This window comes from Flammeovirga aprica JL-4 (assembly GCF_012844305.1).
GTDB classification, from domain to species: Bacteria; Bacteroidota; Bacteroidia; order Cytophagales; family Flammeovirgaceae; genus Flammeovirga; species Flammeovirga aprica.
The window spans coordinates 1-92,980 of record NZ_JABANE010000026.1 but is presented as its reverse complement, the minus strand read 5'-3'; the positions used below and the strand labels follow the sequence as shown (position 1 = coordinate 92,980).

At 34.4% G+C, this 92,980-nt stretch carries 68 protein-coding genes; 46 read left to right on the top strand and 22 right to left on the bottom strand.

Annotation, left to right across the window (positions count from 1 at the left end; all coding sequences use genetic code 11):
* Nucleotides 1-49 precede the first annotated feature (49 nt).
* Nucleotides 50-802, bottom strand: coding sequence for a hypothetical protein (locus HHU12_RS11815; protein ID WP_169656951.1), 753 nt, complete (start codon nucleotides 800-802; stop codon nucleotides 50-52).
* Between the two features lie 514 nt (nucleotides 803-1,316).
* Between HHU12_RS11815 and HHU12_RS35040 the strand changes: the two genes are divergently transcribed.
* Nucleotides 1,317-1,622: a hypothetical protein gene (locus HHU12_RS35040; protein WP_205959861.1), complete on the top strand. Its 306-nt coding sequence runs from the start codon at nucleotides 1,317-1,319 to the stop codon at nucleotides 1,620-1,622.
* Between the two features lie 60 nt (nucleotides 1,623-1,682).
* Here HHU12_RS35040 and HHU12_RS11805 read toward each other — a convergent pair whose 3' ends face one another.
* Nucleotides 1,683-2,306: a transglycosylase SLT domain-containing protein gene (locus HHU12_RS11805; protein ID WP_169656950.1), complete on the bottom strand. Its 624-nt coding sequence runs from the start codon at nucleotides 2,304-2,306 to the stop codon at nucleotides 1,683-1,685.
* Between the two features lie 342 nt (nucleotides 2,307-2,648).
* Here HHU12_RS11805 and HHU12_RS11800 point away from each other — a divergent pair, with 342 nt between their 5' ends.
* From HHU12_RS11800 to HHU12_RS11790, 3 genes are all read left to right on the top strand, one after another.
* Nucleotides 2,649-3,554 (top strand): glycerophosphodiester phosphodiesterase, encoded by a 906-nt coding sequence (locus HHU12_RS11800; RefSeq protein ID WP_169656949.1) that lies wholly within the window; start codon nucleotides 2,649-2,651, stop codon nucleotides 3,552-3,554.
* A 132-nt stretch (nucleotides 3,555-3,686) separates the two neighbouring features.
* On the top strand, nucleotides 3,687-4,529 hold the full coding sequence (locus tag HHU12_RS11795; protein ID WP_169656948.1) for a 1,4-dihydroxy-2-naphthoyl-CoA synthase: 843 nt from the start codon (nucleotides 3,687-3,689) through the stop codon (nucleotides 4,527-4,529).
* A 232-nt stretch (nucleotides 4,530-4,761) separates the two neighbouring features.
* The gene (locus tag HHU12_RS11790) at nucleotides 4,762-5,343 is read left to right on the top strand and encodes a DUF1287 domain-containing protein (protein ID WP_169656947.1); all 582 of its coding nucleotides are present in this window, start codon (nucleotides 4,762-4,764) and stop codon (nucleotides 5,341-5,343) included.
* Between the two features lie 220 nt (nucleotides 5,344-5,563).
* Here the strand turns inward: HHU12_RS11790 and HHU12_RS11785 are convergent, their stop codons facing one another.
* Nucleotides 5,564-7,519: an FAD-dependent oxidoreductase gene (locus HHU12_RS11785; protein WP_169656946.1), complete on the bottom strand. Its 1,956-nt coding sequence runs from the start codon at nucleotides 7,517-7,519 to the stop codon at nucleotides 5,564-5,566.
* 264 nt (nucleotides 7,520-7,783) lie between these two features.
* Nucleotides 7,784-9,430, bottom strand: coding sequence for a sulfatase (locus HHU12_RS11780; RefSeq protein ID WP_169656945.1), 1,647 nt, complete (start codon nucleotides 9,428-9,430; stop codon nucleotides 7,784-7,786).
* 618 nt (nucleotides 9,431-10,048) lie between these two features.
* On the opposite strand from HHU12_RS11780, the gene HHU12_RS11775 reads away from it, so the two are divergent.
* Entirely contained in the window at nucleotides 10,049-11,437 is a 1,389-nt protein-coding gene (locus HHU12_RS11775) for a sigma-54-dependent transcriptional regulator (protein ID WP_169656944.1), read from the top strand.
* Entirely contained in the window at nucleotides 11,427-12,785 is a 1,359-nt protein-coding gene (locus HHU12_RS11770) for a sensor histidine kinase (RefSeq protein WP_169656943.1), read from the top strand. Before HHU12_RS11775 ends, HHU12_RS11770 begins: the two co-directional genes overlap by 11 nt.
* A 252-nt stretch (nucleotides 12,786-13,037) precedes the next feature.
* Here HHU12_RS11770 and HHU12_RS11765 read toward each other — a convergent pair whose 3' ends face one another.
* Complete coding sequence (locus HHU12_RS11765; protein ID WP_169656942.1) at nucleotides 13,038-14,483, bottom strand: sulfatase; 1,446 nt, start codon at nucleotides 14,481-14,483, stop codon at nucleotides 13,038-13,040.
* Nucleotides 14,484-14,687: 204 nt separating this feature from the next.
* Between HHU12_RS11765 and HHU12_RS11760 the strand changes: the two genes are divergently transcribed.
* The gene (locus tag HHU12_RS11760; protein ID WP_169656941.1) at nucleotides 14,688-15,113 is read left to right on the top strand and encodes a GNAT family N-acetyltransferase; all 426 of its coding nucleotides are present in this window, start codon (nucleotides 14,688-14,690) and stop codon (nucleotides 15,111-15,113) included.
* Between the two features lie 83 nt (nucleotides 15,114-15,196).
* Here HHU12_RS11760 and HHU12_RS11755 read toward each other — a convergent pair whose 3' ends face one another.
* Both HHU12_RS11755 and HHU12_RS11750 read right to left on the bottom strand, forming a co-directional pair.
* A complete protein-coding gene (locus HHU12_RS11755; RefSeq protein WP_169656940.1) occupies nucleotides 15,197-18,112 on the bottom strand; it encodes a glycoside hydrolase family 2 protein in 2,916 nt (971 codons plus the stop codon).
* Nucleotide 18,113: 1 nt separating this feature from the next.
* The gene (locus HHU12_RS11750) at nucleotides 18,114-21,008 is read right to left on the bottom strand and encodes a T9SS type A sorting domain-containing protein (RefSeq protein WP_169656939.1); all 2,895 of its coding nucleotides are present in this window, start codon (nucleotides 21,006-21,008) and stop codon (nucleotides 18,114-18,116) included.
* Nucleotides 21,009-21,676: 668 nt separating this feature from the next.
* On the opposite strand from HHU12_RS11750, the gene HHU12_RS11745 reads away from it, so the two are divergent.
* Nucleotides 21,677-24,931: a WD40/YVTN/BNR-like repeat-containing protein gene (locus HHU12_RS11745; protein ID WP_169656938.1), complete on the top strand. Its 3,255-nt coding sequence runs from the start codon at nucleotides 21,677-21,679 to the stop codon at nucleotides 24,929-24,931.
* A 201-nt stretch (nucleotides 24,932-25,132) separates the two neighbouring features.
* On the opposite strand, the gene HHU12_RS11740 is transcribed toward HHU12_RS11745, so the two are convergent.
* The gene (locus HHU12_RS11740; protein WP_169656937.1) at nucleotides 25,133-27,628 is read right to left on the bottom strand and encodes a glycoside hydrolase family 2 TIM barrel-domain containing protein; all 2,496 of its coding nucleotides are present in this window, start codon (nucleotides 27,626-27,628) and stop codon (nucleotides 25,133-25,135) included.
* Between the two features lie 571 nt (nucleotides 27,629-28,199).
* On the opposite strand from HHU12_RS11740, the gene HHU12_RS11735 reads away from it, so the two are divergent.
* From HHU12_RS11735 to mog, 5 genes are all read left to right on the top strand, one after another.
* Complete coding sequence (locus HHU12_RS11735) at nucleotides 28,200-29,711, top strand: sulfatase family protein (RefSeq protein WP_169656936.1); 1,512 nt, start codon at nucleotides 28,200-28,202, stop codon at nucleotides 29,709-29,711.
* Between the two features lie 261 nt (nucleotides 29,712-29,972).
* Nucleotides 29,973-30,809, top strand: a complete 837-nt coding sequence (locus HHU12_RS11730; protein WP_169656935.1) for a hypothetical protein — start codon at nucleotides 29,973-29,975, stop codon at nucleotides 30,807-30,809.
* A 1,005-nt stretch (nucleotides 30,810-31,814) separates the two neighbouring features.
* Nucleotides 31,815-31,967: a hypothetical protein gene (locus tag HHU12_RS11725; protein WP_169656934.1), complete on the top strand. Its 153-nt coding sequence runs from the start codon at nucleotides 31,815-31,817 to the stop codon at nucleotides 31,965-31,967.
* Nucleotides 31,968-32,026: 59 nt separating this feature from the next.
* Nucleotides 32,027-32,917 (top strand): GLPGLI family protein, encoded by an 891-nt coding sequence (locus HHU12_RS11720; protein WP_169656933.1) that lies wholly within the window; start codon nucleotides 32,027-32,029, stop codon nucleotides 32,915-32,917.
* A 138-nt stretch (nucleotides 32,918-33,055) separates the two neighbouring features.
* Nucleotides 33,056-33,595, top strand: a complete 540-nt coding sequence (gene mog, locus HHU12_RS11715) for a molybdopterin adenylyltransferase (protein ID WP_169656932.1) — start codon at nucleotides 33,056-33,058, stop codon at nucleotides 33,593-33,595.
* Nucleotides 33,596-33,760: 165 nt separating this feature from the next.
* Here mog and HHU12_RS11710 read toward each other — a convergent pair whose 3' ends face one another.
* From HHU12_RS11710 to HHU12_RS11695, 4 genes are all read right to left on the bottom strand, one after another.
* A complete protein-coding gene (locus tag HHU12_RS11710) occupies nucleotides 33,761-35,005 on the bottom strand; it encodes a pyridoxal phosphate-dependent decarboxylase family protein (protein ID WP_169656931.1) in 1,245 nt (414 codons plus the stop codon).
* Nucleotides 35,006-35,159: 154 nt separating this feature from the next.
* Nucleotides 35,160-37,619, bottom strand: coding sequence for a GH36-type glycosyl hydrolase domain-containing protein (locus HHU12_RS11705; RefSeq protein WP_169656930.1), 2,460 nt, complete (start codon nucleotides 37,617-37,619; stop codon nucleotides 35,160-35,162).
* Between the two features lie 14 nt (nucleotides 37,620-37,633).
* Nucleotides 37,634-39,286: an MFS transporter gene (locus tag HHU12_RS11700; RefSeq protein WP_169656929.1), complete on the bottom strand. Its 1,653-nt coding sequence runs from the start codon at nucleotides 39,284-39,286 to the stop codon at nucleotides 37,634-37,636.
* A 12-nt stretch (nucleotides 39,287-39,298) separates the two neighbouring features.
* Nucleotides 39,299-41,605 (bottom strand): glycoside hydrolase family 3 N-terminal domain-containing protein, encoded by a 2,307-nt coding sequence (locus tag HHU12_RS11695; protein ID WP_169656928.1) that lies wholly within the window; start codon nucleotides 41,603-41,605, stop codon nucleotides 39,299-39,301.
* 340 nt (nucleotides 41,606-41,945) lie between these two features.
* On the opposite strand from HHU12_RS11695, the gene HHU12_RS11690 reads away from it, so the two are divergent.
* The 10 genes from HHU12_RS11690 (at nucleotide 41,946) to HHU12_RS11645 (ending at nucleotide 58,349) form a co-directional block, all read left to right on the top strand.
* Nucleotides 41,946-42,368 (top strand): PH domain-containing protein, encoded by a 423-nt coding sequence (locus tag HHU12_RS11690; protein WP_169656927.1) that lies wholly within the window; start codon nucleotides 41,946-41,948, stop codon nucleotides 42,366-42,368.
* Nucleotides 42,369-42,467: 99 nt separating this feature from the next.
* Complete coding sequence (locus HHU12_RS11685) at nucleotides 42,468-46,139, top strand: SbcC/MukB-like Walker B domain-containing protein (protein ID WP_169656926.1); 3,672 nt, start codon at nucleotides 42,468-42,470, stop codon at nucleotides 46,137-46,139.
* Nucleotides 46,140-46,291: 152 nt separating this feature from the next.
* Nucleotides 46,292-46,708, top strand: coding sequence for a hypothetical protein (locus HHU12_RS11680; protein WP_169656925.1), 417 nt, complete (start codon nucleotides 46,292-46,294; stop codon nucleotides 46,706-46,708).
* A gap of 369 nt (nucleotides 46,709-47,077) precedes the next feature.
* A complete protein-coding gene (locus HHU12_RS11675) occupies nucleotides 47,078-48,406 on the top strand; it encodes an MATE family efflux transporter (RefSeq protein WP_169656924.1) in 1,329 nt (442 codons plus the stop codon).
* 7 nt (nucleotides 48,407-48,413) lie between these two features.
* A complete protein-coding gene (gshAB, locus tag HHU12_RS11670; RefSeq protein ID WP_169656923.1) occupies nucleotides 48,414-50,702 on the top strand; it encodes a bifunctional glutamate--cysteine ligase GshA/glutathione synthetase GshB in 2,289 nt (762 codons plus the stop codon).
* Nucleotides 50,703-50,945: 243 nt separating this feature from the next.
* On the top strand, nucleotides 50,946-51,335 hold the full coding sequence (locus tag HHU12_RS11665) for a VOC family protein (protein ID WP_169656922.1): 390 nt from the start codon (nucleotides 50,946-50,948) through the stop codon (nucleotides 51,333-51,335).
* A gap of 46 nt (nucleotides 51,336-51,381) precedes the next feature.
* Entirely contained in the window at nucleotides 51,382-52,107 is a 726-nt protein-coding gene (locus tag HHU12_RS11660; protein ID WP_169656921.1) for a helix-turn-helix domain-containing protein, read from the top strand.
* 273 nt (nucleotides 52,108-52,380) lie between these two features.
* A complete protein-coding gene (locus tag HHU12_RS11655) occupies nucleotides 52,381-54,444 on the top strand; it encodes a SpoIIE family protein phosphatase (RefSeq protein ID WP_169656920.1) in 2,064 nt (687 codons plus the stop codon).
* 34 nt (nucleotides 54,445-54,478) lie between these two features.
* On the top strand, nucleotides 54,479-57,520 hold the full coding sequence (locus HHU12_RS35800; RefSeq protein WP_169656919.1) for a hybrid sensor histidine kinase/response regulator transcription factor: 3,042 nt from the start codon (nucleotides 54,479-54,481) through the stop codon (nucleotides 57,518-57,520).
* 211 nt (nucleotides 57,521-57,731) lie between these two features.
* Complete coding sequence (locus tag HHU12_RS11645; RefSeq protein WP_169656918.1) at nucleotides 57,732-58,349, top strand: 3'-5' exonuclease; 618 nt, start codon at nucleotides 57,732-57,734, stop codon at nucleotides 58,347-58,349.
* On the opposite strand, the gene HHU12_RS11640 is transcribed toward HHU12_RS11645, so the two are convergent.
* Nucleotides 58,342-58,884 (bottom strand): hypothetical protein, encoded by a 543-nt coding sequence (locus HHU12_RS11640; RefSeq protein ID WP_169656917.1) that lies wholly within the window; start codon nucleotides 58,882-58,884, stop codon nucleotides 58,342-58,344. The genes HHU12_RS11645 and HHU12_RS11640 overlap by 8 nt on opposite strands.
* Nucleotides 58,885-59,435: 551 nt before the next feature.
* Between HHU12_RS11640 and HHU12_RS11635 the strand changes: the two genes are divergently transcribed.
* The 5 genes from HHU12_RS11635 (at nucleotide 59,436) to HHU12_RS11615 (ending at nucleotide 66,866) form a co-directional block, all read left to right on the top strand.
* The gene (locus tag HHU12_RS11635; protein WP_169656916.1) at nucleotides 59,436-60,488 is read left to right on the top strand and encodes an efflux RND transporter periplasmic adaptor subunit; all 1,053 of its coding nucleotides are present in this window, start codon (nucleotides 59,436-59,438) and stop codon (nucleotides 60,486-60,488) included.
* Between the two features lie 6 nt (nucleotides 60,489-60,494).
* The gene (locus tag HHU12_RS11630) at nucleotides 60,495-63,533 is read left to right on the top strand and encodes an efflux RND transporter permease subunit (protein ID WP_169656915.1); all 3,039 of its coding nucleotides are present in this window, start codon (nucleotides 60,495-60,497) and stop codon (nucleotides 63,531-63,533) included.
* A gap of 5 nt (nucleotides 63,534-63,538) precedes the next feature.
* The gene (locus tag HHU12_RS11625) at nucleotides 63,539-64,852 is read left to right on the top strand and encodes a TolC family protein (RefSeq protein WP_169656914.1); all 1,314 of its coding nucleotides are present in this window, start codon (nucleotides 63,539-63,541) and stop codon (nucleotides 64,850-64,852) included.
* A 204-nt stretch (nucleotides 64,853-65,056) separates the two neighbouring features.
* On the top strand, nucleotides 65,057-66,103 hold the full coding sequence (locus HHU12_RS11620) for a sensor histidine kinase (RefSeq protein WP_169656913.1): 1,047 nt from the start codon (nucleotides 65,057-65,059) through the stop codon (nucleotides 66,101-66,103).
* Between the two features lies 1 nt (nucleotide 66,104).
* On the top strand, nucleotides 66,105-66,866 hold the full coding sequence (locus HHU12_RS11615; RefSeq protein ID WP_169656912.1) for a LytR/AlgR family response regulator transcription factor: 762 nt from the start codon (nucleotides 66,105-66,107) through the stop codon (nucleotides 66,864-66,866).
* Nucleotides 66,867-66,926: 60 nt separating this feature from the next.
* Here the strand turns inward: HHU12_RS11615 and HHU12_RS11610 are convergent, their stop codons facing one another.
* The 3 genes from HHU12_RS11610 to HHU12_RS11600 form a co-directional block, all read right to left on the bottom strand.
* Nucleotides 66,927-67,802 (bottom strand): radical SAM protein, encoded by an 876-nt coding sequence (locus HHU12_RS11610; RefSeq protein ID WP_169656911.1) that lies wholly within the window; start codon nucleotides 67,800-67,802, stop codon nucleotides 66,927-66,929.
* A gap of 1 nt (nucleotide 67,803) precedes the next feature.
* The gene (locus HHU12_RS11605; protein WP_169656910.1) at nucleotides 67,804-68,604 is read right to left on the bottom strand and encodes an SDR family NAD(P)-dependent oxidoreductase; all 801 of its coding nucleotides are present in this window, start codon (nucleotides 68,602-68,604) and stop codon (nucleotides 67,804-67,806) included.
* Nucleotides 68,605-68,678: 74 nt separating this feature from the next.
* Nucleotides 68,679-68,981, bottom strand: coding sequence for a DUF1330 domain-containing protein (locus HHU12_RS11600; protein WP_169656909.1), 303 nt, complete (start codon nucleotides 68,979-68,981; stop codon nucleotides 68,679-68,681).
* 196 nt (nucleotides 68,982-69,177) lie between these two features.
* Here HHU12_RS11600 and HHU12_RS11595 point away from each other — a divergent pair, with 196 nt between their 5' ends.
* From HHU12_RS11595 to HHU12_RS11560, 8 genes are all read left to right on the top strand, one after another.
* Entirely contained in the window at nucleotides 69,178-70,035 is an 858-nt protein-coding gene (locus tag HHU12_RS11595; RefSeq protein ID WP_169656908.1) for an AraC family transcriptional regulator, read from the top strand.
* Nucleotides 70,036-70,341: 306 nt separating this feature from the next.
* Nucleotides 70,342-70,815: a hypothetical protein gene (locus HHU12_RS11590; RefSeq protein WP_169656907.1), complete on the top strand. Its 474-nt coding sequence runs from the start codon at nucleotides 70,342-70,344 to the stop codon at nucleotides 70,813-70,815.
* 176 nt (nucleotides 70,816-70,991) lie between these two features.
* The gene (locus tag HHU12_RS11585; RefSeq protein ID WP_169656906.1) at nucleotides 70,992-71,441 is read left to right on the top strand and encodes a DUF3592 domain-containing protein; all 450 of its coding nucleotides are present in this window, start codon (nucleotides 70,992-70,994) and stop codon (nucleotides 71,439-71,441) included.
* A 51-nt stretch (nucleotides 71,442-71,492) separates the two neighbouring features.
* Nucleotides 71,493-72,641, top strand: coding sequence for a rhomboid family intramembrane serine protease (locus HHU12_RS11580; RefSeq protein ID WP_169656905.1), 1,149 nt, complete (start codon nucleotides 71,493-71,495; stop codon nucleotides 72,639-72,641).
* Between the two features lie 365 nt (nucleotides 72,642-73,006).
* Nucleotides 73,007-73,648 carry a TMEM43 family protein gene (locus HHU12_RS35640; RefSeq protein ID WP_169656904.1) on the top strand — a complete coding sequence of 214 codons (642 nt, stop codon included), beginning with the start codon at nucleotides 73,007-73,009 and terminating at the stop codon, nucleotides 73,646-73,648.
* Nucleotides 73,570-74,298, top strand: a complete 729-nt coding sequence (locus HHU12_RS35635) for a TMEM43 family protein (protein ID WP_169656952.1) — start codon at nucleotides 73,570-73,572, stop codon at nucleotides 74,296-74,298. The genes HHU12_RS35640 and HHU12_RS35635 overlap by 79 nt, the downstream gene beginning before the upstream one ends.
* Nucleotides 74,299-74,433: 135 nt before the next feature.
* Nucleotides 74,434-74,916 carry an arsinothricin resistance N-acetyltransferase ArsN1 family B gene (locus HHU12_RS11565; RefSeq protein WP_169656903.1) on the top strand — a complete coding sequence of 161 codons (483 nt, stop codon included), beginning with the start codon at nucleotides 74,434-74,436 and terminating at the stop codon, nucleotides 74,914-74,916.
* Between the two features lie 39 nt (nucleotides 74,917-74,955).
* The gene (locus tag HHU12_RS11560) at nucleotides 74,956-75,492 is read left to right on the top strand and encodes a hypothetical protein (protein ID WP_169656902.1); all 537 of its coding nucleotides are present in this window, start codon (nucleotides 74,956-74,958) and stop codon (nucleotides 75,490-75,492) included.
* 8 nt (nucleotides 75,493-75,500) lie between these two features.
* Here the strand turns inward: HHU12_RS11560 and HHU12_RS11555 are convergent, their stop codons facing one another.
* Genes HHU12_RS11555 through HHU12_RS11540 form a run of 4 tightly spaced genes read right to left on the bottom strand, consistent with a single transcriptional unit; the run spans nucleotide 75,501 to nucleotide 79,815 of the window.
* Complete coding sequence (locus HHU12_RS11555) at nucleotides 75,501-76,478, bottom strand: AAA family ATPase (protein WP_169656901.1); 978 nt, start codon at nucleotides 76,476-76,478, stop codon at nucleotides 75,501-75,503.
* Nucleotides 76,453-77,121, bottom strand: coding sequence for a nicotinamide riboside transporter PnuC (gene pnuC, locus HHU12_RS11550; RefSeq protein ID WP_169656900.1), 669 nt, complete (start codon nucleotides 77,119-77,121; stop codon nucleotides 76,453-76,455). Before pnuC ends, HHU12_RS11555 begins: the two co-directional genes overlap by 26 nt.
* On the bottom strand, nucleotides 77,109-79,112 hold the full coding sequence (locus HHU12_RS11545; RefSeq protein ID WP_169656899.1) for a TonB-dependent receptor: 2,004 nt from the start codon (nucleotides 79,110-79,112) through the stop codon (nucleotides 77,109-77,111). Before HHU12_RS11545 ends, pnuC begins: the two co-directional genes overlap by 13 nt.
* A gap of 4 nt (nucleotides 79,113-79,116) precedes the next feature.
* Nucleotides 79,117-79,815: an NUDIX hydrolase gene (locus HHU12_RS11540; RefSeq protein ID WP_169656898.1), complete on the bottom strand. Its 699-nt coding sequence runs from the start codon at nucleotides 79,813-79,815 to the stop codon at nucleotides 79,117-79,119.
* 373 nt (nucleotides 79,816-80,188) lie between these two features.
* Between HHU12_RS11540 and HHU12_RS11535 the strand changes: the two genes are divergently transcribed.
* The 7 genes from HHU12_RS11535 (at nucleotide 80,189) to HHU12_RS35625 (ending at nucleotide 85,439) form a co-directional block, all read left to right on the top strand.
* Entirely contained in the window at nucleotides 80,189-80,326 is a 138-nt protein-coding gene (locus HHU12_RS11535; protein ID WP_169656897.1) for a hypothetical protein, read from the top strand.
* Between the two features lie 709 nt (nucleotides 80,327-81,035).
* Complete coding sequence (locus HHU12_RS11530; protein WP_169656896.1) at nucleotides 81,036-81,761, top strand: slipin family protein; 726 nt, start codon at nucleotides 81,036-81,038, stop codon at nucleotides 81,759-81,761.
* Nucleotides 81,762-81,799: 38 nt separating this feature from the next.
* Nucleotides 81,800-82,549: a hypothetical protein gene (locus HHU12_RS11525; RefSeq protein WP_169656895.1), complete on the top strand. Its 750-nt coding sequence runs from the start codon at nucleotides 81,800-81,802 to the stop codon at nucleotides 82,547-82,549.
* 130 nt (nucleotides 82,550-82,679) lie between these two features.
* A complete protein-coding gene (locus HHU12_RS11520; protein WP_169656894.1) occupies nucleotides 82,680-83,348 on the top strand; it encodes a hypothetical protein in 669 nt (222 codons plus the stop codon).
* 114 nt (nucleotides 83,349-83,462) lie between these two features.
* Nucleotides 83,463-84,008 carry a hypothetical protein gene (locus HHU12_RS11515; RefSeq protein ID WP_169656893.1) on the top strand — a complete coding sequence of 182 codons (546 nt, stop codon included), beginning with the start codon at nucleotides 83,463-83,465 and terminating at the stop codon, nucleotides 84,006-84,008.
* A 29-nt stretch (nucleotides 84,009-84,037) separates the two neighbouring features.
* On the top strand, nucleotides 84,038-84,715 hold the full coding sequence (locus HHU12_RS35630) for a DUF3887 domain-containing protein (RefSeq protein ID WP_169656892.1): 678 nt from the start codon (nucleotides 84,038-84,040) through the stop codon (nucleotides 84,713-84,715).
* Complete coding sequence (locus HHU12_RS35625; RefSeq protein WP_169656891.1) at nucleotides 84,693-85,439, top strand: serine hydrolase domain-containing protein; 747 nt, start codon at nucleotides 84,693-84,695, stop codon at nucleotides 85,437-85,439. The genes HHU12_RS35630 and HHU12_RS35625 overlap by 23 nt, the downstream gene beginning before the upstream one ends.
* A gap of 59 nt (nucleotides 85,440-85,498) precedes the next feature.
* Here HHU12_RS35625 and HHU12_RS11500 read toward each other — a convergent pair whose 3' ends face one another.
* Entirely contained in the window at nucleotides 85,499-86,227 is a 729-nt protein-coding gene (locus tag HHU12_RS11500) for a DNA-binding protein (RefSeq protein WP_169656890.1), read from the bottom strand.
* Nucleotides 86,228-86,383: 156 nt separating this feature from the next.
* Here HHU12_RS11500 and HHU12_RS11495 point away from each other — a divergent pair, with 156 nt between their 5' ends.
* From HHU12_RS11495 to HHU12_RS11485, 3 genes are all read left to right on the top strand, one after another.
* Nucleotides 86,384-87,133 (top strand): hypothetical protein, encoded by a 750-nt coding sequence (locus HHU12_RS11495; protein WP_169656889.1) that lies wholly within the window; start codon nucleotides 86,384-86,386, stop codon nucleotides 87,131-87,133.
* Between the two features lie 68 nt (nucleotides 87,134-87,201).
* Complete coding sequence (locus HHU12_RS11490; protein ID WP_169656888.1) at nucleotides 87,202-87,873, top strand: hypothetical protein; 672 nt, start codon at nucleotides 87,202-87,204, stop codon at nucleotides 87,871-87,873.
* A 2-nt stretch (nucleotides 87,874-87,875) separates the two neighbouring features.
* Nucleotides 87,876-88,148: a hypothetical protein gene (locus tag HHU12_RS11485; protein WP_169656887.1), complete on the top strand. Its 273-nt coding sequence runs from the start codon at nucleotides 87,876-87,878 to the stop codon at nucleotides 88,146-88,148.
* Nucleotides 88,149-88,264: 116 nt separating this feature from the next.
* Here HHU12_RS11485 and HHU12_RS11480 read toward each other — a convergent pair whose 3' ends face one another.
* Nucleotides 88,265-92,143: a VPS10 domain-containing protein gene (locus tag HHU12_RS11480; RefSeq protein WP_169656886.1), complete on the bottom strand. Its 3,879-nt coding sequence runs from the start codon at nucleotides 92,141-92,143 to the stop codon at nucleotides 88,265-88,267.
* Nucleotides 92,144-92,980 lie beyond the last annotated feature (837 nt).

The window sequence follows — 92,980 nt, the reverse complement described above, 5'->3', positions numbered from 1 at the left end:
GAAAAACATTACTATAAATGTGGTAATTTTAGTAACGGATGTAGCTAGATCAACCTAAAATAGCCATCACCCTTTCTTCATCCTCTTCATCAAGCTCAATTCCTGCGTTGACAAATGGTATTACTCCTTCATCTGAAGTATATGTTAATAAAATTTTAGGCAATGGACCCAAAGCATCAGTATTAATATGTCTGAAAATGGGTTTTAAAAAGAACAAACTCTCATTAGACTTCGATAGAAAATCATTATCATGACTAGTAAATGTAAAGCCTAAGTCAGATGTTTTTGTACCAATTTCTTGTAAATACCTATGGAGAGTATATTTCTTTTTGTGGGATGATATTTCATTTAAAGCTTCAAAAAGTTTTTCTTCTTCTTCCGAATCATTTAGAGGAACAAAAAGCATTTTATCTTTTTCAGTGTCATGATATTTCACATCGTAATCTAATTGAGCAATAGCTTTATTGAAACTTTCTTTGTCGAAAAATAACACTTCATAATTAAGGTATTCATATTCATCACCTACATATTTAATAAATTGTTGCAACAGCTCAGGGTCAGATATGTATTCAATTTCTCCCGTAAAAAGATTCTTTTCTACAACAAAAGAGATGTATAAGTGAACCTCTTTGGAAACTGAAATTCTATTAGCATCAGTACTATCTTCATTTATCAGCTTTTTTGAAAGTAATACCTCTATAAAGTTTTCAGAAGGAAGAAGTTCTTGGACATGGGGATCCTGCTTAACAATAGAAGCAGGGTAGATTTTCATTAAAAGTTGGATGAGTTTGCTATTAATCATAATACTTTAATATTGTTGAATTAAAACCGTATGATCTTCTTATTTTAATTTTAAAAGTCTTTTTTGAAAGCTGTTAGATACAATAACATTATGAAGAAAATAGTTATGAATTTTTAGTCAGTTTGCCATTTTTGTACACTAATAAATAGAATAAGAAGAAAGAGAAATGAAGTTTACATTTCTGTTTTTTTTAATACAGAGCAAAGATAATTATGGATTTTATAATAGGGAGAGATGACTTTTATTTATTAAATCTATCTTCTAGTAGTACAAAATTTTGTTGGAAAATTAAAAAAAATACACTCGGCCAGAAATCATTGCTTAGGTTAACTCTAACCGAAATAAAATCATTAAAAGTAAAGCACAGATTAGTATTTCTTGAAAATTACCTATAAATTAACAAACTGTTAACTATATTTCATGTATATGAACAATTTCATGACCCAAATTTTTAAAAACCGTGAGGTTGATTTCTAAATTGTGAAAGGAAAAATTGTTTATACAAAAGCTAATAATGATGAAAAAAGATAAAAAGAAAAAGACTAAAGTAATCAAATTGAAAGCCTCTGATTTGAAGAAAAAAAATAAAAAACTAGCAGCCAAGAAAAAGGAAGCAAAGTTAAAAGCAAAAAAGAAAGAGGAGAAAATCAAAGCCAAGAAAAAGGCGGTTAAAAAAGAAGCCCAAAAAGTAGAAAAAGCAAAGGCAAAGAAAAAGGCAGCGAAGAAAGTAGCAAAGAAGAAAGAAAAGGTGAAAGCGAAAAAGAAATCTTCTAAGAAAAAAGCCAAAGCAAAGAAAAAATCTGTCAAGAAAAGTGCTTAACAGTACTAATATAAAAACTCCTTCAACCGATGTTATAATATCAGTTGAAGGAGTTTTTGTTTAATTGAAATGCTTATTTAGAGCAATATAGTGGGCCAAATAATGAATCAGATAGATATGTGTGTTTTTGTTGATCTGATTCAGTTTCTGAATTCTTTGATTTTTCATATACATAAGAGTTCCCTGTAAGCCGAGATGATGTGCAAGAATTACCTTCAGATAATCTTCTTCTAAATAATCAAGATGATGCATAAAATACTGAGCAACAGCATGAGTACTCGCCATTACACATTCTCTTTTATCAGCATTGTCATAAATCAATCCCAACTCCATAGCGGTATCGTATTTAAACTGCCAAATTCCTTTTGCTCCAGTACGGCTTTCTGCCTTTGGGTTCATATGACTTTCAAGCGCTGCGACATACTTCAAATCTGTATGCAGCTTGTACTTTGAGAGAATGCCATTGACATTAAAAATAGACTGATTCACTTGACTCAAGTATTCATGGTAAAACTTCTGTGATTTGGTTAACGAAAGATACTTCTGAAGAATTCTTTTCTTTCCATCTTCATCAATTAAAATCACCTGATTAGCCACAACAATACTGTCAGGGATGGTAGTAGTGGCCATTACGCCACATGATAATAAACTAAAACTAATGATAAGGGGTACTAATTTATTCATCAAAAAAACACTTGGTTTAAAAAGTTTACATCACTCTCAACAAGTCAATTTTTAAAATAGTTCAGCCTTATAGCAAAAAGTACAGATGAGGTATGGTGTAATGTATCCTTATTGCTTGAAGCATGCAATAGTAGAAAAGTAATATATTGTGTAACGTTTTAATTATTCATTGTAATATTTTTATGAATAATTACATCTTACTTATTTTATTTCATTCTTATTTAAGTGCAATAATGAGATGTAATGATGAACATAGTTTGAATTCTTTTTTAAAAAAAGATAAACCTTACAATATTTCATCTTAAAAGTCTCCTTCTTGAAATCATATGATTACATTTGGATATGAGAAAACTACAACTTTCATTACTATTAATTTTTATAGTAACAGCTTGCCATATTAAACCCCAAACTTTAGATGTACAGGGGCACAGAGGATGTAGAGGTATTTATCCTGAAAATACAAATGAAGCATTTTTAAAAGCACTGGAAATAGGGGTGACTACTTTAGAAATGGATGTGGTAATTTCCAAAGACAAAAAAGTAGTGGTATCACATGAACCTTATTTTTCACATGAGATCGCTATTAAACCTGATGGGCAAAAAGTAACAAAAGAGGAGGAACTTCAGCAGAACCTTTACCAAATGAATTATGAGGAAATCAAAAAATATGATGTTGGCTCAAGAAAACATCCCCGTTTTCCTAATCAGAAAAAAATCAAAACTTACAAGCCTCTTTTAGGTGAAGTGATTGAAAAAGCAGAAGCATATGCTGATTCAAAAGAAATTAAAAAGCCATTTTACAATATTGAAATCAAACGAGGACCTCAGTATGATAATATCTATCACCCAGAAGTCGAAGAATTTGTACAGTTGGTATTAGACAAAATCAATCAATACAAAATCAAAGATAGATTGACAATACAGTCCTTTGATGTTGGGGCTTTACAAGAAGTGAAAAAAGTAGCACCAGAGATTCAGACCGTACTACTTATTGAAAATGAAAACTCTTTTGAAGAAAACCTTGAACTATTAGGTTTCGAACCCAACGTTTACAGTCCGGATTTTAAATATGTGACTTCTGATCTAGCTACAAAATGTCATCAGAAAAACATTAAACTGATACCTTGGACGGTAAATGATGAAGATGATATGCAGGAAATGATCCATCTTGGTGTAGATGGTATCATTACAGACTTTCCTCTGCGTCTAAATAATGTTATAGAAGAGGAAGGAATCAAAAGACTGTAATTTTGTGTTGTATTTCAATTTTACTTCTGTCTCTGATGTACAAATGCTAAAAATAGTTGATAACTAATTTTGTATTAGTACTTAATACTTAATTCACTACATTTGTATCACTTTAAAAACAAACATACAACAATGGCAAGTTTAGAGTGGAAAACAATTAAAGAATACGAGGAAATCACTTTCAAGGAATTGAATGGTGTGGCTCGTATTGCTATTAATAGACCGGAATGTCGTAATGCATTCACACCAAAAACAGTTGATGAAATATGGGAAGCACTTATTATTTGCCATGAAAGTCAAGAAATTGGGGTCGTATTAATTACAGGTGAAGGACCGTCTCCTAAAGATGGAGGATGGGCTTTCTGTTCTGGTGGTGATCAGCGCGTAAGATCAAACACAGGTTATAAAGGTACAAATGGAGTGAACCGTTTCAACATCTTGGATGTACAACGTCAAATCCGTTTTATGAATAAAGTAGTGATTGCTGTCGTGCCAGGTTGGTGTGTAGGTGGTGGTCACAGTTTGCATGTAGTGTGTGATATGACTCTAGCAAGTAAAGAACACGCTCAGTTCAAACAAACTGATGCAGATGTAGCAAGTTTTGACGGTGGTTTTGGTTCAGCTTATTTGGCAAGACAAGTCGGCCAAAAGAGAGCAAGAGAAATCTTCTTCCTAGGTGCCACTTACACTGCTCAAGAAGCTTACGAGATGGGTATGGTCAACAAAGTTGTTCCTCACGATGAGTTGGAGCAAGAAGCCTATGACTGGGCGCAAGAGATCATGACTAAATCTCCAACTGCCATCAAAATGTTGAAATTCGGATTCAACTTAATCGATGATGGATTAGTAGGACAGCAAGTTTATGCCGGTGAAGCAACACGTTTAGCTTACGGTACAGAGGAAGCTGTGGAAGGTAGAAATGCTTTCTTGGAGAAAAGAAAAAGAGATTTCTCTAAATTCCCTAAATTCCCGTGATCCATTCATTAGATCATTAAATATGAAAAGGCCTCATTTTAAATTAATTAAGATGAGGCTTTTTTTTGATCAAAAATTACAGAAAAGGTGATTATTTGGACAGCTGTAATAGAGTATTGTTTCTTGGATTACAAATGCTAAATAATATTAAAGGCGCTAGACTTGGAACATAAGTTGTCTTTCTATCTTTTACTTAAGATATCTGATGATTAACCTTTATCAAATTACTGTTATGAAATATAAGCTATTTCACCTTATTCCATTATTCTTTCTTTCAACTCTTGCTTTTTCTCAAAATGACTTTTACAAAGAGTTGGCAGATTCAACCATGACGCTCACCCAACAAGATGTAGTGTACGATCCATCTTATTTTAGTATTGATTACCCCAATGGAGATGTTCCTGCTGATAAGGGAGTTTGTACTGATGTAGTGATTAGAGCATACAGAAAATTAGGAATCGACCTTCAAAAAGAAGTACATGAAGATATGAAAGCCCATTTTAGTAAATACCCAAAAATGTGGGGACTTACAAGAACGGATAAGAATATAGATCATAGGAGAGTACCAAATTTAATGACCTTCTTCTCAAGGTTTGGTACCGAATTACCAATCACAGAAAATGCCAGTGATTATAAAGCAGGAGATATTGTCTGCTGGGATTTTGGAGGTGGACTCAAACATATTGGAATCGTATCTACAGAAACCACTTATTTTTCCAAAAGACCTATGATCATTCACAATATGGGAAGCGGACAAGTATTAGAAGATATAATTTTTGAATATAAAATTATAGGGCATTACCGATACCAGTAGGGGCAGACCTGCGTGTCTGCCCACCGCACCACCACAAAAAACATCACAGAACCACGTAGGGGCGGACATATGTCTCCGCCCACTGTACCACAAATAATTAATATTAAATCAAAAAATATGTGTTTTAGGCTTTGATATAATTAATGTGTTCTTGTAGTTCGTATTGTTTTTTAAAAATGGCTATTGTTGTGGTACAGCGGGCAGACACGCAGGTCTGCCCCTACGTGATGATTGTATTTTCAAACGCTTTGACCTCAAATAACTTCACATAATCTAGACCATATGTTTCATTCATTTTGATACGAATACTAGTCGTTTTGATTTGATCGAAATTAAATTTAATACGTCTTGTTTGGTTGTTATCTAGCGAACCTAGATCCACCCATTTACCTTCAATTTTTGCTTGAAGAGAAAGGGATTTTAAAAGTTCAGGAGGTACCTTATCAGTATAGATCTTTTTGTTGTTGTAGTTATTTCTCATCATGATATTCATTTTTACATTCGTATCACATTTGACAATAACAGAAGAAAGATCAACAGGTGCTTCCCAATCTATATTAACAGTGGCAGGGAGAGAAGTGGATGCCCAGTGATGTTCTTTACCGTTAAAATCTCTTGACCAGCCATCATTGAGTAGGGAGGCATTTCCCGATTTAGTACTTGAGGCAGTGATTTGAAGAGCTTCTTTTACTTTGTCATTGGTATCCACTGAAGGATGATCAGGAATAAAAGCGTCATTGATTAAAAGCTTTTCTTGCAGTGTTTTGATGTGTTTTTTGTAGATACCTCTAGGGTTGGTTTTGTGATTTACACACATAGCCGCCGCTGTTCCAGTTGCTTGCCCCATTAAGGCACAAGTGGCCATCACTCTAGTGGAAGATAATGCAATATGGGTTTGACTTATATTTCTTCCGCTGAATAAGAGGTTGTCTATATTTTTAGAATAGAGGCTTCTGAAGGGGATTTGATAGATTTTTTTAAAGTGATAATGAAAGTAACTTGGAGGTTCTTCTAGGTTTTCAATACCACCCGGATTGTGTTCATCCAATGACCAACCTCCGTAAGCAACGGCATCATCGAAATGATGATGATCTACAAGGTCTCTTTCAGAAAGGATATGATCACCCATAAAACGCCTTGATTCTCTACGGCCAGGTACAGATCCAATCCATTCCAATGCGTAATTTTCGGTTCCTTCATATTCTCCCGAATTTTTGATATAATCCCATACACCATGTACATAACCCATGAGTTTTTCTTGAATCTCATTTTGATCAGCAATGATGTCATTTTGAGAACCAACTTCCACCCACCAATACCCTTCATTAAACGAGCGGACTTTTCTTTTAGGATGTGATTTTTTCAAGTCAAAAGGAATAGCAAAAGAAGGTGGAGTATAAGGAGTAGGTTTTCCCATATCTTTTCCAGCTATTAATAAACTAGCACCCATCTGCCACCCATCAGCTTCTTTAGGAGCATATTTTTCATTGAATTCCGATCCCGCTTCCCTTCCAGTTCTATATTCTGCACCAGCAGTAGCGGCCAATAATCCATCACCCGAGCAGTCTATAAACTGTTCAGCCGATATATGAAATTCAGTTTCTGTACTCGTCTGCCAGCAAATGGCTTTTTTAATAGTACTTCCTTTCATTTCCACATTGATGGCTTGTGTATTTAAAAGCAAATCAAGGTGAGTTTCACGAATTACAAAATCATAGAGTACATGATCCCAAACCGAAAATGATTCTTGAGGATTTAAAAAGCGGTTGTGTAATAATATTTCCTCAATCAAGCCAGTTTCCCTTTCCGGAATCCAATCGGGTTGGAGGTGGTTTACTCCATTGACCAAAACCCTGATTTCACTAGAAGCATTGCCTCCTAAAACAGAGCGGTCTTGTACTAAAAGTGTTTTTACACCTTCTCTGGCAGAAGCAACAGCGGCACAAATCCCAGCCATACCTCCGCCAATAACGACTACTTTGTAATTTATATTTTTAAAACGTTCTGGCGTGCCCTTTTCACCATTGCTCAGTTGTTGCCAATTGTCTTTACTACGGTTGCTCACTAAACCATGACCAGGGCTTTTATCTTTTGCTTCAAGGTTTGCACCCGTAAGTAATAACCCAGAAGCTAACGATCCTTTAGCTCCGGACTTTAAAAAATCTCTTCTTTTCATAATTGTGGTTTAAAAGTGTGTTACAAAAAATCACAGATGAAAAACAACTGTGATTTATACTTATTATAACTACTTGGAAATTTGTTGATGTATATATAAGTACAAACTCAAAACTATCTCATACTAATTCTATTTATTTTTTGCGATTACTTCCTTCAAAAAACGTATTAATAGAACCACTATTAATACGTTTTTTAGCGTTGTACTCACAAAAAATAGATTAGAATTAACTATGATTTATTTTTGACTTTGTACTTAGTTTATTTAAATTTCTTTTCCTGCTTTATTTCCTTCCCATCCTTTATTCAATTGTTCCATTAATTCAGCTACAATTTCAGGAGAAGAAGAGGCGATGTTTTTAGTTTCAGTTGGATCATTTTTGTGATCATACAACTCAACAAAAAGGGGAGCTTCATTGGGTTGCTTACGGTTTTTCCAAACCACCAAACGATAGTCTTTATTACGCATAGCATATCCCATAATATCGTTTTCAAATAATGCCCTGTCCCAGTCAGCTTTCATTTGATCTTTAATTTTTTGCTCAACCTCTTCAATCAACGGCCCAAAGTATGTTTCTCGCATTCCTTTAGAAAGAGGATTGGCCGCCCATTCTCTTAAAGCAGGTGTAGGGTATTGGCTGAAAACAGCTTTTTTCCAAGGTAAATTAGGCTGATCCAATAAAGGAGCAAAAGATTGTCCTTCTAAGTGTGAAGGCTTATCAAGACCTGCTAAATCACAAAGAGTAGGGTACATATCCACCAATTCCACTAAAGCGTCAGAAGGAACACCTCTGCTTTTTTGATCGGGAGTCCATACCATTAATGGTACTCTTGTAGCGATCTCATAATTGGTAGCTTTACCCCAAATTCCCATTTCACCTAAGTGATAACCATGGTCAGACCACACCATAATGATGGTATTATCCAAAACACCTTCTTTCTTCAGTGCTTGAATAACTTTACCAATTTGAGCGTCTACATAACTTGAAGTCGCTAAATAAGAATGAATCAAATCAACAGCGAGATCATCACCAATTTTTCCTTTATTAGGGATGTTTGCCCTTGTTCTTAATTCAAAAGAAGCATGTAGTCCCATAGCAGCACCATTTTCTGGCGCTTCCGTTTGAGTACTCACTTTGATTTGATCTCTATCATATAAATCCCAATACTTTTTCGGAGCCACAAAATTTAAATGAGGAGATATAAACCCTAATCCCATAAAGAAAGGCTTATCTGGGGTTTCAGTGATCATTTGTTTGATATTGGCAATGGCAAGATCAGCATTCATACCGTCAATATAGGTGTTGTCAGGAACATCTACACATTCAAAAGCAGGTCCCATTCCTAAACCATACTTGGCTTCTTTGCCATATTTAGCAATCATCTCAGCCTTATTCTTCTTGAAAATTTCTTGATTTTCCTTCAAAGCATAACCACCTACAAGGCCTTTAAATTTATAACCGAGTAATTTCTTGTCAGGCTTTTTTGACCAAGACTTTTCAGGATCATTGTATTTTGCATGATACACTTTACCACAGTTCATGGTCTCATAGCCATTTTCTTTAAAGTGCTGTGGAAGGGTAATAATATCAGGATTTTCATCTCTGAAATAAGTGTAGTTTTCAATGACATTAATAGTTTCAGGTCGAGCACCTGTCATCAAACTTGCTCTCGAAGGACTGCAAATAGCCTGTTGACAATACGCTCTATTAAATTGTAACCCTTGAGCAGAAAGCTTATCCAGATTTGGAGTAACGGCAATACTATTATCATAGCTACCCATTTCAGGCCTAAGGTCATCAATAGAGATAAAAAGGATATTAGGTTTCTTTTTCGTTTTTTGCTTGTTGCTGATAGACGTACACGACGTACAAATCATTATAAAACATAGAAGTTGAAATAATCTATTCATAATTATAAAAGTAATAACAGTTTCATTCCATATAATTTTTTGATACCCAAAATTAGATTCAAAGTAAGGAATCAACTTTTTTCTTGCTCAATGAGATGTTTCTTTGCGTAAAAATTGAACGGAGCATTACAATTAATAAGCTTTGAGTGACGTCTGTGGTCACTTTGTCGGAGGTTAAGAAAGTAAATTAGCTTTTTGATTACATTTCATCATTATGTAGGGGCAGACCTATTTGTCTGCCCGCCGAACCACCACAAGAACCATATTCATAATGAACCCTGTATGATTACATAAACCACGACAAGAACCATGATAAATTTAATATTCATTCCCATGAAAAACGGTTTCGGTTGAAATGCCAATTCGATTTCCTTTTTAAAAGAAGATATATGGGTTTTCAAATGGATATTGGGTGGTGCGTGTTGTGGTACAGCGGGCAGACACATAGGTCTGCCCCTACGGGAGTACTTAATATTTAAAAAATGCTAAAAACAAAAGATTGTATACACAATTTATTTAACTTAATGTGTTCGTTTATGGACATTTTTTAAGGATGCTTTAGGCTTTTAAAAGAAGTCTAGCTATTTTCATGAAATAAATTTTACTAACCGTACCACAATGAGTAAACCACTAGGGAAAATCCTTGTAATAGATGATAATGAAGACATTTTGCTGGCTGCAAAAATGTTGTTGAAGAAACAGGCAGATTTAGTTCAGGTAGAAAGCAACCCTGGCAAGATTCCGTTCTTATTGAAGAATGACTCTTATGATGTGATTCTTTTGGATATGAACTTTACAAAGGATACCACAAGTGGAAAAGAAGGTTTTCATTGGTTGGAGCAGATTTTAGAGATTGATCCTAACGCGGTTGTTGTAATGATTACTGCTTATGGCGATGTTGAAACGGCTGTAAATGCGGTGAAACAAGGGGCAACTGATTTTGTGTTGAAACCTTGGAACAATGAAAAATTGATTGCAACGCTTACTTCTGCTGCACGTTTGAGGAAATCATATGATCAGGTGAAGGTGTTGAAGGAGGAAAAGACACAACTTTCATCTGCTTTAAGTAAAACTGGAAGTGGTGAAGGTATTGTGATTGGTGATAGCCCTGCAATGAAGAAGGTTTTTGCTCTTATTAGTAAGGTAGCTAAAACAGATGCCAACATTTTAATTTTAGGTGAAAACGGTACGGGTAAGGAAGTAATTGCAAGAGCGATTCATGAGCAATCTCTTAGAAATGAAAAGGTATTTATTGGAGTAGATATGGGATCTATTTCTGAAACGCTTTTCCAATCCGAATTATTTGGTCATAAAAAAGGTGCATTTACAGATGCCCGTGAAGATAGAGCAGGTCGTTTTGAGATTGCCAATAAAGGTACTCTGTTCCTAGATGAAATAGGTAACTTACCAATGACTTTGCAGTCTAAATTATTGACTGTTCTTCAGAAAAGAGAAGTGACAAGAGTAGGTGATAACCGACCGATCAGCATTGATATTCGATTGGTTTGTGCAACCAACATGCCGGTATATGAAATGGTAGAGAATAAGGAATTCCGTCAGGATTTGCTTTATCGTATCAATACGGTGGAGATTCACTTGCCACCTTTAAGAGATAGAATAGAGGATATACCTTTATTGGTATCTCATTTCTTAGAAACATATGCAAAGAAATACAGAAGAGGACCTTTAAAAGTGGCTTCTTCTACTATGAAAAAACTACAGAAATATTATTGGCCGGGTAACGTAAGGGAATTGCAGCACGCTTTGGAAAGAGCTGTAATTATGGCGGATAGTGATACCCTTCAGCCAATGGATTTCACGTTCTTAGTAGAAAAAAATAAAGAAGAGGAAGAGTTCGATTTATCTGAATTCGATTTAGATACTGTGGAAAAGATGATGATTCAGAAAGCAGTAAGTAAATACTCTGGAAACATCTCTAAAGCTGCAAAATCACTTGGTTTAACAAGAGCCTCGCTGTACAGAAGACTCGAAAAACATGGTTTATAAACAATTCAAACTTCAGGTTTCACTTAGAGTTTTTCTTCTCGTTTTAACTGCAATTGCCTTGAGTTTCTTTTTACTGAAGGAATACTTGGCAACAACCATCTTTATTTTTGGATTGCTTGCGTATCAAGTATATCTATTGATTCAGAAATTAAGTGGTATTGCTTTTGAAATGAAGAAGTTTTTAGACGCTATTAACTACGACGACTTTACACAAACTTTTTCTGTGAATGCCTCTGGCGATATTCAAAATGAACTCAATAAATCATTGGCCTCTGCATTGGACCGCTTCAAAGAACTTAGATCCAATAGAGAGTCTGATTTGATGTTTTATAAAAGTATCGCACAGCATGTTGACTCAGGTTTAATTGCTTTTGATCCTTCGGGAAAAATTGTCTTTTCTAACCTGACCACAAAAAGGTTTTTTTCTGGTATAAAAACCACTAACATTCTGGATTTTAAAGATTCGTTTCCCTCTCTATATGCAATTTTCACGAGCGATGATGATATAGAAAGTTATCAAAGTGAATTGAAGGGGAAATACAATGTAGATAAGGTTTTGATTCAAAAAATGACTGTCTATGTGAAAGGAGAAGTAATCAATATCTTTAATATCACAAGGGTAGCAGAGGAATTGGAGAAAGTAGAAATCAAGGCATGGGAGTCATTAATTACTGTTTTGACACATGAAATTATGAATGCCATGGCTCCAATTTCGTCATTGAGTGATACAGTAAGTGCAGAGTTAGAGTATATAAAAGAAGGTATTTTAGAAAGATCTGAAATACCTACTGCAGAAGATTTCGAAGATTTAAATTTAGCTTTAAATACCATTCAGCAAAGAAGTCATCAGATGTCAAAATTGGCGGAAGACTTCAGAGTAATGGCCCACTTGAGAGAGAGTGAACCTCAGCATATCAATCTGGGTGAACTTTGTAAGGAAACACTCATTCAGTATGAACCAATCGGTATCGAAAAAGGTATTGAGATTGAATTGGATATTCAAGTGGAAGGCCTAATGGTTACTTCTGATCCTCAGCAACTGAGTGAGGTGATCCAGAACTTAATCAAAAATGCCTTGGAAGAATTGGAAGGCAAGGAGAAAGGCAAGGTGACGATTATTTGTAAACAAGATGATCAAACCAACCGACCTGTTTTACAGGTGATAGATAATGGTTCTGGTATTGAAACCGATGCATTGTCAAGAATTTTTGTTCCTTTCTTTACCACGAAAAAAGGACATACAGGTATTGGTTTAAGTTTGTCAAGACAAATTATGAGAAATAACAAAGGTCGATTGACAGTTATTTCTTCGATTGATGAAGGCGCGGAGTTTACGGTTTGGTTCTAATAAGTATTCTGTCGAAATTAACTTATATCTAGTTTTCTATTTAGTTTTTGTGAGTATGAAGTTAAAAAACGCATTAATAGTGGTTCTATTAAAAGTTTTTTAGATGAAATAATCGTAAAAAATAATGATAAATAGTATAAGCTAATTTCGATAGAGTACTTATCATAATAAATTTATACAATGGCCCGCTAAGGTGTAGTAATATAACTTCCTAGCGGGCCATTTTTATAACTTCTGATTTCAAGAATTGCTCTAAAGGTATTTTTGTAATTCAGCTTGTTCTCTTTCAGCATCATATTTAGGGTTAGGCTGAGTAGGAATTTTACCATCTCTTTCTTCTAGCCACTCCTGTAAATACTTATACATTTTATCAGCTCGCTTAGTGTATTTATCTACTAAATTATTACGTTCTGAAGGATCTTCAACCAAATTATAAAGCTCCATTTTTTGGTCTTCATAATAATAGTGCATTTTCCAATCTCCTTGTATCACCACAGACCCAGGTCGAGTTCTAAATAAAGCATCTCTAGCATCATCACCACCTTTTTCATATGCTTGTAAATAAATAGGGAAATGATAGACTAACGCCCGTTTTTTATCAAATTTACCTTTTCCAGTTAGTAAAGGAGCAATCGAATTACCATCTAAAGCGTAACCTTCAGGAATTGTACTATTCGTAATTTCTGCTAACGTAGGCAAGAAATCGAGCTGTGTTACTTTCGTGTCAATCTTTTTTCCTGCTTCCCAATGTCCCTTCCACTTAAAAAGCATTGGTACTTTTAATCCACCTTCATAATAAGAACCCTTTCCAGCTCTTAAACCTAACTGATGTGATATTGAGTAAATACCTCCGTTATCTGAAGTGAAAATGACGATTGTATCATCAGTTAATTTTAAATCTTCAAGAACTCCAAGTAAACGCCCTATATTCCAGTCTGTATTTTCTACTAATGCAGCATAATGTGGATTAAGTGGAGCCCCATCTAATTGTTTCTTTCCTTTATATTTTTTTGCAGATCCTGGCTTAACCATAAGAGGAGTATGTACTGCATAGTAAGGTAAGTAAATTAAAAACGGCTGTTCTTTTTTTCTTTCATTTTTTAAATAATGAATTACCTCATTTGTTATTCTATCAGTTAAATATTCTCCCTTTTCACCATCCGTTAAGTTAGAGAGTTTATAGGGGCTAATATAAGAAGGAGGGTGCCCTTGATGACTCGTTCCTCTAGCATAATCAAAACCATAATCTTCAGCTTTTCGACTGACATGCCACTTACCAAAGGCGGCAGTTTGATATCCATTTTGCTTAAAAATATTTCCAATGGTCAAAGCCTCTTTTGGTAAATGAGCATGATTCTCAATAGGCTCAATTTTTCGTGTGTAATCTTCTCCTCTTGTAGAAGGACCAACAGTATAAATACCATGTCGGGTGGTGGTTTGTCCAGTAAGCAAACAAGCTCTTGAAGGAGCACAATTGGCAGCACCAGCATACCCATTCATAAAAATCATACTTTCTTTTGATAGTTGATCGATATTTGGAGTGCGGTAAACATCATTGCCCATATACCCAACATCAGTCCAACCCATATCATCAACATTGATGATTAAAATATTAGGTTTTTTTTCTTTATGTGAATCCGAAAAACAAGGTGTAATTATTAGCAGTTTAATAATCACCAAAAAAAATCTTTTATTCATACTTTTAAAAAATATAATTGTAGTCAGTGTCTTTAGATGAATATCTAATGTAAAAGTATCGATTTTTAGTAAGTATGATTAATTCCTATCTTGCAAAACTTTCATAATGGAATAGGTTGATACATATGAGCGTTTTGATTAAATGATATTTTAGGACAATTTTATCATTAAAACAAAAGAAAGTATTAATCTATATTTTGAAAGATGAAAATAGAAGTTACTTCAGCACCAAGTAAAGAAGATCTTAAAACCATCAGCAAAGGCATAGAAAGCTACAACCAAAACTATATTCCAGATGAAGTTGTATTTGAAGAAGACACCAAGTTTGCTGTTTTTGTGAAGGATGATGAAGGTAAAGTGTTAGGTGGAATAAGAGCATGTGCATTCTGGAATTATTGTATCATTGAATTACTTTGGATTTCTGAAGAAGCTCGTGGTATGGGAGTGGGAAGTAAGCTGATGTCTGCTGCAGAGCAATTTGCAATGGATAAAGGTTTTGAATATATGCGTACTGAAACATTAAGTTTTCAAGCCCGTCCTTTTTATGAGAAACAAGGATATGAAGTTTATGGAGAATTGAAAGATTATCCTAAAGGACATACTACTTACTGTTTGGTGAAAAAACTCTAAGAATAGTGATAAAAAAATCCCTCCTAGTCTAAAAGTCCAGGAGGGAAACACATTATATGAAATGAAATATTATTACTATTTTCTTATAATTCTTTTGTAGAAACGTTCGCTTTTACCTGTCTTAATTCAAAACCATTTAAGACAACAGGAACATCTTGAGCGTGGTTTTGTAAAGTCAATTTTACATCACCGTTGCCATCTGAATAAACGACAAACTTGGCTTTTGCAGGGTAGAGATTGCCAAGTTTAGTACCACTTGTAGGTTCAATGGCATGAACAACAGTTCTTTTACCTTTGCTGTCATTGGCTACAATTTGATAGGTATTTAACTTCTTCTCTAAAATTGCAGTGCCCTTTACTCTTGCTAAAACTTTGATAGAGTGGTGGTAAGTGACAATCTCATAAGTACCTTTTGGTAAATTTTTGAATGTAACATCCAATTGATCATCACCTTTTACTTTTACAGCATCCATGGCTAAGTAAGGTTGATTACCCAGTAAACCGAAAGCAGTATTCCACTCCAATTCTCCATTTTTGGCACTTACCATTACCTCAGCATTATTGTAATCTTTTAAAGTATAAGATGATTTTGAAGTACCATCCCAACGGTTCCATCCGAATTGTAACAATTGATCATCGGCACCCATATCCACTTTTACGATAGGATAGTTAAATGCATCTTTGATTTTTTGTTGACGGATATCTTTATTGTAAGACACCGTTTTACTTTCAATCGTTGCAGGCTTTAAGCCTTTTGCTTTTGCTGTGATTTTAAAAGTTCCTTCTTTTAAAGTAGATCTTAAAACAATAGAAGCGGTACCCCAATACGCTTTATTCGGGTTAGCTCCAATTTCAGCATCACCTACTAAAATACCTTCGCCTTCAATCTTAAATGAAACCATAGATTCGTTGTTCACTACATGATTTCCATTTTTATCTAAGATATAAGCTCTTACCATTCTCATGTCAGAACCGCTAGCAAGAATAGGTGTGTTTTGCTCTTCAATTTCTAATTTCAATTGATACGCTTTACCGTATTTATTTAAGGTGAAATCAGCAACTTCAACACCTCTGATAAATCCTTTTGCTTTTAAATCACCTTTTTCTTCATTTAACAAGAAAGTATATGAAGGTGAATTGCAGTGACTTCTGTTGGGATCATCATCTGGCTTTTGCTTTGCAACTAACTTACCGTTATTGTAAAGTTCTACTTCATCGCAGTTACTGAAAACCACTACTTTATTGTCTCTACTTGCTCTTTCATCGCCGATATAAACCATTGGAGTAGTTGTCATTTCAGACTTATACCAGAAGTTTACAGGGTTAGGCACTCTATAAAAAGAGAAAGGTCTTCTCGGTTGCATTCCCCAATCTTTTTGGAAAGAGAAATAATCATGAGCCGTCCATAATGCTACACCAAAACGGTTGGCTGATGCTTTGGATTTTGATACCTCAAATTGGTTGGTTAAAGCATCATGCGATGAGCCGTGTTCACATAAGAAAGAGAAGTCATTTTCAGTAACAGGCATATTTTGATAGTCCATAGGAGTGTAGATATCACAAATACCGGAGTGAACAGGTCCCGTCCATGGAGCACCGTTTGAACCTGTCATTCTTGTAGGATCTTCCTCTTTACAAGCGTAATGCAATCTTTCTACTGGACCTCTATGGTTCAGTCCACCGCTCCACATCAAAATAGAAGGGTTGTTTCTGTGATTACGGATCATGATTCTAGTCGCTAACTCCAAGTTGTCAAACCATTCACCCTCTACAAAGTGAATCCATGACGGAGCCTCTTCAATTAATAAAATACCCAACTCATCACATGCCTCAATAAATGAATTGTCATGAGGGTAGTGAGCAAGACGTACTACATTATAGCCTGTTTCTTTTAATTGCTCCGCATCTTTTCGATGTAAACTATTTGCTACAGCATCACCCACAAACGGATATTGCTGATGCTTGTTGACACCAATCAATTCAACAGGTGTACCATTTAATACGAAACCTTTTCCATCAATAAACTCAAACTTTCTGACCCCTAGTGGATTCTCAACCATATCCATCAGCTGATTGTCTTGGTAAACTAAAGTTTGAACTCTATATAAGTAAGGATCATCGATCGACCATAAATGAAGGTTTTCTGTGACGCCTGTAGTTTGTTGGAAAGTATGATCGCTATTTGCTGAGATTTTATGTTGATCAATTGCTTTTGCAATTACATAACCGTCTTTGTCAATGATTCTTTGTTCTACTTTAGCTGAAACGGCTGTATTTTGCTCATTCCTAACCGTAGATCTGATATTGACAGTTGCATTATTTTTAGAGACAGTAGGTGTAGTGATATAAATACCTGCATATTTATCTTCCCAGTTGAAAGTAATATTCAAAGGGTTTTTTACTACTAAATACACATCTCTGTATAACCCACTAAATAAGATATAATCTCTACGGTCACCATCAGGTGGGATATTAGGATTTAATCTATTGTCTACGCTAAGTACAATTGTATTTGGTTTGCCATCTTTATGAACAAAGTCAGTGACATCAAAGTGGAATGGTGTGAAACCACTGACCATGTCTTCACCTACATATTTTCCATTGACCCAAAGTTTAGTATGTTGATGTGCCCCCTCAAACTCTAAAAATACTTTCTGGCTTGCATTGGCTTCTACCTTCAATTGCTTTCTATACCATCCAATATAACGGTGGAATGTTTTCTGAAAAGAAGAATCAGTACAGTTGTCTAATTCATTAGAAGACAGTTTCATACTATGAGGAACGTTGACTTTTTCCCATTTAGAATCGTCAAAAGAAGTAGCTGTTACTACTTTTTCATCTTTCTCACCTCTGTAAAAAGACCATTGTTCATTAATGTCCAACTTTACTCTAGCTTGCTGAAGCTCAATAGTTGTTTGTGCAAAAAGGTTAGTGCAGAAAAGAATGCTACCAAGTAGTAGCATTCCTCTGAAAAACCCTAGGGGGTTGTTTGTTTTCATTTTATTGTATTAGAATTTTCTTAATGAAATTTTCTTTTTCACCATAAACTCTAATTAGATAAATCCCCTTAGAGTAGTGGTTTGTTAGTTTGAAGTTTACTTGAGTGCTTGGAATTGGATAGTCAAATTGATCAAACAATCTTCCTTTCGTATCCAAGACCTCGATTTTATAAATTTTACTATTTCCTTTAATACCCATCAATTGTTGACTTTGAGTAGGGTTAGGGAAAACAGTGATATTTCCTTCTGCTGTTAATTCATCACCAATGGAAAGTACTGGATCAAACTCAAATTCCGTCATTACCGCTTCAGCAAGACTAGTAAGGCTATTTGATTTAACAACCTTAGCCACTACTTCTACATTTTCATAATTCAATGGCTCCGCAAATACATTTAAGTCTACACTTACCTTATCAGTACCTTTCAATACATTCACCTTTGCTTGTCCTAATAAGAAAGCATCTCCCCATAATTCTACAATAATATCTCTGTCTTGAGATGCAGTGTATTCTAGGTCAAAAGTATTGACTTCACCCATTTTTATTTCTGTATTATTTGAAGCAAATGAGATAGCATCAGAAAGTGTTTGACCGTTATTGATCTCAATAAAGTCTATCACTGCAGTTCCAGTTTCAGCGTGAATCTGAATAGGATATTTTCCTGCTGAAAGTTCTACAGTTGTTTGTGCAGTCGGGTTTTCAGTAGTACCTAATGCAATCATTTCTCCTAGCACCTCATTATTAGAAGTAATAGATACTTTGGCTTCTTCAGTTGTACTTTTTCCTGAAAGCGAAAGTGTGTAAGTGGCATTTTCAGGTACATCAATACTGTAAGAAGTCCATTCGCCTTCTGCTAAAACGATTTCAAAATTTTCTGTATTCTTTTGAATATTCACACCTTCAGATAAACGGTATTGTTTAGAATTATTGATGTCGTCCAAAGAGTTATATCCTATACCTTGACCTCCAATATCAAAATCTTCTGCCTCAATTTTTTGAGGTAATTCATAATGACTTCCTTTGAAAGGGAATCGATTACCCATAGTATGAATGCTATTCACCGAAAGAATCACAGAACTTACTGCACCTCCATCATCATTAAATTTTAATTCAACAGTATTTGAGGCTTTGAGTAATTGGTAAGGAACAGGTACTTCAATTACACCAAAGAAGTCCTCTCTATCGGCTTGATCATAACCCTTCCAATTTTTCAAAGAATTAATTTCAACCCCATTAATCTTAACAGTAGGTCTTTTAGACATTTCATGCTTTCTACCAATTGCCATTCTCAATCTAGCCTCGCCTTCATTCGATAGTTCAGTAACATCATTGAAAACAAATTTCATGGTTTTGTTGGCCTCAATTTCCTGCATGTAAGTCTTTGAGTAATACTCTTTTCTTACTGCTTTTTTACTAAATGTTACCTCACGGTCAAGCGTATATGTTAAGACAACTGTTTCATGTGGTTCTATTGTTACACTCGAAGGTATTTCAGACAAATCTTCATCTTTATAGATAGGGTCTTCATTTTGGTAAATCTTCAAGCTTCTTTTGTTCACTTTTTGGAAATCACCCATTGAAGAAACAAATTGAAGTGAAACGTCCTGATTCTCTGTATCAATATTATTCAAACAGATATAAGCAGTTTTTCCATCGACAAAAGCCTGTACAAAAATATCCGGGTTAGAAGAAGAGCAACGAACACGTTTACCTTGTACTTTATCCCAAAGATTATAGAAATCTTTCTTGGCTGTTAATTGAAATTCTGTAGGCTTTCCATTTACGACAGACTCTTTTACAGGACGCCATAAATCAGCCCCATAAGGTTCAAAATCAGAACCCCAGTGCCATGGTGATTTACCCGTGATAAATGGAATGGAAATCATCAATCGATCCTCTCTGTCCATCAAACCAAAAATAATATGGTTGATAGAACGTACCGTCTGAATACTTTCAACATCAGTATAAGTATCACCGTACCCGCTTGAAATACCACCGTATTCTGTAATAGCATGTGGTTTGATCGCATCCCATTTAATATAACTATACGTCTCAATTAAGTCTAGAATTGCATCTGCATTACTGCCTGATCTTTCAGTATCTTGACCAGTTACGTTGATTCCATCATAAAGGTGAGTAGAAAAACCGTCCATATAATCACCGGCTACATCCATAAACATCTTCATTCTAGTTTCCCAGTGACCAAAGTCCCAAAGTTCCATAGAAGGCCAAGCAGAGGAGTAACCGATTACTTTTGTATCTACACCTTGCTCATCAAAAGCTTTACCGATTTCTTTAAAATATTCAGCCGTTTTTCTTCTTACTTCAGCTTCTGTATACTTCCCATTTTCTTGGTATTCATCCGCATGAACGAAGGGCTCATTGACCGGTTCATAATAGATAGGACGTGTATGATCTTCATAGAAATGTTGGAAATACTGAGCGGCAAATTGTCCGGCTTGTTCAGTATCCATACTCATATGGATCATGGCGGCAGGGTGGTCTGTTACTACCAGCTGACGCGATATATGTTTATAGTAATTTTGTTCTTTAGCGTACTTAATATTATTGATGCCGTCTTTCTCTACTTGAGATGCAATAGGAAATACATTGTTCTTTGTGATATAATCTTTATATCTACCGAAAGCTCCCCAAAAAGATCGGCCTTGAGTAATTCCCCACTGATTGATCACTTCCATGTCTTCATCTGTATGATCTTTGTTGGCCACCATATGAAGATTGAAGAATTTATTTCGATCTAGTTCTGATACATTTTCTAAATATCGTTGTGTTTGAAAGTCGATGGAGACAGCCGTCTGAGCAGATGTTTCCTGAGCGTACACTAGTACAGAAACACATGCTAAAACTTTGCATACAGGTTTGTAATAATTTTTCATCTTAGACTGCTAATTAGTAATAATTCATATCTCAAATATACAGTATGCCGAAACGGAAGGAAGGTATATATTTTATGAAATTGAGGGGGTAATTATGGAGAATAGGGGCTTAGGCAGTATAAAAACGAAGATTTTTTCCCGTCACCATTTTTTTGAGTGATTGTTTATGTTGAATAAGTAAAGGGGAATGGTATTAAGAGGGATTGCTAATCCCGTAGGGGCAGACCTATGTGTCTGCCCGCCGAACCACAACAAGGACCATATTCATTACGAACCATGTTTGACTAATCAAACCACAACAAGAACCATGATAAATTTAATATTCATTCCCATGAAAATGGTTTGGATTGATATTCCGTAAAGAAAGATATATGGGTTTTCAAATGGATATTGGGTGGTGTGTGTTGTGGTACAGTGGGCAGACACATAGGTCTGCCCCTACGGGGATTCCTTTGATAAATGTTTGATTCCCAAAAGCCCAAAACTTCCAATCCCTAAATAAAATTTGTAACTTCCCTTCGTACTTCCAATTCAATCTAGAAAGGACAAATTAATTTAAACAATACCGTTAGGCATTCATTATTTAAACATTAGATCGGGTTTATCATTTTTTGATAACCAATTCAATCTCAAACGCTCGATCTGACATCAACTATAAACTAAATTTTATGCGAAATTTTTCACTATTGCTCCTTGTTGCAATTTTGGTTATTGGTAGTAACCAAATGTATGCGCAGAGAAAGAAATCTACTTCTTCAACTGTAAAGCCGTTAGATACGCACCTCTTTGACAGTCTGTCTTTTAGAAGTATAGGTCCCGCTTTTATGTCGGGTAGAATTGCTGATCTTGCTATTGATCCTACAAATGAAAACATTTGGTATGTGGCTGTAGGTTCTGGCGGAGTATGGAAAACCGTTAATGCCGGTACTACTTTTCAGCCTATTTTTGATCATCAATCTGTTTATTCCATTGGTTGTGTCACGCTCGATCCCAAAGATCCCAATACCGTGTGGGTTGGAACGGGTGAAAACGTAGGTGGACGTCATATTGCCTTTGGTGATGGTATTTATAAAAGTACTGACGGAGGGGCTACTTGGGAAAACAAAGGGTTGAAAAACTCTGAGCACATTTCTAAGATCATTGTGCACCCCGATAATTCGGATGTGATTATGGTGGCATCACAAGGTCCGCTTTGGAGTGCTGGTGGTGAAAGAGGTTTTTTCAAATCTACCGATGGGGGAAAGACTTGGAAAAAGACATTAGGCGATGATGAATTTACTGGGGTGACAGATATGGTTTTTGATCCTAGAAACCCTAATAGAGTTTATGCCGTCACTTGGGAACATCATAGAACTGTGGCCGCTTGGATGGGCGGAGGTGAAAAGTCAAGAATTTATGTTTCTGATAATGCAGGTGATTCTTGGACACAATTGAAAGGTGGACTGCCAGAAGGAAAATGGGGGAAAGTAGGTTTAGCCATTTCACCTCAAAACCCTGATGTGCTGTACGCCGCTATTGAACTGAACCGCAGAACTGGTGGGGTATGGAGATCAGATAACAGAGGTGGCAATTGGACAAAAATGTCTGATGTTGTTTCTGGAGGTACAGGTCCGCATTACTATCAAGAAATTTACGCTTCTCCACATCAATTTGATCGTCTTTACTTTATGAATAACCGTTTGATGAAATCAGAAGACGGAGGAAAGACATTTACTGTAATGGATGAGACGGGTAAACATGGCGATAATCACGCCGTAGCTTTTAAGGCTTCTGATCCTAATTATTTATTAGTAGGTACTGATGGTGGTGTTTATGAAAGTTTTGATTTGGGAAGTACTTGGCGTTACATGGAAAATATTCCAATAACACAGTTTTATAAAGTAGCCGTTGATGATGCGGAACCTTTTTATAATGTATACGGAGGTACGCAAGACAATAGTACGGAAGGAGGTCCTTCAAGAACAGATAATCATCATGGCATCAGGAATGCAGATTGGAAAGTAGTTTTAAATTGGGATGGACATCAGCCTGCTACTGAACCTGGAAATCCTGATATTATGTACGGTCAGCGTCAGCAAGGTACGCTATCAAGAATTGATTTGAAAGCAGGTGAAGTGATTGATATTATGCCTCAACCTGAATCGGATGAAAACTACGAACGTTACAATTGGGATGCTCCAATTTTAGTGTCACCCCATCAGCCTTCTACCATTTATCACGGGTCTCAACGACTTTGGAAATCAACCAATAGAGGGGATTCATGGACTGCTTTGTCAGGAGATTTAACAAGGAATGAAGAGCGTATTGCTTTACCAATTATGGGTGGAACACAAAGCTGGGATTCTCCATGGGATATTTATGCTATGTCAAATTTCAGTACGATTACTTCAATTGCCGTTTCGCCAAAGAATGAAAAAGTCATTTTTATTGGTACTGATGATGGATTGATTCAAGTAACGTCTGACGAAGGTGCAACTTGGAATAAGATAGAAGTGAGCGCATTGGGTGTTCCTTCAAGAGCTTATATTAATGATATAAAAGCAGATTTGTTTGATGAAAATACTTTTTACGTGGCATTAGACAATCATAAAGAAGGAGATTATAAACCTTATTTATTGAAGAGTACAGACAAAGGTAAAACTTGGAAACGACTTGAAAATGGCTTCGGAGAAAAGAATTTAGTTTGGAGAGTAGTTCAAGATCATGTAAATCCTAATTTACTTTTCGCAGGCACTGAGTTTGGCGTTTTCTTCACGGTAGATGGAGGACAAAGCTGGACGGAAATGAATGCAGGTATCCCAACTATTTCTTTTAGAGATTTAGCCATTCAAAGAAGGGAAAATGACCTAGTGGCCGCTTCTTTCGGTAGAGGTTTTTATATTTTGGATGATTACTCTGCATTGCGTGAAGTAAATAAAGAGCAATTAGAACAAGAAGCAACTTTATTTGCACCAAGAAAAGCATGGTGGTACATTCAAAAATCAACGGTAGATTTTGATGATACAAGAGGGACACAAGGAAGCCAAATGTATGTGGCTAAAAACCCTGATTTTGGAGCTGTATTCACTTATTACCTTAAGGAACCAATCTTAAGTTTGGAACAATCTCGTCAAGCTTCAGAAAAAGAGAAGGGTACAGCTTCTTTCCCTGGTTGGGAAGTTTTGGATCAAGAAAAAAGGGAAATGAAACCTTTTGTTTTTCTTGAAATCAAAGATAAAGCAGGAAATATTATCAAGAGAGTCAACGCATCAAATGCTAAAGGTTTTAACCGTGTTACCTGGGATTTGAGAGTGGGAGGAACAGGCACTATTATGCTCAATGATACGGAAGAACATTTGACAGCATTATTGGCATCTCCGGGTACTTATAGTGCTACATTAAATGCGTTTGAAAATGGTAAAATAGCTGTTTTATCAGGTCCGGTTGATGTAAAAGTAGAACGATTAGGCCAAACTGCTTTGCAAGGAGGTAAGATGGAAGATGTGGTTGCTTTTTGGCGAAAGTATGAGCAACTGACAAGAGAAGTTAATACTCTTTCAATTCAGCTTTCCAATACTCAAAAAGCAAGTAAGAAGTTATTTAATGCTACTTTGAATTCTTCTTTAGACAATAGTGTAATTGAAAGTATTGCCACTTTACAGCAGGAATTGGCAGTGTTAGATACGCAACTTTTTGGTAATCCTGCTAAAAATGAAGTAGGAGAGAAAAGTAAAACAACTATTGGAGAACGCCTTTTTGCTTTAAATAGAGGTATTTCAATGTCAACGTATGGACCTACTCCAACCCACTTGAAAACAGTGAAAATCATTGAGGATGAATTAAAAGAACTGAATGATCAATTGACTCCATTAAAGTTGAAAGTAAAACAGCTAGGAGCAAAAGTTTTAGAAGCTAATGGGGCTTGGATTGAAGGGACTGAATAATTTTATCTTGATATTATAAGCTATAAAAAGAAAGCCTTAGGACAAAAATCCTAAGGCTTTATGCACACACTATTTTGAATGAAGAATGAAGAATGAAGAAAAAATAGTTCTTGTTGTGGTTCATAAATGGTTTTTATTATGGTCCTTAAATCACAAAAAAAACACAATACGAACCACTCTCTTCATTCTTCCCTCTTCCTTCTAATTAAAATTTTTCACATCAGCTTTAGTTTCAACTGCAATCACCGCCTTTTTCAACCCCTTACCAGAAGCTGAAATCGTAATTGTCCCCCCATCACCTTGATTAGCTCTTGCAATGACCAAAGCCATTCCGTTGAAGAATTTTAGTTTTTTACTGTTTGGAAGTACCAATGATGAAGGATCTCCGTTTCCTGTTGCTTCAAAAGTACCATCACCATTCACTGAGAATTGGATTTGACCATTAAAAGTGGCACAGAAATTACCTTCGGCATCCAATGCTCTAGCTGTTACAAATACTAAGTCTTCTCCATCTTCAGATGAAATAACTTTTCGATCTGCAGTCAGTTCGATGGTTTTTGCTTTTGAAGTGGTTTTAATAATCTCTTCACCAACAACTTGACCATTGCTGTAAGCAACTGCTTTCAACTCGCCTTTTTCATAAGGTACGTCCCATCTCAATCGATACGGAGAAGGGAAATCAGTAGGGCCTTCATAGTACATAAACTTCACAGGAACAATCCCTTTATCTACTCCTTTCACTTTCTTTCCTAAGCTCTTGCCGTTTAAGAATAGTTCCACTTCTTCAGCATTTGTATACGCAAAAACTGGTATTTCTTGTCCTTCAAAACCTTTCCAATTCCAATGCGGTAATAGGTGAACCATAGGTGCGTTTGTCCACTGACTTTGATACAAATAGAAGCGGTCTTTTTTGAAACCACAAAGGTCTACTGGGCCAAAGAAAGAGGATTTGTTCGGCCAGTCATCATTCCAATACCCATTCGTTGAATTGTCTCTGCCACCGTATGGAGTAGGTTCGCCAAGGTAATCAAAACCGGTCCACATAAATTCACCAAGAATGCTAGGGTTTTCTTCCAAAAACTTGAATTCCATATCAGGAGGGTAAGACCAAATCGGGCCGATGATATCATAACCCGTTACCTGATGATCCGTATTTTTTTCATATTTCTCTAAGAATGGAGCGTGGTATACGCCTCTTGAACTTGTAATAGATTCCGTTTCAGATCCATAAACAATCCATTCAGGGTAATTCTCTTTGATCTCTTTGTACTTGGCCGCTTTATAATTAAAACCAACGATATCAACGTGATGCGCCAACTTGTTTTTGATAGAATTTTCATATTGGTTAAAGCCCGCTGTGTTGGGTCTTGAAGGATCTTCCTCATGGCAAATTTGACCTAAATGCTGAGCAACTTTCCATCCATCTTTTACTTTTTGCTCTCTGATTTCATTACCAATACTCCACATGATAATAGAAGGGTGATTACGGTCTCTACGAATCATATCTCTAAGGTCGCTCTCATGCCATTCCTCATATACAGTATGATAACCGTTTTCAATTTTTTGAATACCCCACTCATCAAACGCTTCATCAAGCACAAGAATACCCATCACATCACACGCTTCTAATTGCTCTCTACTAGGCGGGTTATGAGAAGTTCGAATGGCATTTACACCCATTTCTTTCATGATTTCCAACTGACGAACTGTCGCTCTTTTATTAACGGCAGTACCCAAAGGACCTAAATCATGGTGAAGACAAACCCCTTTCATTTCTGTTCTTTTACCATTTAAAAAGAAACCATCATTGGGTGTGAATTTGATATCACGCACTCCAAATTTAGTAATGTAGTGATCCAATATATTTCCGTCCACGTCCTTTAATTCAGTCACTAATTGATATAAATGAGGATTTTCCAAGGTCCATAATTGAGGGCGAATCAAATTAAAAGACTGTTCATTGATACTGATTGTACTTCCTTCAGCAATCGCTTTTTGATTCAAAACCTTTACCGTTTCTCCCTCTTCATTGATGATGCTTTGAGCAATAGAAACAACTTTATCCGTTTCTGTATAGTTTTGAATTTCTAATTTGATATCAATATTGGCCACTTTTGAGCTTACATCATTTGCCTTTACAAAAGTACCCCAATGAGCAATTCTTATATCTTCATGTACATTCAACCAAACCTTTCTATAGATCCCTGCACCAGGATACCATCTTGAAGAAAGATCTTCAGGCTTCGCTTTTACAGCCACAATATTTTCACCCTCTTGCTTGATGTAAGGCGTTAGGTCATATTCAAAACCCAAGTACCCAAAAGGCCTTTTACCTAAATAGTGTCCATTGATCCACACCTCAGAGTTTTTCATCACTCCTTCAAACTCAATTCCAATATTTTTACCTTTTTGCGTATTTGTCAGCGTAAAACTTTTTCTATACCAACCCTCGCCATGAAAAGGTAACCCGCCACAACGGGCATTATATTCTACAGAAAAAGGTCCTTCAATTGCCCAATCGTGTGGGATCTGTACCGTTCTCCATTTGTTATCATCAAGGGTAGGAGACTGACCGTCTTTTACCTCACCTTTATAAAATTTCCAATCCTTATTGAAGTCCGTATGTCCTTTTGATTGCCCGAAAGCTGTAATCGAGCAAACTAATAAGACGAGTAAATTAATTAAGTAATATTTCATCACTGATTCATTTAATGATAATGTCTGTTTTTTTAACTTAAGAATTAAGAATGTAGATGAAAATGTTTCTTGCTGTGGTTCGTGAAGTGGTTTTATGGTGGTCTAATTGACGTTGTACTAAAACGTCCATACAACTTACTTTCAATTGTTGGTAGAATATCCTTTATGATGGATATCGTTGTAGGGATGTTGCATTACAACTTCCGCTGAACCACAGCAGGAGCCATTTTTCTTCATTCTACATTCTTCACTCTTCATTCAAAATTCTAGTACTTTGAAGCAATTTATAGCAAAGCAAGCTGACTGATCATGTACGATTGATTAGAAAAAAATACCCCCCTTTTAAACTTACTATTATTAGGTTTTTTTTATGAATAGCACTAATTCACAAAGTTCATTTTATGTTAGAATTTTTGTGTGAGGAAAAATGAGCACATAATGAGTCTTTACTCAAAAAAGTAGTAATTATACTGCATTTTATGAGGGTATTTTCGTTAAATACGAGAATGAACCCATCACTGCTTCAAGAATCCTTTAGCTTTGGAACAAATCGAATTTTAAAGCAGTTGAAATGAAATTACTATATCCAATTTTTTTGAGCTCGATACTTTTATTCTTTATATCGTGCAATCAAAAAGTAGAAGAAAAGAAAATTGAAAAGCCCAATATTATATGGGTAATGTTAGAAGATATCTCCCATGACTTTGAATGTTATGGAATGCCGGCAGTGAAAACACCAACATTTAATGCCATGGCAGAAGAAGGGACGATCTATTATAACTGTTTCGGAACAGCATCTATTTGTTCTACGAACAGATCAGCAATGATGGTAGGCGCTCACCAACGTCTGACAAATACACATCATCATAGAAGTAATAGAGAAGAACCTTTATCAGCACCTTTCAAACCTTTTACTTACCAATTGAAAAAACAAGGTTATACTACGATCCTTGGTCATACTAACGTAAGAGGTAAAGGGCGAAAAATTGATGTGAATTTCAAACATAAAGCAATTGGTGATTGGGATAAGAATTTTGGCTTGTTTGACAAATACGATGAGTTTACAGCAGAAGATCAACCTTTCTTTGCTCAGATACAATTAAACGTTACACATAGAGGAGATTGGTGGGATGAAGTAAGAGAAGCTTCTGCACATCCAGTGAACCCTGATGATGTACAGTTGCCACCTGAGTATGCAGATCACCCTGCTATTCGTTTAGATTGGGCGAAATACTTGGATCAAGTAGAATATGCAGATAATGAAATGCAAATGTTGACCGATGAGTTGAAAGAGAAAGGAATGTACGATAATACTGTAATCATTGTAATTGGTGATAACGGAAGATGTAACGTGAAGGGGAAAGGTTATTTATTCGATGCAGGATCAAGAATTCCATTGATCATCAAGTGGCCTGAAGGGTATGAGCACGATGAGGAATCTCGTCAGATTATTGCAAGTACTGATATTACAGCGACAATCCTTGATATTGCAGGAGTGGAGTTACCAGATTACTTGACAGGTCAATCGTTTATTGATAAGAACTTCGATCGAAAAAATGTTTACTCATTTAGAGGTTTGTGGGATGAAATTCCTGAGCAATCATGTTCTATTTCCAATGAGGAATTCAGATACATCAGAAATGACAAAACAGATATTCCTTATGACGCTCACCAAGGATACTTGGAGTGGTACCGCCCAGCAGTTCATGTGATGAGAGGTTTACATGAGAAAGGAGAATTGAATGATGTTCAGCAAAAATGGTTCTCTAAAACTAAACCAGCAGAAGAGTTATACAATATCAAGAATGATCCTTTTGAGGTGCATAACCTTGCTGGAAATCCAGAGTACAGAGATGTTTTGAAGAAAATGAGAGAGGAGGCCTTAGCGGAAGACCAAAGAATGACACCAGTTTCTTCTGTATTTGATCCAAAACCAGTACCAGGCTTGGCACCAATAAGATACGTTGAAGAATTTCATCCTGAAGCTTACAAAAGAATGCAGGAAGGAGAAGAAATCGGTCATAAAAAATATATGAAATTATATAAAGACTACTTATCAAAACAAAACGCGAGTACCAAATAAGTAAGTACCAAAACTAACAAACTACATTTACACACTTTAAGCTATGCTTCAATCAATTATATAAATAATAGGTTTAAGTAATAGACGTACATGTGAGACTACTTGACATAGCATATCAATCAGAGAAAAGGCCTTAATTTTTAAGGTCTTTTTTTATCTTCTATTTAAAAATGTTAATTAATATTCACTCCTTCCACACTTTTGTAATTCAATATTTAACTTGATCATAATAACAGTGTCAAATCTTTAATCGAATCAATCATGAACATCGAAAAAATCAAAAACTACAATCAGAAACTTCTGGCAGTAACGGGTACTCTTGTTGCTCTATTTGTCCTTCTTGGCCTAATGGGACTTATGCTTGCTCTGGTAAAAGAGATAAGGTGGCTTTTCCCAAGGGAAAATGAAAATGTTGGACTTATTGCAGAAGAGGAAGTACAAGAGTTACAACAAGAAAACAAGAGAAAGCAGGTTATTTCTTATGATTTGCCTCAATTAGTCGATACAGTAAATCTTGTTTATATGATTCCTGTATCTCACAAAACTTTGAAAAAAGCGGAGGATATTGATGATAATTATATTGAAGAGCAAAGTTTTGGTTTTAGTGGAAGTGGAAAAAGAGGCTCTAGATATTCCAAAGTATACAATGGTTATTTCAATAACCTTTTGATTTATGATCATAAGAAAAATGAAACCAAAAAGCTTTATGAAGGAAGAATGCAATTTGACCACATTAATACAGAGTATTTTGAAGATGATATTTTATTGGTATTCACAGCTTCAACAAAAGACACCAATAAAGATGGTGTTATTGATTTCAAAGATTTAAGCTCTTTAATGATTTATTCTTTGAAAGAGAAAAAACTAAGAACAGTAGCAATAGAAAATACAGCAATTAAAGAATTCAGTTTCGTGGAAGACCAAAAAGATCTCATTATTTCTTTTGGGTTGGATTATAATAAAGACGGCAAATTCGATCAATACAGTGAACCAACTGTGATCAAAAAATATGATTTCAAGGCTGAAAAATTACAAAATGTAATTGATACAAAATTGTCAGAAGAACTACAAAAACAGCTTCAAGGTAGTTCTTTATAATCTACACTGAACTATTCACTCTCAATACTTCTAATATTGTTTGATATTAAAAAGAATGACTATAAACAAATAGGTATTCTTGCCTTATCACTCATATTTGTTATCTAATTAAGATTTATTTGAATTAAATATATGTTTAAAGTGAAACATAATTAATGTTTGAGCAGTATAATAATTCAGAAGTTAGATGAATGCACTTATTTGATAAGTGATAAAAGAATTGAGAGAGTTAAGTTCATGAAACACCTCGTTGGTATTATCAGCGAGGTGTTTTTTTTATTGCGAGCAGTTGAGAGTATTTCTTTATCTGTTAGTTTGACTTTGTACTTATTATAAAAAGTTAAATTCTATTTATTTAAATGATTGTATCTTGATACAGGTTTAATTTTAAATGCATTACTTTTTAGAAAAGCTTGACAGATGGCTTAAAATGGATTTTTATTAAGTGATAATGCTCTATTTTTGAAAGTTGTAGATCCGAAAATATATTATCTAAATTTGTTGTAGACAGAGTTACATCATCAAACTAATTTCTTGATTGCTAGTATTAAAATGTATTGTTTGAAGTTTGTATGCTCTCTTTTTAAAGTATTAATAACTATTGTGAGGGGTTGATGATTTAATATCAGCAACATTTCAGTAAATGAACTAACTATGATAAGTAAACTATTGTTCCGCATTTTTATTAATAGGATATGCCTGTCCTATTTTATATCATAATCAAAGTGAACATAGAGTAATTGTATAAGCATTTCCAATGGATAATCGCTTGATGGTTTTCATTGATAAAAACTCTTGTTAGTTCTTATTCATAAAAGAATGAGAGGTGGAATTACTGTTCTCAATTCTTAAAATCAAGGCATGTCTTCAAAAGAAAATAGCGTCATTAATCAAAGACTGACTCTATATAGAGTGAAGTTATATACAGGAATTTATGCATAAAAAGCGTTAGCCGAAAAGCTTGAATAGAGTAGGCATTATTAAAATTCATAAAACTTTTTTTAAATGGAAAAGCTAACTTTAAATCAAATGGAAGACTTCAAGGGAGGTTCATGTACATCTCAGATGTGGTATTATTTACAAACTGGCCGAATTTCAAGAGGTCAGTGGTACGCTTACATGGACTTAGTGTACGCAGGTTATAATATGGTATGCTAATCATTATTGAGGGTCATATTTTTATATGGCCCAATTTTCACTTTTTAAATATTAGATGAATGAAATTACTTACATTATTTGCACTACTTCTGCTTCCATCATTTTCGCTATTAGCACAGATCACACCAAAAGGGTATTCAACTTATAAGTGTACATATGTTTATGATTACCAACCTTTTCATAATGATACTACTAGGGCACAGGAAAAGTTTGTTTTGATTTTTAATGATCATTTTTCAAAATTTTTGAATTATGATTACTATTTATTTGGGTTGTCATTGGAAAGGCAGTTTGAAAAGAATAGTCTGAATAAAAATAGTGATGTGACAGCTATTTTAGCAATTGACCAAAATGAAATTGTAGAACCTAAATCAAATAATTTTTCAGTGATGAAAGATTATCAGACCAAGGAAGCAACCTATATTTATAATTTAGGTTATATCGCCAATTGTAGTTTTACAGAAAATTATGGTGAATTAGAATGGGTCATTACAAACGAGTCAAAAGTCATCAAAGGTTACAATTGTATTCTAGCTAAAGCTGAATATGGTCTTTATAAAGTAGAGGCTTGGTTCACTCCAGAAATTCCAGTTTCTGATGGGCCTTATTTATTTGCAGGTTTGCCAGGTTTGATCCTGTCCTTAAATAATCAAGAAAATAAACATTCTTTTTTAATTGAGGAGATACAATCTGATACCACAGTGATGTTGACCGATAATATCACAGGTCGTGCAATGCTTGAGCCTTTGAGTTTTAAAAAGGCTTACAGAAATATGCTGAAGCAAAGAAAATTACTCGAATTAGGTTATGATATAGAAAAGAACAACCCTTTATATCCGAATGAGAAATTACCAATGTTAGAAAATCAATCTGATGATCACATTAAAGAATTGATGTTGAAATATACATTTTACAATAATTTATTTTTCAAATTAAAAAACATAGAATGATGTTGTTGATGAAATCCAAATTATAGTGAAGTGAACTATTTTGCACTGCTATCAATATTCATGAAAGAAATCCTATGTCTAGGTATGTGAGATTGCTCTATTCTTTTCTATTTTTGACCAACTTTAAACAAAAAGCAAATGAGCGAAAAAGAAATAAGAATCGGTATTATCAATGTCTCTGATAGAGCGAGTAGAGGAGAATATGAGGATTTGCCAGGGAAAGAGGTGAGGAGATTGATGAATTTATGGCTTTCTACTTCATGGGAAGAAGAATATGCTGTTGTTCCAGATGAGCAAGATCTATTAGAAAAAGAAATGATCAATATGGCCGATAATAAAGGTTGCGATTTAATTGTAACAACAGGCGGTACTGGACCAGCAGTTAGAGATGTTACACCTGAGGCTACTGAAGCGGTATGCGAGAAGATGTTACCTGGTTTTGGGGAATTAATGAGACAAATGAGCTTGAAATATGTTCCTACAGCTATCTTATCTCGTCAGACAGCAGGTACTCGTGGTAGCACTTTAATTATAAATCTTCCAGGAAAACCAAAATCAATCAAAGAGTGTTTAGAGGTGGTTTTCCCTGCTATTCCATATTGTATTGATTTGATTGGTGGAGCTTATATCCAAACGAATGAGGAGGAAATGAAGGTTTTTCGTCCGAAGCAGAAATAGTGATTCATAAAATATGAAACTGGTTCAAGTCTTAAGCTGAAAGCGTGACTTGGATCTATATCTGAAAAAAGTCTGAAGAATTATAGTACTATTTTGAGTAGCTATAATTCTTCAGACTTTTTTCAATAGCAAGCACAAGCGACACTTATCGGCTTAACACTTGCGCTAGACTGTAGTTTTTTTTATGCTTATTTTTTTTAAATCTTCCACCAAAGGAGCTAATTTCTCAATCGTTACATGTTCCATAATCACTACTTTATACCAAGATGGGTTATGGTGAACATCAGGTACTAACCCATATTTTGAAGCTACTTCAGGAGAGATTCCTTTCGCTTTCATAGTGATAATATTGGAATCTTTACTTCGGAAATATTGAATACCAATTTCATCTAATTTATGGGTAAACCAATCACCTCTTTTACTTAGAATATAGATTTTCTCACGCATACCGTAAGGACCATACGTCAAAAGAATCATCCAAATGGCAATGGCGTTTGCACCTGATCTACTGCCAATCATTGTGAAATCATCACCTTGCACATAATCAGCTTTTGTATTACCGTATTTCATCCAGCCTTTTCTTACTAGAAATAAACCAGTACCATAAGGTGCTTGAAGCATTTTATGTGCATCTAAAGTAACAGATGAAATGTCTTTATTTCTGAAATCAAGGTTATGTTTTTTATGAGAGAACGGGAAGAAGAAACCGCCATAAGCTCCATCCACATGAAGTTTGAAGGGAAGCTGTTTCGCTTTTAAAGTATCGGTATAGATATTCACATCGTCTACAGAGCCAAACATGGTGGTCATCATATTGGCGATAACGATAAAATACTTCTTACCTTCAGCTAATGCTTGTTCAATTTTTTCTTCTAAAGATGTTTGCAGTAATACTCTTTCATTTTCAGAAACTGCCACTTGATAATATGTGAGTGACAAAATATTGGAAGCCTTGGCCATAGAATAATGACTGTCTTGAGAAGCTATGATTGCAATCTCGTCAAGAGTAGCATTAAATTCCTCTTTGAAGTAGTTTCTGTAAATCCATATGGCCTGCATATTGGCTTCAGTTCCACCCGCCGCTACATAGCCGTCAATTGAATTTGGCTCTCCTTTTAAAATGTCAACCCCACAGATTTCAATCAATTCTCTTTCAATATCTTGAGTGCCTTTGAAGAAGCTTTCACTTTCTCCTTGTGTATGACAGCCAATGTGATTGGGGTTATGTAAAAGCGATGTGATGAATGGAGCTTCTTTTAGAAAAGGGGCATCTTCCGGAAATACTTTACTATCAAGGTGAGAGCCTGGTACACCTAATGAATTATTGCCAAAATAATCTCTGTTTTCATGTAAGGCGTCAAAAATTCGTTGCCTGATTTCTTCTTTAGTTTTCTTTTCCCAAATATGCATTTCGATGGTTAGTATAATTGTGGAATGCAAAAGTACGAAAAAATTAGGGATTAAGCCTGTTTATCATAAAACAGAAAAGGGAAGTAGTAGTTCTTTATTGCTTCTAACATTAAGAACTGCTACTTCCCTCAAGCACAATTTTATAGTATCAAATTTACTTCATTTGAACAATAACTTGATGCTTGCCTTCTCCAAGAATTGGAATAAGGTTGCCTTCAATCTTTTCACCATTGACAGTGATTTGTGCTACACCTTTGCTCACGTTATTAGGATTTTGGATTGTAATGTTATACGTTCCACCTCTAAATTTACGTGATACAGTATATTCTTTCCATTCTTGAGGAATACACGGATCGATTAAAAGACCATTGTATTCTGGCTGAACACCTAAAATATAATGCATTAATGTGTAGAAATTCCATGCGGCAGTACCTGATAGCCAGCTGTTTTTACCTTCACCAGGAATATAAGCATCCTTTCCGGCAATCATCTGACAATACACATAAGGCTCTACTCTGTGCAATTGCTGAATCTCTTCTAAGTAAGAAGGACAGATTTTCTTAAAGTAATCAAAGGCTTGATCTCCTCTTCCTAGTTTCGTTTCACCAATGATGATCCAAGGGTTGTTATGACAGAAAATACCTGCATTTTCCTTGTATCCTTTTGGATAGGTAGAGATTTCACCGTATTCAATTTTATATTCAGTAAAGGCAGGGTTGTTCAATACAATTCCATAAGGTGTATCCAATCTTTCCTTCACACTATCCAAGGCTTTTTCTACCATGCCGTCTTCCAAGCCAATTTCAGCCATAGAGCACCATCCTTGTGATTCAATAAAGATTTTACCTTCTTCATTTTCATCAGAACCCACTTTGTTACCATAGAAATCATAAGCTCTTAAGAACCAGTCACCATCCCATCCTTTAGTTTTAACAGCTTCTTTCATGCTATTTACAAAAGAAGTAGCTCTTTCAGCCTCTTCCGCTTTGCCAAGCTCATTACATAGCTGAATGTATTCTGTACCGTAAACCACAAACAAACCTGCAATCATCACTGACTCCGCTTTAGAACCTTCCGTATTGTTTTCTGTAGTTTGGAAAGATTCATTCGGATCTGTAGAGAAACAGTTTAAGTTCAGACAGTCATTCCAATCCGCTCTACCAATCAGAGGTAATCCATTAGGGCCTAAATTATTGATAACGTGATTAAATGATATTGTTAAGTGATCAAATAAAGTCTGAGCAAGGTCTGGGTTGTTATCAAAAGGAACCATTTCATCTAAAATAGAAAAGTCTCCAGTCTCTTTGATATAACTTACCGTTCCAAGAATCAGCCACATCGGGTCATCATTAAAACCGCCACCAATTGCATCATTTCCTCTTTTAGTCAGAGGCTGATATTGATGATAACATCCGCCATCAGGGAATTGAGTAGAGGCAATGTCAATAATTCTTTCTCTCGCTCTTTCAGGGACTTGATGTACAAATCCAATAAGGTCTTGATTAGAATCCCTAAAGCCCATTCCTCTACCAATACCCACTTCGAAGAATGAAGCCGATCTTGACATATTGAAGGTCACCATACATTGGTATTGATTCCAGATGTTGACCATTCTATTCAAGCGGTCATCTTCATGTTCCAATGAGATGATTGAAAGCAAGTTAGTCCAGTAATCTGCTAATTCTGCTAAAGCTTGATCTACTTTTTCAGTAGTATCAAATTTTGCGATCAATTTCTTTGCTTTCGTTTTATTGATTACCCCTTTGCTTTCCCATTTTTCCTCTTCTTTATTTTCAATATAACCTAAAATAAAGATCAAGTCAGTACTCTCTCCAGCTTCCAAAGTGATTTCTTTGTAATGAGAAGCGATAGGAGACCAACCGTGAGCTTCAGAGTTTCTAGGTGCTCCATCTAAAACGGCTTGAGGGTTAGAGAATTCATTATATAAACCAATGAAAGATTCTCTATCTGTATCATATCCGTCAATTTCAGCATTCAAGTGATAGAAAGCGTAATGATTTCTTCTCTCTTTGTATTCCGTTTTATGGTATAAAGTTGCTCCATCAATTTCTACTTCACCCGTAGATAAGTTTCTTTGAAGGTTGTTTTGATCATCCTCAGCATTCCATAAACACCATTCATTATAAGAGAACAACTTGAAAGTCTTCTTCTGATCACTGTTATTCTTTAAAGTCATTTTTTGGATTTCACACCAATGACCTAGCGGAATAAAGAAAGTTACTTCAGCTTCAAGCTCATTTTTAACCCCCTTGATTTTTGTATAACTCAAACCATGACGGCATTCGTATTCATCCAATTCCGTCTTTACAGGCTTCCAACCCGGAGACCACATCGTATCACCTTCCTTGATATAGAAATAACGACCACCATTATCCATGGGAACATTATTGTATCTATAACGATTTAATCTTCTGAATTTGGCATCCTTATAGAAAGAGTAACCGCCAGCAGTATTGGATACTAATGAGAAAAAATCTTCGTTTCCAAGGTAGTTAATCCATGGGAAAGGGGTTGCCGGATTAGTGATAACATATTCTCTTTGTTCGTCATCAAAATGTCCGAATTTCTTGCTTTTTGCTGTTGTAACTGTCATTGTCTGTAGTGATTTTATAATACTTCTTCAAATTGGTCTTCGGTAGAATTTGATTTTTCTAACTGACGTCTTTTGTTGAGTTCAATATTTATTTTCTGTAGGACTTTATCATTAAGAGGGTATAACATCATAAGTAATGCCGCCACAATAGCAACTACTGATGGAATCCAGCTCATCAACATTTTAATTCCAGGAATAGCCCCTACAATGGTAGTATGGTCAAGTCCGTTGTAATGATAAGCACTTAATACAAAACCGATAATTGCACCTGCTATACCTGATCCAAATTTAGTGGCAAAAGAACCTGCCGAATAAACAAGTCCTGTAGCTCTTCGGTTATTTTGAAACTCTGAATAATCAGCGGCATCGCCAAGCATTGCAAAGAAAAGGGTAGGGAAGATGGCTGAGGCAAATTCAGAAATTATTCCCAAAGTAAATATGGCTGTTGTGTCTTCTGCTCTGCAAAAAATAAGTAATGCATTGAAGAATGCTGAAAATATTAAAGCGAAGATAAATAGCTTCTTCTTTCCAAGCTTTTTCCCTAATGGAGCTGTAATCATTGCTCCGCCAATGGAAGCCAAAGTCAATGCAACCATATAAGAGGCCGCTAATAATTGGTTGTGAAGGTAATGCGTGAAATAGATTACTACAATACCTTGTTTGATGGAATTATAGATATTGAATAATAATCCAATGACTAATAGTATAATCCAAGGTCTATTATGGATAAGGTCTTGTAAATCCTTTCCTAAATCGGTCTTTTGTGTTTTAGGTGGAGTTACTCTTTCCTTGGTCGTAAGGAAAGTAATAAACATAAATAAGGACAGGAATATACTCATAATGTATATTGAAGTACTGTATCCTTTTTTCTGATTAATGATGGAGAAACTTTCTTCAGTCAAGTTTTCTTCCCCTGTCACATAAAAAGTATATTCAAAGTCAGCTTCCATCAGAAAACTTTTAGTAGGACTGCTTTCTTGATCCTCTACATTAGCATCTTCCCACTTAAAATTAGCAATGCCATTTTCTGTTTTGATATTGGCATTTGGAACATCATGTGGAGCAGAAACGGTAACCAAATAACTGTCTGCTGTTTTTTGCTCTAAATGAACAGTAGGATTTACATCACCAAAAGTGGCAACAAGATATAACAATGCACCTTGTACAAGCATACCACCTGTAAATGCACCGACCATTCTGAAACTGCCAATTGAAGTTCGTTCTTTATCATCACTTGTCATTACTGCCATCAATGCCCCGTATGGAATGTTATTAGCAGTGTAGATTAAAGTGAAAAGAAAATAAGTGACGTAAGCGTAAATGATTTTACCTTCATTACTTAAATCAGGAGTGGTAAATAAAAGTGCCAGAATTGCTCCTAATGGAATAGCAGTCCATAAGATCCAAGGTCTGAATTTACCATATTTTGATTTTGTCCTATCACCCACAATACCCATAAGTACATCACTGATGCCGTCACTTGATCTTGCGACTAACATTAATAGACCTACTACGGCTGTCTCAATTCCAAATACATCGGTATAGAAGATGAATAAAAAAGTGGCTACACCTCTCCAAGCAATATTGGCGGCTCCATCACCTAGGGCATAGCCAATTTTCTCCTTTATGGACAAAGGTTGTTGGGAGGTTGCTGTTTTTGTTTCCATAAGTTAGAATTTTTAGAGTTGCTTTGTGTCCAGAAGTTCAAATTTCTGTTGAAGATTGCCTGTTGAAATGATGAATTCACCTGCTTCTACCACTGGCTTATTATCATGACCAATAAAAGAAAGGTCGGTTTTGTTGATCTTAAATGTGATGGTTTTGGACTCTCCAGCTTTTAAGTTTACTTTTTCAAATCTTCTTAATCTTTTGACAGATGGAGATAATGAAGCTACTAAATCAGTAGTATATAATTGCACGACTTCTTTTCCTTCTCTTTCTCCTGTGTTCGTTACTTTCACGCTTACTTCCAGTTCATCATCACTTGAAATCTTAGTACTTGAAAGTTTTAAATCTTCATATTTGAAAGTTGTGTAACTCAAACCAAAGCCAAAAGCGTATTGCGCTTTAATTTTATGATTATTGTTGATATTACCATCGGTATGTGCTGTAGAAGCTGAGAATTTATGATAATACGGCACTAGATCATTAGCGTATCTTGGGTAAGTATAAGGAAGTTTGCCTGATGGATTGATTTTACCATAAAGAATATCAGCTAATGCGTTACCACCTTCGTTTCCTGGTAAATACAATTGTACAACTGCTTTTACTTTATCTTCAAATGAAGAAATAATTCTAGGACGTCCTTCATTTAAAATTAAAATAACAGGTTTGTTGGTTGCAATCATTGCATGTGCCAACTGAAGTTGATTTTCTGAAAGCGTAAGGTCATCTAAATCACCAGGTTTTTCAGTATAAGAATTTTCTCCAAGGCAAAGTAAGATATAATCTACTTTCTTAGCGGCAGTTACAGCCTTCTGGATATCAACTATTTCATCAACTTTGTAATCAGGGTTGTTCTCAGGATATTTAACTCCTTCTTCGAAAATGATATTGTTTGATTGTGCTTGTAATGCTTCAACGATTGTATTGTGATCAGCGGCGTGTTTATTGGTTGCCTCACCTTGCCATGTGTAAGTCCAACCGCCATTTAAGCTTCTCATTGAGTTGGCATTAGGTCCAGTGACTAAGATTTTAGCTTCCTTTTTTAATGGGAGAATACTTTTCTCATTTTTCAATAATGTAATTGCTTCATGAGCTGATTCTCTCGCTAATTGATGATGTTTTTCTCCTCCATATTCAGGGTATTTTCTATAATCTGTAAGCGGGTTTTCAAAAAGGCCTAATTCATATTTCATTTTTAAAATACGTCTTACAGAACTGTCAATTCTCTCTTCCGAAATTTCCCCTTCTTTCACTAATGCAATAAGGTCCTTGCTGAATTCAACGTCATAAGGCACCATTGACATGTCGATTCCCGCAAGGATAGCTTTCTTCACTGCTTCTTTTTTTGTTGCCGCAATATGATGTCTTTCTACTAGATTATTGATATCAAACCAGTCAGTAACTACTACACCTTCAAATCCCAATTCTCCTCTAAGAATATCCGTTAATAGTTTTTTGCTAGCATGAACAGGCATCCCATTAATTTCACCAGAGTTGACCATGATACTTTTAGCACCAGCCTTAACAGCAGCGGCAAAAGGAGGTAAGAAATATTCCCTTAAAAAAGTCTCTGGAATCCAAGCTGGCGTTCTGTCTTTACCACTTCTAGGAGCACCATAACCAATATAATGCTTCAAACATGAAGCAACTTGATGAGGATCGCTTACATCAGCACCTTCATAACCCTTCACAGAAGCAACACCCATTACAGATTGTAGATAAGGATCTTCTCCATAAGATTCCCACATTCTTGGCCATCTTGGGTCAATACCAAGATCCAAAGTTGGGTTGAAAGTCCAAGGGATACCGCAAGCTCTTGTTTCATACGCAATAACTTCTGATGATTTTCTGACTAACTCAGGATTCCAGGCAGCACCCATAGCTACTTCTTGAGGAAACATTGTTGCACCAGCACTGTACATGCCATGAATGGCATCAATACCATAAAGTACTGGAATTTTTAATCTTGTGTTATTTACAGCAACATCTTGAATTGGCTTAATTACCTCATACCATTCCTGTGGGGTTCTAACTTCTCCTGCTGTATTTAGAATAGAACCTACATGATAATTCAGCAGGACATCTTCCAATTTTTTTTGATCTAAAGCCCAAGACTTATCCATGTTAAAAGGTCCTTCTCCTTTGGAAATGACTTCAAGAGTAACCTGAGTCATTTGACCCACTTTCTCTTCTAATGTCATTTGTTTTAATAGTTGCTCTATTTTCTCATCCTCAATATTAGTATTTTTCTCTTTTGCTGAAAAAAGTAATAATCCTATCCCTGCAAAAAAGAACACTGCTAGAATTTTAAGTTTGTTCATATTTTTAATAGACTAATAACGTAATTCATTTCATTCACACAATTATACCCTAATATTATGTTTATAGCCTATTGGTTGTTTAGCTTAATTCATGAATTCGTAATAATGACGTAAAGGGACTGAGTTAATGTCGTAATAATTTCATCAATTTAAAATTGCTTTTTTAAAACCTTGAAAAAATTAAGACTTTAATTGATGTTTCGTTTTTGAATACGTTATAGAGGTTTAGTGATTTTTTTAGGTGATAATTTTGTTTTTAAGTGATAAAAATGATAATTCTAATTAAAATTGAATAATGAATTAATTATTTGTATTTTGAAGTAAAATAATAAACAGAAACATGAATAAATACAATTCAAAAATCAATTATCCTCTAGCTATTTTCACCATTGGCTCAATGCTAATACCAACAGTTTTATTCGCATTTACAGCCAAATGGTTTATGCTGTTATTGTTTGGACTTCTTACTGCATTTGTTGTTCATGTGTTCTCGAATACCTTCTATGTTATTGATGGAAATATGCTACAAGTCAAAAGCGGAATATTAGTCAATATCAAAATTCCGATTGATGCAATCTCGAAGGTTAAAAAGACCAATTCTTTATTGAGTTCTCCAGCTTTGTCTTTTGATCGATTGGATATCAGATACACCAAATACAGCAATGTGTTGATTTCTCCAAAAAACAAGATAGAATTTATAGAAAAACTGTTAGAGCTGAATCCTTCTATTGATGTAGACCAAAAAATAATGTCTGTTCAATAGATTATTCTTTCTCCTAACAATTATCTATTTTTATGTGCTTTTCCTTCCAGAGAAGCATTTTTTGTCATGCTAATTTTAGCACTCCAATTGAAATAGGTAATGAAAATTCTAAAAATCGAACTTCAAAACATCAATTCTTTAAAATCTGAGACTCCAATTGTGATTGATTTTGAAGATAGTGCATTTCTTGATACCAATCTTTTTGCAATAACAGGAAAGACAGGTTCTGGAAAATCAACGATTCTTGATGCCATTACAATTGCTTTATATGGAAAAGTAGCTCGATTAAATAAAACCAGTATATATGAAGTAGTTTCAAAGGGTAGTATTGCAGGCTATACGCGTGTGACTTTTGAAAATGAAGGAATAATCTATTCTGCATTTAGGTCAATGTCAATTCTTACTAAAACTTTTAAAGTAAGAAAGAAGCCTGTGGATGAATATGAGCTAAGTATTCAATCTGGGGAAAGAAAAGGGGAGATTGTGGCTTCTTCAAAGACAGAAATGACAAATGAAATCAAAAATATTGTCAAACTTTCTTTCGAACAATTTTGTAAGTCAGTATTGATTGCTCAAGGTGACTTTGCTTCATTTCTGAATGCTTCAGAAGTTAAAAAAGGAGAATTACTTCAAGAAATCACCGGAGAGGATATCTATAAGCAGATTGGGTATGAAGTCCAGAATCGTGTTTCTGCAGAAAAAATTAAACTTGAAAAGTTAAAAGCAAAAGTCAATACTGATCACCTGCTTAGTGATCATGATAAGAAAAAATTAGAGGAAAGAGTATTATTACTTCCTGCATTAGAACTCGAACTTAATCAGAAAATAAAAAAGACAACTGAAAAGGTTGCTGTTTTTGAGGAGCAAAAAGAAATGAAAAGTGAAGAAGAAGTATTAGAGACTTCTTTCGAAGCATTTAAAGAGAAGAAAGAAAACAATCAAACTCTTTTAGTACAACTTTCAGAAGTAGAAAAGCTCGCTCCTGTTTTTCAAAAAATTAACCTGTTGGAAAGAAGCGAAAATCAGCATCAAGAAAAGAAGTTGAGATCCTCTGAATTGTCTAAATCAATAACATTAGCACAGGGAAATTTACAGAAATACAACGCTCTTTTTAAAGAGAGCTTTCAAGATTTAGAAGAGACAAAACTTGATGTAGAAAAATGGAAACCTATTTATCAGAAAGCTGAAAAAATTGAAAATGAAATTGAAGCTGAAAATAAGTCATTACAAAAGTCTAAATTAAGTTTTGAGAAGAAAAAGGCTCAAGTTGAAATAAAAGAAAAAGAACTTCAAACGCTATCCGAAAGTATCACCGCTTTAGAAAAAAGAGTGAGTATTGGTGAAGAGTATGTTCTTGAAAATGAAAAGTATAAGGAATTAGAACATCATTTTGAAGAATGGAGTGTGATTTCATTAGATTGGAAAAATGCAATTGACCAAAAAATTAAGAATAGTGAGAAACTTAAAACAGCTGCTGAAACTCTTGAAGATGTTAGCTTAAAACTAGAAGAGAAATCAAACCTTCAACTTCAAGAAAAAAAACAATTTGAATCATTAGAAAATCAAGCAGACAGATATGAAGAGGTTGAAAAAGATATACTAGAAGAGTTAGAGGTTTTAGATGTTCAAAAATCGAATAAAAACGCATTAGAAAATGCTTTAAAGGTTGCACAAAGTTATGAAAGATTAAAAAAGGAGATTCTTGACACAGAAAAAGTTATTGAGGAATGTCTTGAACAAAAAACTTTAGTTACTAATGATATTCTTAAGGTTTCAGAAGGAAAAAAAATAGCGAAACAAAGTTTAGATGATCAGTTCAAAATCTTATCGTTACAGAAAGAGATTTTATCTTTTGAAAAGGAGCGTGAAAAATTAGTGGAAGGTGAGGCTTGTAAACTTTGTGGATCAAAAGAACATCCATTTGTTGAGGAGTATAAGGATATATCTTTGATTCAAACTGAAGAAAGTGAATTGGTAAAAAGAGAAAAGGAATTAGCTGAAATTACCAAAGAAGAACAAGGATTGATTTTAGAGGAAACCCGCCTTATTGAATCCATAAAAAATAAGGAGAGTGATTTGATAAAATTAAAAGAAAACCTGGCAGAGAATGAAATCAGTTTTGAGACTTTGCAACTTGATTTTTCTATTAATGCTTCTTCGGGTATGAATGATGATTTAGAAATCATTCTTCAATCAATCAAAACTAAAACTCAGAAAATTGAAGATCTGAAGATTGAGAAAGAAGCTATTTCAAAGTCAGTGAAGGAAGCAAAGTCATTACAAGAGAAGTTGCAATTGAATGCCCTGGAAATCTCAAAACTATCTGAGCAGAAAAATCACCTCAATCAATCTACTGAAATACTTGAAGTCGAAATTAAAAGCTTAAGTGAGACGATAGAGAAATCAAAAACAAAGATTAAAGTTCAGTTAGAAAAATACAATTACGAGATAAATGAATATTCTGATTGGGTCTTGACTTTCAATGATTTTAAAACAAAATGTAAAAACTACTTGGATGCTTTAGAGAAGTTGAAAAAACTGAAGAGTGAGGTGGAAAGTTATCAAGTATTGGAAAAAGAAAAGCAGACTGTCCTAGTAACTGATCAAAATGAATGCATCAAAATAGAAGAAGAACTGAATGGTATATTTCTAAAAATTGATGAACTGAAGAAAAACAGGGGTAAAATTTTATCTTGGGAAATAAATCTACAAGAGGAAAATAAAAGGTTTGAGGATTTACTTCAGTTGAAAACGATTCAAAAAGAAAAGTCTGAAAAGGAAAAAGTTGCAGAGGAAAAGGAACTGAAAGGACTAGAAGCAAAACAAGAAATTACACAGAAAGATATTAATGTACTTACTTCTGAAATCAATGAACTCGAATTATCTATTAATGAATGGTTGAAGTCATCTGATTTTGAGAATATCTCAGAAATCAAATCTAAAGCTATTTCTGAAGAGGAGTTAAAAGATTTGAGAGCTATTAAAGATGAAATCACTAGGGAAGAAATTCAGTTGAAGGAAAGGCAAAGAGCTTTTGATGAAAAAAGGACAATTATTAGTAATAAGCTTGCTGACATTCATGAAAAAGAGGATGATTTAGTACTTCAACTAGAAGACGATAAAAAAATGCTTGCTTCTATATTGGAAGAAAAAGGGGAAGCAAAAGCTACTTTAGAAAAAGATCAATTGCTCCGAAACGATCAAACGGAATTAGTAGAGAAAATTGGTGTACAGGAAGTGGAGTATTTGAGATGGTCAAGGTTGAAATCCGCTTTGGGGGGCACAAATGATTCCTTCAATAAATTTGCTCAGCATTTGACCTTGAAAAACCTATTGATTTTAGCCAATAGACATCTTTCAAAAATGAATAAAAGATATACTTTGAATCTGAAGCCAATTGAGTTTGGTGCGAATGCAATCCCTAAATCTTTCTTGACCTTCGAAATGATTGATCATCATTTAGCGGATATGCATAGATCAGTGGATACAGCAAGCGGTGGAGAGAAGTTTATGATTAGTTTGTCACTTGCATTAGGTTTATCGGATCTTTCAAGTAAAAACGTACAGATCGATTCATTATTTATAGATGAAGGTTTTGGAACGTTGGATGAAACAACGTTAGAAGATGTGATTTATGCATTGAATACCTTACAGACCGATGGGAAAATGATTGGTGTGATTTCCCATGTGAAAACATTGAATGAAAGGCTAGGGACGCAAATCAATGTAACTAAACATAGTGGTGGAATAAGCACCGTCAATATCACGTAGGGGCAGACCTATGTGTCTGCCCAAATGCTGTATGTGTAATGATTGATTTCAACCTATGCACTCAACCCAATAATTAATCAATTACCCAATGGTTAATAAAATTGAATTTCGATTTATATATGAACCATTTTTCATATATTACGTCCTATTCAATGATGAGTAAGAAATTTTTATATATCGCTAATACTTCGATTGCATTTATCACATGCATGATCACCTTTTTGCTGATGAGCGAAAAGGAGAAGGAAAAGTGTTGTAATATAAAAGAGAATACTCCAAAGATTGAGATCATTAAAGAGATCAGAAAGATCTCAACACAAGGCAATCAAACACAATGTTGCTTACCAGAAGACCGTCAGCCTTTGGCGAACACCGTGATCTCAATTCACTCACCATTTAGTCCTTTATTTCTGAGTGCATTCGATAATGATACGACTACCGTTATCGCTTCTCAAAAGAAGCTTCAAAAAGAAAAGAAGGATGAGAAGAAAGTAAAAGACTATAGAGTAGCATTTTTATCCAAAAGATTCAGCCATTATATCATATGGCTTTGTAGACTACTGCTTTAAACTATTTCCATTATAGACTAAAAATAAATGCAATTAACATTGTATATATCTTGTTTTTAGTATTCAAAATTCAATACATCTATTATATAAGTATGGTTGTAGCCTTTTATCTCATTAAATTGATAAAAGCGTAATCTTGTACATGATTAAGCAGTTGTACAATTAAAACCGGAAGTTTTGGATTTTCTTTTTTAGCCTATTCTTCGTTAGAATATCATCACGTAACTTTGGCTATGCTCTTCTATTCTGCCTTGATTAGACTAAAAAATAATAATCCAACTTCTCCCCATTTTAAATGTGCAACTACTTATTTTAAATTTATTGTACTATAACAGCCATTGGATTGAATGATTTCATATCAAAAGTTTAATGAAAAAAGATTTAACGAAGGGTAATGTATTTCAAAATATTATTACCCTATCGTTGCCGATTATTACGTCCTCATTTTTACAGTTTGCCTATAATTTTACAGACATGATATGGGTCGGGAAATTGGGTAGTGATTCGGTAGCGGCAGTAGGAACATCTGCCTTTTTCCTACAACTATGTTGGGCCATTGCGTCCGTTTTTATACTCGGAACAGGTATTTCTGTTTCACAGCAGATTGGTGCCAAGAACTATGGAAGAGCTGAAAAAATTAGTAGGGAATCATTGATAGGGTTAGGTGCAGTGGTGACTTTGATGCTTGTCCTGATCCAGACCATACCAGAGTATCTAATAGGTTTCTTTAATTTAAATAATAATACAGTTGAAGAACTTTCAGTATCCTATTTAAAAGTAGCAGGTTTAGGCCTTTTCTTCTCACAAGCAGTCTTTCTATTTACCTCAATCAGTAACAGTAGAGGAGATAGTAAAGCACCCATGAAGATTACCATGATTGGGGTTGTCATTAATATCATATTGGACCCGATCTTCATTTTCTTACTTGATTTTGGAGTGATAGGTGCCGGAATCGCTACTGTGATTTCTCAGTTTATTTCTTTCCTTATTTTCTATAGAAGATCATTTACAAACTTCTTCGGAAAAGAGCGGTTTGAATTGACATTTGATGAAATCTCGAATACGGTACGTTTGGGAGTCCCCACTTCCATCCAAAGAATTGTCTTTACATTGATTGGAATTATCATGGCAAGAATCGTAGCCCAATGGGGGAGTGATGCCATTGCAGCACAGAAAATCGGCTTACAGATTGAGTCCATGACATTTATGATTACTGGAGGTTTGATGGGAGCAATGCTTTCATTTACAGGACAGAATTATGGAGCCAAAGCGTATGATAGAGTCCATGAAGGCTATCAGACAGCGATCAAAATTGCTGTAGTATTGGGCTTATTAATGGGAACACTTTTCTATTGCTTTCCAGAATTCTTTGTCCGCTGGTTTGTGACTGAAGATACAACAGTTGCAATTGGAGCAAGTTATTTAAGAATTATAGGCTTATCTCAAGTATTTATGACGGTAGAAATGGTGACTTCAGGAATCATTAATGGATTGGGGAAAACGAAAATTCCAGCTTCTATTAATATCACTATGACGGTGATCAGAGTTCCAATGGCACTTTATTTATCACAAGAACAGCTGTTTGGAATTAATGGTGTTTGGATGTCCATTGCCATCAGTACACTTCTAAGAGCCATTAGCCTTAGTGTTGCGTATTATTCCATTCAGAAAAAAATGACCCTTTCAACGACTTACTAAAAAAATTATGCACACGATACAAAACATATTAAAAGATAATAGAACTGAACGCATCTTTGAAGGTAACTTTGGTTTAGAAAAAGAAAACGTTAGAATCACAAAAGACGGCAAAATGGCTACTACGTCTCATCCTGCTGTTTTTGGAAATAAATTAACACATCCTTATATCACTACTGATTTTTCAGAAAGTCAGGTGGAAATGATTACGCCTCCTTTACCAAGTATAAAAGAAGCTCTTGGGTTTTTGGAAACCATACATGATGTAGTGACTGAAAATTTAGGGGATGAATTATTATGGCCTCAAAGTACGCCTCCAGAATTACCAGAGAATGAAGATGAAATTAAAATTGCTGATTTTGGTGAGGCAGGGAAAGAAAATGAGGAATATAGAAATCACTTAGCGACCAAATACGGTAAGAAGAAACAGTTGCTTTCAGGTATTCATTACAACTTTTCTTTAGAAGATAAGAACATTCAGTTTTTATATCAGCAATATGAAGGAGATGTGACTTATGAGGAATTTAGAGAGGAATTATATCTGAAAATCACTAGAAACTTCCTTCGTTACAGATGGTATTTGATTGCTTTATTAGGAAATAGTCCCGCTTTGCATAATACTTATTTGAAATGTTGTATTGATCAATTGCCAAAAGCAACCAAAGACAGTCATCATTTTGATCATGCTATTTCAATGCGTTCTACAGTTTGTGGCTATAAGAACATTGATGATTTGGTGTTGGATTATAGTTCGATGAAGAATTATAAAAACAGTATTAATGTAGCCATTGAGGAAGGAGTATTGAATAGTTATAAGGAAAACTACACACCCATTCGTTTGAAAGAAGTCAATGGAAAGCTGAAATATGTAGAGGTGCGATTGTTGGACCTAGACCCTCATGAGAAAATTGGAATTAGTGAAGATACAGCGAAGATCATTCATCTTTTCTTGCTTTTCTGTTTGTATAAAGAGGGAAAGGAAATCACAAAAGAGGAACAAGTTCAGGCTACCATGAACCAAGAAATCGTAGCGAGTGAAGGTCTGTCAGAGGATGCTCAAATTGTTGTAGAGGATCATAAAGTGAAATTAAATGATGCCATTCAAAGCCTTACAGCTGAGATTTTGGATATGTTTGTCGCTTTTGCTCCAAAAGATTACGCTTCTACTTTCAGAAAATTAATGATGCTTTCTGAAGATAGAAAAGTACGTCCTTCTTGTCAGACTTTAAAAGAGATCCAAGGGAAGGAGTATATTCAGTGGCATTTGGAAAAAGCGATTGAGTATAAAGAGGCTTCTGAAGGCGTTCAATTCAAATTCCATGGTTTAGAAGATATGGAATTGTCCACTCAATTGGTATTAAGAGAGTCGATCTTAAGAGGAGTGAATTTTGAAATCATGGATCGTACAGAAAACTTTATCAAATTGGATCGATTGGGTAAAGAAGAGTATGTAATGCAAGCCACTCGAACTTCATTGGACAATTATGTGAGTGTTTTGATGATGGAAAACAAAGTCATGACCAAAAAGGTAATTGAAAATGTTGGCATTAGAACACCAAAAGGAGAGCAATACACTTCTGTAGAAAAAGCGAAAAGTGACTTTGTTTTTTATGAAGGACAGTCAATTGTGATCAAACCAAAATCAACCAATTTCGGGTTAGGAATTAGTATTTTAAAAGAAAATCAAGATAAAGCCCTTTTTGATAGAGCAATTGAAATCGCTTTTGAACATGAGAATTCTATTTTGATTGAAGAGTTTGTGACTGGAAAAGAATATCGAATCTTTATTATAAATGATGAAGTGGTAGGTATTCTACATCGAGTACCTGCTAATGTGAAAGGTGATGGTAAATCTACTGTAAGAGAATTAGTGATTGAGAAAAACAAAGATCCTTTAAGGGGAAAAGGTTATAAAACGCCTTTAGAGAAAATTGCTCTTGGTGAAGCAGAAGAGATGTTTTTAAAGACACAAGGTTACGATTTTGATTTTGTGCCATTAAAAGATCAAATCATTTACTTAAGAGAGAATTCAAATATTTCTACAGGAGGAGACAGTATTGATTATACAGATGATATTCCTGACTCTTATAAGAAGATTGCGGTAGAAGCGGCAAAAGCATTGGATGTCAAAATCACGGGTTTGGATATGATGATTGATGATATCAATGAAGAAGCTACGGATGATAATTATGCTATTATAGAAATGAACTTTAATCCGGCGATTCATATTCATTGTTATCCTTATAAAGGAGAGAATAGACGATTGAATGCTAAAGTTTTGGATGCTTTGGGGTATTAAGTACTAGGGCGAATGAAAGCAGATGTTTCGTAGACCCATAATTGAAATTATGGTCTTATGGGAAGATATCTCATTTATTAACTTTTGATTATGAATTACAGTTGAAAAGAGGGATAGCTTCCCAAAAGCCCATGACCTTCAGTCATGGTGCCTGTTTTTGTAACTTTTATTTCGTTGTTTAAAATATACAATTTCCTGTATTCTTCACTTTCTATATTTGCATCATACTAAACATAAAGTAAGATGAAAATAGAACATATTGCCATTTGGACTAAAGACTTAGAACGCCTTAGAGCATTTTATATGCATTACTTTAGCATGACATCAAATGAGAAATACATCAATCCTAAAAAAGGGTTTTCTTCCTATTTCCTTTCTATGGAAGGAGAAAATACTCGTTTAGAAATTATGCATCATGATCGTTTAAAAGAGCATCTTGGGAGTGAAGACAGAGTGGGTATTACACATTTAGCATTTTCTGTTGGGAGTCGAATGAAAGTAGATGAAATGACAGAGAAGTTTAGAAAAAAGGGCTATGAAATTTTTGGAGAGCCCAGAATTACAGGGGATGGTTATTATGAAAGTGTTATTTTAGATCCTGATGGAAATAAATTGGAATTAGTAGCAGCATAGATTTTTGATAAAAATAGAATCATATAAATCTTCCAAATACCCAGATTTGATAGAACGAATCTGGGTTTTGGAGAATAATGAGGAAGATATAGAAATCTACAATCCGCCAAGTCAATATTTCAACCTTATTATTCCAATTGATGGATCACACATTCTTAGAAATCAAATTGAAATACAATCTCCTTATTTGGAAGGTTTGAGTTTACAACCGTCTGCCTATTCCTATCCCAAAGGGACAAAATTAATTGGAGTGAGGTTTTACCCTTATGCCATTCAATCCTTCTTTACTATTGACGTAAAGAAGGTGATTAACTCAATAGTATCAATTGTTATAGATACAATTTCAGAAAGAAATTTTATAGTAGATCTCGAAAGTTTACTTTCCAATTTATATAGGGAAAAAATGCACCAAGAACTATTGAAAGAATTTTACTGGAATTATAGAAAAGGAGACAATTCAATTTTAATAGAACATTTTTGTCAAAAACATAATACCAATTACACTTCTCTTAATCGTCTCTTTTCAAAAGCCATTGGAATTTCTCCCAAAAAACTAGAACGCTTAATTAAGTTTCGGAAATCTCTATGTAGTGTGATTGATGAAAATGATGACCTTACTGAAGTAGGGCTAGACTCTGGCTATTTTGATCAAGCTCATTTCATCAAAGAGTTTAAATTTTTTGTCGGTAAAACCCCTTCAACTTTTAAGAAAATAATCCAAAAGGCGGACCGAAAAACTCAGATAATTAATTATAATTTCAGAGTGTTATAAGCATTAACATAACCATGATTGGACCTGTGTTTTGAACCATCTTTTTTCTATATTTCTTACTCTTGAGTTTTTAGCCAAATCTACTTTTTTAGGAGCTTTTTAATCCATAAAAGATTTGTTTTTCATTGAATAATACAAACACATAACATTGTACATTAAATTTTAAAACTAAAATCATTTTTTTTAGAGGGGAGACCTCATTAAAAAACTTGTATTTAGCTAAGTTTTTTTATAATTTTAAGGAATAAGGCTCTTTTTTTACACACAAATCGCTTGCTGATCAATACCGTTAATACAAAAAAGTTTGGTTCTAAACTTACCCTTCTTGTAATACTATTATTATGTATTATAGAGTATACTTCTGCAAAGAATACTCCTAAGGACGATATTGCCCAACTGAAAAATTCATCTTTTACACACCTGCACACTCTTTCTGACTCTACACTATTTTATACTGATAAGTTGAAGAAAATAGCTTTAGAAATAGGGGATAAAGAAGCGGAAAGCTTTGCTTATCAGATAAGTGGAAGTTATTTGATAAAAAAAGGAGAAATCACAAAAGGTTTTGAAAATACCATGAAGGCGCTTCATCTCTCGGAGGAGATTAAAGACTGGCCGGATGTTTCCACGATCTGTAATAATATTGGAGTATTCTATTTCAGAAAAAAAGATTATAAAAAAGCTTTGAAATATTACTTGAAAGGGCTTGAATCTATTCGTAATGGAATGTATGAAGCAGATGAAATCACTTTGGAACAGAGGAGACATGAGGTCAATATGTTGCTCAACATAGGTGAAGTGTATATGAAGTGGGGACATAATAAGTTAGGACTCAAATATGAAGATGAAGCTTATGTCAATGCCATCAAATATAATTTCGAAGAAGAGGAAGCTTATGTTTTGGCAATAAAAGCGCAGATTTATTCCAATCTTGGAGAAATGGCAGAGGCTACTTCTTATATCAATGAATCCATCCGTCACTTTGAAAATTTTGATGATCAGTATGCATTATGTGAATACAAGTTGATGTCTGCTGTATATTATTTTAAATCTTCTAACTTAAAAAAAGCAAGAGAGCAAGCATTAGAAGTTTATCATTTGGCAAATTCATTAGAGGCAATGTTCTTTATCAAAGATGTCTGTGAATTACTGGCAAAGATTGAAAAAGAAGATCACAATTGGAAAGCGGCTTACAATTACGTAACGGAGTATAATGAGATAAAAGCAAAAATTGATAATATTGAAATAGAAACGAGGGTAGAGAAGATCAAATCTTCTTATGAATCTGAAAAACATATTTCTGAGATCTATTCACTTAAGCTTGAAAAGGAATACAATGAGAGAGTAATGAATGATCAGGAAAAATTCATTTATGTTCTTGTATTTATCTTCATAGTGAGTGGTATTTTTATTTACTTTTTGTATAGATTCTATAGAGATCTTAAAGTTGCGTATCAGAAAATTTCTGACAAAAACTTTAAAATTGAAATTCAAGCGGAGGAAATTGCAGCACAGAGAGATCACCTTCAAGAATACGTGGAACTGATTGACTCTAAAAATAGAAGAATTTCAGCCGGTGTGAATTATGCAACAAGAATTCAAAATGCTTCACTACCTATCCGTTCAAATATAGAAAAGTTATGTCAAGAATTAATGCTTTTCTACAAGCCAAGGGATCTTGTGTCAGGTGATTTTTATTATTCTTCAGGAATACTCGAAGGCGTGGAAGATGAAATGGCAATTATTGCTTGTAGTGATTGTACAGGACATGGTGTTCCGGGAGCCTTTATGTCATTAATTGGTACAGGATTGCTAAATGAAATTATTAAAGTCAAACGTATTATTTCACCTAAGGATATCCTTGAAAACTTACACCTGCAATTACAAATGACACTGAAGCAACATGAAAGCTTTGGTGTTCAGGATGGTATGGACATTTCTATTGCTTTGATCAATTATACTCAGAAAAAAGTAATAGTGAGTAGTGCCAAAAATTCTTGGTTATACTATCAAGATGGTAAGCAATTTGTTATGAAAGGTGATCGAAGAAGTATTGGAGGTATGGATTTGAATAGTTCCGCTTTTCAAAATCATGAACTTGATTTTAGCAAGAAGGAAACACTTATTTACCTTTATTCTGACGGTTATCAAGATCAGCTTGGTGGGCCAAATAACAAGAAGTTTTTAGTGAAAAGATTTAGAGAATTGATCGATGAAATTCATCATCTTCCAGCTAAAGAACAGGAGAAAATCCTATTACATCGTTTTGAAACGTGGAGGAAACAGCAGAATGAATCGCAAACAGACGATATTTTAGTAATAGGTTTTAAATTATAAATTAATCGGAGTTATTTTTTAAATGTATTGAAAAGTGAATAAATTTTTACTGCTAATAACTTTTCTACTTTCTTTATCTTCACCTATTTTTAGTCAAAACCCACTTGAAGGTTTAGAAGAAGACGCCAAATACGAAGCAGCTAAAAAGTTGCTAGAGAAAAAAAAATATAAGAACACGGTACAGACTGTTCATATTATTGATTCTCTCCTTTCAGAACCTGAGATTGAAGACTATCAAGAGCACAAAATAGACTTGATAGAAATCAAAGGCAGGACGTTTATGATTGGAGGGAAATTAGATAGTGCCAAAATATATTTAACTGAGGCCAAGCGTTTAAGCTTTGAAAGTGATTATTTAAAAGGTAAAGGAAAAAGTAGTTTATGTCTTGGTTCTGTTGAATCATTTATGGGACATGATTCCTTGGCTTATTCAAATTTATATGAAGGGTTTGGGTATTTAGAAGAGCTACAGGATTCCACTGAAATTGCCTTGGGATGTAATCATATGGGCTTATACCTCAAAAATGTTGGTGATTTTGATGAGGCTATCCGCTATTTTCAGCGTGCAAAACTGATTTACGAGGAAAATGGAGACCTTCAAGGACTTTTTAAGGTGCTTAGTAATGAAGCATTGATTTGGAAAAACAATAGTATCGACGATGAAAGCCTAGCAAAAGAAAACTATACGAAAGCGATCTCTATCTTTGAAGAAGCCCTATCAGTTGCTGAAAAAATAAACAACGAATATTTTATCGCTAATATTAATGTAAATATTTCAGGTACATATTCTTCGTTGAATGCATTCGTAAAAGATTCTGTGATAAAACAAGAAAATTTAAAGAAGGCATTATTATCAGCTCAAAAAGCAAGGAGTATTTTTTTAAAGAAAAATCAGAAAGAACGGTTAGCTCCTGCTTCAACACTAATAGGAATTGGATACTGGAAATTAAAGCAATTTGATTCAGCAGAATATTATATTGAAGAGGCATTAGATGTGATTGAAAAATATAAGTACAGTTATTCCACTCATGCTGCAGCATACGAGGTTTTAGGTCTCATTGCTTTTGAAAGAGATCAGGATTATAAAAAAGCAGAGAAATATTATTTAGAGGGTTATGCAATTTCCAAGGATAGAAGTTTAATTCAAAGGAAATATAAAATGATTGATCATTTGATCAGACTGTACGAAGCTACTGGTGATTTCAAAAATGCGTTTAAGTATCAGAGAGAGAAGTTGGAGGTAAATAATGAATTAAATAATAAGTCGGAATTCAGAAAGCTGACGCAGTTGGAAGCTAATTTCAACAACAAAAAATTGCTTAAAGAAAAAGAGCTGAAAGATGATTTATTAAAATCAGCTCAAAAAGAAAGAACATTGTGGTTTTGGATTGTCATCTTAGTTTGTGTGTTGGCATTGGTTGTGATCGTTCTTTACTTTATTAATATCAGATTGAAAGAAGCACAGCTGAAAGTTTCTGAAGAGCAAAAACTTAGCGCTATTGAAAGGGAAAAAAGATTGGAAGAATTGGATGAGTTTAAAACGAAGTTCTTTGCTAATATTTCCCATGAATTTAGGACACCTCTTACATTGATGATTGGGGCTATTGATGAACTCAAAGAGCAAGTGGAGAAAAATAATAGTTTAAGATCGTTAGAGTATCAGACAAAACAACTGCTGGAACTGATTAATCAGATTTTGGATCTTACTAATCTTGAACTTCAAAATAATAATACCTTAAAACTAAGTAATACGGACATTAAAGAATTACTGTCTGTGGGCGTTTCATCTTTTCATTCATACGCTGAACAACAAAATGTAACTATTGATTTTCAGTTTGAAACTGAGGAAAGAGAAGGCTATATCGATAAAAATAGTATTAATAAAATCGTTAATAACTTGATTTTTAATGCGATTAAGTTCTCAAAGACAGAAGGTAAGATTGTGGTAAAAGCTAGTATTGAGCAAGGGATTTTAAAAATGTCTTTCTACGATAATGGAAAGGGAATAGCCGCTTCAGATTTACCGTATATTTTTGATCAATACTATCATTCAAATATTGGTCTTTCTACCACCAACGGAATTGGTTTGGCTTTAACACAAGGTATTATCACTAAGTATTTTGGTAAAATAGAAGTTGAAAGCGTTGAAAGTGAGTGGACAAGGTTTGATATTGAGATTCCAGTCAGCCTAGCCTTCTTTGAGGATAAAGATGTAGAACTGGAAATTACTGAGTCAGAATTAGAAAGTTTACAATCAGTTCTGCCAGAACACTTGTCTTCAGAAGTTCCTGAAGGTCAAATGAGTAGTGATGATAAAAATCTGCCTTCAATATTAGTGATAGATGATAATGAAGACATAAGAAATTATCTACATAAAATACTAAAAGATAAGTATCAGGTAAGTTTAGCTGAGAATGGTCAGAAAGGTTTTGAAGCAGCGAAAGAGTTGATTCCAGATATCATTCTATCTGATGTTATGATGCCGGAAATTGACGGTATTGAAGTGACTCGTCTACTTAAAGAAACGGATCAGACATCACATATTCCAGTTATTTTATTGACTGCAAAAGCTGATCAATCAACACTGTTGAAAGGTTATTCCACAAAAGCAGATGCTTATATCACCAAACCATTTAATAAGCAGGAGTTATTGGTGAGAATACAAGGTATTCTTGAAAATAGAAGAATTCTTCAATCTAAATTCCGTGAACATTTCTTAGTGAAGGAAGATGTGGTAGAGTTTTCAAATAACGATGAAAAGTTAATCAAGTCATTTACAGCTATAGTTGAAGACAATCTTGATAATACGGAGTTGAGCGTGGAAGAAGTAGCACAGCAACTATTTATAAGTAGAAGTCAATTGCATCGTAAAATAAAGGCTTTAACCGGAAAATCTTCGAGTGTATTTATGCGTGATATTCGTTTGAGATACAGTGCTGAATTATTGAAAAACTCAGATGCGGTCATTTCTGATATTGCTTATCAGACCGGATTCAATACTCCAGCGTATTTTACAAAATGTTTTTCTGACCTTTATGGTGTTACACCTAAAAAGTATAGAGAACAAGGCGTTTAAGTACAACTTCAAAATTAACTATGATTTATTTTTGACTTTGTACTTAGAAATAAAATAATTACAATTAATTCTTCTAAAAATATTGTAACGAAAAGATCTATTGCTTAAATTAATAACTTTGAGCGATGTATTCTGCCAAGTACATTATTTACCATACAGTGCATTCTCATCACTTCATTAATAATACCTTAAACCAGTATAATTTTTTACCATGTTTGATGATCTTATCAAAAATAAAAAAGCAGGAACTGAAAGTACTAAGCAAGAGAAATTTATTACAGAAAATTTCTTAATTCTTGATACAGAAACAACCGGACTTGATGCCGGGGTAGATGAAGCCTTGCAGATAAGTATTATCAATGATAAAAAGGATATTCTTCTCAGTACTTACATTAAACCTAAGTATAGAAAAACTTGGCCTGAGGCAATGGCCGTCAATGGTATTTCTCCTCAAATGGTAGAAGATGCGCCGGTATATGATTTTGCTATGCAAGACATGATCAACGATCTTGTTGAAGATCAGAACATAGTGATATACAACGCACCTTTTGATATGAATTATGTAGACCTGAGAAACGCCAGAGGGATTTATTGTGCCATGAACGTTTTTTCTACAGGTGTAGTAAAGGAATGGAATGAGAAATACAATAATTATACTTGGCAACGATTATCTACTGCTTTCAATCACTTCAAAAGCCATCTTACCTTAGAAGATAAAATTCTTTTGGATAATGCACACGATTCTTTATCAGATAGTTTTATGACTTTATTTGTATGGGAACAACTTATGCAAGCTGGCTTTGAGAAAGGGATAAATTATCTTAAATAGCCCTGTCATAAGATTTTGATGCCAGCCAAGCCTTCCATTTTCTATAAAATTCCACTTCCTGAGTGGCAATAATACCGTCTGCTTTAATTGTAAGAGTGATAAGGTGGTCTACCACTTCCCAAGTATCAACATGCATCTGCCCGACAAAACTCATGGCAGTATTAAAATTTAAGAATACCATATTTTTGATGGCATCAATTTTATCATGATATCGTTGAGGCAGTTCACTATTGGTTACGAAATCAATAAATTCCTTGATTTCCACTTTTTCTTCTTCTACAATCCTACCATCGCAACGGGCTACAGCCATTCCCACTGCAAATAAACCTATGATATAAGGTTCATAATGTTCTGTATTATACAAGTTTTCCGAGGTCTTTTTAATTAAGTCTCGCATGTAGTTTCTGGCGGCTAAATCATCCTCCTTCAGTAAAAACAACTCATTTTCTTTTAATGAAACATTTTCTGAAACTGAGAGTTTTTGGTGTGATGGAGTTATTAAGACCGCATTTTCAAGAGCTTTCCAAATTGACATGTTTTTAGAGTAAGTTTATCCTGATACACTTTAAAAAATTTAGTCTAACACAAATTTAACATTTTACCTTACAAACCAAAATTGATTTTTATATTTTTTGACATTCATTAAATATTTTAGTGTTTTGAGAAAATTATTCATTCACTTTTATTAAGAATGTGATTCTAAAATCTCTTTTAGTAAAAATACCCCTTTTAGTACGTGGGTTTATTAATTTCACCCACTACAGCAATACTATTTTCTCTAAAATTAATCACCAAACAACTTAAAAAGGTAAAATTTCGCTTCTAAAATATATTTTCCCAGCATACTTTAAAAGATTCCTAAATTTTGTATTTCTTTTTTTATTGAGGACGATTCAAGTCAACAAATGTTGTATACAGTGCTTTATTTTGTCGTTTCGGTGGTTGAGCCTCTTTGTGTTTTTAAGTAATGTAGTATATAAAATATGTAGTTGTCTGGAAATTCATTTCTAATGGATGACCACAAAAACACGATTTATTTACACGATCATTATCATAATTTTTATACTCACATAATTACTACCTAAAATGAGGCATTTATTTCTGTATACAATATTAATTGTATTCACTTCTTGTGGTGGAGAAAAAACCCAGGATAAACAAACTAAAGATCAATTAGTTAAGGTTGTTCAGGTCAAGGAAGAAGGAGCTAGTCACTCCAATATTGCAACGGGAGTTTCAATTCCCCAAAAAGAAGTGCAATTGTCTTTCAGAGTAAGTGGTCCTTTGAAAACTTTTAATTTAGAAGAAGGACAACGTGTACAAAAAGGGCAAGTTTTAGGCGTAATTGATCAGAGAGACTATAAAATAGATCTTCAAAAAGCGGAGTCTGCCTTTCATCTTGCCGAAGCGGCTAAAGTAAGAGCGGAGAAACTATTCAAGAAAAACAATATTGCAGAGCAGGTTTACGATAAGGCCATCTTGGATTTTGAACAAGCTTCTTCCAACCTCGAAATGGCTGAAAATGCGTTAAAAGATACCAAATTATTTGCACCATTTACAGGAAGAGTCAAAAAGTTATCCATTGAAAAAGGAGAGCATGTTACTGCTTCAAAAACGGTGATTACTTTACAAGATTTTGAAAAAACAAGAGTAAGATGCACAGTACCGGAGGAGATCGTGAAACAAGTCAATGAATTGGATAAAGTTGAAATTGTTTTTGATTCAAACCCAAATAAAAAATACTGGGCGAAAGTGATTGAGGTATTACATGATACTGAACAACTGAATTATGCTTATCCTATGCTTTTGGAAGTACAGCATGCAGATGGACAGTTTTTAGCCGGAATGACTGTTGAAGTGTATTTCAATTTTAAAAATAAAGGAGAAACCACAGTGATTCTGCCCACAAATGCTGTGATGGGTGAAGCAAACGGTGAAAATTTTGTATGGTCTGTATCTCCAAAAAATAAAACATTGCATAAAGTAAATGTGCAATTGTTACACCTCAAAGACGATAGTAAGGTGGAAGTGAAAATGTTGGGCAACGCAGAATGGGTTGTGGCAACTGGTGGATCATTATTGGTAGAAGGCCAAAAAGTGAGAGCGAATATTGAAAATGCAATGATCACTAAGAACTAAATCACCATGAACTTAACGAAATTTTCTATTGAGAATAAATCATTTACATGGTTTGTTTTAGCCCTTGTTATACTGGGGGGAGTGGTGGCTTATCAAAAAATTGGTAAGCTGGAAGATGCTCCTTTCACTATCAAACAGGCGGTAGTTTTGACTACTTATCCCGGTGCTTCTGCTGAAGAAGTAGAGCAACAAGTCACAGATAAATTGGAAGAAGCTATCCAAGCCATGGACGGTCTGGATTACTTGGATTCGGACAGCAGACATGGGGTTTCTAAAATTCTTGTAGTACTAAAAAAGACGGTTCCCGGCGATGATATTCCACAGATGTGGGATATGCTGAGAAGGAAAGTAGGTGATGCACAGTCTCAGTTGCCCGCTAATGCAAATACTTCAATAGTGAATGATGATTTTGCTGATGTATTAGGCCTTTTTTATGGAATTTATGGTGAAGGTTTTACTTACAGAGAGTTAAATGACTATGCTGATAACATTAAGAAGGAGCTGTTAAAAGTAAACAATGTAGCGAAGGTCTCTTTGTTTGGTAAAGCACAGGAAAGTATTGATTTGAAGCTTTCATATACTGCTATGAATCAGTTGGGTGTTTCATTGGAAAATGTAATGCACGCTCTTAATCAGCAGAATAAGTTGGTCAATGCTGGCTTTGTCAATACAAATGAACAACGATTGAGAGTCAAAATTGGAGGAGACTTTAATAATACAGAAGAAATTGGAAACTTTTTAGTGACCAACTCGAAAGGAAATCAAATTCGATTAAAAGAAATTTGTGCGATTGAGGAAGGGTACGTCACTCCCTATACTTCCAAAATGAAAATACAAGGCCTTCCCGCTGTTGGTTTCGCTATTTCGGCATCAGCAGGAGCCAATGTTGTGGAAGTTGGGGAAGATGTACGTGCTCAATTGGAAGTGATAAAAGAGAACCTTCCCGCAGGTTTATTTATCAAAAATATATACGATCAAGGTAATGAATCTAAAGTAGCCAATGATGGATTTGTATTCAATTTGATCGCCTCAGTAGGAGTAGTAGTATTAATTCTATTGTTTTTCATTGGGTTAAAGAATGGTATTTTAGTAGGATCAGGGCTTGTATTCTCAATTCTTGCCACTATCATTATCATGTGGACTTTCGGGATCAATATGGAAAGGGTTTCATTAGCCGCATTGATTATTGCAATGGGTATGCTCGTGGATAATTCCATTGTAGTGATTGAATCAATCTTGATGAAAATGAAGATGGGCGTTCCTAAAAAACAAGCAATTATGGAAGCGGCAACAGCTTCAGCTTGGCCATTATTAGGGGCGACAATCATTGCAATTTTAACCTTCCTCCCGATCAGGATTTCACCTGACTCAACGGGTGAGTACTTATCCTCATTATTTAGTGTATTAGCAATCTCGCTTTCATTAAGCTGGGTGTTTGCACTTACACAATCTGCATTGGTTTGTGATGTTTTCTTAAAAGACGAAAAGAAAAAAGAAGGAGAAACGGAAGCACTATTCCAAGGGAAATTTTATGATAAATTCCGCTCTTTCTTACGTTTAGGTATCCAATATAAATATATTTCATTAGGAATTTTTCTAGGATTATTCGCATTCTCATTGTTCACGGCTAGGTACATGTCAATTGTATTTATGCCGGAACTTGAGAAGAACCTTTTCAAAATCAATGCCTTCACTCCTGAAGGAACAAGAATTGAATATACTGAGGAGCAAGCGGATAAAATCTATGAATGGTTGATGGAACAGGAAGAAGTAAAAGAGGTTACAGTTACTTTGGGTAATACACCTCCAAGGTATTTCTTAGCTTCTTCATCGTATGGACCACAATCAAACGTGATGCATTTTATTGTAGAATGCGAAGATTTTGAAAATGTAGACAAAGTGTTCTCAAGGTTAGAAAAAGAGAAATATTCTAATTGGCCAGACATATTTATCCGTCCAGAACTTTACTCTGTCATGTCTCCATTGGATGGTAAAGTGGAAGCTCGTTTTATGGGTGATGATATTCAAGTGTTGGATTCATTAGTCAATGAGGCCATGCTGATTATGAGAGGCAGTGATTTGTCGAGACATGTGCATAGTAGCTGGTTTAACATGGCGCCAGTTTGGACCGCAGAATATTCTAATAATAAAGCGGCAAGAGCAGGAGTGATAAGAGCAGATATTGCTAATTCTTTTAGAGTGGTAAGTGAAGGTCTGCCAATAGGCACTTATAGAGAAGAGAATGAGTTGATGCCAATTGTCTTGAAATTGGATGAAGGTGAAATTCCAAATATTGAAAAGGTAGAAAACATGAAAGTGATTTCAGGAATGAAAAATGTTCCTCTGCCACAATTGACTAATGGGATGTCACTTGGTTATGAATACCCAATTATTCAAACTTATAACAGACACAGAGCACTTTCAGCATTATGTGACCCGATTGAAGGTGTAACTACTGCCGAATTGCAAAAAGATATTGTCAGTAAAATAGAAGCAATGGAGTTGCCTGAAGGGTATACTTTTATGTGGGATGCTGAAAAGAAAAACCAACAAGAGGCAGTAGAAGCCATTGTGACTTTCTTCCCATTGGCATTTCTATTGATCATTGCTATTCTTATCGCATTATTCGGAAACTACAAACAACCAATGATTGTAATGGTCTTGCTTCCTTTCTCACTGATAGGAGTGATCTTCGGTTTAGTAGGACTTGGGAAAGCATTTGACTTTATGTCCTTTATCGGTTGGATTGGTTTGTTGGGTATGGTCATTAAAAATGTAATCGTATTGTTAGATGAGGTGAACATCCAAAGGAAAGAAGGACAATCACATTACGATGCCATTGTTTATGCTACGATTTCAAGGACGAGACCAGTACTGATGGCGGCGATTACCACCATGTTTGGTATGATCCCGTTGATTCCGGATTCTGTTTTTGGAGCGATGTCAGTGACGATTATTTTCGGTTTAGGTTTCGCTACATTCTTAACACTGATAGCAGTTCCGGTATTCTATGCTATTTTCTATAACATCAAACTAAACAAATAATAAACATGGAAAAATTACAAAAACACTTCGTAGTTCTCCTGATTTGTTTAGGAGCAATAGAAGCTCACGCCCAGGTCAATGATCCTTACCTAATGGAATATAGAAAGGAGGCAATTGAACATGAGCAACTCGTGAAGATGGCTGAAAACCAAGTAGAAGTAGGATATAAAAACTATAAAGCGGCCATGTCCAATATGATGCCTAAAATTGGTGCAAGTGCTGATTACTGGTATGTTCAAAATCCATTGCAGATGACACTGCCTGATGATCCAAGATTTGGAGAATTGGCAGGTCAGACCATGGGACAGGGTGCACAAAATCAATATGGTTTATATACTTCCTTGACACAGCCAATTTATAGAGGGGGTCAGTTGAAGGAAAGAAAAAATCGTGCGGAAGTGAAGCATAAAATTGCCTCTGAGCAATTAGAAATCACAACCCAAGATGTGATTATGGCTACAGACCTTCAATATTGGCAATCAGTGGCACAGAACGAATTGGTTTTTGCCATGAAGAATTACAAAAATGACTTGTCAAGAATAGCAGGTCTTGTTGAAAATAAAGTGGAGGTGGGTACACTGGACCGAAGCGATCTTTTGATGACTGAAGTGAGAGTAAATAGAGCAGATTTAGCTGTAATTCAGGCTGAAAATGATCTGAAGGTTTACAAAATGTCATTGAATAGAATATTAGGCAGACCGTTTGAAGATGAAATCACTTTAATTGATTCAATTGAGTTGGAATATTTTCAAACGCATGAAATGGATATGTCCGTTCGTCCAGAATACAAAGTAGCAGAATACAAAGTAGAAGAGCGTATCAAGGACATGAATATTGTGAAAAGCACTTACCGCTTACAATTAAGTGGTGTGGTAACAGGATCTTATTCATCACCGGGATATAATTTTCAGCCAGGAGCAGTGCCAAATGTTCAAGCGGGATTGATGATGAGTATTCCGATATTTCATGGAGGTAGAAAACAGCATTTAGTAGCAAGTCAGCGATTGAAAGTTCACAATGAACAGCTGGCATTAGAAAGAACGAAAGAATTGCTGGATTTGGAAATCGCTCAGAAAAGAGTGGCTTGGCAAAACAGTTTGAAAGAAAATACGGTGGCAAAAATTTCTTTGACAAAAGCACGTCAAAATGCCTCGGTTATGGAAGAAAGATTCGAAGAAGGGCTGATAGATATTTTAGAGGTGATTGATTCTCAGTTATATCTTGAACAAGCCGTCATTGAATATATACAATCAAAGTTAAAGGCTCAGATACAATGGACACATTACGTTCGTTCGATGGGAAATTTAACAGCTAACTAACAGCTAAAACAATTAGGAAAAGAGGAGTTTGTGGGGAGGTATTTCATTATATCTTCCCACTTTTTTTATAAAATAAAGGTACATTGCATGTCTGTTTATGCTTTTATACATTTAATATCGGAAGTTTTAGACTTTCTTTTTTAATTGAATAACTGCTAAAAATATTAGATTGCAATTCATGGCTTCATCAAAACACATTCATCAATGATTGTATTAGAGAAAAACCTTAAGTGGGTGACACCAATTCTCAGTCCATTGCTTTCACTTTTATTATTGTACTTCACATACTGGTCAATAATTGGTGATACTGAAGAAATTAATGCTTTTAGTTATGTTTCGACCTATTTGTATTTGATTTGGTTCAATGGAATGGTGTATTTCAGTGGTCATCTTTCTAATTTTTACGAAAACTTTATACCTATTAGAAAGAACCCAAGTTTAAGGTTGACTTTGGAGTTGATTACATTGTTTGTGATGGCATTGCTTTTCTTTTATGTTGTTTTGATCACGATCAATCTGCATTCTAATAAGCCTTCTCCTCATATCATTCAAAAAAATAATTTGATTTTAGGGGTTATTCAAAGTTTGATTTTACTATTGTATTGTTCTCTTATTATCACGGATGACTATTTAAGAAAATGGAGAGATGAATCGATCAAGGCAGAAACGCTGAAGCAAGATAAATTGAGAGCAGAAAATAGAGCATTGCAAGCACATCTTAATCCGCACTTCTTATTCAATAGTCTAAACGTTTTGATTTCAGAAATTGAATATGATCCTGTTCAAGCTAAAAAGTTTGCGATGGATTTATCACATACGTATAGATATGTTTTGCAAATCAAGGAAGCTACGGAAGTAACTTTTGAAACGGAGTGGGAAGCGATGAAACATTATTTGGACCTGCATCAAGTGAGGTTGGGTGAAGGACTTAATTTAGATTTGAATATCGAAAACGAAAAATCGCAAAGAATAATTCCCCCTTTGAGCCTTCAGCTTTTACTGGAAAATGTTTTTAAGCATAATGTAGCAACCATCAGAAAGCCACTGACTATCAAAGTAGAAATGAGGGAAGATTTTATTAAAATTGAAAACAATATTCAATTGAAAAATAAGAAACAAGAATCTTATAATATCGGGCTCACGTATTTGAAAGAGAGTTTTAAGGCCATGGACAAAAATGCTCAAGTTGAAATAACAGAGACTAGTGATTATTTTTCTGTAACCATACCATTACTGAATAAAACAGCATAAAATGAAAGTACTAATTATTGAGGACGAGGTACCTGCACAAAGATATTTGAAGAAAGTAATTCAGGAAATCAAACCGTATTGGGAGTTTTTATTTCCATTACAGTCCGTTGAAGAAAGTTTGGAATTTTTTGAAGGTAATGAAGCCAAACCTGATCTTATTTTTATGGATATTCAGTTGACGGATGGTTTAAGTTTTGAAATTTTAGAGAAAACTTCGGTTAATATCCCTATCATTTTTGTGACTGCTTATGATGAATATGCCTTAAGGGCTTTTCAGGTCAATAGTATTGATTATTTGCTGAAACCTGTGGAAGAAAAATGGGTGCAGAAAGCAATTGAGAAATTTGAGGCAAAAACTACTTCAATTGTTTCTAAAGAAGAAGTGAAAAATATTCAAACACATGTAGCCGAACAGTCCAAAGCCTACCGCAAAAGAATATGGGGTAATACGGCTGTAAGTATGGAAGCTTTGAATGTAAGAGACATTGCTTGTTTCCATTCCCAAAACAAAACAACCTATGCTCAAACAGAACAAAAGGCTAGTGTTACCATTGATTTTACACTCGATAAATTAGAATATGAACTAGATCCTTCAATGTTCTTTAGAGTAAACCGTCAGTATATTGTAAATGTCAATGCCGTAAAAAGTATTGAACCTTTTTATAATGGAAAGTGGGTTTTACGACTGAAAACAATGGAGGAAGAAGAAATTGTTATTCCGAAGGAGAAAGCTCCTAAATTTAAAAAATGGGTGGTAGATTAATTTTTTTGAAGTAATGCCCTGAAGAAACGGGACAGTTTTTCAGGACATTACTTTACAATCTTATATAGCACGTCTCATCGGCACACTATCTAAAAGAGCGTCATCTGTTTGAAGAATTACTTCATTTAATTTCTCAACAATAGCATCACGATCTCTAGGTAATTGAGCATCAAAACTAACAGAGTTGATACCGTGAATTCCCATATAATAAGTAGGAACATCCACTAACTCAATGGTCATGATTTGCTCTTCTAACACCTCTCTTTCAGTGGAGATATTAAAAGTCCCTTTGGCAACATCATTTTCCAGAATCGTACCTTTATTTGCATTTAAAGTAGTAGGCACAATTCCCAATGGTTTTACCTTATTGATTAAACGAGCATTCGCTTCAGCGTTTTCTATGCCTCTTTCACTTCCGGCAGCACCGAACATAAAGCCATAGAAGAAAGTCATTCCTACTTTATTTAAACGCTCTAATTGTTCTTCAGTATCCTTCAGAGTTGCACCTTTATTGAGGTAATCCAATGCATCACTCAAGCCTGTTTCAACACCAATCCACAAATCACCTATACCTAATTTTGCTAATTCGGCTAAATCCTCATCAGATTTGTGCATAATGTTATTGATAGAGGCATACATAGTTATTATCTCTACTTTTGGAAGGTAATGATGGATCATATCTGCAATGGCTTTCAGTCTTTTCGCAGAAAGCACAAAAGCATCACCATTCACTAAGAATATTCTTTTAACGTCAGGATATAATGTTTGAGCTTCTTGTAAATCAGCTTCTATCTGTTCCATTTTTGAGATCGAAAATTTCGTTTCTCTATACATGGTACAAAAAGTACATTCATTATGAGCACAACCTACCGTAACTTCCAATAATAATGTATTTCCTTCATAAGGAGGTCTGTAAACTTGTCCTGTATATTTCATTTTATTCTAATATTTTATGTGTAAAAGCAATTAACTTCTCTATTTCATTTTTATTATATGCATCTGGATGAGCCGTAGTATATCTTCCAGAATCATTGTCGAAATAATCACCGCTACGGTTGTAGTGTTTCTCATCCAATGCCAGTTCCACTAACAAATCAGAACCCTTTTCAGCAGGAGACCAGAATTGTCCATAAGCATCCAAAGCCATTTTAGTTCTTAACAATGAACCAGGATTGACGGCAATAGAGGTGATGTTCTGATATTTTTCACTCAAATAAGTCGTCCAAATTGTCAAAGCTAATTTGCTTTGAGCGTAGGCGTTATTAACTTCAAGAATTGATTTATTTTCTAATTTCCCATAATCCACTTTGGCTTGAGCAGCAGAACTAAGGTTGATAATTCTAGGTTGATTTGCTTTTTCAAGCAACTCTATCAATCCATTTGTCAGTACAAAAGGTGCCAAATAATTAACTGTAAATCGTAGATCAAAACCTAGATTATTATTGGCTGAAGTACCATGGAAGACACCTGCATTATTGATCAAAACATCTATGCTTTCAAAAGTATTTCTGATCGTTGCAATCATGTTTTTTACCTCTTCCAAGTTGGAGAAATCAGCAACAAAACCTTTAATGTTTTTATTATTTGTAAGAGATTCAATTTCTTTAATTAAGTCATTTACTTTAGCTTGACTTCTGCCATGCACCATTACATTTTGACCTTGTTTGGCTAAAGCAATTGCAGCAATTTTACCAATACCATCTGTACTACCCGTAATGAATATATTTTTGTTTTCCACTTTTATCTTGTTTTGATTTTAATGATCACAATGCATAATAACCTTAAGGCTACTAAACATTGTGTAATGAGTAATTATGCTAAATCATCTTTCGCTTCAATCAAGAAATGATGACTTATAGAGCCGGCTGTTCTTTCTTCTAAATGAGGAACATAACCAGGATCTTTCATGAAATTTAAAGCAGCATCTTTAGAAGGCCATTCGATTAAAATTCGAAGAGTGGCATCTACTTTCTCACCTTCTATCTGTTCATGACTTGCAGTTCTAGCAAGGTATTTTCCGCCATGCTTTGCAACCAATTTGTTTGCAGGTTCTAGGTAATCTGCAATCCATGCATCTGTAGTTGGTGTTACATCTAATACTGAGTAGTAAGCCATTGTATTTAAAAGTTTAAGTGGTGATTAACAACCTTACAAAGGTACTAGGTAGAGAATTGGCTTAAGTTGTATGAATATTGGTAAGAGTTGTATGATTATTGGAAATGAGGTAAATATATACTTGTTTGTATACTATTTTGAATTCATTAGTCTAATTTTGTACTGTAAATAATGATAATTATCCAATATATATACCATGAAGACCGAGTCAATCAATAAATTATTAGAAATACATGTAGAAGAAATAGATACATGGGTAAAACGACCTTATAAGAACAATTTTTTTGAAATTGTTTTTGTAGAGCAAGGGAGCGGAAGGCAATGTATTAATGAACATGAGTTTGAATATAATGAAGGAAATATATTTTTCCTTCCCCCAATGGATTGTCATTCTTTTAAAATCAATACACCATCAAGGTTTTACTTTATACGATTTACGGATCATTATTTCCTTCAAAAAGAGGGTCTGATGGATTATAAAGCTTGGTTTGACCGCATAGCTTATGTTATAGCTAATTATAATAAAGTGCCAGGAGATATCATATCCACAGATCAAGACCGTCAATTTATTATCAATAATATAAAGTCCATCTATAAAGAATATTTGCTTTCAGATGCTTATTCAACTTCTATTATCACAGGTGTCATTGCTTCTATATTAAATATTTTGGCTAGAAGTATAGAGAAAAAATATGTAGATAAAGCCAATGAATCAGACAGTCGATTTGGAGAAATACTACGCTATATCAATACAAACCTTTTGGATAATGAAAAACTCAGATTAAATCATCTTTCTGATCAATTTGGCATTTCAAAATCTTATTTCTCTGAGTATTTTAAAAAACAAGCAGGAGTGAGTCTAGGAGATTATATTTTGAAATCTAAACTTAAAATTGTGGAAACCAAAGTGTTGCATACGGATTTAAGTTTAAAGGAAATTGCATGGCAACTTAATTTTACAGATAGCAGTCATTTGGCGAGGTCGTTTAAGAAAGTATACGGAAGTACTATCAAGGAATTTAAGATAAAGGGGAAGTTGAATTGTGTGGTTTAATTGTTTTACTTTCAGTATAAAACCTTCTGTTTTTAAAAAAAGGAATGTACTCAATGTTACTACTGCGATGTTCTTGGTATTAGAAGCAAAAAAGTTAAATTTAAAAATCAATCAAGAGAGGTTGAAAAGACTACTTAACATTTTAAGGGTTAGATTATACCTAATGTAAAAATGTGTATAAAATCAATTATTAATCACGGCGGACATGTTAATAGCTAATGCTAATATAATCAGTAATTTATGGGGAGCAATTTGAGTGACAAAAGGAGTATTGCAGTTGTAAATAATTATAACAATAACTTTAAAATGATATTTCAAATTTCACTTTTTATATCATTTTATATTTTTGATGAACAGTTTAATAATTTCTTTATTCAACTCAGTCTTATCAAGATTGTAGTTTTTCCATTATTTCTAGTTGTTTTTTTCTCTTTATTATTGTTTCCGAATAATATTCTTTTTCGTAGAAATTTAATAGTAGAAAGTGATAGATTCTTTTTAAAAAAAGAAGAAATAAAATTTAATGATATAAAAGAGATAAGTATCAAAACATATGAGAGTTACCCTCAAGAATTGATTGAGATGAAAATCATTAAAAATGATTCAAAAGTGTATAGAATCACATTAATTGATAAATGGATTCAACATTCTTTTTTCTCGAAAAATATGTTTAAACGGGATAGGTATTTAATACATAATACGAAAATTGCTCAGGATTTATTTCAAAATAATGCACTTTTACAAAGTAAGTTAAGTGTGGAATCAAAATCATTCCTATAGAATAGCCTCCCTCTTCAGATAGCGATAATATCACAATTATTCTTGAGTTTTTAAAAAAACTATTCCTTTAATGAAACAGGAAAAGTCGTTGTGGAATTTTCGTAAAGTATTTGATACATTTGTGCTAAAGCAATGTGGCACTTATAGTATTTTTTTAATTTCAACCTGACTCATCAATGAAAATCGCATCTATTTTCTTTTCAAGTTTTTTTCTTTTTCCTGGCGTAGCTTGTTTGGTGATAAGTGTATTATCCTATAAAGAAAGTTCGGAGTTTTTAGACTCTTCTATTAAGACGGGGGGAAAAGTGATGGAGATTGAAGAATACACAAGAGTCAATGAAGAGGGTAATGAATATTCAAATTTGGAATTAGTGATTGAATTTATTGATCAATACGGTGACACAATACAGTTCAATGCTCCGGGGAGCAGTCATGATGTAGTTGGGCAGAAAGTGGAAGTTTTATATCATGAGTATGCTTCAGAAGAAGCAATTTTGAACAATGGACTAGAACTTTGGGGAGGAGTGCTAGCCTTAGGGTTCCTTGGATTCAGCTTTTCAGGTTTGGGTATTTTTATATTGTATGGTTTTAGAAGGAAAGCCAAAAGTGAGAACAGTAAAGAATGATTATTGATAAAGTATCAAGATTTTTTAAACTATTAATGGGTAAAGCAAATTATGGAAAATTTAGAAACGAAAAACGAACAACAACAAGACAAAGTTCAGGAGGAAGAGATTCAAGAAGAAGAAAAGTCGAATAGCTTTAAAGATATCCTTAAATTATTAAAGCCGACGAAAGAATTTTATGTTACCCCGGTGATTATTTATGTAAATATATTGGTGTTTTTAATCATGTCAATAGGCGGGGTCAGCCCTTTTTCTCCTACCGCTGAGGCGTTATTAAATTGGGGTGGCAATTTGAAAATTTTGACACTGAATGGAGATTACTGGCGATTATTGAGTAGTGTATTTGTGCACGGCGGTATTTTGCACTTACTGTTCAATGCATACGCTCTCTTACATATTGGAATTCTCTTAGAACCATTGTTGGGAAATAAGAAATTCTTGTCTTCTTACATATGTGCTGGTGTCATGGCCAGTATTGTAAGCATTGCATTCAATGACAATATTGTTTCAGTTGGAGCATCAGGAGCAATTTTCGGTATGTATGGTCTCTTTTTGGCATTTATACTGTTGAAAGTATTGAATATGCCTTCCGAATCCATGCAAAGTCTTAGGTCTAGTATCTTTTCCTTTATCGGTTATAATCTTGTATTTGGTTTTACCATAGACGGGATTGATAATGCGGCTCATATTGGAGGTTTGGTCAGTGGTTTTTTTATTGGTGTTGCTTATGCTATTTCAATTAAGAAACCCAATATTTTGAAATTTGTTACTATCATTATCCCAGTTCTAGTGATTGGATTAGTATCTTTTTTACCACAAGTGCTCGGCAATAAATTGGGAGAGTTTCAGAGCGTAATGGAAGAGTTTGGTGAGAATGAAGAAAAAGCAGTTGCTATGTTGCAGTATGATTTTAGATTGGATAATAAATACCTCTATAAAGATGAATTAGCATTGCTGGAAAATGAAGGTATGGCTTTGTGGGAGAAAAACCTTTCACTTTTAGAGTCATTAGATGATATGCCGGAACACCTTCAGACAAGAATTTATTTGCTTAAAGAGTATTGTGAATTAAGAAAAGAAACAATACAGATTATTCTCAAGGACGGTACCGGGAATATTTTTGGTCCTCATTCTACTATTTTAGAAAATCAAAAAAAAATAAATGAGATTTTTGAAAAATTGGAACTTTTAAATCAATAAGGACAGGTTCTAAACTTTTCAGTATCGATAAAGAAATTGGTTAAAATACCGTGCACCATGACTGGAAGTCATGGGCTTATGGGAAGCTGTCCCATTCTCCAACTTTTTATTATAAACTTGATATCTCAAAGGTTTAGGGCTTTTATAACCTTCTAAATAAAGATAAGTCTAATATTTTTATCAAAAGCTGATCAATGAGTTATCCTCCCAAAAGCCCATAATTTCAATTATGGGTTTACTTTAATCGAAATAACTTTGCATATTAACATTTGTCCTTTAATTTTAATGCCCGAAGTATCAGTATGAAAAGCTAGTACTTCGGTTACAAGAACTTTTCTTATTTTAAAGCAAACTAACTTAAAGTTATGTCATACTATGATGAAGATGGTTATGAAAACCCTCTTTCTAGAATTGCCTATGGAATCGTTGGAGTTATCATAGGTATCCCTGCGTTCCTTTTTGGAACTTATTTATTAATCACTGCAGAAATTAATTACGTCGAATCTGTTGATATGTTGGACAGCTTAAAACCAAGCATAAAAGAAGCCGATGTAAATCATGATCCTCAACTCGATAATCAATTGGTGTATTATCAAGACTCTATCAAAACGAAATCTATCTTAACAGACGAAGAGTTTGGTGTTGGAGGGAATTTTATAAAGCTTCACAGAGAAGTGTTAATGTATCAGTGGAGACAAAAATCTGATTCTAAAACAAAAAGAGATTTTGATGGGGGAGAGACCACAAGAACGAGATACTATTATGATAAAGAGTGGAACAGCTATATCATAGATAGTGATCATTTTGAAGTGCAAAATGGTCTTTATATTAATCCCAAAAAGATGAGGTATGAGGATATTACATTGACATGTGATGAAGCCAATATGGGAAGATATAAGTTGGGTGAAAGTGTGTTGAAAAACCTTCAATATTATACTGTGATACCTCCTTCGGAATTTACAAAAAAAAAGATCATATTTATGGAGATGCTTATTACAAGTGCTTAAGCTTATATCGTGATGCCAATTATTCGAATAATTCTTCCAAAGAACGAGGTCAGTATATTTTTGTAGGTAATGGCACTCCAGAAGCTCCTCAGATCGGTGATTGTAAAATTCTATTTTGGGCCGTTCAACCTGATTCTTTTTCTATAATTGCTGAACAACGTCAGAGAAAATTAGTGGCAAAAGATGTAGAAAATGGAGTGATGTTTTCTTCCTCTTCATGTGATAACTATAGTAATGATACCGAAAATAAATTTACAGTTATAGGAAACGGAAATCAATCTATTGATTCACTTTTCAGAATGGCGGACTCAACCACGGATTCAGACTTATTATTCAGAAGGTTTTTGGGTTATGTATGTGTTATGATAGGCTTCTTATTCATATTTGAACTTCTAAGAGTACTTCCTGATTCCATACCTGTCATTGGAGGTTTTATCGAAAGAACTTTTGCAAGAATTACGATCACTTTGGCAACGTTTTACACTTTTACAATTTCAAGTGTCACTTGGTTGATTTACAACGATACAGATAAATTCTCTTACAGGGAGGTTGTATTTATCTTCATGCTTTTAGTGGGATTACTTGTCTTTTTGTTGGCAACTATTCCTGTAAAAAGGTATTATTATAAAGACGATGAAGTTTACTATTAAAAATTACTTCTTTTAGAGCATGTTTGGAATAAGCTCCCGAATTTGACAGAAGTTCGGGAGCTTTTTTATTTCCCTCAAAACACCAATTAGTACAATTCTTGATCTATAAAAACGAAATCAACTATTCTAACAACAATGATACGAGACATACAACTAACAGACGCTAAAGCAGTAGCTGAAATCTATAACTACTATATCGAAAATACAGTAGTAACCTTTGAAGAAACAGCCCTCAAGCCGGAAGATATAGAAGAAAGAATCCTATCAAAAAAAGAAAGCCTACCATGGGTTGTCTTTGAGAAAAATAATGAAGTAGTAGGTTATGCCTATGCATCAGAATGGAAATCAAGATGTGCTTACAAATATTCTGTGGAGAGTACAGTCTATTTAAAACACACCGAGGTAAAAGGAGGAATAGGAACACAACTTTACAAGGAATTATTGGATAGACTTAGGAAAACTGAAGTTCATGCGGTAATTGGAGGTATAGCATTACCCAATGAAGGGAGTACAAAACTCCATGAGAAATTTGGTTTTGAAAAAGTAGCTCAATTTAAAGAGGTAGGGTTTAAATTCGATCAGTGGGTTGATGTGGGGTATTGGGAATTGATTTTATAATTATTACTCTACATTATTTTTTAAAAAACTTAATGACTAATGAGAAACACACTTCTACTATTATTTAGTTTAATAAATTTAAGCTTCAATACTTCTAACGATAGCTTTATTCCAACAGAAAAGGACAGACAGTGTCAGACTGGTAATAATACAAATATTATCTTTTGTAAATTGAAAGATAATAACGAGGCCACTGAGGTAGCGATAAAATTCATCAATGATTACGTAAAAAACTGTAACAGGATGAATGAACAGATAGAAATAATTAATTGGGTGGAAGGCAATTCAAACATCAGTAATTCATTTAAATCAGAGCTTCATACAATTATTGCTTTAGCAGAAAAAAATGACCCTGAAATAGGACTAGGTTTTGACCCAATCTTTGATGCTCAAGATTATCCTGAGGAAGGTTTTAGGCTTTCTAACTTTGATACAACAAATTATTATTTGACTGTAGAAGGTATAAGATGGAAAGAATTTAAAATCACCATGAAAGTTATAAAATTAAAAAATGATTGGGTGGTTGATGGTTGCGGTATAATAAATATACCTGCTGCAAAGCGTGCACTAAGGTAAAACAGCTTTTAACCAACAATCCCAAAACGTTCAACAATCAATTGATACACCTTCTCAAACCTTTCATTCCAATCTCCTTGAATTAAATGATAATCTATCCCAGCCCTTTTTAATTGAGTTTTATGAAAGCCATCAAGTGTATTACGGTCGGGTTCTGATAACCTTGTGCCATCTTGGATAAAAGGAGCATCATTATCAAGGTAGATATACAAATCACATTTATTAGCTTCTTCAATCCATTCTTCAACATAAAGTTCCTGATTGAAAAGAAATTTGGAGTAAGATTTAGTGATATTAATATCAGTATCAATAAAAAGGATGCGGTCTAATTTCTTACTTTTTTGAAGGATGAGATTGGCGTGAGTTTGTGCTATATCCATCAAATCATGAGCATTGCAGGTATTTGAATTTTCTACAATATCTCTTCCTGCTTCTGACACATATTCAGATTTAAAAACCTCAGCAAGCTTTTTAGTAAGCGTACTTTTACCTGTTGATTCAGTACCTAAAATGCAGATTTTTCGAAAATAGTAAGGCTTCACAACTTCAGGAACAAAACCCCAGTTTTTGTAGGGGTTTTGTCTGATTTCGGTTGCTGATATCTGTCGAGGCAGAGGATAATGTATGTGCTCTATCTCTAAATATTCCGCCACATAATCACCATACTTTTCAGAACTAATAATGACATCAATTTTTGGCAAATGTTTCTTGATAGCTTCTGACCAAATTTTAGAAACGGATGTGGATGACTCAGATGTATTAGGAAACAGTGCTTCATCATACTCAAAAAGGATTGGAACTATTTTAGGTTGATTTTTAAAAATTTCCTTCACCCATTTGAAGCGTAAATCAGCCGTCATTGTTTCTTTATTGGAAACGCAAATCCATACAATTACTTCATCACATTTTGTAGTTGCAAACTCAATCAAATTGATATGTCCGCTATGAATAGGCATAAACTTACCCAATACTAAACCTCTTCTCATTTTGAATTGATTTTGACCATTGTATTAAACCATTAATTGCTATAAATAGGAAAATGAAGTACTCTACAGAAATAAACATCACACCTTTTTGAAAATACAAGACAATGCAAACTACATCTACTAAAATCCACAATACCCAACATTCAACCCTTTTATACGCCATTAGAAATGTAGCGAAAATACTTAATACAGTGGTAAAAGCATCCGCATACGGATATGAAGCAGGAGCAGTAAAATACTTCGGAAGGTAGAGGTGTATTTGTGAAACCATATAACCAAGGATGAAAGTAGTCACGATCATTAATACAGACAAAAGGATTTGATCTCTTTGATGTAGGAAGCGTATTTTTTTGTCGTTCTCAACGGGCTTTTTCTTCAGCCATTGCCAAATTCCGAGTACTGAAGTTCCAAAGAAAAACACCTGCAGGAACATGTCTGAGTACAATTGAATTTGATAATAGATAAGAAAGAAAGCGATTACATTTATTATCCCGATGGTCCATGTATGAATATTCGCTTTGGTGGCGAGCCAAACTGAAATCAAACCCGAAAGAGTACCAAAAAATTCAATATAACTCATGGGGTAACCGAGCACTTCAAAGAAGGTTGAATTGATATCAATAATTGAACTTAAAAATTCCATGTTACTCCTCCAGTAAAGTTAATTGGTGCTTGAACAAAATAAAGTGGCGTTCCATCAATCCCAATATATCCATTGGCAATAATCTGTTCATTCATAATGTTATTGAAAGCTACTTTAAAGTCTAAAGATTTGTATCGGTATTGCCCAAAAATATCTACACTATAGAAAGACGGTGTTGTATTTTCATTGCTAAAATCAATATAAGATTCACTTTGGTATTTAATATTCGTACCAATATGTAACCCTTTCTTTTGATAGCCCAATGTTTGATTAATGATCAAGTTTGGCGTTAAGATCGGAGAGAATGAAACGTCTTCTTCAGTGATCTGATTGTAAGAATAGGAAGAACTATTTTGGTAATAGAAATGAGGCATAAATTCCCATTTTAAATCAACTTCAATACCACTTCGGAAACTTTGAGCAACATTACTATGGAGAGGTAATCCGTTAGGGCCATACTGACCATTAAGTACAATTTCATTGGTGAAGTTCATATAATACACATTTGCAGTCAACTGTAGTTTATTGAAAGTGAGTCTTGTGCCAAGCTCATGGTTTTCCACTTGTTCGGGATTGACATCATTGTACAGCGGATTACCAAGCTCATCAGCAGGAAGGTCATCTTCTCCATTGAATAAATCATTTCTTGTAGGTTCACGCCCTGAAACACCGAAACTATAATACACATTGGCTTTGTCTGAAATAAAATAATTGATCCCCACTTTCGGGTTGATAAAATGCCATTGTTGCTTCTCAAATGGGACAGAACCACTATAATCAAAATCAGCATATCGGTATTGTAAATCTCCAAATAGTACAAAACGATTGAGTGTGTAGCTAGCCTTTACAAACGTACTGAACTCATTCTTAAAACCAGTATTTTCGTACAGTTCACCCAATGTTCTTTCAGAACCAATATGCCTTCTGTTGTAGGTGTTGAAATGAATTCCAGCATTTAGGTTGAGGTTACCAGCATCCCAATTGATATTGCTGAAGTACCCCATAAAGTTATGTCTAAAATCATAATTATACATTTCGTCAGTAGAAGGGAAGCCTAAGAAATTGTTGAGGTCAAAATCATAATTACCATCCAAGAAATTATAATAGGCGGTGTTATTGAGCACAACATTTTCAGAAAGATTCCATGAATGCTGAACACTCGCCAAAGCTTGTAAAAAGGCATCATTTTCATCAGCATTGCCATTAGTTCTAGGGTCTTGGACAATGACCTCCATCGGTACACCAATCCATGCTAATTGATTTTTTTGATTGCCAATAAAACCAGTGAATTTCAATCGATGATTTTCCTTAAATAATCCATAACTTAAAAAAGCAGAATTGGAAGTATTAGCAGAGCGATATTTGTAACCGTCTGAGTGAAGGTGTGAAACTCTCGCATAAAACCCTTGATCGTTTTTCAAACCGTTATTGTACTCTCCGAATACACGATAAGTATTGAAAGAACCATAGTTGATACCAATTTTTGAATAATAATCATCAGTCAGGTTTGGTGATTGAAAATTAATACTTCCGGCATAGCTTGCCACACCGTTAGTAGAAGTTCCAACACCTCTTTGAATTTGTAAAGATTGAATGGAGTTGAAAAAATCAGGGTAGTTAGAAAAGTATACCCCTTGATCTTCAGGTTCGTTAAGTGGAATTCCGTCAAGCGTCATATTGATCCTAGTTTGGTCAATTCCTCTCAATCTGAAATACGAATAACCTTGGTAATTGCCCGCATCAGAATATGAGTTGATGGATGGAGTACTACTTAGGATTACCGATGGCTCCTGACCTGAATTGATCAATTCAATGTCTTCTTTCGTTACATTTTTATAAGTCACCGGTGTCGTTGTGTTTGCCCTATACGCTTGAATCACAATTTCTTCTAAAGTGATGGTATCAGCACTCTGAAGGATCTGTAAAGTATCGTTTTGTGAATAGGCAGACAAACAGAACAGAAATGGAAGTAAGATGGTAAGTTTTTTCATTGTTTTAGATTTCGAAGTTGAAGCCACTGCTTTGCAGTTCGTTGTATTTCTTTTTATTGAACATTAAGTACCTCGGAGCCCTATGCGGGACATTCGGTACTTTTTCATCTAACTGAATAAGCAGGCCCGTTTTCATTATTTTATTGCTGAAGTTTCTTCTGTCGAATTTGATTTCAAGGATGGATTCATATAGCAGTTGAAGCTGTGGCATTGTAAATTTTGCATCCAATAATTCAAATCCAATAGGTTGATTCCTGATTTTACTTTTCAGCCTATTATGTGCTTTACGCAAAACCAAATCATGATCAAAAGCGAGAGAGGGAACATCTTTTAATTTAAACCACTGTGCTTTCATCGCGTCATCACCCGCTAAAAGCTGATACTCTGAAGTTTTGACTAAAGCAAAATATGCTACAGTCACTACTCGTCCTCTCGGATCACGCTGAACATCACTAAAAGTATAAAGCTGTTCGATAAAGACATCTTTAATTCCTGTCTCTTCAAACAGTTCTCTTTTGGCACCCTCTTCCGTACTTTCATCCATTCGAACAAAACCACCTGGAAAAGCCCACTTTCCTTTGAAAGGTTCTATACCTCTTTCTATCAGTAGGACATTGATTTCAATGCCATCAAAACCAAAGATCACACAGTCAGTGGTGAGCGCCGGTCTAGGGTATTCGTAACAGTATTTTTGAGTATCCATTTTCCTTTCATTGTGTTAATCATACACAAAGAAAGATAATTAATTTTAATCCACCTATTTTTCTTTGTGTTATTTTTACACAATGATGTTTTTAATTATGGATTTGTGGAAAAACTAGCTTATAATTCATTAAACAGTCACTTAATAAAGAAAGTATATTATAAACTAAATTATCGTCAACATTCACTCAGCATTTCTACAAGCTTTGAAGGTCCTACTTTCAACCTTCCTTCTTCTTCATTTTTCCATTGATGAAAAACGAAGCAAAAAATCTAGGCTTAGAAGTCAAAAGCTAAATTTCATTCCTCTCGCCTAAATGATTTTAAACTCGCTAAAGCTCAAACAAGAAAATCATTTTTAAACGGCTCAATTCATGAAATTCTTAACGCTTTTCCCTTCAATGCCAGGGGGAATACTACCAGACTATAATGGTAGAAAGCCCACTGGCGCGAATGTTAAGCGTAAGCGTCATTCTTGTCCTTCATATCATCAGAAATCTCCTGATTTCTAAATACCACAAATAACGAAAACTTAGTTTACAGCGTACGTGATTTCCCTTCAATTTTTCATCGTAATTTCTACAAGGTTTCTATGATTTATTTTTAAACTTTCTTGATTACGTATCAAAAGAGATATATTTTGTAATATCTACTAAAGTGTAGTGATGTAGAAATGTTGCATTAAAATGTCTGCAAACTATAGTCACGAGTTTTTTATCACTTAAATTGAAGCTTTATAACGTTAGGAAAAACTAACTCTTGTTTTGTAATACATAAATATGTAGATTCGATTAATCTTTCAACAATCTAACAGCAGCTTAAAGTTGGAGTTGAGTTTTTGAAGTATTTACCATAGCGGATGCCTGATAATTCATATGATAAATAAAGGAAATAGCTCAATTGAAAAACAACAAATGAACAATAATATTAATCTAATAAAAATAAACCGCCACCTGTTTGATAACGGAACGAGCATGATAAACAGGGTATTGCGGAGCTTCGTTCTAAGGGGTTCGAATCCTCATTTGCATTATTTGCAAAGCTCTTAATAGAGCATCCGGTAACTATATAGAAAGGTGAAGAACAGAGAATAAACGCTCAACTGAAATTGAGTTTGCAAGTCAAGGGATACCGTTTGAAATGTTATTTCAAACTCAACTTGCCTTCCCTCAACTTTGGTGTTCTTCTCCTTTTTGATTGCTCAAACAATGAATCATTTTAATGGGAATATTAAAAAAACAATACCAAGTAAAGCCAAATACAATCGGGTATCTATATAAAGACAATATCTTTGAACAAAAATTAAACCCAGGTTACTACGAAATTTGGGATTGGAAAAATAGAACAGAATTATTTGTTCTTCCTGAAACGTCAAAATTATTGACTGTCACAAACCAAGAAGTTCTGACAAAAGATAATGTGGCACTACGTTTTTCCTTCAATGTACTTTATAAAATAATTGATGGACAAAAGTTTCTAAACAATTTTGCATTAGACAAAACAATGAACGCTATTCTTCAAGAAGGAGAGACTCGTATTTTTAATATTGTTCAAATCTATTTCAGGAACAAATTAGCTGAATTGGACAGTGAAATTGTAAATAAAAAAAGAAGTGAATTGTCAGAGTTCAATACAGATGAAATGCTGGAAGAAGTTTCCAAATTGGGTATATCAATAGAACAGGCACAAATCCGTGATTTAACTTTTCCTAAATCAATTCAAGAATTATTTGCTAAACACCTAGAATCAAAAATCAGAGCCAAATCAGAGCTTGAAAATGCAAGAACAGCTGTAGCTACAGCTAGAGCTTTAAAAAATGCATCAGAACTAATGAAAGATGATGAAAATATTAAGTTCTTTCAGATGATAGAGACGATTACAAAAATTGCAAATAAAGGGAAACATACTTTTATGATAGGCGATATTAATCAACTTACTAAAAAGTAGGTATTTATATCAAGTCATTACATTTATACTAGAATCACATGAAACAGTTATTTGTATTATTGCTATTACTATGCTTTATATCTTGCAAAGAGAGCAAACCAGCAGTTGAAAATATTGAAAATAAAGAGTTGACCTCAGATCAAATTGACTCGATATTAGTAGAGTACGAATTCGATTATGAATCACCAATAGTTATTGATAATTCAACTCAGGTTATGCTTCCAATTTCAACTTCTCTATTAGAGAGAAGGTCTTATTACAGTGAAGAGGGATATTATTCTGCTGATTTTCCAAGGTATTGGAATGTATTATTTTTTGATCGGAAAACTGGAGAAACAAGGTTGCTCACTGAAAATAAAGTTAGAATTTCACAGATTCATGCCAACCTAAGCAATGAATATAATGAAGCAAATAGAACCTTAATAGGTAAGATACTTTATGAAATTGTGGATGTAGACTTTAATAGAGATGGAGTGTTAAACAGCACGGACCCTGAGGCTTTATTTTCATCTGATTATAATGGTACAAACTTAAAAAGAATCTCACCTATCAATGAAAATTTACAATTTTTTGAGGTTGTTCCAAATTCAAACCAAATTTTGATCAGAACTTTAAGAGATCATAATCAGGATTCAATTTTTAATCAAAAAGATGAATCAATTTGGTATAAAGCTGAATTAATAGAGCAAGACTGGATACTAAATGAAATCATAGATGCATCAGGTAGAAAGAAAATTGAAAACTTGTATTTCGATCAATGGATTAAGAAGACAAAGAAAGTAAAATAACGGTTTACTCATCGAGATCAAATCATCATGATAATAACAAAATGCTGTACTCATTTAAAAAAAGTACTTTAATAGTTCTACACTCTATCCTAGTCACTACATCATTCCACCATTCTACCATCTAATAAATATGGATACATTCGAAATTCGCTGGCATCAATACGAAAAAAGAGAACGAAAATTTCAGGGACATTCTTTCCATAGAGAATATTTCCATTTTCACCGCCAAAAAAGACCAGATGAAAATCTATTAGAGTTCTTCAGAGAGTCCTATGAAAATGATTATTATGTCACCATCCGATATATCATTAATGGAGAGGATTTCGCAGACTATATGAATTTGAATTACTATGGAAACCGAGTGCTTGATGCTCCTGGTGGTTATTTTAATTCTTTGACATTTAATTGGAATGATCGTATTCCTGTGGGGGTGTCAAACTCAGATTGGTTGAAAAAAATCTTATTTGAAAATATCGCATTTGATATCAAAGGTATAAAAGGAGAAAAAATTATTGCTGACGACTTGAAAGCATGGGGAATGAATGAGGAAAGAATAGAATTTTTCCTTGAGGATGCAAAATTACCTTTTATTTTGTATGGATGTTGTCAGTGTCTTGATAGAGAGTGTGGTTATTGGGGTATAGAGATAGAAAAGGATGACAATTGGATAAAATGGCATCTTCCAGAAATGTATCACAAAGGATATCAATTTGAAAAAGAGGACTATTTAAAGGAATTCGAAGAGTATGATCAATTGATTATTGATCTGATTGAAAAACGTAAAGAATATACTTTGTAAGCTTATGTTACATTAATTTTTATGAGGATATGTTGTACTTTTATGTCATAGTGCCGTTGTAAAAGACGAACTTCAAACCAAGACAAGGTTAAACGAACTATTACAAATCAAACAATGAAAGAATATAGAATTAACAAACAGAAAATTTCGGATTACACTAAACGAAATGACAATAGGGTGTTCAAAATTTTACTTTTTACAATGTTAGGCATGCCAATTCTGATGTATCCTTCTATGGGAAAATCGTTAGAACCGTTTTTAATTATGTCTTTTTCCCTTTTGACGACTGCTTTAATTGTTGGTCTGATTTATTTGAACAATAAGAAACTAACAAGGCTGAGTGCTGAGAATTTACGTATTTTGATTGATGAAAACACCATCACTAGAGTCATTGATTTAGAGCATGAACCACGCATGAATTTTCTTCATAAATATTCTTATCAACAAGGAAAAACAAATTCTGGAGCATTTTATACCAAAATTGAATTTAAAAATTTGAAGTCAGTATCTAATAAAAATGGAGATTTGTGGGTTCACTCTATCAAGTCAAATTCATTTAATGGACATGGGATTTTAGTAATCCCACAAGAATTGGAAAATTTCATGGAGCTTGAACAACTACTTCGAAGTACAACAAATCAGATGAGCATTTCAAGCTAAAAAGAACATAAACTAAAACTAATTAAACAATGAAATATGTATTACTATCAATTTTCACTCTAATGGCCCACTTTTCCTTTGGTCAAGTAGAGAAATCTGAAAACAGAATTGTCGCCGATAAATTTATCGAAAAATATAACAATGATGATTTCAATGGCATATTCTCCATGTTCTCAGATGTATTACAACATACCTTGCCATTGGATAAAATGACTGATCTTTTAATAGAAACTAAAGTGCAGTCGGGGAGGGTTACGAATCAAGACCTAATAGAAAATGAAATGGGAGTATTTGTTTCTTATAAAACAGTATTTGAGAATAATACCCTTGTTCTAAATTTTTCGATTGATGATAATTCTAAAATAAACGGATTTTATATTGAACCGTTTATAGAGGGATTTTCTTTTAAAGAGGCAATCAATAATCTAGCATATAAGGAAGGCAAAATAACTAAAGCCCAAACCGAAATAATATTCGACAATGCAAAGGTTTTTCCAGACCAAACACAAATGGCATTCGCTATAATCAAGAATGGAAAGGTAAATTACTATGGGATTATAAAAGAAAACAACACGATCTACCAGACCCATAACCAAGAACGTATTTTTGAGATTGGTTCTATCTCTAAAGTTTTTACTGCAACCTTACTTTCTGACCTTGTTTTAAAAGGAAAAGTGGAGCTAAATGATAACACCAATAAAAAATAATACACCAATATCATTTATTAGTTTGAGCAATCATACTTCAGGCCTCCCGGGAATACCTTCAAACCTTAAGCTTACAAAAGTAGATCCAGATAATCCTTACAAGAATTATCATGAAAAAGAGCTTGTTGACTACCTAACAGACTCTCTTGAATTGTCAAATAAAGGGAAGTATGCTTATTCCAATTTAGCGGTTGGATTATTAGGTTACACGCTTAGTGAAATTGATAATACTACTTATGAAAGTCTTCTCCATGAAAAGATATTTTCAAAATATAATATGAAGAAATCTACCTCAGTTTTTGGAAATGTAAAAGATGACTTAGTAGTAGGCTTAAATACAGCAGGAAAAGAAACTCCAAATTGGGAATTTACAGTATTAGCGGGCGCTGGCGGAATATTATCAAATGTGGAAGATTTATCGAATTTTGCAATTGCTCAGTTTGATTCATCCAATAAAGTACTTGAACTGACAAGAAAGAAAACCTTTGAGATCAATGATGATTTAGAGATTGGTCTTGGTTGGCATATTTTAAAGTCCCAATCTGATCATCCTTGGCATAGTCATATGGGCGGAACAGGAGGCTATACCTCATCCATTATCATTGACGAAATTACAAAAAATGGAATCATTGTTTTATCGAATGTTTCTGCATATAATCCCAACGTTGTCAATGTAGAAAAAATGGGTTTTGAATTAATGAAATCACTTTTGCCTTCTGAGTAATTTCTTTGCAGAGAACTTGGTTTTAAATTACCCGCCAATAAAATGGCGGGTTTCCAAAATTATAATTTCACCGCTTTTTCAACGAGTACATCATAAGTATATCCGGCACCAAAATCTTTATTTAAGATTACGTTACCTTTGATAGTGACTACTTCACCTACAGAAAAATTATCGTCGGTTGTCACTGTAATATCATATTGACCATTGCCAATCGTTCCATCTTGCAGGTGTACAAAATTCACATTCATCACACCATTATTGACCTTCACTACTTGACCTTTAATGATCACTTCTTTGTTGGAGTAATCATTCATATTATTGAAAAGTTCGGCAATACGGATTCCGTTAGGAGCTTTTTCAATATCTTTAACTTGAGGGCTTCCTTGTGGAGCACTCTTTTTCGCTACCGTTTTCACTTTTTGGGCTTGATTACGAATCCCTTCAGCAAAAATGACACTTTCAAAAGTTCTGTTTAGCGTTTTACTTTCGAAATTTTGCATTTCCATCCCTCCGTCATAATAGTAAGTAGCACCGATTTCAATAGGTCTTCCTGGTACTGCCATCCAATACTCTTTCCCCTTCTCAGTTACTTTAATGTATACATATCCACCCGAAGCAATTTTCTCATTGACCACAATTTTATGTGTATTAGCATCTAATACCTCTTCAATATTTGCGGTGGCTTCTGTAGCTGAAGCTCTATTCGCTGATGATTTTGCTTGATCTGAATTATCACAACTTGCCAAAAAACAAGATGCAGATAAAAACAATGCATGAATAATTTTCATTCTTGATTATATTTTGATTTTAGGTAAAATTAATCAAATCATTTAGAGTAGGTGGGTTAGTGTACATTTATTATCTTTCTTTTACTATTTTTGGTTAAAAGTGGCATTCGATAAAAATTTCACTATTACTTTAAAGCAAATTTAAAATAGCAAAACATGAAACAAGCTTTATTAATCACCGTAATACTTTTATTAGGTCAATCAATCTATTGTAATTCAACTCAATCTTTAACGAATACGCCTACAGAAGAAAAGGTAGCCTTTGAACCGATCTATTTTATTTTGGGCACATTGAGTGATTATGGTGGACGTTCTCAGTATGTAAATAGAGAAAATCAGGTTGATAAATACTATCCGTATGAAAAACCATTGGCTGATTTTTTGAAAAAATATATTAAAACAGAATTAAATATTTCTATTGAGACTGTTTTAGGACCTTCTAATCATCAAAATACATATTCACCTGAACTCTCAAAGCAACTGAATGATTTTTACGGAGAGGAAGATAAGCTTTCAAATGATAAATTTGAAAGTGATGAACAAATCTATTCTTTTATTGCTGGAGTATGTTATCGATATGGTGAAAGGCTAGAGAATGCTATCTACAAAATCAAACTTTCAAATTCTCCAAAGCATCAAAATTGTTATGAATCACTTAAACAAATTGGGTGTCAGAAATTATTTTATAAGCAAACAAAATCAATACCTAGACAGGATATTATCTACTTTAAGCCTACGCCTAAACTAATGAAGTATTTGAAATTGATTGAAGAGGAAAGAATTGAATTAGAAACCTCTTTTCATAATCGATTTGAGACGACAGATACTAAGCTTGCGGAACAAATAAAGTTGGATTACCAAAAAGCTAAAAATGAAGAAGCTGAGAAAATTAAACACCTATTTTAAAAGGGATTTTTTATAAATAATAGTTGCACTTTTTTACTCTATTAATCTTTTAAAAGCATAAATAAAAAATGGGATTCTTTGATACAAGATGTATGATTTCTGGATTAAGTTTAAAACTATCTGAAACTGTGGCAGTATTCTTAATTCAACAAGGAGATATATTGCAACCAATTTCTTTACCTATATTTGGAACCTACAATAGGCTTGGAACAATTGATTGTGTTGAAGAAAATATAAATACAGTCATTGTTCTTAATTTCTTTAAATCTAAGATAGCTTCTGGTGATATAAAAGTTGATTGGGATGAGGTCGATTTTGATCAAGTAGACAATATTGAACAGTTGTTTGAAATTGTTGAAAGAGGAGTGACACAAAACTATGCATCTGTTTTGTTTAATAACATGAAAATAGGATTTGCATTAATAGATAAGTTTATTTGGAATTCGATAATTACAGTTCAACATAAGGAAGAACCATTTCCTTTTCAAGGTCTTATGTTAGATGTCTATCAACAGTACAATGATTTAGAGGAACTTTCTAGACAGTTTTTTTATCTTGAAATGTTTATGAAAGAGAATCAAATGAGTTGGAGTTTACCATCTGATCATGAACAACATTATGATGAGGAAATCAGTGAGTTTTTAGACTTAGCTTATGTGAAGTTTATGAACAATCCAGTAATTATGAATGGAATTGAAAGTTATTCTAAATTTATACTAGAAGAAGGAAATAGTATTTAAAAATGAATGCAAGAGAACTTTTCAATATATCTAAAGCCTTACTTTCTAAAGTGGAATGGGAAAGACAATATTTTCATGTAGGTCAAATCCCTGATAAGGATATAAAGACTTTAATTACTGTGATTGCTAATCATCTTAATACCAAAAAAATACACTTAATTCTCGATAGACAAAAATCAAGAACATTATCTATAAATGAACTTGAAGTCTATTTTAAAGACAATGATGAAGAGTGTATTGTATGGGATGAACATTTTAAATTTTGTCTTGAATAAAAATCTATTGGAGTTTTCAGAAAAGGTCTGATAGACTCCATAAAATAAAACGCTCCATCGATGTCATAAGTGATAACATCAATGGAGCGTTTTATATCAGAAAAAGGATTTAAAGCTTATTTCTTAATAAACTTTCCAACTGCTTCCACATCACTTCCTTTTACTTTATAGATGTACAAACCTTTTCTCAGTTTTGAAACATCAACTTTATCAGCACCCAGAAGTGTCTGACTAAGTACTAAAGAACCTGTTGTAGTATATACATTGAATTCCATAGGTTGATTTGAATTCTTCGCTTTTAAGTACAATGTATTTTCAACTGGATTCGGGTAAGCAAGGATACCCGTATCATCTAAATCATCTATGCTTAATGGAGGTTCAGTATCTTCTTTACCTGAAACAACAATGTAAACAAAGTCGGAGTAACGGTCGTCTTCTGAAGTGGCCCATATTTTTACGGCTCCATTTTTCAGACCTGTTACTTTTCCATCTTCAGAAACTGTGGCAATAGCGTTGTTGGCTGATTTGTATTTTACGTTGCCTTCTATACCCAAAGTTTCCACTTCTAATTGTAAAGTTTCATCTCCTTTGATAGCAGCAGTTCCTGGTGTCAACATGATTTTACGAGCTTCTTCACCGTCTTCAATAATACCTTTGTAGAAACCACTTCCCATTACAGCCATCCAAAGTACAGTAGGGTCATGGACATCAAACTCAATCTGGTTAATATTATCAGGCTGACCAATGGTGTGATTACTTTTGACCCACGTTTTACCTGCATCATAACTGAAATATACACCAGGGTTGGCAGTAATTACACCTTGAGTGAGTACCAACATATTTCGGTCAAAAGGAGATACATCGAAAAATTCAATAAACTGTGATTCGAAGATTTTAGTCCATGTTGTACCATAATCATCTGAGTAGAATGCACCGCCACTTTTTACATCTGCGGCTCTACGTCCTGCAGTTACGTATAATCGTCCTGTATGATCAAAAGTGACACTGTTAATGCCTTCAATGTTATCGGCTACTTTGATTTCCTTCCAAGTTTTACCGCGATCAGTAGTATGGAATAGTCCACCATTTTTTCTGACTTCTTGGTTCCACGGTGAAGCGGCAAAAATAGAAGCATATGTACTATCTCTCGGGTCAAATTCAATATCCTGTATCCACATTTTTGTAGGCATACCGTTATTGCTAGGAGCGAAGCTTTTACCTGCATTGGTAGAGATGTGGAAACCACCTTCTTTGTCTTTATCAGGACCGTCCGTTCCACTTCCGCCACCAGAACCGGCTACTTGTGTTACACCAAAATACATATAATCAGGGTTGATCGGGTCAATCAGAATACTGTTGGTCCACATCCATTCTTCCGCCTCTGTTGCTTTACCCCAATCTTCAAACGTTTCTGCTCCATCCGTAGATTTATAGATTCTATCTAAGTGTTTTTGACGCATAGAAGTGGTATAAACAGTGTTTACATCCCAAGGGTGAGTGGAAATAGCAAAAACACTTTCCTGCGTTTCAGGAATATATTCAACCGCTTGTTTTCCATCAACACCATCATTTGTACTACGCCATAAGTGGTGTTCACCCGAACCTAAATACAAAATTCCTTCCCCTAAACGTCTATCTTGGAACAAGCATTGACCAGGTAAATTACTGTCACCTGTACCCATGATATTTCCATTGGCGGTATAGGTTTCATTAACTTGTTTGAAGGTTTCCCCTTTATCTGTACTTACAAAAGTATTATGAGCATAAATCAACATGACATCACCGCGGGAGTTAACAGAACAATAACGCAATGAACGTAAAGGATAATTTTGTCCCCATTGCTGATTAGAAAGCTGATGCCCTTCCTCCATGTTGTCATTATATGGATTGTTTCTTTCCATCCAATAGGCCTTGTCATTTTCCCAAGCCGGACCAAAATCACGTGCTGTATTGATCCAAGATTCACCACCATTTGTTGTTTTCCACAAACGACCCGGTATAATTGATTTTTGAATTTGAGCATCATAAAAACCTACATATAAACCATTCTCTTCACTAGGGTCTACATTTAAAGAGTTAAAGTACTGCAAGGCTTCAGTGGGTAAAACAGGATACTGACTCTTGGCTTCTGCTTCTGAAATTTCAAACCATTTGGCAATATACTGATAGTAATTAGTAGAAACTCCACCTGTCAGACGGTTGATATCAAGGCCTAAGTTGCCATTAATATTTTCCCAAGTTTCACCATTGTCTTCTGATTTGAAAATACCACCATCAGAACTTGTAGTTGTACCATTAGCATGGTAACGCACTTGGTCTGCCACATATAAAACAAACCTTCCTGAACCTGCATCATAATAGTAATCCATATCCATAATGGTATTGTTGTCCAATTTTCCTTCACCAATATTGGTCCATGAAGCACCTCCATCTGAAGATTTGAAGATACCATATTGAGATCCTGCAAAAACAATATCACTATTAGTAGGGTGGACAATGATACGTGAGAACTGCGCTTTTTCATCAATTCCCTGTGTTAATTCCGTCCATGTTTGACCAGCATCCGTAGTTTTCCAGATCTTACCTTGATACGCTATATTATCATAAATATTCTCATTTCCTCTTGGTTTAGAAGCTGTTGGGCTTTGAACCGTACTCCATAGTTGTTGTTGACCTCTACAGAAGTTACCAGCACCAACATACCATGTGAAATCATTGCTAGGGTCCATAGCGACAGCCGAAACTTTTCTGTACCAAGATCTACCATCTCTACCTCCATCAAACTCATAAGAATACCAAGGACAATTTTTGATCTCTGTCCAACTGCGAGCCGTATCTTGACTAAAGTAAATTCTTGAGGATTCAATTGCCACAGCGTACTTAGCCGTTTTAGTAGAGTATTGTAATTCATATAAACGGAAGAAATTTCCTTCTCCATCAACATCTTTGATTGTTTTCCAGCTTTTACCGTTATCTTCTGTTTGGTAGGTATTTCCCATATCAGGCGATTCTACACAAAAATCAGGTAATAATGGATGGTAACGTAAGAAGTTGGAGAACCCTGCGTTACCAGGACCAAATTGTGTCCATTTAATTTTAGTATCAGATTTCACTTTTCCAGTTTGAACCTGAGTCATATATTCATCAAAAAATGTCTTTGTAGTAAAAGACCAAACATCGCCTTCAGTGATTTTCCCATCAGCTTCTATTTCATCTACACGCCAGAAGTATTTTTTCTCATTTTCTAAACCTGTAATAACAAAGTTAGTAGCTGTCAGATCTGTCGCTACTTGTTCCAATTCATCTGAAGATGTGCCCAAATACACATTTCTCTTTTCAGCAGTAATACCTTTTAACCATTGAAGGTTTACCTCATTTGTACTAATACTTGTAGCATCATTGGCAGGGGTAGGGGTGGTAGCTTTTGTTTCCGTAGAAACCTTCATCAATGCTACATCATCAATATTCAGATAAGTACCTTCCTTTAGATAAGGTATTCTGATGTAAGGCATAAAAGTTGTAAAGTTATCATCCACTTCAAACTCAATAGAGAGTAGCACAAAGCCATCCTTTGCTTCACTCACTAAAGTGACTTCCTGCTGACCAATACTTTTAGAACTTCCTTGTTTTCCATCGTGAACATCAATTTGAATTTTTTCGCCCGCACGGTCAATATCTGTTCTATAGTAGAAAGAGAATGTATACTTTCCAGCACCTAACTCAGGATAATGCTCTGTACGAAAAGTAGGTGTTCCGTTACCATAGTCACGAAAAACCACTTTAAAAGATCTTGCCCCACTTCTTTTGATTTCTTTATCAATTTCAAAACCAGTGAAAGGCCAACCTCTCCAAAGCGTTTTTCCTTCATAATTATAATAACTATCATTTGACCCTGATGTTGAGCCTCCTTCAAAGCTCTCATCCGGTAGTAAGTTTGTCTGTCCTAAAGCGTAAAAGGACCACATTGTAAAAAATAGGAGTGCAGTAAATTTCATACTTATATAGTGGTTTTTATTGTTTACTTTTCATTTCATACTGCTAAGTACAGAGGAGAACTTGAGTTAAGAGTTAAGAGTTAAGAGTTAAGGTGGTTCTTCTTGTGGTTTTGGAATCACTTTCAAACCATTTTATGAACTACAATAATTTCATTTCGTCTTCATTCATCCTTCTTAATTCTTCAAAAAAACTCTCTTTACTTCTTTTCATGTACTTAAGAAGTTCACCAGAAATTAGTGAATAATGTAAACTTAGTGGAGCAATTTCTAAATCTTAGGTTAAACTAATTCGGAAAGCGGGGAGGAATTATTTTGCATAGTAGAAAGCTTTATGGTAGGTTAAATATTTTAGGAGTTTTCGGGGGTATAATTAATAACAACACACTATACTTACTTTCAAGTAGTTTCCTTGAGGCTCCTTTTAATAAGAAACTAATCACCAACTGAAAACGGTAACTTTAACTTTATCAAGTGGCGTTAAATTAGGTTTTGGGTTACCTGAAAATGCCGATGAGACTTATGATGAATACCTAAAAAGAGCTACATCAACGAATCAAAGCCAATATCAATTGATCTCTTTTAGCCTCGTAAAATGATAAATACATTTGCTCCCGTTTTGAATCAGAATATAGCTATTCTTGTTTCGTAATACATAAAAGTGTAAATTCAAATTATCTTTCAACAGTCTAAATAGCAAACTTAATTTTAATGGAAGTAAGAATGATTTATATGATGAAGTCATCTAGACTTTTTTGATTTTCATAAATTTTTTTAGTCCAATAACTATAATCCCTAGAAAATTGAACCCTTTCCAGCTAGAAATTGTCGTGTCAAATC

Coding starts and splice junctions, on each gene's coding strand:
- HHU12_RS11815 (WP_169656951.1), bottom strand. CDS start 802: ATGATTAATAGCAAACTCATCCAACTTTTAATGAAAATCTACCCTGCT.
- HHU12_RS35040 (WP_205959861.1), top strand. CDS start 1,317: ATGATGAAAAAAGATAAAAAGAAAAAGACTAAAGTAATCAAATTGAAA.
- HHU12_RS11805 (WP_169656950.1), bottom strand. CDS start 2,306: ATGAATAAATTAGTACCCCTTATCATTAGTTTTAGTTTATTATCATGT.
- HHU12_RS11800 (WP_169656949.1), top strand. CDS start 2,649: ATGAGAAAACTACAACTTTCATTACTATTAATTTTTATAGTAACAGCT.
- HHU12_RS11795 (WP_169656948.1), top strand. CDS start 3,687: ATGGCAAGTTTAGAGTGGAAAACAATTAAAGAATACGAGGAAATCACT.
- HHU12_RS11790 (WP_169656947.1), top strand. CDS start 4,762: ATGAAATATAAGCTATTTCACCTTATTCCATTATTCTTTCTTTCAACT.
- HHU12_RS11785 (WP_169656946.1), bottom strand. CDS start 7,519: ATGAAAAGAAGAGATTTTTTAAAGTCCGGAGCTAAAGGATCGTTAGCT.
- HHU12_RS11780 (WP_169656945.1), bottom strand. CDS start 9,430: ATGAATAGATTATTTCAACTTCTATGTTTTATAATGATTTGTACGTCG.
- HHU12_RS11775 (WP_169656944.1), top strand. CDS start 10,049: ATGAGTAAACCACTAGGGAAAATCCTTGTAATAGATGATAATGAAGAC.
- HHU12_RS11770 (WP_169656943.1), top strand. CDS start 11,427: ATGGTTTATAAACAATTCAAACTTCAGGTTTCACTTAGAGTTTTTCTT.
- HHU12_RS11765 (WP_169656942.1), bottom strand. CDS start 14,483: ATGAATAAAAGATTTTTTTTGGTGATTATTAAACTGCTAATAATTACA.
- HHU12_RS11760 (WP_169656941.1), top strand. CDS start 14,688: ATGAAAATAGAAGTTACTTCAGCACCAAGTAAAGAAGATCTTAAAACC.
- HHU12_RS11755 (WP_169656940.1), bottom strand. CDS start 18,112: ATGAAAACAAACAACCCCCTAGGGTTTTTCAGAGGAATGCTACTACTT.
- HHU12_RS11750 (WP_169656939.1), bottom strand. CDS start 21,008: ATGAAAAATTATTACAAACCTGTATGCAAAGTTTTAGCATGTGTTTCT.
- HHU12_RS11745 (WP_169656938.1), top strand. CDS start 21,677: ATGCGAAATTTTTCACTATTGCTCCTTGTTGCAATTTTGGTTATTGGT.
- HHU12_RS11740 (WP_169656937.1), bottom strand. CDS start 27,628: ATGAAATATTACTTAATTAATTTACTCGTCTTATTAGTTTGCTCGATT.
- HHU12_RS11735 (WP_169656936.1), top strand. CDS start 28,200: ATGAAATTACTATATCCAATTTTTTTGAGCTCGATACTTTTATTCTTT.
- HHU12_RS11730 (WP_169656935.1), top strand. CDS start 29,973: ATGAACATCGAAAAAATCAAAAACTACAATCAGAAACTTCTGGCAGTA.
- HHU12_RS11725 (WP_169656934.1), top strand. CDS start 31,815: ATGGAAAAGCTAACTTTAAATCAAATGGAAGACTTCAAGGGAGGTTCA.
- HHU12_RS11720 (WP_169656933.1), top strand. CDS start 32,027: ATGAAATTACTTACATTATTTGCACTACTTCTGCTTCCATCATTTTCG.
- mog (WP_169656932.1), top strand. CDS start 33,056: ATGAGCGAAAAAGAAATAAGAATCGGTATTATCAATGTCTCTGATAGA.
- HHU12_RS11710 (WP_169656931.1), bottom strand. CDS start 35,005: ATGCATATTTGGGAAAAGAAAACTAAAGAAGAAATCAGGCAACGAATT.
- HHU12_RS11705 (WP_169656930.1), bottom strand. CDS start 37,619: ATGACAGTTACAACAGCAAAAAGCAAGAAATTCGGACATTTTGATGAC.
- HHU12_RS11700 (WP_169656929.1), bottom strand. CDS start 39,286: ATGGAAACAAAAACAGCAACCTCCCAACAACCTTTGTCCATAAAGGAG.
- HHU12_RS11695 (WP_169656928.1), bottom strand. CDS start 41,605: ATGAACAAACTTAAAATTCTAGCAGTGTTCTTTTTTGCAGGGATAGGA.
- HHU12_RS11690 (WP_169656927.1), top strand. CDS start 41,946: ATGAATAAATACAATTCAAAAATCAATTATCCTCTAGCTATTTTCACC.
- HHU12_RS11685 (WP_169656926.1), top strand. CDS start 42,468: ATGAAAATTCTAAAAATCGAACTTCAAAACATCAATTCTTTAAAATCT.
- HHU12_RS11680 (WP_169656925.1), top strand. CDS start 46,292: ATGATGAGTAAGAAATTTTTATATATCGCTAATACTTCGATTGCATTT.
- HHU12_RS11675 (WP_169656924.1), top strand. CDS start 47,078: ATGAAAAAAGATTTAACGAAGGGTAATGTATTTCAAAATATTATTACC.
- gshAB (WP_169656923.1), top strand. CDS start 48,414: ATGCACACGATACAAAACATATTAAAAGATAATAGAACTGAACGCATC.
- HHU12_RS11665 (WP_169656922.1), top strand. CDS start 50,946: ATGAAAATAGAACATATTGCCATTTGGACTAAAGACTTAGAACGCCTT.
- HHU12_RS11645 (WP_169656918.1), top strand. CDS start 57,732: ATGTTTGATGATCTTATCAAAAATAAAAAAGCAGGAACTGAAAGTACT.
- HHU12_RS11640 (WP_169656917.1), bottom strand. CDS start 58,884: ATGTCAATTTGGAAAGCTCTTGAAAATGCGGTCTTAATAACTCCATCA.
- HHU12_RS11635 (WP_169656916.1), top strand. CDS start 59,436: ATGAGGCATTTATTTCTGTATACAATATTAATTGTATTCACTTCTTGT.
- HHU12_RS11630 (WP_169656915.1), top strand. CDS start 60,495: ATGAACTTAACGAAATTTTCTATTGAGAATAAATCATTTACATGGTTT.
- HHU12_RS11625 (WP_169656914.1), top strand. CDS start 63,539: ATGGAAAAATTACAAAAACACTTCGTAGTTCTCCTGATTTGTTTAGGA.
- HHU12_RS11620 (WP_169656913.1), top strand. CDS start 65,057: ATGATTGTATTAGAGAAAAACCTTAAGTGGGTGACACCAATTCTCAGT.
- HHU12_RS11615 (WP_169656912.1), top strand. CDS start 66,105: ATGAAAGTACTAATTATTGAGGACGAGGTACCTGCACAAAGATATTTG.
- HHU12_RS11610 (WP_169656911.1), bottom strand. CDS start 67,802: ATGAAATATACAGGACAAGTTTACAGACCTCCTTATGAAGGAAATACA.
- HHU12_RS11600 (WP_169656909.1), bottom strand. CDS start 68,981: ATGGCTTACTACTCAGTATTAGATGTAACACCAACTACAGATGCATGG.
- HHU12_RS11595 (WP_169656908.1), top strand. CDS start 69,178: ATGAAGACCGAGTCAATCAATAAATTATTAGAAATACATGTAGAAGAA.
- HHU12_RS11590 (WP_169656907.1), top strand. CDS start 70,342: ATGATATTTCAAATTTCACTTTTTATATCATTTTATATTTTTGATGAA.
- HHU12_RS11585 (WP_169656906.1), top strand. CDS start 70,992: ATGAAAATCGCATCTATTTTCTTTTCAAGTTTTTTTCTTTTTCCTGGC.
- HHU12_RS11580 (WP_169656905.1), top strand. CDS start 71,493: ATGGAAAATTTAGAAACGAAAAACGAACAACAACAAGACAAAGTTCAG.
- HHU12_RS35640 (WP_169656904.1), top strand. CDS start 73,007: ATGTCATACTATGATGAAGATGGTTATGAAAACCCTCTTTCTAGAATT.
- HHU12_RS11565 (WP_169656903.1), top strand. CDS start 74,434: ATGATACGAGACATACAACTAACAGACGCTAAAGCAGTAGCTGAAATC.
- HHU12_RS11560 (WP_169656902.1), top strand. CDS start 74,956: ATGAGAAACACACTTCTACTATTATTTAGTTTAATAAATTTAAGCTTC.
- HHU12_RS11555 (WP_169656901.1), bottom strand. CDS start 76,478: ATGAGAAGAGGTTTAGTATTGGGTAAGTTTATGCCTATTCATAGCGGA.
- pnuC (WP_169656900.1), bottom strand. CDS start 77,121: ATGGAATTTTTAAGTTCAATTATTGATATCAATTCAACCTTCTTTGAA.
- HHU12_RS11545 (WP_169656899.1), bottom strand. CDS start 79,112: ATGAAAAAACTTACCATCTTACTTCCATTTCTGTTCTGTTTGTCTGCC.
- HHU12_RS11540 (WP_169656898.1), bottom strand. CDS start 79,815: ATGGATACTCAAAAATACTGTTACGAATACCCTAGACCGGCGCTCACC.
- HHU12_RS11535 (WP_169656897.1), top strand. CDS start 80,189: ATGAAATTCTTAACGCTTTTCCCTTCAATGCCAGGGGGAATACTACCA.
- HHU12_RS11530 (WP_169656896.1), top strand. CDS start 81,036: ATGGGAATATTAAAAAAACAATACCAAGTAAAGCCAAATACAATCGGG.
- HHU12_RS11525 (WP_169656895.1), top strand. CDS start 81,800: ATGAAACAGTTATTTGTATTATTGCTATTACTATGCTTTATATCTTGC.
- HHU12_RS11520 (WP_169656894.1), top strand. CDS start 82,680: ATGGATACATTCGAAATTCGCTGGCATCAATACGAAAAAAGAGAACGA.
- HHU12_RS11515 (WP_169656893.1), top strand. CDS start 83,463: ATGAAAGAATATAGAATTAACAAACAGAAAATTTCGGATTACACTAAA.
- HHU12_RS35630 (WP_169656892.1), top strand. CDS start 84,038: ATGAAATATGTATTACTATCAATTTTCACTCTAATGGCCCACTTTTCC.
- HHU12_RS35625 (WP_169656891.1), top strand. CDS start 84,693: ATGATAACACCAATAAAAAATAATACACCAATATCATTTATTAGTTTG.
- HHU12_RS11500 (WP_169656890.1), bottom strand. CDS start 86,227: ATGAAAATTATTCATGCATTGTTTTTATCTGCATCTTGTTTTTTGGCA.
- HHU12_RS11495 (WP_169656889.1), top strand. CDS start 86,384: ATGAAACAAGCTTTATTAATCACCGTAATACTTTTATTAGGTCAATCA.
- HHU12_RS11490 (WP_169656888.1), top strand. CDS start 87,202: ATGGGATTCTTTGATACAAGATGTATGATTTCTGGATTAAGTTTAAAA.
- HHU12_RS11485 (WP_169656887.1), top strand. CDS start 87,876: ATGAATGCAAGAGAACTTTTCAATATATCTAAAGCCTTACTTTCTAAA.
- HHU12_RS11480 (WP_169656886.1), bottom strand. CDS start 92,143: ATGAAATTTACTGCACTCCTATTTTTTACAATGTGGTCCTTTTACGCT.